Annotated in this window: 92 protein-coding genes, 5 tRNA genes and 4 pseudogenes (2 of these 101 only partly in view); 43 read left to right on the top strand and 58 right to left on the bottom strand. The window is 62.2% G+C overall.

Features of this window, described 5'->3' with window-relative positions:
* The 11 genes from lpxD to rpsB all read right to left on the bottom strand — a co-directional run.
* On the bottom strand, positions 1-785 hold the 5' portion of the coding sequence (gene lpxD / locus HWX91_RS18625) for a UDP-3-O-(3-hydroxymyristoyl)glucosamine N-acyltransferase (RefSeq protein ID WP_028199363.1). It extends 331 nt beyond the left edge of the window; only the first 785 of its 1,116 coding nucleotides appear in the window; its start codon is at positions 783-785; the stop codon falls past the left edge of the window.
* 280 nt (positions 786-1,065) lie between these two features.
* Positions 1,066-1,602 carry an OmpH/Skp family outer membrane protein gene (locus HWX91_RS18620; protein WP_030102971.1) on the bottom strand — a complete coding sequence of 179 codons (537 nt, stop codon included), beginning with the start codon at positions 1,600-1,602 and terminating at the stop codon, positions 1,066-1,068.
* Positions 1,603-1,657: 55 nt separating this feature from the next.
* Complete coding sequence (gene bamA / locus HWX91_RS18615; protein WP_028199365.1) at positions 1,658-3,961, bottom strand: outer membrane protein assembly factor BamA; 2,304 nt, start codon at positions 3,959-3,961, stop codon at positions 1,658-1,660.
* 67 nt (positions 3,962-4,028) lie between these two features.
* The gene (rseP, locus tag HWX91_RS18610; protein WP_028199366.1) at positions 4,029-5,414 is read right to left on the bottom strand and encodes an RIP metalloprotease RseP; all 1,386 of its coding nucleotides are present in this window, start codon (positions 5,412-5,414) and stop codon (positions 4,029-4,031) included.
* Between the two features lie 7 nt (positions 5,415-5,421).
* Positions 5,422-6,627 (bottom strand): 1-deoxy-D-xylulose-5-phosphate reductoisomerase, encoded by a 1,206-nt coding sequence (locus tag HWX91_RS18605; protein WP_028199367.1) that lies wholly within the window; start codon positions 6,625-6,627, stop codon positions 5,422-5,424.
* A gap of 10 nt (positions 6,628-6,637) precedes the next feature.
* Positions 6,638-7,459 carry a phosphatidate cytidylyltransferase gene (locus tag HWX91_RS18600; RefSeq protein ID WP_028199368.1) on the bottom strand — a complete coding sequence of 274 codons (822 nt, stop codon included), beginning with the start codon at positions 7,457-7,459 and terminating at the stop codon, positions 6,638-6,640.
* Positions 7,453-8,235 carry a polyprenyl diphosphate synthase gene (gene uppS / locus HWX91_RS18595; RefSeq protein ID WP_028199369.1) on the bottom strand — a complete coding sequence of 261 codons (783 nt, stop codon included), beginning with the start codon at positions 8,233-8,235 and terminating at the stop codon, positions 7,453-7,455. The genes HWX91_RS18600 and uppS overlap by 7 nt, the downstream gene beginning before the upstream one ends.
* A 65-nt stretch (positions 8,236-8,300) precedes the next feature.
* A complete protein-coding gene (frr, locus tag HWX91_RS18590) occupies positions 8,301-8,861 on the bottom strand; it encodes a ribosome recycling factor (RefSeq protein WP_028199370.1) in 561 nt (186 codons plus the stop codon).
* 100 nt (positions 8,862-8,961) lie between these two features.
* Positions 8,962-9,675, bottom strand: a complete 714-nt coding sequence (gene pyrH / locus HWX91_RS18585) for a UMP kinase (protein WP_028199371.1) — start codon at positions 9,673-9,675, stop codon at positions 8,962-8,964.
* A 217-nt stretch (positions 9,676-9,892) separates the two neighbouring features.
* Positions 9,893-10,774, bottom strand: a complete 882-nt coding sequence (tsf, locus tag HWX91_RS18580) for a translation elongation factor Ts (RefSeq protein ID WP_028199372.1) — start codon at positions 10,772-10,774, stop codon at positions 9,893-9,895.
* A 192-nt stretch (positions 10,775-10,966) separates the two neighbouring features.
* Positions 10,967-11,719: a 30S ribosomal protein S2 gene (gene rpsB / locus HWX91_RS18575; protein ID WP_028199373.1), complete on the bottom strand. Its 753-nt coding sequence runs from the start codon at positions 11,717-11,719 to the stop codon at positions 10,967-10,969.
* Between the two features lie 469 nt (positions 11,720-12,188).
* Here rpsB and map point away from each other — a divergent pair, with 469 nt between their 5' ends.
* The 3 genes from map to HWX91_RS18560 are packed head-to-tail and all read left to right on the top strand — an operon-like array spanning position 12,189 to position 17,802.
* Complete coding sequence (gene map, locus HWX91_RS18570) at positions 12,189-12,998, top strand: type I methionyl aminopeptidase (protein ID WP_028199374.1); 810 nt, start codon at positions 12,189-12,191, stop codon at positions 12,996-12,998.
* Positions 12,999-13,029: 31 nt separating this feature from the next.
* A complete protein-coding gene (locus tag HWX91_RS18565) occupies positions 13,030-15,609 on the top strand; it encodes a [protein-PII] uridylyltransferase (protein ID WP_028199375.1) in 2,580 nt (859 codons plus the stop codon).
* Positions 15,610-15,615: 6 nt separating this feature from the next.
* The gene (locus HWX91_RS18560; RefSeq protein ID WP_062859112.1) at positions 15,616-17,802 is read left to right on the top strand and encodes a pseudouridine synthase; all 2,187 of its coding nucleotides are present in this window, start codon (positions 15,616-15,618) and stop codon (positions 17,800-17,802) included.
* Positions 17,803-17,958: 156 nt separating this feature from the next.
* On the opposite strand, the gene def is transcribed toward HWX91_RS18560, so the two are convergent.
* The 5 genes from def to HWX91_RS18535 form a co-directional block, all read right to left on the bottom strand.
* Positions 17,959-18,492: a peptide deformylase gene (def, locus tag HWX91_RS18555; RefSeq protein WP_028199377.1), complete on the bottom strand. Its 534-nt coding sequence runs from the start codon at positions 18,490-18,492 to the stop codon at positions 17,959-17,961.
* Positions 18,489-20,555, bottom strand: coding sequence for an NAD-dependent DNA ligase LigA (gene ligA / locus HWX91_RS18550; RefSeq protein ID WP_028199378.1), 2,067 nt, complete (start codon positions 20,553-20,555; stop codon positions 18,489-18,491). The genes def and ligA overlap by 4 nt, the downstream gene beginning before the upstream one ends.
* 164 nt (positions 20,556-20,719) lie before the next feature.
* On the bottom strand, positions 20,720-21,973 hold the full coding sequence (locus HWX91_RS18545; protein WP_028199379.1) for a cell division protein ZipA C-terminal FtsZ-binding domain-containing protein: 1,254 nt from the start codon (positions 21,971-21,973) through the stop codon (positions 20,720-20,722).
* A gap of 117 nt (positions 21,974-22,090) precedes the next feature.
* Complete coding sequence (gene smc, locus HWX91_RS18540; protein WP_028199380.1) at positions 22,091-25,609, bottom strand: chromosome segregation protein SMC; 3,519 nt, start codon at positions 25,607-25,609, stop codon at positions 22,091-22,093.
* A 149-nt stretch (positions 25,610-25,758) separates the two neighbouring features.
* The gene (locus HWX91_RS18535; protein ID WP_028199381.1) at positions 25,759-26,745 is read right to left on the bottom strand and encodes a DMT family transporter; all 987 of its coding nucleotides are present in this window, start codon (positions 26,743-26,745) and stop codon (positions 25,759-25,761) included.
* A 442-nt stretch (positions 26,746-27,187) separates the two neighbouring features.
* Between HWX91_RS18535 and dapC the strand changes: the two genes are divergently transcribed.
* The 6 genes from dapC to cls all read left to right on the top strand — a co-directional run bounded on the left by dapC (position 27,188) and on the right by cls (position 33,504).
* Complete coding sequence (dapC, locus tag HWX91_RS18530) at positions 27,188-28,405, top strand: succinyldiaminopimelate transaminase (protein ID WP_028199382.1); 1,218 nt, start codon at positions 27,188-27,190, stop codon at positions 28,403-28,405.
* A gap of 84 nt (positions 28,406-28,489) precedes the next feature.
* Positions 28,490-29,317: a 2,3,4,5-tetrahydropyridine-2,6-dicarboxylate N-succinyltransferase gene (gene dapD / locus HWX91_RS18525; RefSeq protein ID WP_027213332.1), complete on the top strand. Its 828-nt coding sequence runs from the start codon at positions 28,490-28,492 to the stop codon at positions 29,315-29,317.
* Positions 29,317-29,682, top strand: coding sequence for an ArsC family reductase (locus tag HWX91_RS18520; RefSeq protein WP_028199383.1), 366 nt, complete (start codon positions 29,317-29,319; stop codon positions 29,680-29,682). Before dapD ends, HWX91_RS18520 begins: the two co-directional genes overlap by 1 nt.
* A gap of 149 nt (positions 29,683-29,831) precedes the next feature.
* Positions 29,832-30,971, top strand: coding sequence for a succinyl-diaminopimelate desuccinylase (gene dapE / locus HWX91_RS18515; RefSeq protein ID WP_028199384.1), 1,140 nt, complete (start codon positions 29,832-29,834; stop codon positions 30,969-30,971).
* A 16-nt stretch (positions 30,972-30,987) separates the two neighbouring features.
* Positions 30,988-31,872 carry a 50S ribosomal protein L3 N(5)-glutamine methyltransferase gene (prmB, locus tag HWX91_RS18510; RefSeq protein ID WP_028199385.1) on the top strand — a complete coding sequence of 295 codons (885 nt, stop codon included), beginning with the start codon at positions 30,988-30,990 and terminating at the stop codon, positions 31,870-31,872.
* Between the two features lie 192 nt (positions 31,873-32,064).
* Positions 32,065-33,504, top strand: coding sequence for a cardiolipin synthase (cls, locus tag HWX91_RS18505; RefSeq protein WP_028199386.1), 1,440 nt, complete (start codon positions 32,065-32,067; stop codon positions 33,502-33,504).
* Between the two features lie 112 nt (positions 33,505-33,616).
* Here cls and HWX91_RS18500 read toward each other — a convergent pair whose 3' ends face one another.
* The gene (locus HWX91_RS18500) at positions 33,617-34,096 is read right to left on the bottom strand and encodes a glutathione peroxidase (RefSeq protein WP_028199387.1); all 480 of its coding nucleotides are present in this window, start codon (positions 34,094-34,096) and stop codon (positions 33,617-33,619) included.
* Positions 34,097-34,231: 135 nt separating this feature from the next.
* Here HWX91_RS18500 and HWX91_RS18495 point away from each other — a divergent pair, with 135 nt between their 5' ends.
* Both HWX91_RS18495 and HWX91_RS18490 read left to right on the top strand, forming a co-directional pair.
* Complete coding sequence (locus HWX91_RS18495; protein WP_028199388.1) at positions 34,232-36,166, top strand: ATP-binding cassette domain-containing protein; 1,935 nt, start codon at positions 34,232-34,234, stop codon at positions 36,164-36,166.
* A gap of 223 nt (positions 36,167-36,389) precedes the next feature.
* A complete protein-coding gene (locus HWX91_RS18490) occupies positions 36,390-37,457 on the top strand; it encodes a CaiB/BaiF CoA transferase family protein (RefSeq protein WP_102857442.1) in 1,068 nt (355 codons plus the stop codon).
* A gap of 29 nt (positions 37,458-37,486) precedes the next feature.
* Here HWX91_RS18490 and HWX91_RS18485 read toward each other — a convergent pair whose 3' ends face one another.
* From HWX91_RS18485 to alr, 3 genes are all read right to left on the bottom strand, one after another.
* Positions 37,487-37,765 (bottom strand): DUF2866 domain-containing protein, encoded by a 279-nt coding sequence (locus HWX91_RS18485; protein ID WP_028199390.1) that lies wholly within the window; start codon positions 37,763-37,765, stop codon positions 37,487-37,489.
* 145 nt (positions 37,766-37,910) lie between these two features.
* Positions 37,911-39,287: a DNA repair protein RadA gene (gene radA, locus HWX91_RS18480; protein WP_028199391.1), complete on the bottom strand. Its 1,377-nt coding sequence runs from the start codon at positions 39,285-39,287 to the stop codon at positions 37,911-37,913.
* A 49-nt stretch (positions 39,288-39,336) separates the two neighbouring features.
* Positions 39,337-40,407: an alanine racemase gene (alr, locus tag HWX91_RS18475; RefSeq protein WP_028199392.1), complete on the bottom strand. Its 1,071-nt coding sequence runs from the start codon at positions 40,405-40,407 to the stop codon at positions 39,337-39,339.
* Between the two features lie 218 nt (positions 40,408-40,625).
* On the opposite strand from alr, the gene lplT reads away from it, so the two are divergent.
* Complete coding sequence (gene lplT, locus HWX91_RS18470) at positions 40,626-41,933, top strand: lysophospholipid transporter LplT (RefSeq protein WP_028199393.1); 1,308 nt, start codon at positions 40,626-40,628, stop codon at positions 41,931-41,933.
* A gap of 55 nt (positions 41,934-41,988) precedes the next feature.
* Complete coding sequence (gene thiD, locus HWX91_RS18465; protein ID WP_028199394.1) at positions 41,989-42,795, top strand: bifunctional hydroxymethylpyrimidine kinase/phosphomethylpyrimidine kinase; 807 nt, start codon at positions 41,989-41,991, stop codon at positions 42,793-42,795.
* Positions 42,796-42,959: 164 nt separating this feature from the next.
* Here the strand turns inward: thiD and HWX91_RS18460 are convergent, their stop codons facing one another.
* From HWX91_RS18460 to tsaB, 4 genes are read right to left on the bottom strand one after another with little or no spacing between them, the layout of a single operon-like run.
* A complete protein-coding gene (locus HWX91_RS18460; protein WP_042276561.1) occupies positions 42,960-43,994 on the bottom strand; it encodes a DUF1853 family protein in 1,035 nt (344 codons plus the stop codon).
* On the bottom strand, positions 43,991-45,085 hold the full coding sequence (locus HWX91_RS18455; RefSeq protein WP_028199396.1) for a uracil-DNA glycosylase family protein: 1,095 nt from the start codon (positions 45,083-45,085) through the stop codon (positions 43,991-43,993). Before HWX91_RS18455 ends, HWX91_RS18460 begins: the two co-directional genes overlap by 4 nt.
* Positions 45,072-45,566, bottom strand: a complete 495-nt coding sequence (rimI, locus tag HWX91_RS18450) for a ribosomal protein S18-alanine N-acetyltransferase (protein ID WP_028199397.1) — start codon at positions 45,564-45,566, stop codon at positions 45,072-45,074. The genes HWX91_RS18455 and rimI overlap by 14 nt, the downstream gene beginning before the upstream one ends.
* On the bottom strand, positions 45,563-46,375 hold the full coding sequence (tsaB, locus tag HWX91_RS18445; protein WP_028199398.1) for a tRNA (adenosine(37)-N6)-threonylcarbamoyltransferase complex dimerization subunit type 1 TsaB: 813 nt from the start codon (positions 46,373-46,375) through the stop codon (positions 45,563-45,565). Before tsaB ends, rimI begins: the two co-directional genes overlap by 4 nt.
* A gap of 162 nt (positions 46,376-46,537) precedes the next feature.
* Between tsaB and HWX91_RS18440 the strand changes: the two genes are divergently transcribed.
* The 3 genes from HWX91_RS18440 (at position 46,538) to aceA (ending at position 50,681) form a co-directional block, all read left to right on the top strand.
* Positions 46,538-46,807: an acyl-CoA-binding protein gene (locus HWX91_RS18440; protein ID WP_028199399.1), complete on the top strand. Its 270-nt coding sequence runs from the start codon at positions 46,538-46,540 to the stop codon at positions 46,805-46,807.
* A gap of 479 nt (positions 46,808-47,286) precedes the next feature.
* On the top strand, positions 47,287-48,924 hold the full coding sequence (locus HWX91_RS18435; RefSeq protein ID WP_028199400.1) for a DEAD/DEAH box helicase: 1,638 nt from the start codon (positions 47,287-47,289) through the stop codon (positions 48,922-48,924).
* A gap of 452 nt (positions 48,925-49,376) precedes the next feature.
* Positions 49,377-50,681, top strand: a complete 1,305-nt coding sequence (aceA, locus tag HWX91_RS18430) for an isocitrate lyase (RefSeq protein WP_028199401.1) — start codon at positions 49,377-49,379, stop codon at positions 50,679-50,681.
* A gap of 257 nt (positions 50,682-50,938) precedes the next feature.
* Here aceA and HWX91_RS18425 read toward each other — a convergent pair whose 3' ends face one another.
* The gene (locus HWX91_RS18425) at positions 50,939-51,373 is read right to left on the bottom strand and encodes a universal stress protein (protein ID WP_028199402.1); all 435 of its coding nucleotides are present in this window, start codon (positions 51,371-51,373) and stop codon (positions 50,939-50,941) included.
* 201 nt (positions 51,374-51,574) lie between these two features.
* Entirely contained in the window at positions 51,575-52,477 is a 903-nt protein-coding gene (locus HWX91_RS18420) for a LysR family transcriptional regulator (protein ID WP_028199403.1), read from the bottom strand.
* 173 nt (positions 52,478-52,650) lie between these two features.
* On the opposite strand from HWX91_RS18420, the gene HWX91_RS18415 reads away from it, so the two are divergent.
* Entirely contained in the window at positions 52,651-53,499 is an 849-nt protein-coding gene (locus tag HWX91_RS18415) for a (S)-2-haloacid dehalogenase (protein WP_028199404.1), read from the top strand.
* 83 nt (positions 53,500-53,582) lie between these two features.
* Positions 53,583-55,193, top strand: coding sequence for a malate synthase A (gene aceB, locus HWX91_RS18410; RefSeq protein ID WP_028199405.1), 1,611 nt, complete (start codon positions 53,583-53,585; stop codon positions 55,191-55,193).
* Between the two features lie 221 nt (positions 55,194-55,414).
* Here aceB and HWX91_RS18405 read toward each other — a convergent pair whose 3' ends face one another.
* Together HWX91_RS18405 and rraA are read right to left on the bottom strand one after the other, a co-directional pair.
* Positions 55,415-55,816, bottom strand: coding sequence for a gamma-glutamylcyclotransferase family protein (locus tag HWX91_RS18405; protein ID WP_028199406.1), 402 nt, complete (start codon positions 55,814-55,816; stop codon positions 55,415-55,417).
* Positions 55,817-55,871: 55 nt separating this feature from the next.
* A complete protein-coding gene (rraA, locus tag HWX91_RS18400; RefSeq protein ID WP_028199407.1) occupies positions 55,872-56,366 on the bottom strand; it encodes a ribonuclease E activity regulator RraA in 495 nt (164 codons plus the stop codon).
* 223 nt (positions 56,367-56,589) lie between these two features.
* Here rraA and HWX91_RS18395 point away from each other — a divergent pair, with 223 nt between their 5' ends.
* Positions 56,590-57,462, top strand: a complete 873-nt coding sequence (locus HWX91_RS18395) for an AraC family transcriptional regulator (RefSeq protein ID WP_028199408.1) — start codon at positions 56,590-56,592, stop codon at positions 57,460-57,462.
* A 32-nt stretch (positions 57,463-57,494) separates the two neighbouring features.
* Here the strand turns inward: HWX91_RS18395 and HWX91_RS18390 are convergent, their stop codons facing one another.
* The 7 genes from HWX91_RS18390 to gltX all read right to left on the bottom strand — a co-directional run bounded on the left by HWX91_RS18390 (position 57,495) and on the right by gltX (position 60,405).
* Entirely contained in the window at positions 57,495-57,959 is a 465-nt protein-coding gene (locus tag HWX91_RS18390; RefSeq protein ID WP_028199409.1) for a GNAT family N-acetyltransferase, read from the bottom strand.
* A 153-nt stretch (positions 57,960-58,112) separates the two neighbouring features.
* Positions 58,113-58,189: transfer RNA gene (locus tag HWX91_RS18385), tRNA-Asp, on the bottom strand.
* Positions 58,190-58,271: 82 nt separating this feature from the next.
* Positions 58,272-58,347: transfer RNA gene (locus HWX91_RS18380), tRNA-Glu, on the bottom strand.
* A gap of 61 nt (positions 58,348-58,408) precedes the next feature.
* Positions 58,409-58,485, bottom strand: a tRNA-Asp gene (locus tag HWX91_RS18375).
* An 82-nt stretch (positions 58,486-58,567) separates the two neighbouring features.
* Positions 58,568-58,643 (bottom strand) — tRNA-Glu (locus tag HWX91_RS18370).
* 154 nt (positions 58,644-58,797) lie between these two features.
* Positions 58,798-58,873, bottom strand: a tRNA-Ala gene (locus HWX91_RS18365).
* Positions 58,874-58,995: 122 nt separating this feature from the next.
* A complete protein-coding gene (gene gltX, locus HWX91_RS18360) occupies positions 58,996-60,405 on the bottom strand; it encodes a glutamate--tRNA ligase (protein ID WP_028199410.1) in 1,410 nt (469 codons plus the stop codon).
* Between the two features lie 425 nt (positions 60,406-60,830).
* On the opposite strand from gltX, the gene HWX91_RS18355 reads away from it, so the two are divergent.
* On the top strand, positions 60,831-61,781 hold the full coding sequence (locus HWX91_RS18355) for a patatin-like phospholipase family protein (RefSeq protein WP_028199411.1): 951 nt from the start codon (positions 60,831-60,833) through the stop codon (positions 61,779-61,781).
* Positions 61,782-61,970: 189 nt separating this feature from the next.
* On the opposite strand, the gene HWX91_RS18350 is transcribed toward HWX91_RS18355, so the two are convergent.
* The 6 genes from HWX91_RS18350 to HWX91_RS18325 all read right to left on the bottom strand — a co-directional run bounded on the left by HWX91_RS18350 (position 61,971) and on the right by HWX91_RS18325 (position 69,289).
* Positions 61,971-62,636 (bottom strand): C40 family peptidase, encoded by a 666-nt coding sequence (locus HWX91_RS18350; protein WP_028199412.1) that lies wholly within the window; start codon positions 62,634-62,636, stop codon positions 61,971-61,973.
* Between the two features lie 137 nt (positions 62,637-62,773).
* Positions 62,774-64,408 carry an ABC transporter ATP-binding protein gene (locus HWX91_RS18345; protein ID WP_028199413.1) on the bottom strand — a complete coding sequence of 545 codons (1,635 nt, stop codon included), beginning with the start codon at positions 64,406-64,408 and terminating at the stop codon, positions 62,774-62,776.
* Positions 64,405-65,511: an ABC transporter permease gene (locus tag HWX91_RS18340; RefSeq protein ID WP_028199414.1), complete on the bottom strand. Its 1,107-nt coding sequence runs from the start codon at positions 65,509-65,511 to the stop codon at positions 64,405-64,407. The genes HWX91_RS18345 and HWX91_RS18340 overlap by 4 nt, the downstream gene beginning before the upstream one ends.
* On the bottom strand, positions 65,508-66,548 hold the full coding sequence (locus HWX91_RS18335; protein ID WP_028199415.1) for a microcin C ABC transporter permease YejB: 1,041 nt from the start codon (positions 66,546-66,548) through the stop codon (positions 65,508-65,510). Before HWX91_RS18335 ends, HWX91_RS18340 begins: the two co-directional genes overlap by 4 nt.
* Positions 66,549-66,588: 40 nt before the next feature.
* Positions 66,589-68,583, bottom strand: coding sequence for an extracellular solute-binding protein (locus tag HWX91_RS18330; RefSeq protein ID WP_081833211.1), 1,995 nt, complete (start codon positions 68,581-68,583; stop codon positions 66,589-66,591).
* 358 nt (positions 68,584-68,941) lie between these two features.
* Complete coding sequence (locus HWX91_RS18325; RefSeq protein ID WP_028199417.1) at positions 68,942-69,289, bottom strand: hypothetical protein; 348 nt, start codon at positions 69,287-69,289, stop codon at positions 68,942-68,944.
* 842 nt (positions 69,290-70,131) lie between these two features.
* Between HWX91_RS18325 and HWX91_RS18320 the strand changes: the two genes are divergently transcribed.
* From HWX91_RS18320 to HWX91_RS18305, 4 genes are all read left to right on the top strand, one after another.
* Positions 70,132-71,418: an MFS transporter gene (locus HWX91_RS18320; protein WP_028199418.1), complete on the top strand. Its 1,287-nt coding sequence runs from the start codon at positions 70,132-70,134 to the stop codon at positions 71,416-71,418.
* A 19-nt stretch (positions 71,419-71,437) separates the two neighbouring features.
* A complete protein-coding gene (locus tag HWX91_RS18315; RefSeq protein WP_028199419.1) occupies positions 71,438-73,861 on the top strand; it encodes a glycoside hydrolase family 31 protein in 2,424 nt (807 codons plus the stop codon).
* A gap of 61 nt (positions 73,862-73,922) precedes the next feature.
* Entirely contained in the window at positions 73,923-75,107 is a 1,185-nt protein-coding gene (locus HWX91_RS18310) for a porin (protein WP_028199420.1), read from the top strand.
* A gap of 438 nt (positions 75,108-75,545) precedes the next feature.
* The gene (locus HWX91_RS18305; RefSeq protein WP_081833137.1) at positions 75,546-75,767 is read left to right on the top strand and encodes a c-type cytochrome; all 222 of its coding nucleotides are present in this window, start codon (positions 75,546-75,548) and stop codon (positions 75,765-75,767) included.
* Between the two features lie 103 nt (positions 75,768-75,870).
* Here the strand turns inward: HWX91_RS18305 and HWX91_RS18300 are convergent, their stop codons facing one another.
* Positions 75,871-76,581: a FadR/GntR family transcriptional regulator gene (locus HWX91_RS18300; protein ID WP_042275563.1), complete on the bottom strand. Its 711-nt coding sequence runs from the start codon at positions 76,579-76,581 to the stop codon at positions 75,871-75,873.
* Positions 76,582-76,690: 109 nt separating this feature from the next.
* On the opposite strand from HWX91_RS18300, the gene HWX91_RS18295 reads away from it, so the two are divergent.
* The 8 genes from HWX91_RS18295 to HWX91_RS18260 all read left to right on the top strand — a co-directional run bounded on the left by HWX91_RS18295 (position 76,691) and on the right by HWX91_RS18260 (position 87,799).
* Positions 76,691-77,896: a mandelate racemase/muconate lactonizing enzyme family protein gene (locus HWX91_RS18295; RefSeq protein WP_028197596.1), complete on the top strand. Its 1,206-nt coding sequence runs from the start codon at positions 76,691-76,693 to the stop codon at positions 77,894-77,896.
* Positions 77,897-78,007: 111 nt separating this feature from the next.
* Positions 78,008-79,411: a sodium:solute symporter family protein gene (locus HWX91_RS18290; RefSeq protein ID WP_028197595.1), complete on the top strand. Its 1,404-nt coding sequence runs from the start codon at positions 78,008-78,010 to the stop codon at positions 79,409-79,411.
* A gap of 23 nt (positions 79,412-79,434) precedes the next feature.
* Positions 79,435-80,403, top strand: a complete 969-nt coding sequence (locus HWX91_RS18285; protein ID WP_028197594.1) for a 2-hydroxyacid dehydrogenase — start codon at positions 79,435-79,437, stop codon at positions 80,401-80,403.
* A gap of 49 nt (positions 80,404-80,452) precedes the next feature.
* The gene (gene kdgD / locus HWX91_RS18280) at positions 80,453-81,370 is read left to right on the top strand and encodes a 5-dehydro-4-deoxyglucarate dehydratase (RefSeq protein WP_028197593.1); all 918 of its coding nucleotides are present in this window, start codon (positions 80,453-80,455) and stop codon (positions 81,368-81,370) included.
* Between the two features lie 409 nt (positions 81,371-81,779).
* Positions 81,780-83,363 carry an aldehyde dehydrogenase (NADP(+)) gene (locus HWX91_RS18275; RefSeq protein ID WP_028197592.1) on the top strand — a complete coding sequence of 528 codons (1,584 nt, stop codon included), beginning with the start codon at positions 81,780-81,782 and terminating at the stop codon, positions 83,361-83,363.
* A 372-nt stretch (positions 83,364-83,735) separates the two neighbouring features.
* Positions 83,736-84,887: an L-dopachrome tautomerase-related protein gene (locus HWX91_RS18270; RefSeq protein ID WP_127837931.1), complete on the top strand. Its 1,152-nt coding sequence runs from the start codon at positions 83,736-83,738 to the stop codon at positions 84,885-84,887.
* 186 nt (positions 84,888-85,073) lie between these two features.
* Complete coding sequence (locus HWX91_RS18265; RefSeq protein ID WP_042275559.1) at positions 85,074-86,399, top strand: MFS transporter; 1,326 nt, start codon at positions 85,074-85,076, stop codon at positions 86,397-86,399.
* A gap of 218 nt (positions 86,400-86,617) precedes the next feature.
* A complete protein-coding gene (locus HWX91_RS18260; protein ID WP_042275556.1) occupies positions 86,618-87,799 on the top strand; it encodes a porin in 1,182 nt (393 codons plus the stop codon).
* 394 nt (positions 87,800-88,193) lie between these two features.
* On the opposite strand, the pseudogene HWX91_RS18255 reads toward HWX91_RS18260, so the two are convergent.
* Positions 88,194-89,129: pseudogene (locus HWX91_RS18255) on the bottom strand (LysR family transcriptional regulator).
* 168 nt (positions 89,130-89,297) lie between these two features.
* Here HWX91_RS18255 and HWX91_RS18250 point away from each other — a divergent pair.
* The 7 genes and pseudogenes from HWX91_RS18250 (at position 89,298) to HWX91_RS18220 (ending at position 94,696) form a co-directional block, all read left to right on the top strand.
* A pseudogene (locus tag HWX91_RS18250) lies at positions 89,298-90,086 on the top strand (SDR family NAD(P)-dependent oxidoreductase).
* A gap of 11 nt (positions 90,087-90,097) precedes the next feature.
* Positions 90,098-91,153: an SDR family oxidoreductase gene (locus tag HWX91_RS18245; RefSeq protein WP_028197588.1), complete on the top strand. Its 1,056-nt coding sequence runs from the start codon at positions 90,098-90,100 to the stop codon at positions 91,151-91,153.
* Positions 91,150-92,574 (top strand): MFS transporter, encoded by a 1,425-nt coding sequence (locus tag HWX91_RS18240; protein WP_028197587.1) that lies wholly within the window; start codon positions 91,150-91,152, stop codon positions 92,572-92,574. The genes HWX91_RS18245 and HWX91_RS18240 overlap by 4 nt, the downstream gene beginning before the upstream one ends.
* Positions 92,571-93,305, top strand: coding sequence for an SDR family oxidoreductase (locus HWX91_RS18235; protein ID WP_042275550.1), 735 nt, complete (start codon positions 92,571-92,573; stop codon positions 93,303-93,305). The genes HWX91_RS18240 and HWX91_RS18235 overlap by 4 nt, the downstream gene beginning before the upstream one ends.
* 12 nt (positions 93,306-93,317) lie before the next feature.
* Entirely contained in the window at positions 93,318-93,818 is a 501-nt protein-coding gene (locus tag HWX91_RS18230; RefSeq protein WP_052420790.1) for a hypothetical protein, read from the top strand.
* A 249-nt stretch (positions 93,819-94,067) separates the two neighbouring features.
* Complete coding sequence (locus HWX91_RS18225; protein ID WP_052660765.1) at positions 94,068-94,478, top strand: hypothetical protein; 411 nt, start codon at positions 94,068-94,070, stop codon at positions 94,476-94,478.
* 32 nt (positions 94,479-94,510) lie between these two features.
* Entirely contained in the window at positions 94,511-94,696 is a 186-nt protein-coding gene (locus HWX91_RS18220; RefSeq protein WP_028197585.1) for a tautomerase family protein, read from the top strand.
* A gap of 84 nt (positions 94,697-94,780) precedes the next feature.
* Here HWX91_RS18220 and HWX91_RS18215 read toward each other — a convergent pair whose 3' ends face one another.
* The 4 genes from HWX91_RS18215 to HWX91_RS18200 all read right to left on the bottom strand — a co-directional run bounded on the left by HWX91_RS18215 (position 94,781) and on the right by HWX91_RS18200 (position 99,383).
* Positions 94,781-95,758: an amidohydrolase family protein gene (locus tag HWX91_RS18215; protein ID WP_028197584.1), complete on the bottom strand. Its 978-nt coding sequence runs from the start codon at positions 95,756-95,758 to the stop codon at positions 94,781-94,783.
* A gap of 58 nt (positions 95,759-95,816) precedes the next feature.
* Positions 95,817-97,115 (bottom strand): MFS transporter, encoded by a 1,299-nt coding sequence (locus tag HWX91_RS18210; protein ID WP_028197583.1) that lies wholly within the window; start codon positions 97,113-97,115, stop codon positions 95,817-95,819.
* 111 nt (positions 97,116-97,226) lie between these two features.
* Positions 97,227-98,381 (bottom strand): mandelate racemase/muconate lactonizing enzyme family protein, encoded by a 1,155-nt coding sequence (locus HWX91_RS18205; protein ID WP_028197582.1) that lies wholly within the window; start codon positions 98,379-98,381, stop codon positions 97,227-97,229.
* A 54-nt stretch (positions 98,382-98,435) separates the two neighbouring features.
* Positions 98,436-99,383, bottom strand: coding sequence for a dihydrodipicolinate synthase family protein (locus HWX91_RS18200; protein WP_028197581.1), 948 nt, complete (start codon positions 99,381-99,383; stop codon positions 98,436-98,438).
* 160 nt (positions 99,384-99,543) lie between these two features.
* On the opposite strand from HWX91_RS18200, the gene HWX91_RS18195 reads away from it, so the two are divergent.
* Positions 99,544-100,446, top strand: a complete 903-nt coding sequence (locus HWX91_RS18195; protein WP_028197580.1) for a LysR substrate-binding domain-containing protein — start codon at positions 99,544-99,546, stop codon at positions 100,444-100,446.
* 203 nt (positions 100,447-100,649) lie between these two features.
* Here the strand turns inward: HWX91_RS18195 and HWX91_RS18190 are convergent.
* The 3 genes and pseudogenes from HWX91_RS18190 to HWX91_RS41355 all read right to left on the bottom strand — a co-directional run.
* A pseudogene (locus HWX91_RS18190) lies at positions 100,650-102,233 on the bottom strand (aldehyde dehydrogenase (NADP(+))).
* Between the two features lie 419 nt (positions 102,234-102,652).
* On the bottom strand, positions 102,653-102,958 hold the full coding sequence (locus HWX91_RS18185; RefSeq protein ID WP_028197579.1) for a porin family protein: 306 nt from the start codon (positions 102,956-102,958) through the stop codon (positions 102,653-102,655).
* A 59-nt stretch (positions 102,959-103,017) separates the two neighbouring features.
* Positions 103,018-103,482, bottom strand: a pseudogene (locus tag HWX91_RS41355) (MFS transporter); the annotation flags it as partial.
* Between HWX91_RS41355 and HWX91_RS18180 the strand changes: the two are divergent.
* On the top strand, positions 103,427-103,876 hold the full coding sequence (locus HWX91_RS18180; protein ID WP_244144087.1) for a GNAT family N-acetyltransferase: 450 nt from the start codon (positions 103,427-103,429) through the stop codon (positions 103,874-103,876). The pseudogene HWX91_RS41355 and the gene HWX91_RS18180 overlap by 56 nt on opposite strands.
* A gap of 333 nt (positions 103,877-104,209) precedes the next feature.
* Here the strand turns inward: HWX91_RS18180 and HWX91_RS18175 are convergent, their stop codons facing one another.
* The 8 genes from HWX91_RS18175 to HWX91_RS18140 form a co-directional block, all read right to left on the bottom strand.
* Positions 104,210-104,644, bottom strand: coding sequence for a MaoC family dehydratase (locus tag HWX91_RS18175; RefSeq protein WP_028197578.1), 435 nt, complete (start codon positions 104,642-104,644; stop codon positions 104,210-104,212).
* A complete protein-coding gene (locus tag HWX91_RS18170; protein ID WP_028197577.1) occupies positions 104,641-105,456 on the bottom strand; it encodes an enoyl-CoA hydratase/isomerase family protein in 816 nt (271 codons plus the stop codon). Before HWX91_RS18170 ends, HWX91_RS18175 begins: the two co-directional genes overlap by 4 nt.
* Positions 105,453-107,021, bottom strand: a complete 1,569-nt coding sequence (locus HWX91_RS18165) for a 3-hydroxyacyl-CoA dehydrogenase (RefSeq protein WP_028197576.1) — start codon at positions 107,019-107,021, stop codon at positions 105,453-105,455. Before HWX91_RS18165 ends, HWX91_RS18170 begins: the two co-directional genes overlap by 4 nt.
* Positions 107,018-107,845, bottom strand: a complete 828-nt coding sequence (locus tag HWX91_RS18160) for an enoyl-CoA hydratase-related protein (RefSeq protein ID WP_028197575.1) — start codon at positions 107,843-107,845, stop codon at positions 107,018-107,020. The genes HWX91_RS18165 and HWX91_RS18160 overlap by 4 nt, the downstream gene beginning before the upstream one ends.
* 96 nt (positions 107,846-107,941) lie before the next feature.
* Entirely contained in the window at positions 107,942-109,186 is a 1,245-nt protein-coding gene (boxA, locus tag HWX91_RS18155) for a benzoyl-CoA 2,3-epoxidase subunit BoxA (RefSeq protein ID WP_028197574.1), read from the bottom strand.
* 87 nt (positions 109,187-109,273) lie between these two features.
* A complete protein-coding gene (gene boxB, locus HWX91_RS18150) occupies positions 109,274-110,701 on the bottom strand; it encodes a benzoyl-CoA 2,3-epoxidase subunit BoxB (RefSeq protein WP_011494013.1) in 1,428 nt (475 codons plus the stop codon).
* A 76-nt stretch (positions 110,702-110,777) separates the two neighbouring features.
* Positions 110,778-112,457 (bottom strand): 2,3-epoxybenzoyl-CoA dihydrolase, encoded by a 1,680-nt coding sequence (gene boxC / locus HWX91_RS18145; protein ID WP_028197573.1) that lies wholly within the window; start codon positions 112,455-112,457, stop codon positions 110,778-110,780.
* A 118-nt stretch (positions 112,458-112,575) separates the two neighbouring features.
* Complete coding sequence (locus tag HWX91_RS18140) at positions 112,576-113,523, bottom strand: helix-turn-helix transcriptional regulator (protein WP_028197572.1); 948 nt, start codon at positions 113,521-113,523, stop codon at positions 112,576-112,578.
* A 185-nt stretch (positions 113,524-113,708) separates the two neighbouring features.
* Here HWX91_RS18140 and HWX91_RS18135 point away from each other — a divergent pair, with 185 nt between their 5' ends.
* Together HWX91_RS18135 and HWX91_RS18130 are read left to right on the top strand one after the other, a co-directional pair.
* Positions 113,709-114,176, top strand: a complete 468-nt coding sequence (locus HWX91_RS18135; RefSeq protein ID WP_102857444.1) for a DUF4863 family protein — start codon at positions 113,709-113,711, stop codon at positions 114,174-114,176.
* Between the two features lie 10 nt (positions 114,177-114,186).
* On the top strand, positions 114,187-115,343 hold the 5' portion of the coding sequence (locus tag HWX91_RS18130; protein WP_028197570.1) for a 3,4-dehydroadipyl-CoA semialdehyde dehydrogenase. It continues 439 nt past the right edge of the window; the window shows 1,157 of its 1,596 coding nt (coding positions 1-1,157); it begins with the start codon at positions 114,187-114,189; its stop codon lies off the right edge, out of view.

Below are 115,343 nucleotides of genomic sequence, written 5' to 3'. Positions count from 1 at the left end.
CCCACTTTGCAGTTGTGGCCGATCTGCACGAGATTATCGATCTTCACGCTCTCTTCGATGATCGTGTCGGCCATCGCGCCCCGGTCGATCGTCGTGTTCGCACCGATTTCGACGTCTGCCCCAACCGATACACCGCCGACCTGCGGAATTTTCACCCAGTTACCGGTGCGCGCATCGCCTTCACCCACGAAATCCGGCGCGAAGCCAAAGCCGTCCGAACCGATCACCGCACCCGCGTGCACGATCACGCGCTCACCGAGCTTGCAGCCGTAATACACCGCGACATTCGGATACAGATGCGAGCCCGCGCCGATCCGCGTACCGCGGCCGATCACCACGTTGGCATCCAGACGCACGTTTTCGCCGATCACAGCGCCCGCCTCTACCGTGACATTCGGGCCGATCACCGCGCTCGCGGCAATTTGCGCGGACGGGTCGATGGTCGCGCTCGGATGGACGCCCGGCACCGGCTTGGGTGCGGCCATGTCGATGAAGGTCTGTGCGACGCGCGCAAAGTAAGCGTACGGATTCGGCGTGACGATGAAGTTACGCGCGGCATTCCCATGATTTTCGAGAGCGCCGAGCTTTGCGAGGTCCTCGGCATTGATCAACACCGCGCCCGCGCGAGTCGTCTCGACCTGCGACAGGTACTTCGGATTGGCGAGGAATGCCAGCTGGTCAGGGCCTGCCTGGTCAAGCGGCGCCAGGCTACCGACGCGCTGCGAACCATCTCCGACTACTTCACCGCCAAACCGCTGGACGATGTCCTCAAGCGTAAATGCCATGCCTATCCTGTCTCCTGTGTCGACCCAGAGTTGGCGCTTCAGCGTCAACCTGAGTCCTCGCTTTAGCTGTCGATCGAAGTTCGCGCTTTGGCACGCTACTCCGATCCCCTGCAAAGCTCGTTACTCCGGTCTCGTGCAAAGCACTGACTCTGGTCTCATGCAAGCTTGTTGCCGCAAATCAGTCCAGCTTGTTAGTTCCACCGCCCCGTGCTGCGTAGCGGCGGCCGGCGAGCGGGTGTCTGGCCGGCAAGCCCACCGCCGGCAAGCCCAGCGCGCGCGTTCAGTTACCCGAAGCCGCGAGCGCCTTGAGCACCTGATCGGTAATGTCAATGCGCGGGCTAACATACACCGCTTCCTGAACGATCAGGTCGTAGTGCTGCTGCTCGGCGATCTGCTTGATCACCTTGTTGGCCCGGTCGAGCACCGCCGCCAGCTCTTCGTTGCGGCGCTGGTTCAGGTCTTCGCGAAACTCGCGCTGTTTGCGCTGGAAGTCCGTATCCAGTTGGGACAGGTCGCGCTGCTTCTGCGCCCGATCCGTAGCCGACATCGACGCACCGTTCTTGTCGAGCGAGTCGGACATCGACTTCAGTTTCTGCGCCATGTCGGCCAGATCCTTGTCGCGCTTGGCGAATTCCGCCTCGAGCTTGACCTGCGCAGCCTTCGCGGCAGCCGATTCACGCAGGATGCGGTCCGAATTCACCGCAGCAATCCTCGCTTCCTGCGCGTGCGCCGCACCCGCTACACCGACACCCAGCGTCATTGCCAGCGCGAACGCACACGCCCCACGTTTCGAAAAAATACCAGTTAGCAAAGTCATCCTCTCGATACTGTAGTTTGGCCAGCCGTTCGTAGCCGGACCGCCAGCCGCCGCATCAGAACGCCGTCCCGATCTGGAACTGGAACTTCTGATACTGGTCGCCAGTGTGCTTCGTGAGCGGGAAGCCCAAGCTGAGCTTGAGCGGGCCGATCGGCGAGATCCATGCGAGACCGACACCGTAGCCGTAACGCAGGCCGTTCGCGCCGATGCTGTTGCCCTCCGTACCCCAGACGTTACCGCCGTCGAGGAACGTGAACACACGCAAGGTGCGGTCGTAGCCCGTGCCCGGCAACGGGAACGTCAATTCGATGTTACCCACCAGCAGCTTCGAGCCACCGATCGGGTCGTTCGTTTTCGCGTCGCGCGGACCCAGCGAGCTCGGCTCGTAGCCCCGCACCGAGCCGATACCGCCCGCGTAATAGTTCTTGAAAATCGGATATGGCTTGCCGCCGAGGCCGTTACCGTAACCGCCCTGGAAGTTGAAGCCCAGCACGAAGCCGCGCGAGAACGAATAATAGTACTGCGCGTTGATGTCGGCCTTGTAATACTGCGTGCCGCCGATCGGCGTGCCGTACTCGGCGTTCGCCTGCGTGAAGTAACCACGGCTCGGCACCAGTGCGCTGTCTCGCGCATCGCGCGACCAGCCCACCGTGATCGGCACGTTGTTCGACACACGGCCGAACTCGTGCACGTAGTCGATGTAGCTCTGCGGCGTATTCGCGTCGATATCCAACTGGTTCTGCTCGAGGCCGGCGCCGAAGTACACCGTGTCGACTTCGGAGAACGGGATACCGAATTTCAGGTCGCCACCGATCGTGACGATCTTGAAGCTCGAATCCGTCGAGTAGTAGAGCGGCTGGTATGTCCGGTAGTAGACGTCGGTAATCCGCTTGATGCCGTCGACCGTGAAGTACGGGTCGACCTGCGTCACCGTCAAGGTACGGTAGGTCTTGGCGGTATTCACGTTCACCGCGAGACTCGTACCCGAACCGAACACGTTGTCCTGCGACACGCCCGCGGAGAGCACCACCTTGTCGGTCGACGAGAAGCCCGCGCCCAGCGTGATCGCGCCGGTCGGCTTTTCGCTCACCTTGACGTCCACGTCGACCTGGTCGGGCGTGCCTTCGACCGGCACGGTGGTCACGTCGACGTCGGTAAAGTAGCCGAGGCGGTTGATCCGGTCTTTCGACAGCGCGAGGCGGTTCGAATCGAACCACGAGCTTTCGAGCTGGCGCATTTCACGGCGCACCACTTCGTCACGCGTGCGTGTGTTGCCGACCACGTTGATGCGGCGCACGTACACGCGGCGGCTCGGGTCCACCTGCAGCGTCAGGTCGACCTTGTGGTGTTCCTGATCGATCTGCGGCTGCGCGTTGACCGTGGCGAATGCATAACCATACTGGCCCAGCTTGTCGACAATCGCCTTGGTGGTGGCTTGCAGCTTTTCAGCCGAGAAGCGGTCACCCGGTTTGATCTTGATCAGCTTGGCCAGCTCCGCCTCGCGGTCGAGCAGATTACCGGCCAGCTTGATGCTGTTGATTGTGTACGGCTCGCCTTCATGCAGCGTGACCGTCAGATACATGTCCTTCTTGTCCGGCGAGATCGACACCTGGGTCGAGTCGATGTTGAATTCGAGGTAGCCGCGATTCAGGTAATACGAGCGGACGTTCTCGAGGTCGCCGGTGAGCTTGTCTTTCGCATACAGGTCGTTCTTCGTGTACCACGAGAACCAGTTTGGCGTGGACAGCTGCATTTCGTCGCGCAGCGTACCCGTGCTGAACGCCTTGTTGCCGATGAAGTTGATCTGGCGAATCTTCGCGCTCGGACCTTCAGCCACCGAGAACAGCACCGAGACGCGGTTGCGGTCGATCGGCGTGATCGTGGTGGTGACTTCTGCGGCATAGTAGCCGCGCGTCAGGTACTGGCGTTTCAGTTCCTGCTCGGCCTTGTCGACGAGTGCCTTGTCGTAGTAACGGCCTTGCGACAAACCGACCGCGCGCAGCGCCTTGGTCAGATTGTCCTTGTCGAACTCGTGAATGCCGGCGAAGTCGATGGTGCCGATGGCCGGACGCTCCAGCACCTGCACGATGACGACATTGCCTTCGGTCGCGATCTTGACGTCGTTGAAGAAGCCCGTGGCGTATAGCGCGCGAATGGCTTCGGAAGCCTTGTCGTCGGTAAAGGTGTCGCCTTGCTTGATGGGCAGGTACGCGAACACGGTACCGGGTTCGACGCGTTGCAACCCCTCGATCCGGATGTCTTGCACCACGAAGGGCGTCGTTGCGTGAGCAACCAGCCCATGCGCGGCGAATGCCGCGGCTATAACCGTCTTTGGAACAAAGCGATGAGGTTTAAACAACGTGCTTCCCCAGTGTGTATAGCTGCATCGGGTCGGGCGGTCGCCATCGTGAACGCCGCCAGACACTTTAAAAATGGATTAAACGAGCCAGATCGTTGAACAGCGCAATCGCCGACAATGCGACGATGCAGGCGAGACCCGCCCTCTGAAAAACGAGTTGCCAGCGATCGGAGACAACTTTGCCGGTTACAGCTTCAACCAAATAATATAACAGATGACCCCCGTCCAATACCGGAATTGGTAACAGGTTCAGTACGCCGAGGCTAATACTGACAAGGGCCAGGAACGACAGGAATGCAGAAGGACCTAGACGTGCGCTCTTTCCTGCGTAATCGGCGATCGTCACAGGACCGGAAAGATTCTTCAGCGATGCCTCGCCGACGATCATTCGCCCGAACATGCGCACCGAATAAACAGCCAGATCCCAGGTACGGCGTGCACCCAGTTGCAGACTTTCGAGCGGCCCATAACGCACGTCGATCGACGGCACCTGAGTCGCGAGTTCGGCGCCGATACGACCGATCTGCTGGCCCGTCGCCTCATCGCGCTGCGACTGCGGGACGATCCGCACGTCTTCCAGCTTGCCCGCCGCCGGGCCGCCGCGCTCCACCTGCAGCGTCACGGGTACACCGGCGTGCGATTTTACATAAGCGATGAAGGCCGTGGCATTGTCGGTAGGCACACCGTTGATCGCGCGCAGACGATCACCCACGGCGAGGCCGGCTTTCTGCGCCGCGCTACCCGGCTGCACGCCCGCGACCGTCAGCTTGCCGCCGCCCGGCTCGAAGCCGAGACGCGACATAAAGTCGTCGTCGACGTCTTTCTCGGTGATGCCGCGCAGATCCAGCTGAAAATCCGAGATGCCGTGGGCATCTTTCGCACTCAATACGACCCGCTTGTGATCGAATGCCGCGCCGAGCAGCTTCCAGCGCAGGTCGGACCATGAACGCACCGGTTCGGATTCGCCGGCGTTCCCGGTGCGCACCGCGACGACAGTTTCGCCGCCGTCGAAGCCGGCCAGCGCCGCCGGCGTATTCGGAGCAGGTGTCGCAACCACCGCTGCCGGTTCGGTCACGCCAGTGGCGAACACGAGGGCAAACAGCACGATGGCTAGCAGGAAGTTCGCGACCGGGCCGGCCGCGACAATCGCGAAACGGCGCCACACCGACTGGCGGTTGAACGCATGGGGCAAGGCTTCAGGCGGAATCGGCGCACCGCCGGTCTCGCGCTCGTCGAGCATCTTGACGTATCCGCCCAGCGGCAGTGCGGCAATCGTCCATTCGGTGCCCGTCTTCCGGCTCACCCATTGGACCAGCGGCTTGCCGAAGCCGATCGAAAAGCGCAGCACCTGGACGCCGCACAGGCGCGCCACGCTGTAATGCCCGTACTCGTGGACGACCACGAGTACGCCAATCGCCACCGCGAAGGCCAGCAGTTCGATTAGCAGATTCATAGGCGCCTCACTGGACGGCGCGTTCCGTGCGACGGGCGCCGTCCGGCAGGCGCGCGATGAAGTCGGCGGCGGCGCGGCGCGCGGCGCCGTCGGCCTCGATCACGTCCTCGAGCGCGTGAGCGCTACGGTTCGGCAAAGCGTTGAGTACGGCGTCGACCACCTGAGCAATCGCCATAAACCCGATCTGGCGCGACAGGAACGCTTCAACAGCAATTTCGTTCGCGGCATTAAGGGCCGCGCTCGCCAGCCCGCCCTCGGCCAGCGCCTTCACGGCGAGTGCGAGACACGGGAAGCGCGTGTAGTCCGGTTTTTCGAACGAGAGCGACGCGACCTGCAGCAGATCGAGTTGCGCGACACCGGAATCGACCCGCTCCGGAAACGCCAGCGCATGCGCGATAGGCGTGCGCATATCGGGGTTCCCCAATTGGGCGAGCACCGAACCGTCGGCGTATGACACCATCGAATGAATCACGCTTTGCGGGTGAATCAGCACCTCGATGCGCTCGCCCGGCACGTTGAAGAGCCAGTGCGCTTCGATCACCTCGAGGCCCTTGTTCATCATCGTGGCCGAGTCGACCGAAATCTTGCGGCCCATCACCCAGTTCGGATGCTTGCAGGCTTCGTCAGGCGTGACATCGACCAGCGTGGCCGGCTCGCGCGTGCGGAACGGACCGCCCGAGGCAGTCAGGATGATCTTCGAGACGCCGCCGTGCAAAGCGGCTTCGCGCGGCAGGCATTGGAAAATCGCGTTGTGTTCGCTGTCGACCGGCAGCAGCACGGCGCCGTTGTCGCGCACCGCGTCCATGAAGATCGCGCCGGACATCACAAGCGCTTCCTTGTTGGCGAGCAGGATGCGCTTGCCGGCACGCGCCGCGGCGAGGCTCGGCGCGAGGCCTGCCGCGCCGACGATCGCCGCTACGACCGTATCGCAGCCATTGCTCTCCGATACGTCGACGAGCGCTTGCGGCCCGTACGTAACCTCGGTCTTGCAGCCGGCTTCTCGCAACTTCGCCGCGACCTGCGCGGCGGTATCGGCATCGCCGACTACCGCGACCTCAGGCTGAAAGCGCAGGCATTGCTCGACGAGCTTGTCGCCGTTGCGATGCGCAGTGAGCGCGTAAACCGAAAAGCGCTCCGGATGACGCGCGACGACGTCGAGCGTGCTGTCTCCAATCGAGCCCGTGGAACCGAGCAATGTCAGACGTTTTTGCATATCTCTTTCTCTAGCCGAGCAGCAGCATGGCAAGCGGCAGCACCGGCAATAATGCGTCGATGCGGTCGAGTACGCCACCGTGCCCAGGCAACAGGCCGCTTGAATCTTTCACTCCGGCCTGGCGTTTCATCATCGATTCGAACAGATCGCCCACCACGCTGAATGCCACCAGCAAGGTCAGTGCGAGCAGTGTACGTACGGCGCCTAATTGCGCCAGCAGCGCAGAATACAGGGTCGGCTCGAACGCATGCAAAAAGACCGCCGCAGCGGCGACGATCATCACGGCCAGCCAGCCGCCGATCGCGCCCTCCCAGGTCTTACCCGGGCTGATGGCAGGCGCGAGCTTGTGCTTGCCGAAAGCCTTACCTGAGAAGTATGCGCCGATATCGGCCAGCCAGACCAACAGCAGCAGCGACAACACGAAAGGCACGCCCTTCATGCGCGCGGCGACGAGAGCATGCCAGCACGCGACGAATACCACAATGCCGGCAAGAAACAGAAACCCGCGCCACGCGCCTTGCGCGAGGGTCGGCTTGCGCAAAAGCACATATGGCCCCGCGATCACCCAGAAAATAGCGGCCGCCTGAAACAGCGGCCGGGGCTCCTCGATACCGGTACCGAGACGGGTGCTCGCGACCAGCGCCACGGCGGCCACCAGCGCGTAAATGACCGGGCCGGCACCGCCGAGCTTCAGCAGGCGCGCCCATTCCCACGCCGCGAATACGACGACGAAGGCGATCAGCGCGCCAAACGCGCCAACCGGCGCGAACAACGTGACCGGCAAGAAAATCGCCAGCAGGATGATCGCCGTGATGACACGGGTTTTTAGCATGGAAGCGAATCGACGTTTTGCGATTGCGGCTCGAGTTGAGCACTGGTGCGGCCAAAGCGGCGCTCACGCTCCGCATAGGAAGCGATGGCGTGGCCGAGCGCGTCGGCGTCGAAATCCGGCCAGAAGGTGTCGGTGAAGTAGAACTCGGTGTAGGCAAGCTGCCACAGCAGGAAGTTGCTGACGCGGCGCTCGCCGCCGGTGCGGATGAAAAGATCCGGCTCCGGTGCATAGGCCATCGACAGGTGTTCGGCGAACGAATCCTCGTTCACTTCGACCGCTTTGCCCGCCAGCGCCGATTGCTCGGCAAGCTTGCGGGTGGCCTGCATGATGTCCCAACGGCCGCCGTAATTGGCGGCGATGGTGAGCGTCAGACGGGTATTGCGCGCGGTTTTGGTTTCCGCGCGCTTGATCAGGTCGCGAATGCGCGTATCGAATCGGGACAGATCGCCAACCACGCGCAGACGAATGCCATTCGCGTGCAGCTTGCCGATCTCGCGCTCCAGCGCGGTGACGAACAGGCGCATCAGGAACGACACCTCGTCGTTCGGGCGGCGCCAGTTTTCCGAACTGAAAGCAAACAGCGTCAGGTATTCGACGCCCTGCCGGGCGCAGGCCTCGACGGCCGCACGCACCGCGTCGACGCCGCGCGTATGGCCGGCCACGCGCGGCAGACGGCGCTGGGTCGCCCAACGGCCATTGCCGTCCATGATGATCGCGATATGTCGCGGCACCGCGGCGACATCAGGCACGCGCACGGTTGAGCTGGTATAGGTCATGGCCGTCGGGACAGTGACTGCAAAAAAAAGAAGTGGAAACCCTGAAGATGCTGAGCCAACCGGCCTCAGACCGTCATGATCTCGGCTTCTTTGGTCACGACGAGTTTGTCGATTTCCGTGACGAACTTGTCCGTCAGCTTCTGAACGTCGTCACCTGCACGGCGCTCGTCGTCTTCCGAAATTTCCTTGTCCTTCACGAGCTTTTTCAGTTGCTCGTTTGCATCACGGCGCAGGTTACGAATCGCGACCTTGGCCGTTTCCGCTTCGCTCTTGACCACTTTGGTCAATTCGCGACGGCGTTCTTCGGTCAGCGCGGGCATCGGTACGCGAATCACGTCGCCCTGGGTCGCCGGGTTCAGACCGAGGTCCGACTCGCGGATCGCCTTCTCGACGACCTGGACCATCTTCTTTTCCCACGGCTGCACGCCGATCGTGCGAGCGTCGATCAACGTCAGGTTCGCAACCTGCGAAATCGGCACCGGCGAACCGTAGTAATCACACTGGATGTGATCGAGCAGGCCCGTATGCGCACGGCCCGTGCGGATCTTCGACAGGTCGTTCTTGAACGCGTCGATGGAACGCTGCATTTTTTGCTCAGCGCCCTTTCTGATATCAGCCACAGACATTTTTAAACCTCCGAACCTTCAAAACGGTGCGAGCCGGCCAGCGCGCGCATGATGCGGCGGCCTGGGCTCGCGTTAAAGCCCACGTTATGTGAACGAGAGTTTACACGTGGACGAGGGTGCCCTCGTCCTCGCCGAGTACGATGCGCTTGAGCGCGCCGGGTTTGACGATCGAAAATACACGGATCGGCAGCTTCTGGTCGCGGCACAGAGCGAACGCCGTGGCGTCCATCACCTGCAGGTTGCGGCCGATTGCCTCGTCGAAGCTGATCGTGGCGTAACGGGTCGCACTCGGGTCTTTCTTCGGATCGGCCGAATAGACGCCGTCCACCTTGGTGGCCTTCAGCACGACTTCCGCGCCGACTTCCGAACCGCGCAGCGCAGCGGCCGTATCCGTCGTGAAGAACGGATTGCCGGTGCCGGCCGCGAAAATCACGACTTTGCCTTCTTCGAGCTGGCGAATCGCACGGGGCCGAATGTACGGCTCGACCACCTGGTCCATGCGCAGCGCGGACTGCACGCGCGCTTCGATACCGGCGTGGCGCATCGCGTCCTGCAGGGCCAGCGCATTCATCATGGTGGCCAGCATGCCCATGTAGTCAGCCGTGGCGCGATCCATACCGGCCGCGCCGCCCGCGACGCCGCGGAAAATATTGCCGCCGCCGATCACCACGGCCAGCTGCGTTCCGAGACGGACCACTTCGGCCACGTCCGCTACCATTCGTTCGATGGTCGCGCGATTGATGCCGAAGGCATCGTCGCCCATCAGAGCTTCACCGGAGAGTTTGAGCAGGACGCGTTTATAGGCTGTGGGCATAGGGGTATCCAGATCGCGCAGAACAGGGCAACAACAAGGGACTAATGTAGGGGTGAAATACTGATTCGGGCAAGCGCCGCCAAATTGACGAACCCTGGGGTTCGCCAGCGGCGTGCGTCGCGAGGGTCACCCGCGCGCAGCCTTGCGGCGCCGCCGACCGCGGCAAAGTCTTGCTCCGCCGCGGGTCCAACGGTACTAACTGAAGCTTAAGCGATACTTATTGTTGCTTTGCAGCAGCGACTTGAGCCGCCACTTCGGCTGCGAAGTCGTCCTGCTTCTTCTCAATGCCTTCGCCGACCACGAACAGCGCGAACTTCTGCACGCTCGCGTTGCCAGCCTTCAGCATCTGCTCGATCGTCTGCTTGTCGTTCTTAACGAACGTCTGGTTCAGCAGCGAGACTTCCTTCAGGTACTTCTGCACGCTGCCGTCGACCATCTTGGCGACGATTTCAGCCGGCTTGCCCGATTCGGCAGCCTTCTGCTCAGCAATGCTGCGCTCCTTGGCGATCAGATCCGCCGGCACGTCGTCCGACGACAGCGAGACCGGCTTCATGGCCGCGATATGCATGGCCACGTCCTTGCCGACCTGCTCGTCCGCGCCGGTGTACTCGACCAGCACGCCGATGCGGGTGCCGTGCAGGTACGCTGCCAGCTTGTTCGACGTTTCGAAACGCACGAAACGGCGGATCGACAGGTTTTCGCCGATCTTGCCGACCAGCGCGAGACGCACGGCGTCGACCGTCGAGCCGTCCAGCGGCAATGCCGACAGCGCAGCGACGTCAGCCGGGTTTTGCGTAGCAACCAGCTCGGCGATCGTCTTCGAGAAAGCCAGGAAGTCGTCGTTCTTCGAAACGAAGTCGGTTTCGCAGTTCAGTTCGACCAGCGAACCCGCGTTGCCGCCGATGAACGATGCGACCACGCCTTCAGCCGTCACGCGCGACGCTGCCTTGCTGGCCTTGTTGCCCAGCTTCACGCGCAGCAGCTCTTCAGCGCGCGCCATGTCGCCTTCGGCTTCCGTCAGCGCTTTCTTGCATTCCATCATCGGCGCGTCGGTCTTTGCGCGCAGTTCTGCAACCATGCTTGCGGTAATTGCCGCCATCATTTGCTCCTTGAGTTCCGTCTGTCACACGCCGCCCGGACTTCGATACCGGCGGCAAGAATTCGTTTCAACGTTGCACGTATTTTTTACGGACTACGTTTGGGCACTACTCACAGCACACCACTACTTTGTCGCGGCTTAAAAAAAGGGGGCCTGTAGAAAGCCCCCTTTTTTGCCGGACACGGGGTAGCTTTACGCTTCCCCGTTGACCTCGACGAACTCGTCGCCGTCACCGCCACGGGCAGCCTGCACCACTTCGTTGACCGCGTTAGCACGGCCTTCCAGGATCGCGTCAGCCACGCCAGCCGTGTACAGAGCGACAGCCTTCGAAGCGTCGTCGTTACCCGGGATCACGTAGTCGATGCCTTCCGGCGAGTGGTTCGTGTCGACCACGGCGATGACCGGAATGCCGAGCTTGTTAGCTTCGGTCACGGCAATCTTGTGGTAGCCGACGTCGACCACGAAGATCGCGTCCGGAATGCCGCCCATGTCCTTCACGCCGCCGATCGACTTTTGCAGCTTGGCCATTTCGCGTTCGAACAGGAGCGCTTCTTTCTTGCTCATGCGTTCGGTTTCGCCTGCTTCCAGCGCTGCTTCCATGTCCTTCAGGCGCTTGATCGAGACCTTCAGCGTCTTGAAGTTGGTCAGCATGCCGCCGAGCCAGCGTGCGTTGACGAACGGCATGCCAGCGCGTTGTGCTTCTTCAGCGATCGTGTCGCGCGATTGACGCTTCGTGCCGACGAACAGGATCGTGCCGCGATTCGCTGCCAGTTGACGCGCGTACTTCAGCGCGTCGTTGTACATCGGCAGCGTCTTTTCGAGGTTGATGATGTGAATCTTGTTGCGATGACCGAAAATGAAGGGGGCCATCTTCGGGTTCCAGAAGCGCGTTTGGTGACCGAAGTGGACACCGGCTTCCAGCATTTGACGCATGGTAACTGCCATGAAAATCTCCGCGAGGGTTGGGTCTTAAGCCGGCTGCCGTATCGGCCGCGCCGCCATTGTGCTCATGCACTTTCTGGCTGAACGCAGCGGACACCCTGGGTGCGCCGGCTTGCGAGTCTGCTGCCTTGGTACTGCCCTATCCCGTAGCGCAGGCAACTATCGCCACGGGAAGCCATTTCCGCCTACTTGCGCTTCGCCCACTGCCTATTAGAACAGCGATACATCAACGAAATTAGACAGAGATCGACTTAGCCAAAGATTATAGCACGCGACTATCGGCTGACTCAACCCGCGCGGTAGCTCCTGTTTGCCGCGGGCGGTTGCACCCGGGCGCTCACGGCCGCCCCGGAAAGCCATTCGCAATCAGCCGCGAACACGGCAGCAAAGGCACCGCCCTGCTCGCAAAACCCTGCGGCAGGTGGAATATGGTGCGATAATCTTGCAATAAATTGCATTTCAGGCCCGACTCATGGCTATTACGCTGAAAAACGAACACGATATCGCGCAGATGCGCGTCGCCTGCAAACTCGCTAGCGAAGTGCTCGACTACATTACGCCGTTCGTTACAGCCGGCATCACGACCGGCGAACTCGACCGGTTGTGTCACGAATACATGCTCCAGGTTCAGGGCACGGTCCCGGCGCCGCTGAATTATCAGCCGCCCGGCTATCCGCCCTACCCGAAAGCCACCTGTATTTCGGTCAACGACGTGATCTGCCACGGCATTCCGGGCGACAAGACGCTCAAGAACGGCGACGCCCTGAATATCGACGTCACGGTGATCAAGGAAGGCTATTTCGGCGACACCAGCCGGATGTTCATCGTCGGCGAAGGCTCGATCATGGCCAAACGCCTTGTGCAGACCACCTTCGAATGCATGTGGCTCGGCATCGACCAGGTGCGCCCAGGCGCCCATCTCGGCGATATCGGCTACGCCATCCAGAAGCACGCCGAAGCGCAAGGCTACAGCGTGGTGCGCGAATATTGCGGCCACGGCATCGGCACGGTGTTTCACGAAGACCCGCAGATCCTGCACTACGGCCGTCCCGGCACCGGGCTGGAACTGCAAGCGGGCATGATCTTCACGATCGAACCGATGATCAACGCCGGCCGGCGCGACATCCGCACCATGCCGGACCAGTGGACCGTCAAAACCAAGGACCGCAGCCTGTCGGCACAGTGGGAACACACCGTGCTCGTCACCGAAACCGGCTACGACGTGCTGACTGTCTCGGCCGGCACGCCCGCGCGTCCGCCGGTTGTCGCAGCCACGGCCTGACCGACTTCCGACCTCACCCGCCCATCTGCCAATGAGTAGTGTTCCAGCCGTCACCCAGTCCCACGCCACGTCGCTCAAGGCAGACTATAAAGTGGCCAAAGCCCAGTTGCTGGAACGCTTCAAGACCGCCTCCAACGTCGACTCGCTGATGGCCGCGCTCTCGCGCGCCACCGACGAATCGCTACGCGCCGCCTGGAACACCTGCGAACTGCCGCCCGAACTGGCCTTGCTGGCCGTGGGCGGTTACGGGCGCGGTGAACTCGCGCCCCACTCCGACATCGACATCCTGGTCCTGCTGCCCGACGCGCCGATCGAGCATCTCGCGGCGCGCATCGAGCGCTTTATCAGTCTCGCGTGGGATTTGGGGCTCGAACTCGGCAGCAGCGTGCGCAGCGTGGCGCAATGTATCGAAGAAGCGGCCAACGACGTCACCGTGCGCACCTCGCTGCTAGAAGCGCGGCGCATTACGGGCAGCGCCACGCTCTTCGACGACTTTGCGAAGCGCTACCGCGAAGCGCTCGACCCGCGCGCGTTTTTCCAGGCCAAAGTGCTGGAAATGCGGCAGCGGCACGCCAAGTTTCAGGACACGCCGTATTCACTCGAACCGAACATCAAGGAAAGTCCGGGCGGCCTGCGCGACCTGCAACTGATCCTGTGGATCACGCAGGCGGCCGGTTTCGGCAGCAGCTGGCGCGAGCTCGAAGCGCGCGGCCTGATCACCGAGCGTGAAGCGCGCGAACTGCGCCGCAACGAAGGCTTCCTGAAGACACTGCGGGCTCGCTTGCATGTGATCGCCGGGCGCCGCCAGGACATTCTGGTGTTCGATCTGCAAACGCCGGTCGCGGAAAGCTTCGGCTACAAGCCGACGGCCACCAAGCGCGCCAGCGAACAGCTGATGCGCCGCTATTACTGGGCCGCCAAGGCAGTCACGCAGCTCGCCACCATCCTGATCCAGAACATCGAAGCGCAGTTGTTCCCCAGCACGAGCGGCATCACGCGCGTGCTGTCGGATCGTTTCGTCGAGAAGCAAGGCATGCTGGAAATCGCCAGCGACGACGTATTCCAGCGCGAGCCGAACGCGATCCTCGAAGCTTTCCTGCTCTACGAACAGACGCCGGGCGTGAAGGGTTTGTCGGCGCGCACGCTGCGCGCGATCTACAACGCGCGCGACGTGATGGACCAGCATTGGCGGCGCGATCCGGAAAACCGCCGCCTGTTCATGGACATCCTGAAGCAGCCTGCCGGCATCACGCATGCGCTGCGCCTGATGAACCAGACCAGCGTGCTCGGACGCTATCTGCTGAACTTCCGGCGCATTGTCGGGCAGATGCAGCACGACCTGTATCACGTGTACACGGTCGATCAGCACATCCTGATGGTGTTGCGCAATCTGCGCCGCTTCGCGGTAGCCGAGCATGCGCACGAATATCCGTTCTGCAGCCAGTTGATCGCCAATTTCGACCGGCCGTGGGTGTTGTACGTGGCGGCGCTGTTTCACGACATCGCCAAGGGCCGGGGCGGCGACCATTCCACACTCGGCATGGCCGACGCGCGGCGCTTCTGCCGTAGCCACGGCATCGAGGGCGAGGACGGCGAACTGGTCGTCTGGCTGGTGCAGCAGCATCTGACCATGAGCCAGGTTGCCCAAAAACAGGACACGAGCGACCCAGAAGTCATCAAGCGCTTTGCCGAACTGGTCGGCAACGAGCGCCGGCTGACCGCGCTCTACCTGCTGACCGTAGCCGACATTCGCGGCACCAGCCCGAAAGTCTGGAACACGTGGAAGGGCAAGCTGCTCGAGGACCTTTACCGCGCGACCCTCGCGGTGCTCGGCGGCGCGCGGCCTGACGCGCACTCCGAGCTGAAGTCGCGCCAGGAAGAAGCGTTGGCCCTGCTGCGCCTCGAAACCGTGCCGGAAGGCGCCCAGAAAGCGCTGTGGGACAAGCTGGACATCGGCTACTTCCTGCGCCACGACGCCGCGGACATTGCCTGGCAGACCCGCGTGCTGTACCGGCACGTGGAAACCGCGACACCGATCGTGCGGGCACGTCCGTCGCCGATCGGCGAAGCGCTTCAGGTGCTGGTCTATGTGAAAGACCAGCCCGATCTGTTCGCCGGCATTTGTGCGTATTTCGACCGCAATGGCTTGTCGGTGCTCGATGCGCGGGTCAGCACGACCCGTCACGGGTACGCGCTCGATAATTTCCTCGTCGCGCATACCGAAGAAGACGTGCATTATCGCGATATTGCCAATCTGGTCGAACAGGAACTGACCGCACGCCTCACCGGCGACGGCACCCTGCTACCGGGACCGTCGAAAGGCCGTTTGTCGCGGCTGTCGCGGACCTTCCCTGTTACGCCGCGCGTCGATCTTCGGGCCGACGAGCGCGGCCAATATTACATCCTGTCCGTGTCAGCGAACGACCGGCCAGGCCTTCTTTATTCAATCGCGCGCGTGCTGGCCGAGCACCGGGTCGGCGTTGCGTCGGCGCGGATCAATACGCTCGGCGAACGTGTCGAAGACGTGTTCCTGCTGGATGGACACGGTCTGTCGGACAACCGCCTGCAAATTCAGGTCGAGACCGAACTGCTGCGCGCGATTGCAGTGTGAGATTTCATGCGAGTCAAATTAACAGCCAAGCACCCGCGGCCGGCTTCGTCCGAACGCGCCCCTGTCCGTACCGGAAGCACGTCGGCGCGTAAGCCGACGCGTCCGAGCGGACCACGGCCGTCTACACCGACGGCCGGGTTCAACGGAGCACGGGGTGAAGGCGCCGGCGCAGCAGGCGGCAAGCGGCCCGCCAGCGCTGGCAAGCCGGCAGGCGCTGGCGCGCGTGCGCCACGGCCTGAAGGATCGTTTTCCCGCGAGCGGGATGCGGGTGGCGCCGGCGCTGCGCGCCGGGCACCGTCGGATCGGCCGCCGCGACGCGAAGGGACCGGCGGTGCGCCGCGCCGCTTCGAGGGCGGCGGTGATCGCGCGCCGCGTCGGGACGATGGCGAACGTGCGCCGCGTCGCTTTGAAGGTGGTGGCGATCGTAGCGAACGTGCTCCGCGTCGCGCTGATGGTGAACGCAGCCAAGGCGCGCCGCGCCGATTCGAAGGCGGCAGTGAGCGTGCTCCGCGCCGGGACGACGGTGCTCGTGCACCCCGTAAGTTCGAAGGTGGCGGCGAGCGTAGCGAACGCGCTCCCCGTCGCGCTGACGGTGAACGCAGCCAGGGCGCACCGCGCCGGTTTGAAGGCGGCGGCGACCGTGGTCCCCGTCGGGACGACAGTGAACGTGCGCCACGTCGGTTCGAAGGTGGCGCCGATCGCAGCGAACGTGCCCCGCGTCGCGCTGACGGCGAACGCAGCCAGGGCGCCTCGCGTCGATTTGAAGGCGGTGCAGACCGCAGTGAACGCAGCACGGGCGCACCCCGGCGGTTCGAAGGAAGCTCGGATCGGAGCGAACGCGCACCCCGCAGTTTCGAAGGTAGCCGCGCCCCGCGCCGTGACGACGGCGAGCGCCGCTCGTTCAGTGGCCCGCGTCCGGGCGCAGGCCGGTCCTCAGAAGGCGGCCCACGTGGCGAGCGTCCGGCGCGCGACGCCTCGGATCGCCCCCGTTTCGGCAGCGACCGTGGCGCCCCGCAGGAACGCCGTGGCGGCGAACGCGGGCCGCGCAGCGATAGCGCACCGCGCCGTTTTGAGGGCGAGCGGGGTTCGTCAGGGCGTGGCGAGCGCACTTTCGCGAAGCCCGTCAAAAGCGGCTACGGTGACCGCACGGACCGCCCGGCGCGCGCACCGCGCGACGACCGCGGCGAACGCGCACCGGCCAGGCGGGAATTCGGCGATCGTCCGGCACGTGCCAGCGACCGCAGCGAACGTAGCGACCGGGGCGAACGTCCGGCTCGCAACTTCGACAAGGCACTGCCGGCCGCCGGCCGCCGCTTTGGCGACGACAGCCGCCCCGCGCGCGCCGACAAGCCGCGCGGCCCGGCGCCTGCCGCCAGAGCCGAACGCGACAGCGACGACGCCCCGCGCATCCCGCGTCGCGATTACGAAGACGCACCGGGCACCCTGCGCCTGTCCAAGCTGATGTCGGAACTCGGTATGTGCTCGCGCCGCGAAGCCGACGAGTGGATCGAAAAAGGCTGGGTGCTGGTCGACGGCGAGCGGGTCGATACGCTCGGCACCAAGGTTCGTCCGGACCAGCGCATCGAGATCGACCCTGCCGCCGAAGCGGCGCAAGCAAGCCAGGTAACGGTCCTGATCCATAAGACCGTGGGCTTCGTCTCGGGCCAGGCGGAAGACGGCTATCAGCCGGCGATCACCTTGGTGACGCCGGAAAACCGCTGGGAAGGCGACCGCTCCGACATCCGCTTCTCGGTCGCGCATCTGCGCCAACTCGCGCCGGCCGGACGTCTGGACATCGATTCGACGGGCCTGCTGGTGCTGACGCAGGACGGCCGCATCGCCAAGCAACTGATCGGCGGCCATTCGGAAATCGACAAGGAATATCTGGTGCGCGTGTCGTTCGGCGAGCACACCACCGACGTCGAAAGCCATTTCCCACCGGAAAGCCTCGCGCTATTGCGTCACGGCCTCTCGCTCGACGACGTGCCGCTGAAGCCCGCACAGGTCAGTTGGCAAAACGGCGAGCAACTGCGTTTCGTGTTGCGCGAAGGCAAGAAGCGCCAGATCCGCCGGATGTGCGAACTGGTCGGCCTCGAAGTGATCGGCCTGAAGCGCGTGCGGATGGGCCGGGTGATGCTGGGCGCACTCCCGCCGGGCCAATGGCGCTATCTGTCGGCGGACGAGTCGTTCTGATGCCGGAAGCTTGACGCTCAAAACAGCAAAAGGACCACGGTGCCCGCGCCGTGCCGTTTGCCCAACAAAAAACCCACGCCGCGGCGTGGGTTTTTTGTTTCCAGCAAGACCCGCAGCCAGGCGGTCATTGCGGGCGGTTGCGAGTCATGACACAGGTCAGTCGTCGCTATTCGGGTCCATATCCGGAAACAGGACCTCAGTGAAGCCGAACTTCGCGAAATCGTTGATCCGCATCGGGTACAGCTTGCCGATCAGGTGGTCGCATTCATGTTGCACGACGCGCGCATGAAAACCTTCGGCGACGCGATCGATCGGTTTGCCGTACTGGTCGAAGCCGTGGTACTTGATCATCGAAAACCGGCTCACCGCGCCCCGCAAACCCGGTACGGACAGACAGCCCTCCCAGCCCTCTTCCATGTCGAGCGAAACCGGCGTAATGGTCGGGTTGATCAGCACCGTCTCAGGCACCGGCGGCGCATCCGGATAGCGTTCGTTATGCCCGAAGCCGAAGATCACCACCTGCAGATTCACGCCGATCTGCGGCGCGGCGAGCCCCGCGCCGTTCGCGTCGTGCATGGTCTCGAACATGTCCTTGATGAGCTCATGCAACTCGGGGGTGTCGAAGTGATCGACCGGATCGGCAATTTGCAAAAGGCGCGGATCGCCCATCTTGAGAATTTCGCGGATCATAACTGCCCCTCCAGGAGCTTGCGCATACCATCTTCGTCGAGTACCGGGATACCGAGTTCCTCGGCTTTCGCCAATTTGCTGCCCGCTTCGGCCCCCGCCACCACGTAGTCCGTTTTCTTCGACACCGAGCCGGCCACTTTCGCGCCGGCCGCTTCGAGCATTTCTTTCGCCTCTTCGCGAGCGAGCGTGGGCAAGGTACCGGTCAATACAACCGTCTTGCCGGCCAGCACGCCTTGCGGCGCCTTGGGTGCGGGCGGTCCTTCCGGCCATGTGACCTTGCCCGGCGCGCGGAGTTGCTCGATCACCGTGCGGTTGTGTTCTTCGGCAAAGAACCGATGAATCGACTCGGCCACCACAGGGCCCACGTCGTTCACCTCGAGCAATTCTTCGACCGAGGCATCCATGATCGGCGTCAGCGAACCGAAATGTTTGGCCAGATCTTTCGCCGTCGATTCGCCCACATGGCGGATACCGAGTGCGTAAATAAAGCGCGCCAGCGTGGTGTGCTTGGCTTTCTCAAGCGAGTCGAGCAGATTCTGCGCGGACTTTTCGGCGAAGCGGTCAAGCTCGGCAAGCGTCGCAAAGCCAAGGTTGAACAGATCGGCCGGCGTCCGCACCAGATTCTGCTCGACGAGTTGATCGATGATCTTTTCACCGAGCCCGTCGATATCCAGCGCGCGCCGCTGCGCAAAATGCCACAAGGCCTGTTTGCGCTGCGCCGGACAGAACAAGCCGCCCGTGCAGCGCGCAATCGTCTCGTCCGGCAGCCGTTCGATGCTCGAACCGCACACCGGGCAATGGGTGGGCATGACAAACTCGCGGGCGTCGTCCGGGCGGCGGTCGAGCAGCGCACCCACCACCTCGGGAATCACGTCGCCGGCCCGCCGCACGATGACCGTGTCGCCGATGCGAATATCCTTGCGGCGCACTTCATCTTCATTGTGCAAGGTGGCGTTCGTTACCGTCGCGCCGCCGACAAACACCGGTTCCAGCCGCGCAACCGGCGTAATCGCGCCGGTACGGCCGACCTGCACGTCGATCGCGAGGAGTGTGGTCAGCGCTTCCTGGGCAGGAAATTTGTGAGCCAAGGCGAAACGGGGCGCCCGCGACACGAAGCCGAGCACGTCCTGTTCATCGCGCCGGTTGACCTTGTACACGACGCCGTCGATATCGTAAGGCAGCGCGTCGCGCTTCTCGCCCACCGAGTGGAAGAACTTCAGCAAACCTGCGGCGCCTTGCACCACCGCCCGCTCGCCATTCACCGGCAAGCCGAGCTCCTTGTACCAATCGAGCAGTTCGCTATGGGTGGCCGGCATCTCGAACCCTTCGAGCACACCGATTCCATACGCGAAAAACGACAGCGGCCGCTGCGCCGTGATCTTCGAATCGAGCTGCCGCAAGCTGCCGGCGGCAGCGTTACGCGGATTGGCGAACTCCTTTTGCTGCGCAGCCCGCTGGCGCTCGTTCAGACGTTCGAAATCGCGCTTGAACATGAGTACTTCGCCACGCACGTCGAGCACGTGCGGGATGCGCTTGCCTTTGAGCTTGAGCGGAATAGAGCGGATCGTGCGGATGTTCTGGGTAACGTTCTCGCCGGTCGTGCCATCGCCGCGCGTGGACGCCTGAACGAACACGCCGTCGACGTACCGCAGCGACACGGCCAGGCCGTCGAACTTCAGCTCGGCCGCGTAATCCACCGGCACCGGCGGTTCGCTCGCATTCTTGCCGAGCGCGTCGCCGACGCGCTTGTCGAACGCGATGATGTCTTCGTCTGCGAAACCGTTGTTGAGCGAAAGCATGGGTTGATCGTGCACAACCGGCTCGAAGCCGCTTGACGCCTCGCCACCTACGCGCTGGGTGGGCGAATCCGGCACGATCAGGTCCGGATGCTCGGCCTCGATCTGCTCCAGTTCCTTGAAAAGCCTGTCGTATTCCGCGTCCGGCAGGTCCGGCTGGTCGAGCACGTAGTACGCGTAATTGGCGCGTTCAAGTTCCGCGCGCAGCCACGCGGCCCGCTCCGCGGGAGCGCTGGTTGCAGGGTTTGAGGCGGGGGTTCGGACCATGCTGTCGGAAGCTTCTTCAAAGGAATTCAGACATTGGATTATCGCAGGAAGCGTGCCCCTTTACATCGGCCGAATGGCCAGTTTTGGACTAGCCCTAAATGCCAACGGCCGCACATCGTGCGGCCGTTGAAACTGCATGTAAAACTGGCTTGCTGCGAGACGCGTTACTGGCTGAACAAACGCCGGGTGGCCGGCGAACCTGCCGGGATACCCGCCTGTTCAAGCTTCGCGTAAAGCGTCATCAACTGCTTTTCGATCGCCAGCAACGCGGTTTCCGGCAGCGGACGGCGCCCGTCGTCGACCACCCGGCCACCGATTCGCTCAGCCAACGATTTCGCGTAGTCGCACATCAGGCGGAACGGCAGAATGTCTTCGTCCGCGACCGGCACGTCGAGCACCAGCGTGATCATCTGGCCGCCCTTATAGGTCAGGTCGTCGCGCAGGAAATTGGTGTCGCCGAATTGCAGCATGAACACCGGGCTCTGCTTCGCGTCGAGCTTGACGAAGCGCGTGCCGTCACGCGAGAGCAGCAAACCATCTTGCGACGCGACCGCCTGCACATAGTTGGCCGACCACGGCGCGCCGTCGGAGAGTACGTTGATCGACAATTGTGCATCGCACTGCGCGGCGAAACCGTCGAGCTCACGCGCCATGGCGACCGTTTCGAGCATGTCGGGAAATTCCGGCGCCGCATCGAGCGCGTCGGCAAACTGCTGCACGCCAGTCACGAATTCCGAGAATTCCAGTTCGTTGAGTGCGCCACTCCGATTGGCCAATTGCGCGGCCGCGCGCAGCTCCTCGTAGCGTGCACCGTTTTGCAGCAATTCCCATGTGCCGCCTTCGAGCTTGCCTTCGATATGCACAGGCTTGCTGCCGGCGCGGCGTAGACGTTGCGCGAGCGGAATCACCTTGTCGCCGGCCACCGGGCCGTTCAGACGAATCGGCACGATGCAGTCGATGCGGCGATCGACGATAGCCGGCGGCGCGGACGAAATCGTCGTGGCACCGGGCAGGATCGGCTCGACCGGTTCGTCGGCATTCGCCGCGTGGCCACTTTCGGCTTGCGCGATGCCTTCCGCTTCCGGAAAGCCGTTCGGCGTGGTTGTCTCCGCCTGAATATCGGCCGGCGTATCGAGCGGCGCGGCCGTAGCGCCAAACGTCGGCTCGACGCGCGCTGCCGCGGTGTCCGCTACCGGGTCCGCGCCCACTACCGGCTCGCGCCGCGTGGTCGGCCGGGCCGGTTCGATAAACGGGCTCTGCTCTTCCTGATCGTCCCGCGCGAAACTTTCGGCGGTATCGGCCGGCATCGGACGCGGCATCTTGCGACGCACCTTCGCGCCTTGCCATGCGTTGTACACGACCACGCCCCCGACCACCACGGCACCCGCGCCGATCAAACCGAGTGTCAACTCGTCCATGCATGCTCCATCAGCAATTCTTCTGTCTGCGCGGCTATGCGCCCGCTCCACGTGTCGCGCGGCCACCGGCCGCTGCGCTGAACGCGGGCACCCGCGATGATCAACCTAACCGAAAACTCAAACGATATTCTGGGCGAAACCAGCCGCCGTTTCCATGTCGACCGCAACGATGCGCGATACACCCTGCTCCTGCATGGTCACGCCGATCAGTTGCTGCGCCATTTCCATCGCGATCTTGTTGTGCGAAATGAACAGGAACTGCGTCTTGTCCGACATCGCGCGCACGAGGTTCGCGAAACGTTCCGTGTTGGCGTCGTCGAGCGGCGCGTCCACTTCGTCGAGCAGACAGAAAGGCGCGGGATTCAACTGGAACATCGCGAACACCAGCGCGGTGGCGGTCAAGGCCTTCTCGCCGCCCGACAGCAGATGAATCGTCGAATTCTTCTTGCCCGGCGGTTGCGCCATCACCTGCACGCCGGCGTCGAGAATCTCGTCGCCGGTCATGATCAACCTGGCCTGGCCACCGCCAAAGAGACGCGGGAACAGTTCGCCGAAATGACGGTTCACTTCGTCGAAGGTGCCTTGCAGCAGCGTGCGCGTTTCGCCGTCGATCTTGCGGATCGCGTCTTCCAGCGTTTCGATTGCGTTGTTCAGGTCGGCCGATTGCGAATCGAGGAACGTCTTGCGCTCGGTCGCCGCCTTCAGCTCATCAAGCGCGGCCATGTTGACCGGCCCAAGCGCGGTAATCGCGTTGTTGATGCGCGTGACTTCGCCTTGCAGGTAGGACGGCTTCATGTCCGGCGTGAGCTTGGCCTGCAACTCGGCTTCGTCGACGCCGGCCGCGGCCAGTTGCTCGATGAACTGCTCGCCGTTCAGGCGCGCGGCCTGTTCCTTCAATTGCAATTCGTTGATGCGGTCGCGCAGCGGTTGCAGCGCGCGCTCGGCGGTGAGCCGCGTTTCGTCGGCGGCACGCAGCTTGGCCGTCAGATCGTCCAGTTCGAGACGCGCGGCATGCAGCGCCTCTTCCTTGACCGCGCGGATGTCGAGCGCGTCCTGCAAGCCGGTATGCGCGGTTTGCTCGTTGATCGTTTCCAGCTCGGCGCGCGCATCTTCCAGCGACGCGGCGACGCGTTCACTCTGCTCGTGCGAGACCTGGATGCTGCGTTTCAATTCGTCGATGCGGTTCGCCATGTTGCGCGCGGCGAAACGCGCGTCGGTAGCGGCCCGATCGAGGTCGCGGGCCTGGGCACGCGCGGCGGTCAGCGTTTCGTCGAGTGCTTCGAAAGCCAGTTGATGGTCTTCGAAACGCGCCTGCAATTCGGCGAGTTCGGCGTCGTGACGCTCGAAGTTCGCTTCCGATTCGCCACGCAGCGCACGCTGCTCTTCGATCTGCGCGGTGATTTCTTCGAGTTCTTCGCGAATTTGCGTGCTGCGTTGCGTGTAGCGCTCATGCGCTTGCGCGAGCTTGAGCACGTCCATCTGCAACGCATGCACGCGCTGCGTCGCACGCTCCGACTGCTGACGCACGTCGGTCAACGCTTGCGCGGCTTGCGTGTGCGCAGCTTCAGCGCGGATCGCGGCAGCCTTCGCCTCATCGGCGAGCAAGGCTTGCGCGCGGACCTGACGCGCCAGGTTTTCGATTTCCTGCTGACGGGCCAGCATGCCGGCCTGCTCGGAATCGGCGGCATATAACTGGACGCCGACCCGCGTCACCACGTGGCCGGCCTTCACGACGAACGAACCGCCTTCCGGCAATTGCGCGCGCATGGCGAGCGCCTGTTGCAGATCGTCGGCGACGAAAGCGAGGCCGAGCCAGTCGTTCAGCACGGCGCGAATGCCTGCATCGTCGATACGAACCAGCGACAGCAGCGGCCGCAAACCCGGCGGCGTAGCAACCGGCTGACCGGCTGCGGGCGGCGCGTAGAACGCGAGCTTGGCCGGCGGCGCGTCGGTGGCGAACGCCTTGACCCAGTCGAGGTTCGACACTTCCAGCGCGGCGAGCCGCTCGCGCAGCACGGCTTCGAGCGCGGCTTCCCAGCCCGCCTCGACGTGCAGCTTCTTCCACAGACGCGGCAGGCCGCTCAGCTCGTGCTTTTCAAGCCACGGCTGGATCTTGCCTTCGGTCTGGACGTTTTCCTGCAGTTGCTTGAGCGCGGCAAGGCGTGCGTCGAGCTGATGAATCTGGGCGCTTTCCGACTGCACGCGCTCCTGGGCGGCGCGCCGTTCGCCGTCGAGGCGCGGCAGCGTTTCCTGCGCGTCGGCGAGGCGGGTCTGCGCGTCATGCAGGATTTCTTCGTGCTCGGCGAGTTGCATACGCAGATCTTCGAGCTGCGCTTCGTCGGGCGCGTCGAGGCCGCCCGCTTCCGACTTCAGCCGCTCGTGACGCTGCTGCAACTGCTGCAATTGCTGATCCGCATTGCGCTGATGCGCGGCTTCGAGCTTCAGCGCCTGTTCCGTCTGCGCGATACCGCCGCGCTCGGCGTTCAGTTCGGTCTGCGCGTCGCGCCAGCGCGCTTCGAGCGCCGGCATCGCATCGTGCTTGGCGGCGGCCTCGTCTTCGGCCAGCGCGGCCTTTTCTTCGGCGACGGCCAGTTGTTCTTCAGCGTCTTCGAGATCGTCCTGGGCCTTCTGGGCTTGCGACTGCCACTGCTCACGCTGGGCGGTCAACGCCGCGATTTGCGCCTGCACGCGGTTACGCGATTCGACGATGAACTTGATCTCGGCTTCAAGGCGGCTGACTTCGGCATTCGCTTCGTACAACGCCCCTTGCGCGCCCTGCATCGCGTCGCTGGCGGAGTAATGCGCGACACGCAGCGTTTCGAGTTGCGCTTCGACTTCGCGCAGCTTCGCGGTTTGCGCCTCGAGGTCGATCTGCGCCTGTTCGATCGCGCGTTGCTGGCGTTCCTGCTCACTGCCCGCTTCGTTCTTGCGCAACAGCCACAACAGACGCTGCTTCTCTTCGCCGTCGGCCTGCAAATCCTTGTATTTGGTCGCGACAATCGCCTGTGCTTCCAGCTTCTCGAGGTTCGCCCCCAGTTCGCGGACGATGTCTTCGACTCGCGTCAGATTCTCGCGCGTGTCGTGCAGGCGGTTCTCGGTTTCGCGGCGGCGTTCCTTGTACTTCGAGACGCCCGCGGCTTCTTCGAGGAACACCCGCAACTCTTCCGGCTTCGCCTCGATCAGGCGAGCGATCATGCCCTGCCCGATGATCGCGTACGCACGCGGCCCGAGACCGGTACCGAGGAAGATGTCCTGAATGTCGCGGCGGCGCGCCGGCAGGTTGTTGATGTAGTAGCTCGAAGTGCCGTCGCGCGTGAGCACGCGCTTCACGGCGATTTCGGCATACTGGCCCCACTGCCCGGCGGCACGGCCGTCGGCGTTGTCGAACACGAGTTCGACGCTGGCGCGGCTGCCGGGCTTGCGCGCGGTCGAGCCATTGAAGATCACGTCCTGCATCGACTCGCCGCGCAGCTCGGAAGCGCGCGATTCGCCGAGCACCCAGCGCACGGCGTCGATGATATTGGACTTGCCGCACCCATTCGGCCCGACCACGCCGACTAGCTGGCCCGGAACCTGGAAATGCGTGGGATCGACGAATGACTTGAAGCCAGCGAGTTTGATCGAGGTCAGACGCACGGCGATTTCGCTGTTTGAAAAGGGAAAATAAAAGGTGGCTCGTGAAGGCTGCGTCAGCCGTTCGCCGATGCTGCGAAACGGCTCGCGAAACTCCGCGATACGGGCACCAGACGCACGCGGTGAAGCGTGCGCCGGCTAATGAGGGACAATCATACCATCGCGCGGGAGCGGTTCTTACCGTCCTTACGGTCTGCGCTGCCGTTGCTGTCGAGACCCGCGTCCTGATTGGCCGGATCGGGCGGCAATGCCTTGCTCCGGTGCACCCAACTCGAGAGCGCCGAGGCCAGCACGATGCACGCGCCACCGGCCCATTCGCGCGGACCTGGCGTCTCGCCGGCGAATATCCAAGCGGACAGGGCCGTCACCACGATCTCGAACAGCATGATGATCGAGGCCCGGTTGGCCGGCACCCGGGAAAGTCCGTATTGGACGAGCATATTGTTCGACGCGAGCAGGAAACCGAGGCCGAGCACCAACAGCGCGGCCGTGCCGAGATGCGCTCCGGTGGGCGGCGCGGGCATCGCCTCGAACAGCGACGCGCAGGCGCTGAAAAGCGCCGCGCCGCCGAAGATCGTCGCGGTGCGCATTTCCGGCTTCATCTCAGGCAGCACGCGGCTCGTCTTGAGGATCAGCACGTTGCTCATCGCGAAGCCCATACCGCCGGCCAAACCTGCCCATTCGGCGAGATTGCCGGGCACCGGAATGCCCAGTTGCGGCGACCACAGCATGGTCATCGCGCCGGCCAGCGACAGCGCGGCGAGGCCGGCGCCCGCCCAGGTCAGGCGTTCGTGCAGGATGAAGTGGGCAAAGAGCGCGGTCCACGCAGGGGTGAGATAGAACAGCAGCAAAACGCGCATGACCTCGCCGTGGATCGAGCCCCACACGAAGCCGAGATTGGTCACGCCCGCGGCCAGCGCGAGAGCCGGCAGCAGCCAGTGCCAGCGCACGGTCCTGAGCGCGCGATAGCGGACCAGCAGAACGAACAGGCAACCGGCGCCGCTTGTGAGCGCGCTCGCCGCCGTGCCGGTTACGCCGAGCGCATTGAGCATGCGCAGCGGGTACCAGATCATCCCCCACACCGAGGCGCCGAGCATGATCGCGAGCGTGGGCCAGCCATTACGGAGCCAGTTGTTCATGATGCGTGCCCCTCATGGCTGTCGGGGCTGTAGGGCTTGCTGCGTAAGCCGTACCGGGCCATTTTGCCGGTTTTGCGGAGTCTGCCGAAGGCGGCGGCGTTGCGCCCGCTTCGTCTGAGTGTCCCCATTGCTGCTACGACCATTGCTGCTCCTGCTTTCTTTTTTCGCGAACCGTCCGCGGTTCGCGTCGTTCCCGCTGCGTCGCATGCCTGCGCTGCCTGGCGGGTTTTACCGCTTTTCAACACCCTGTACACCGGTTGCGCGACCTGCCTGCGCCGCGGCACCCTGCAGCCCGCGAAGGGCGGCGCGCCACGCTATAATCCTCCACTCGCCACCGCTGCCGCCCTTTTTCGCGTCACTCACGCAATTTGCGGTCAGCGCGCGTGGCCAGCCTCTCCCAGCATCCGTCTGCGACCATCCTCGATCAGGCTCGATCCGCCCAGTGAACCCGCTACTCGACTCCCTTCAGCCCTACCCGTTCGAAAAGCTGCGCGCGCTTTTCAGTGAAGTCACGCCGCCGGCCGGCCTCGCGCACATCAGCTTCGGCATCGGCGAACCGAAACATCCCACGCCCGCGCTGATTCGCGACGCGGTGATTGCCTCGCTCGGCGGTTTGTCGGCGTATCCGGCTACCATCGGTTCGCCGGCCCTGCGCGAGTCGATCGCCAAATGGGCGACGCAGCGCTACAACCTGCCGCCGGTCGATCCGGCCACTCAGGTGCTGCCGGTGTCCGGTTCGCGCGAGGCGCTGTTTGCGCTCGCACAAACGGTCATCGACCCGAGTCGCGGTGCCGACGGTGAGCCTGCGATCGTACTCTGTCCGAACCCGTTCTACCAAATCTATGAAGGCGCGGCGATTCTCGCCGGCGCGCAGCCGTACTTCGTGAATAGCGACCCGGCGCGCAACTTTGCCTGCGACTATGCGGCGGTGCCGGCCGACATCTGGGCGCGCACGCAGCTGCTGTACGTGTGCTCGCCGGGCAATCCCACGGGTGCCGTGCTCACGCTCGACGACTGGCGCGAACTGTTCGCGCTGTCGGACCGCTACGGCTTCGTGATCGCGTCCGACGAGTGCTACTCGGAAATCTACTTCGACGAAGCCAATCCGCCGCTCGGCGGCCTACAGGCGGCCCACCAGCTCGGCCGCGGCTTCGAGCGCCTCGTGATGCTCTCGAGCCTGTCCAAGCGCTCGAACGTACCGGGCATGCGCTCGGGCTTCGTGGCGGGCGACGCGGCGCTCCTGAAAGACTTCCTGCTATACCGGACATACCACGGCGCGGCCTTGTCGACCGTGTTCCAGAATGCCAGCATCGCGGCCTGGAATGACGAAACGCACGTGCGCGAGAACCGCGCGAAGTACCTGCAGAAGTTTTCCACCGTGACGCCGATGCTCGCCGAGGTGCTCGACGTACGTCTGCCGGACGCCGCGTTCTACCTGTGGGCGGACGTCTCGCGCACGGGCCTGTCGGACACCGGGTTCGCCCAGCGCCTCTACGCCGACTATAATGTGACGGTTCTGCCGGGCTCATTCCTCGCGCGCACCGCGCACGGCGTGAACCCCGGCCGCAATTTCGTGCGCCTCGCGCTCGTCGCCGATGTCGACGAATGCACGCAAGGCGCACAACGGATCGTCGATTTTTGCCGCGCGCTCGCGGGCTGAATTTTTCACTGAGTTTTTCATATTCGGCAACCCCGCGCACCGCACTCCCTTCTTCAGACTTCAACTCTTCAGAAAAGCACGCATATGTCGCAACAACTTCAGCAGATCATTGATACCGCCTGGGAAAACCGCGCCGAACTGTCGCCGAAGGCCGCCCCGGCCGACGTGCGCGAAGCCGTCGCCCACGCCATCGAGCAACTGGACAAGGGCGCGCTGCGCGTGGCCGAAAAGAAGGACGGCGACTGGGTCGTCAATCAGTGGCTGAAGAAAGCCGTACTGCTGTCGTTCCGTCTGGAAGACAACGCGCCGATGCCCGCTGGCGGCTACTCCCAGTTCTACGACAAGGTGCCGTCGAAGTTCGCCAACTACACCGCTGAAGACTTCGCCGCCGGCGGCTTCCGCGTGGTGCCGCCCGCCATCGCGCGCCGCGGTTCGTTCATCGCGAAGAACGTCGTGCTGATGCCGTCGTACACCAACATCGGCGCCTACGTGGACGAAGGCACGATGGTCGACACGTGGGCCACCGTCGGCTCGTGCGCGCAGATCGGCAAGAACGTCCACCTGTCGGGTGGCGTGGGCATCGGCGGCGTGCTGGAACCGCTGCAGGCCAACCCGGTCATCATCGAGGACAACTGCTTCATCGGCGCGCGTTCGGAAGTGGTGGAAGGCGTGATCGTCGAAGAAAACTCGGTGATCTCGATGGGCGTGTACCTCGGCCAAAGCACCAAGATCTACGACCGCGAAACCGGCGAAGTGACGTACGGCCGCATTCCGGCGGGCTCGGTGGTGGTGGCGGGCAACCTGCCGTCGAAGGACGGCTCGCACAGCCTCTACTGCGCGGTGATCGTCAAGAAGGTCGACGCCAAGACCCGTGCGAAGGTCGGCCTGAACGAGCTGCTGCGAGGCGATTGATGGCACGCGGCACCAAAACCGTCGTCTACGGCATCCCGAACTGCGACACCGTGAAGAAGGCCCGTGTGTGGCTCGAAGAGCATAACGTCGAGTTTGAATTCCACGACTTCAAGAAACACGGCGTGACCGAGCCGCTGGTGCAGGACTGGCTCAAGGACGTGAAGCTCGACGCGCTGCTGAACCGTCGCGGAACGACGTGGCGCGGCCTGTCCGACGACATGAAGGCGGCGGCGGACACGCAACCGGGCGCGATCGCGTTGATGATCCACAAGCCGTCGGTGATCAAGCGGCCGGTGCTGGTGGTCAACGGCCGGGTCAAGTCGCTCGGTTTTTCCGCGGACGAATACGCGGCGCTGTTTGCCTGATTTGCGAAGATCGAAAACGCAACGAGCAGCAACGAGTAGCAACCAGCAGTAAAGCGCGGCCTCGCCGCGTCGCTTAAAAGCTGTTGCCGGCTGCGGTGTCCAACCGCCAGCCGGCATTTTTTCATTTCAACGTGGCTAGCACTGAATCCATGTCCGGCACCCTCGCCCTTACCGAACAACTGATCGCACGCGCCTCTGTGACGCCTGATGACCAGCACTGCCAGCGTCTGCTGATCGAACGCCTGTCCGCGCTCGGCTTCGAGCACGAGACGATCGAATCGAATGGCGTGACCAACCTGTGGGCCGTCAAACGCGGCGTCGACGGCACGCGCGGCAAGCTGCTCGCCTTCGCCGGCCACACGGACGTCGTGCCGACCGGCCCGCTCGAACAATGGCACTCGGCGCCGTTCGAGCCGACCCATCGCGACGGCAAGCTCTACGGCCGCGGCGCGGCGGACATGAAGACGTCGATTGCCGGCTTCGTGGTGGCGAGCGAGGAGTTCGTCGCGGCGCACCCCGCGCATCGCGGCTCGATCGCATTCCTGATTACCAGCGACGAAGAAGGTCCCGCGACCGACGGCACCGTCAAGGTTGTCGAAGCGCTGCAGGCGCGCGGCGAGCGCATGGACTACTGCATCGTCGGCGAACCGACCTCGAGCGCGCAGTTCGGCGACATGGTGAAGAACGGCCGGCGCGGTTCGATGTCGGGCACGCTGATCGTCAAGGGCGTGCAAGGGCATATCGCCTACCCGCATCTGGCGAAAAACCCGGTGCACCTGCTCGCGCCCGCATTGGCCGAACTGGTGGCCGAACGCTGGGACGACGGCAACGAGTATTTCCCGCCCACCACCTGGCAGGTTTCGAACATTCATAGCGGCACCGGCGCGACCAATGTGATTCCCGGCCACGCGGACGTGATGTTCAATTTCCGCTTCTCCACGGCCAGCACGGTGGAAAGCCTGCAGGCTCGCGTCCATGCGATCCTCGACAGGCACGGCCTCGCATACGACCTGAAATGGAGCGTGAGCGGCCTGCCGTTCCTCACGCCGCGCGGCGATCTGTCGAACGCGCTGGCCAAAGCGATCAAGGACGAAACCGGTGTCACGACGGAACTGTCGACCACCGGCGGCACCTCGGATGGTCGCTTCATTGCCCGCATCTGCGAGCAGGTAATCGAATTCGGCCCGCTGAACGCCAGCATCCACAAGATCGACGAACATATCGAAGTCGCACACATCGAGCCGCTGAAGAACGTGTATCGCCGCGTGCTCGAACAACTGATCGCCTGACCAAGGAATTTCCGCGATGACGCTCCCGTTTTCCACTGTTCGCGACCTGCTGCGTTTCGCGGTGTCGCGCTTCAACCAGGCCGAGTTGTCGTTCGGCCACGGCTCGGCCAACGCCTACGACGAAGCCGCTTATCTGATCCTGCATACGCTGCATCTGCCGCTCGACCTGCTTGAACCGTTTCTCGACGCACGTCTTTCCGCGGCCGAAATCGACGCCGTGCTGAATGTGATCGAGCGCCGCGCCGGCCAGCGCGTGCCGGCGGCCTACATCACGCAGGAAGCGTGGATGCACGGCTTTCGCTTCTACGTGGACGAACGCGTGATCGTGCCGCGCTCGTTCATCGGCGAATTGCTGCAGGACGGGCTACAACCGTATGTGGAAGATCCCGAGCAGGTGGGCGCAGTGCTGGAACTGTGCACCGGCTCCGGCTGCCTGGCGATTCTCGCGGCGCACGCGTTCCCGAATGCGGATATCGACGCGGTCGACCTCTCCGCCCCGGCTCTCGAAGTCGCCACACGCAACGTCGCGGACTACCATCTCGACGATCGCATCGCCCTGTTCGAAGGCGACCTGTACGCGCCGCTCGCCGAGCGCCGCTACGACGTGATCATCAGCAATCCGCCGTATGTGAACGCCGCTTCCATGCAGGAACTGCCCGCCGAGTACAAGCACGAGCCGGACATGGCTTTGGCAGGCGGGCCGGACGGCATGGATATCGTGCGCCGGATCATCGCCGAAGCACGTAACTGGCTGACCGAAGACGGCGTGCTGGTGGTCGAGATCGGTAACGAGCGCGCAAACGTCGAAGCAGCCTTCGGCGGCCTCGATCTGGTGTGGCTATCGACAAGCGCCGGCGACGATAACGTATTCCTGATTCAGGCCGCGGATCTGCCCGTCTGACGTTTTATTGCAGCATCCTCGACACGCGCGGCAGGCAATCGGTGCCTGCCGCGCGTTTTGCTTATGGGTGACCTGTGGGTTGCACGTCAGTCACTCCCCCAACACACCCGCGTTCGGTAAGATGGGCCCGGTCTGCTGTGCGCGGCGCCATCGAGTAGCCGCGGCGGCGCTTCGCCAACCCGTCAACCGCCTATGCAATTCGACCTGCTTCATATCGGCCCGCTAGTCGCCCTCGCCCATATCCTCGGACTGGTCGCGGCGTGCCACGCGATTCTGTACACCCGTACGTCGCAAGGCGCGATCGCGTGGGCGGTGTCGCTGGTTGCCATGCCGTATCTGACGCTGGTGCCGTATCTGTTTCTCGGCCGCAGCAAGTTTCAGGGTTACGCGGACGCCCGCCGCGTCGAAAACGAATTGCTGCGCACGCGCGCGCATCCTCAGGTATGGGATACGCAGGCTTCCTCCGCAGGGTTGCCCACGCAGGAACTTGGCGCGCGGCTCGTGCATTCGCTGACACGCCTGGGGGGCATGCCGTTCCTGCCGGGCAATTCCGTACGCACGCTCGTGAACGGCGCGGCAACCTTCGAGGCCATCTTCGAAGCGATCGAAGGGGCTCGCCATTACGTGATCGTGCAGTTCTTCATCGTGCGCGACGACGCGCTCGGCGAAATGCTCAAAGACGCACTGATCGCAAAGGCCCAGCAAGGCGTGCGTGTCTACTTCCTGTACGACAGCATCGGCAGCTTCGACCTGCCCCACCGCTACGTGGCGGCGCTGCGCGCGGCCGGCGTGGAGACACACCCGTTCGCCACCAATCGCCGCTTCGTCAACCGCCTGCAGCTAAACTTCCGCAATCACCGCAAGATCGTCTCGGTGGACGGCGAGCGCGCGTTTGTCGGCGGACATAACGTGGGCGTCGAATATCTCGGCAACAAGCCGCCATTGTCGCCATGGCGCGATACGCATATCGAAGTGCGCGGCCCGGCCGTCGCCAGCATCCAGTTCGTGTTCACCGAGGACTGGCACTGGGCGACCCAACAGCTACCCGATTTCGCCATGCCGGCCTCCCAGCCCGCCGACGAGGGCATGCACTGCCTCGTCATGCCGAGCGGCCCAGCCGACAAGCAGGAGACCTGTTCGCTGTTTTTCGTCGAGGCGATCAATGCGGCGCGCGAGCGGATCTGGATCACCACCCCTTATCTTGTGCCCGACGAAGCCGTATTCGCCGCGCTGCGACTCGCCGTACTACGCGGCGTGGACGTGCGCATTCTGATTCCGTGCCGGCGCGATCACCGCGTGGTGTTCGCCGCTTCGAAACTGTATGCCTACGATTCGCTGCGCGCGGGCATCCGCATCTTCCGCTACCAGCCGGGCTTCCTGCATCAGAAGGTCGTGCTGATCGACAGCGTGGCGGCGGCTATCGGCAGCGCCAATCTCGACAACCGCTCGTTCCGGCTGAACTTCGAAATCATGGTGCTGACCGTGGACCGCGGCTTCGCCAAAGAAGTCGAAGCGATGCTGCTCAAGGACTTCGCGGAGTCGCTCGAAATCGACCGCAACGAGTACCGCAATGCGAGCGCGCTGCGGCGCGTGCTGATGCACGTGGCGCGGCTGTTCTCGCCGATTCTGTAGCCTCCCTGCTGCCGCGCCAGCGGGATCGGCGCAGGCGCCGGCTCGCACCCGGTTCTTCAGCGCCAGCTTGATCCGCGTTCAACCGCGCCGAAGTGCCCTGCTTCGGCACACGTCACAGCAGCTTTTCGATGTCCTCGACAATCGCCTCAGGCTTGGTCAGCGGCGCATAGCGCTTCACCACATTGCCGTCGCGGCCGATCAGGAACTTGGTGAAATTCCATTTGATCGCTTCGAGCCCCAGCAGACCCGGCGCCTCGCCCGTCAGATAGCGAAACAGCGGATGCGCATTGGCGCCGTTCACGTCGATCTTCTCGAACATCGGGAAGGTCACGCCGTAATTCTTTTCGCAGAAACTGCCGATCTGCGCAGCGTCACCCGGTTCCTGCTTGCCGAACTGGTTGCACGGAAAACCCAGCACCGCGAGGCCGCGCGCCGCGTAGGTGTCATAGAGCTTTTGCAGACCCGCGTACTGAGGCGTGAAGCCACATTCACTTGCCGTATTGACGATCAGCAAGACCTTGCCTTGATAGCGCTCGAGACTCACTTCCTCGCCGCCCAGCGTGCGTGCCGAAAACGAATAAATCGATGTCATGTGCTCTCCCCGTGAAAGCCGTCAGTCTATGCCAAAAGCCGCGCCGGTACAGTCGGCCGAATGGCCGATCCCGGCCGGGCGCCCGGTGTCAGCCCCGGCAGTCTAAAATAGCGGTTTTCTTCAGTCGGCCTCTTCGTGATCCGCTTTAACCAGTTCAGCCTCGCGCGCGGCACCAAGCCGCTGTTTGAAAACACCACGTTCACCCTCAACCCTGGCGAGAAGGCCGGTCTGGTGGGAGCGAATGGCGCGGGCAAGTCGACGCTGTTTGCCGTGCTGCTCGGCGAACTGCATGCGGACGGCGGCGACTTTTCGATCCCGCCGACCTGGCAGATCGCCCACGTCGCGCAGGAAACGCCCGCCGCGGACAAGACCGCCCTCGCCTACACGCTCGACGGCGACGCCGCTTTGCGCACCATTGAAGCGCGCATCGCCGAAGCCTCGGCCGCGCATGACGGTGCAGCCGAAGGCGAAGCACACGCCGCGTTCGCCGACGCCGACGGCTACACCGCGCCCGCCCGCGCTGAAGCCTTGTTGCTCGGGCTCGGCTTTACGCTCGAACAAACGCGCGAGCCGGTCAGCAGTTTCTCGGGCGGCTGGCGCATGCGGCTGAATCTGGCGCAGGCGCTGATGTGCCGCTCCGACCTGCTGCTGCTCGACGAACCGACCAACCACCTGGATCTCGACGCGATCGTCTGGCTCGAGGACTGGCTGCACCGCTATCCGGGCACGCTGATCGTCATCTCGCACGACCGCGAATTTCTCGATTCGGTCTGCAATGTGACGCTGCATCTGGAGCATCAACAGATCAAGCGCTACGGCGGCAACTATTCGCAATTCGAGATTCTGCGCGCGCAACAAATCGCGTTGCAGCAAAGCGCGTATGAGAAGCAGCAGCGCACGGTCGAGCATTTGCAGAGCTACATCAACCGTTTCAAGGCGCAGGCCACCAAGGCGCGTCAGGCGCAGAGCCGTGTGAAAGCGCTCGAGAAAATGGAGCTGATCGCGCCGGCGCACGCGTCTTCGCCTTTCACGTTCGAATTCCGCACGCCCGATTCCGCGCCGAATCCGATGATGGTGATGGAGGACGTGCGCTGCGGTTATCGGAGTGAAGACGGTGAAATTCCGATCGTCGACCATGTGACGCTGTCAATCCAGAACGGCCAGCGCATCGGCCTGCTGGGCGCGAACGGTCAGGGCAAATCCACGCTGATCAAAACGCTCGCCGGCACGCTCGAAGCGCTCGGCGGCCGTGTGCGCGAAGGCAAGGGATTGCGTATCGGCTACTTCGCGCAGCACCAGCTCGAAACCCTGCGTCCCGACGACACGCCGTTGCAGCATCTCGCACGCCTCGCGCCGGATACGCGCGAACAGGAATTGCGCGATTTCCTCGGCAGTTTCAACTTTTCCGGCGAGATGGCGACCTCAAAAATCGCGCCCTTCTCGGGCGGCGAAAAGGCCCGCCTGGCGCTTGCACTGATCATCTGGCAGAAGCCGAATCTGCTGTTGCTCGACGAGCCGACCAACCACCTGGATCTCGAAACGCGTCACGCGCTGACCATGGCGCTCGCGCAATTCGAGGGCACGCTGATTCTGGTGTCGCACGACCGGCATCTACTGCGCGCCACCACCGACGTGTTCATGCTGGTCGCCAAACACCGCCTGCAGGAATTCGACGGCGACCTCGACGACTACCGCGACTGGCTGCTCCAGCACGCCGCGGAACAACGCGCGGCGCTGAAAGCAGGCACGGCGTCGAACAACGCGGAAGGTGCGGACAGCGGCGTCAATCGCAAGGAGCAACGCCGCCTCGAAGCGGAAACGCGCCAGAAGCTCGCGCACCTGAAAAAGCCGCTGCAAAGCCGCATTACGAAGATCGAAAAGGAAATGGACGCGCTCAACGCGGAAAAGGCGACGCTTGATGCGTTCGTCGTCGATCCGGCCAGTTACGAGCCCGAGCAGAAGAACAAACTGACGGAAGCGATCCGCCGTCAGGCAGATGTGAACGCGCGCCTCGAAGCGCTCGAAGCCGAATGGCTCGAGACTCACGAGGAACTCGAACAAATCGGCTAGCGGCAGGCTGTTGCTGGACCGCGCCGGCATCGATCGGAGGTAGCCCTTGTCACCCGTGAGCCCGTCTGCGTCTTCATCTGGGTCTTCATCTGAGTCTCCGTCGGGATCTTCAGCCGGGTCCTCACCCGAGTCCTCATCTGAATCCTCGCCGGGGCCTTCAGCCGGGCCGTCGGCTGCGACCTCGGTAAAAACGGCGGCACCTGCGCCGCTGCAAGGCCTGCGCGTGCTGGATCTGACGCGCCTGCTGCCCGGCCCGGTCGCCGCCTTGCGGCTTGCCGAACTCGGCGCCGACGTGCTGAAAATCGAAGCGCCCGGCGCAGGCGACCCCACCCGCACGATGATGCAGTCGTCGAGCGACCGGGTGGCAGGCCGCCCTGGCGCGTTTTACCGGCTGGTGAATCGCGGCAAGCGCGAAACGCGCCTCGACCTCAAATCGCAAGCCGGACGCAACGTGCTGCGCGCGCTCGCAGCCGAAGCCGATGTGCTGATCGAGAGTTTCCGGCCCGGCGTAATGGAGCGTCTCGGTATCGGCTACGAAACGCTGCGCGCGCTCAATCCGCGGCTGGTCTACTGCGCGATCACCGGTTATGGCGCGAGCGGTCCGTTTGTCGACCATCCCGGACACGATCTGAACTATATCGGCTACGCGGGCGTGCTCGATCAACTGGCAAGCCGCGACGGCGTGCCGATTCTGCCGAACTTCCAGATTGCCGACCTGCTCGGCGGCGCATTAAGCGCGGTAACGCAGATTCTCGCCGCGTTATGGCATGTATCGCGCGGCGGCTCTGGCCGCTTCGTCGATATATCGATGACGCACGTCACATATGCGCACAACGTCGTCGCGCAGGTGGCGCTCGCCAACGAGGGCTTGGCTCCAGTCGCAGGGGCCGGTCTGCTGAACGGCGGCGTGCCCTGCTACAACCTGTATCGGACGCTCGACAATCGCTGGCTCGCGGTCGGCGCGCTCGAATTGAAGTTCTGGGAAACGCTGTGCATGGCGCTGGACCGGCCTGAATGGGCGACGCGTCACTGGAGCCTCGGCCAGGCAATTGGCGGCCCGGACGCCAGCGCGTTGACGCAGGAGTTGGCCGATCTCATCGGCAAGCGCCCGCTGGAGGAATGGGTACTGCTGCTGGAGTCGCTGGACTGCTGCGTCTCGCCGGTGCTGACGCCGGCGGAAGCTGCGCAGCACCCTCTATTCAATCCTCAGGCGTATGCGGCTATGAGCGACGGCAAAGACAGCGACGATAAAGACGGCAACGACACTGGGGCGACCCTCGCCCGAGTGTAGGCCAAATCGCCCCCCAAAATCTCAGCGCTTCAGCGCCGCACCGCCGTTTGCCGCGGCAAGACCTGGCGCGGCGATTTTTCGTCGTCGTACAGGAAATGCTTGCGGCCTTCCACGTGACGGTTGATCGTGGCGCGCACTTCGGCGGCGGTGACGTCTTCGGCCACGACCCGGCGCGAAATCTGCCCGGTCGTGTCGATCCACTCGACAATCCGGCAAGCGTCGCCCCAAGGCTGGCGAATCGGCTCGGAGACGCGGCAGCCGCGCACCTGCATCGGCCGCTCGGCCACCGTTTCATATGACTGTTTCAAGGCGCAATCCCTTTTTTCGGCATCAGAACGGATGCAATACCTTCACAGCTTAGAAAAAAGGAATGGCGGACAGGTTACAGACAATCTGGCGATGTTTACGGCCCATTACGTTTGCACCAGCGCCCGCAGGCGCTGAAACCCCCGTCTAGTCAAGCGTGCGGACCCTGTCGATAGCCTGCTCGATCCGTTCGACAGCAACAACCTGTAAGCCTTCGATGGGCTGCTTCGGCGCGTTGGCCTTCGGAATGACCGCGACTGAAAAACCCAGCTTGGCCGCTTCTTTAAGACGCTCCTGCCCACGGGGCGAGGGCCGGATTTCGCCGGCGAGACCCACTTCCCCGAATACCACAAGCCCCTTGGGCAGCGGCTTGTTACGCATGGAAGAATGGATTGCGAGTAAAACGGCCAGGTCCGCTGCAGGCTCGGTGATTTTCACGCCGCCCACGGCGTTCAGGAATACGTCCTGGTCGAAACAGGCGATGCCGGCATGCCGATGCAGCACCGCCAGCAGCATCGCAAGGCGATTCTGTTCCAGCCCTACCGCGAGGCGCCGTGGGTTTGGCGCATTGGCCGCGTCAACCAGCGCCTGCACTTCGACCAGCAGCGGCCGCGTGCCTTCCTGCGTCACCAGCACGCAGGACCCCGGCACGGATTGCTCGTGCTGCGAGAGAAACAACGCCGACGGATTGGCCACGCCGCGCAAGCCACGCTCGGTCATCGCGAACACGCCGAGTTCGTTGACCGCGCCGAAGCGGTTCTTGATCGCCCGCACCAGCCGGTATGACGAATGCGTGTCGCCCTCGAAATACAACACCGTATCAACGATGTGCTCGAGCACGCGCGGCCCGGCGAGCGCCCCTTCCTTGGTGACATGGCCGACCATGATGATCGTGGTGCCCGACTGTTTGGCGATGCGCGTCAATTGCGCCGCGCATTCACGCACCTGCGCAACCGAACCGGGGGCAGAGGTCAGCGCGTCGGAATAAACGGTTTGAATCGAGTCGATCACCGCGACGTCAGGCCGCTGCTCGGCGATGGTCGCCTGGATTTTCTCGAGCTGGATTTCCGCCAGCAGTTGCAGCTCGCTGGCCTTCGAGCCAGGTTCGAGCAATGAAAGCCGTTGTGCGCGCAACGCAATCTGCGCGGCAGATTCTTCGCCACTGATATAAAGCGCGCGTTTGTCCGCGGCAATTTCCGCGAGCGACTGCAGCAGCAACGTCGATTTGCCGATACCCGGATCGCCGCCGATCAGCACCACGCCGCCCGGCACGAGACCGCCGCCGAGCACACGATCGAACTCGCTGACACCGGTCGAAAAGCGCGGCACGTCGGACGCTTCGATATCGGCGAGACGCCGCACCGGCGCGCTCTTCGCGAGCGACTGGAAGCGATGGGTGGACGGCGCTTCCGCGACCGATTCCACCAGCGTGTTCCACGCATTGCATGACGGGCACTGCCCGGCCCACTTCGGCGATTGACCGCCGCATTCACTGCATATGTACAACGTCTTCTGTTTAGCCACGCGCCCTTGCCTGTGTTGCTGTTCTTTGGATTGATACGCTTGCCGTGCCTTACTCCGCACGCACCGGGACGCGCGGCGCGACCGCGCACATCAGCTCGTAGCCGATCGTACCGCACGCCTGCGCGACGTCGTCGATCGGCAGTGCGTTGCCCCACAACTCGACACGCGAGCCGATGTTGGCCGTCGGGATCGGTGTGAGGTCGACCGTCAGCATGTCCATCGATACCCGCCCGACGATCCGCGTACGCACACCGTCGACGATCACCGGCGTGCCTTCCGGCGCGACCCGTGGATAACCGTCCGCGTAGCCGCAGGCCACCACGCCAATGCGCATCGGCGCGCGCGCCTTGAACGCCGACCCGTAGCCGACCGTATTGCCTTCGACAAGCGTCTGCACGGCGATCAGTTCGGAGGTGAGCGTCATGGCCGGTTGCAGGCCGGTGCCGGCAATCGCCGACGTCACACCCGAGGGTGACGCGCCGTACAGCATGATGCCCGGTCGCACCCAGTCGAAGTGCGCGGCCGGATGCCACAGCGTTGCCGCGGAATTCGACAGACTGCGCGCCCCCGCAATGCCTTGCGCACCGCGCTCGAACGCTTCCATCTGATGGGCGATGCCGCGCTCGCCGTCGGCATCCGAGAAATGTGTCATCAATGTGATCTGGCCGACGCCCTGGCAGGCCCGTGCGCGCTCCCACGCCGAGCGGAATTTTTCCACCGTGTAGCCGAGCCGATTCATGCCGGTGTTCATCTTCAACTGGATATTGACGGGCTTGGACAGGCGCGCCATTTCGAGCATGCGCAGTTGTTCGTCCGAATGCAGCGCCGTGGTGAGGCTGTAGCGGTCGATTACGTCGATATCGGTCGGACGAAAGAACCCTTCGAGCAAGAGAATTGGCCCGGCCCAGCCCAATTCACGCAACTTCACGGCTTCTTCGAGGTCCAGCAAACCAAAGCCGTCGGTGGCGCGCAGCCCCGGAAAAGCGCGCGCAAGGCCATGTCCATAGGCATTCGCCTTGACCACAGCCCAGATTTTGGATTTCGGCGCATAGCGCCGGGCGACGGCGAGATTATTGGCGAGTGCGGAGGTATGAATCGTGGCTGAGAGCGGGCGCGGCATAGGTAATTTTCGTAAAGACGCTTGCGAATCAGGAGCTTACAGGGCGTTTTCAACGCTCGATAGCCCGCTGGGCGGTGCGATCAAGGATTTTGCTAGTCCGAATTCAGCTATTTTCGTGATATAAAGCCGTGCGCACAACCCATTTCGAACGGTATAAGCCCGGACGCCCAGCACGCGGCCGGGGCGGACAGACCGCAGCGAGGACAGCATCGCATCAGATGAAAAAAGGTTTTTACACCATCATGGCCGCGCAATTTTTTTCGTCGCTGGCCGACAATGCGCTTCTGATCGCCGCTATCGCACTGCTGAAAGATCTTCACGCCCCAAACTGGATGACGCCGCTGCTCAAGTTGTTCTTTGTGCTGTCGTACGTCGTTCTGGCTGCCTTCGTAGGCGCCTTCGCGGATTCCCGCCCGAAAGGGAACGTGATGTTCATCACCAATACCATCAAGGTAGTCGGTTGCATCACGATGCTGGTCGGCGCCCACCCCTTGCTCGCCTATGGCATCGTGGGCTTCGGCGCGGCGGCTTACTCGCCCGCCAAATACGGCATTCTTACCGAACTGCTGCCGCCTGACCGGCTGGTCGCGGCGAACGGCTGGATCGAGGGCACCACGGTCGGCTCGATTATTCTCGGCACCGTGCTCGGCGGCGCGCTCATCAGTCCGCACATCGCCGCGCCTATCCTGCGGCATCACATTCCCACCGTGAACACGCCCGCCGAAGCGGCGATGCTGGTGATCATGGCCATCTACGTGATCGCGGCGTTGTTCAATCTGCGCATTCCCGACACCGGCGCGCGCTATCCGAAACAGGAACGCGGGCCGATCAAGCTGGTCACCGATTTCGCCGACTGCTTTCTGGTGCTGTGGCGCGACAAGCTCGGCCAGATCTCGCTCGCCGTCACCACGCTTTTCTGGGGCGCCGGCGCGACGCTGCAATTCATCGTGCTGAAGTGGGCCGAGGTGCAGTTGAACATGTCGCTTTCGGAAGCCGCGATTCTGCAGGCGGTCGTGGCCGTGGGCGTGGCGGCCGGCGCAATTTTCGCGGCCTCGCGCGTCCCGCTGAAGAAGTCGCTGACGGTGCTGCCGGTCGGCATCATGATGGGCATCGCCGTGATGCTGATGGCCTTCTACACGCGCAATCTGTTCCCCGCCCATTGGGGTCTGTATTTTGGCCGCGTGCACGTGCCGGGCTATCTGATCGTCGCGTATATTTTCCTGATGATCGTCGGCGGCCTGTCGGGCTTTTTCGTCGTGCCGATGAATGCGCTGCTGCAACATCGCGGCCACGTGCTGCTGTCGGCGGGTCACTCGATCGCCGTGCAAAATTTCAATGAAAATCTCTCGGTGCTCGTGATGCTGTGCCTGTATGCCGTGCTGGTCTGGCTCGACGTGCCGGTCACGGCGGTCATCGTGCTATTCGGCACCTTCGTCTGCCTGATGATGTGGCTGGTCATGCGGCGCCACCAGGCGAATCAGCGCGCGTTCGATTCGGTCGCGCTGATCGGCGAAGTCAAGCATTGAACCGCGCCGGGCAGCGCACTGCCTGTCCGCGCCTCTCTCCTTTCCTCGTTTTGCCATGACTCAATCCATTCCCAATGTGCTGACGATCGCCGGTTCCGATTCCGGCGGCGGCGCCGGCATTCAGGCCGATCTGAAGGCTTTCTCGGCGCTCGGCGCCTACGGCGCGAGCGTGATCACCGCGCTCACGGCACAGAACACGCGTGGCGTCACGGCGATTCATGCGCCGGACGCCGCCTTCGTGACCGCGCAACTCGATGCGGTGTTCGACGACATCCGTATCGACGCCGTGAAAATCGGCATGCTGGCGAATGCGCAGATTGCGCGTGCGGTCGCCGACGCGCTGCGGCGGCACAAGCCGAAGCACGTCGTGCTCGACACGGTGATGATTTCGAAGAGCAATCACGCGCTGCTGCTGCCGGATGCGGTCGCGGCCGTGCGCGACGAGTTGTTGCCGCTGGCCGACCTGCTGACGCCCAATCTGCCGGAAGCCGCAGCCTTGCTAGGTGTGCAGGCGGCCACCGATGAAGCCGCCATGGTCGAACAGGGTGAAGCGCTGCGCGCGCTTGGCGCGCGGGCGGTGCTGATGAAGGGTGGCCATCTGAGCGCGGCGGACAGTCCCGACTGGCTCGTTCAGGATAGCGGGACGCTGCGCCTGGGCGGCCCGCGCGTGCCGGTGAAGAATACGCATGGGACGGGCTGCACGCTGTCGTCGGCGATTGCGGCGCTGATTCCCCAGCGCGCCGATCTGGCAAGCGCGGTCGCTGACGCCAAGCTGTACCTGACCGGCGCGTTGCAGGCGAGCGACCGGCTCGACGTGGGCAGCGGCGTTGGGCCGGTGCATCATTTTTATCGGTGGTGGTGAGAGGCGAAAGCGCTTTGGCCTCGCGGCGGCGATGGGCGTAGAGGTGTAACAGCCGGCTTCAGGCCGCTAATGCTGGCGGCCGCCCTATTTTCCCGCGGTTCCTGCGGCTCTCGCACCTCTCGCACCTCTCGCACCTCTCGCGCCTTCCGTGACGCGCGCGATTTCTACGACGCCCGTAACTCCTGCGGCTGCCGCGCATAGGCCTGCGCCAACTCGGGCCACGTGTCCGGCACGATAAAACCACGCGAAAATTCGATCAGCTTGCCGCTGCTATCGGCAGCAAACGCGGCGACCATGGTCGGCCCGTGCTGGGATGACGTTTGCTCTGCCAGCTTCTGCGGATCGACAAAGGCGAATGCGAGAGCCTGCACTTCACCCTGCTCATGACGCCGCGGCGCAAGCCATTCCAACCGGGGCAACACGCGCCATATCCGCGCATGCGCCGCGGCAAAGTCCGGCCAGTCGCTGCGTGTGACCCACCAGCCTCGTTCGTGCGACGGATCGAGTTCGGCAGGATCGGCAGGCGTTTCGCCCGCCCGATAGAACAGCCAGCCCTTGATAAACATCTGCGGCGTCCACGGCCCTGCATAGCCGACCGAGGCAAACTCTTCACGCGCGCTCAACGGCAGTTGATGATTCAGCACATGCGCGAGCTTCAGATCGAAGCGGTCCTTCAGATTTGGACCGACGTAATCGGCTAATCGCGCTGGCGACTGCGAGCCACCCTCGCCCGCATGCAGATAGCACTTCACCGCCAACTCCCAATGCAGGCGCGCACCGTGCCGCGTCTGCACCAGAAAATCGCATTCGCCCAGCGTCACGCCCGAGCGCCGCAACGGTACGCCGGCAGCGACCAGACGCGCCGCCGGCCCATGTTGCAGGAACCATCCAAGGAGCCGCTCGGCGTAGCGGCCAAGACGGGCGATACGCGTGGCGGCGAGCTCACGCTGCAAATCGGACGGCTCGGCATCCAGCGCGCGTAACCAGTCAACGGTCGCCGCCGCTTCCTGCGACGAGCCGAAAGGGCTGGCGAGTGCGCCGACCGGTGGTTGCGCGCGCAACAAATCGGCGCTGAGCAGCAGCCAGGCGAGATCGCGCACGGCCGGCACGCGCAAGGTGTCGAGCAAAGTCCCTAGAATCGCAGCGGATGGGCTCGGCGCGGCAGCAACACGCGCAGCCGGCCCGCTCGCCTCCGTCACTTTGCCACGCCGGACGGCACGCCGCCCGCCGCGAGCCACGTGTCGCGCGCGAGGCACAGGTCCGCCCAGGCCTTCGCCTTGTCGGGCAGGCTGCGCAGCAGATACGCCGGGTGATAGGTGACAATCACCGGTACTCCTTCATATTCGTGCACGCGGCCGCGCAGCGACGAAATGCTCGCCTCGGTCCTGAGCAGACTTTGCGCGGCGAAGCGGCCAAGCGCGACGATCAGCTTAGGCTTGACCAGCGCGACCTGGCGTTGCAGATAAGGCTCGCAACGCGCGACTTCATCCTGTTCGGGATTGCGGTTGCCCGGCGGGCGGCACTTGATCACGTTGGCGATGTAGACGTTGCTGTCACGCGCGAGCGTGAGCGAACGCAACATGTTGTCGAGCAGCTTGCCGGCCTGGCCGACGAACGGCTCGCCCAGACGATCTTCGTTCTCGCCGGGCGCTTCGCCGATCAGCATCCAGTCGGCATTGCGATCGCCGACGCCGAATACCGTGTTCGTGCGTTTCTCGCACAGCCGGCAGCGCTCGCAGTGGGCGACCCGCTCGCTCAGCGCGTCCCAGTCGAGCGTCTGGATCGCGGCGGGCTCCGGGGTCTCGTGACGCGCTTCAACGGACGCGTGAGCAGGCTGATCGTCGAACCATGCGAAATCGTCGTCGGGCGGAGCGTCGAACGCCGGCGGCTCCGGTGTTCGCGACGGCTGTCTCGTCGGCTGACGCGCTTCGGCTGGCGCCTGCATCCGCCGTTGCGCCTGTTCGTGAATCTGGTCCTGCGCGGGTGGCGCTGCGCGACGTTCGTCCTGCGCCGGTATGGCATCGCCTCGGGGCGCTTCGCTCACAAGCGTCGCAGGCCGCGATGCGTCAGCCACGGGCACTGCCTGCCGGCGCTCCGGCTCAGATGCAGCCGGCGACGCTTGACGCGCCGCCACACGCGGCTCATCGAGCGGTGCCGCCTGATTCGCTAACGCGCCGGCGCCCTGCTCGAGGCCGGCTTCAACCACGTGCTCCTGCGCCGCCGACATACCTCGACGGACCCACAGCGGCGCGAGTCCGAACTCTTCCAGTACCGATTCATGCAGCGCCATCTGCGCCCTCCGTGGCAAACGAGAAACGCATCACGATGGCGTCCTCCCGGCTGCGATGCCGCGCCGGATAATAGTTTTTGCGCCGGCCAATCGACGCAAAGCCAAAGCGCTCATAAAGCCGGATCGCCCGATGATTCGACGGCCGCACTTCGAGCAGCATGCCTTCGAGTTTTTCCGCGCGGGCGATGCGCACCGCTTCGCGCAGCAGCGCAAGCCCGGCACCGGCGCCTTGCGCGGCAGGCGCCACACACAAATTGAGCAGGTGCATTTCATCGACCACCGGCATCAGCACGCAATAACCGATCAGCGTGCCCGTTACGTGACGCAGACAGATGCCGAAATAACCATTGCGCAACGAATCGCCGAAATTACCGCGGCTCCAGGGAAATTCGTAGGCAATTTTTTCGATGGCCGCGACCTCGTCCAGATCGGCTTCGGTCATCGGCGACATATAGCGGTCCGCCAGCAACACGCCACTCATTGCCGGCCCTCGCCTTGATGCGTGTCATGCGCCAGGCTGGCGGCCTGCCCGGCCTTGGCGGCTTTCTCGGCCACGCGCTCCGCCGTGGTCTGGGCTACCTTGTCGCGAATGTATTCCGGTGCGGCCTGATCGGCGGGCACGGTGCGGCCGGCGCGAAGTGCGCGCAATGCCGCGTGCGCAAGCGGCACCGCGTGCGGCAGCGCTTCGCTATCGACGGTTCGCGCCGCGGCAACCGCGGGCAGCCGCGCACCGAAAGCCGCCGCCGCATTGCCTGCGAGCGTAAAGGGGACGTCGGGCAAAACAAGCCGTTCCGGCGCGTCCAGCGATGCCGGCTGCAACGTGCGCCATTCGCCGAGCGCGGTATCCCATGCGTAGTCGGCCCAGTAAATCTCGTCCATCCGGGCATCGAGCGCAGAGAGCACGCGGGTCGCCGACGGATCGCGCCGCCGGGCGCTCTCCGCGCAGGCCAGCAGCGTGCTGATCGGCACGACCGGCAGATTCAGGCCGAATGCGAGGCCCTGAGCGACGCCCGTCGCGGTACGAAGACCGGTGAACGATCCTGGGCCGGAGCCGAAGGCAATGGCGTTGCAATCTGCCAGTTTCAGACCGGCTTGGTCGAAAAGTTCGCGAATGGCGGGCAGCAGGCGCGTACTGGACACCGCGCCGGTTTGCTCGTGGCGCACCCAGATTCGCGGTTCGGCCCGATCAGGAATCGCGGCCCCGCTTGCGGCATCGCCGACGGCGGACAGGAGCGCTACCGAGCAGAATTCGGTCGAGGTATCGAGGGCAAGAAGCACAGTTTGAGTCATGGACCGTATTGTAATCGGCACGGCGCATGCAGATGCGGTTTTGGATTTGCCGCGCGAGGCGGCGCCGAATATTTGGAATAAGCCCTCGGCCCCGCGGCAGCACGCAGTTGTTATGATCATCGGCCCAGCCAAAACCAACCCCGCCAGCCGGGCAAAATCACCATGACAGACATCAACGCGCAATTCGTCCAGGCCCAGGAAGATGCAAAGCAGCTGCCCGAGCGTCCCGGCAACCTCACTCTTTTGCGCCTCTACGCCCTCTTCAAGCAGGCTACCGACGGCGACGTCCGCGGCGACAAACCGGGTTTCACCGATATCGTCGGCAAATACAAGTACGATGCGTGGGCCGCGCTCAAAGGCACCGCTCAGGACGCCGCGAAGCAGCAATACGTCGACCTCGTCGAATCGCTGAAAAGCGGCGCGTCGGCCTGAGCCGGCCCGACGGCGGAAAACAGCGGCCGGCCGGATCGACGGCTGGGAAAGCCCAAAGCCTGTCCCAGCGCAGCCGGCCAAGCCGTGAAGGCAAAGTTTTCCGCCAGGAAATATCTTAACGGTGGCGCAGTGCAACAAAACTCTATACAATACTGCCTGCGCTTCACTGCTTTGCCCGGCTTTCCTCTAGCGGCCCTTGCGGCGCAGCGCCTCGTAGCGTTTAGCTCCAATCCAGTTTAGAACCTGTCCCCTCCTGCCTAGCCCCCTACGGGCGATCATGTCCCAGGCTGGCGGCACGCCGTGTTGGCATGTCGCATCCGATACAGCTTCTAACGAAAAGCTCGCCTTTATTGTCGCGAGCTGCCCCCGTTTTTCGATTTGCTCGCTGCTTCTTTGCTCGCTGAATCCGACGACTTGGGTATGCCGATTGGCGCCGACGTTTTAATTCCGTGTGTACCAAGGATTTACCAAGGATTCTCATGACTTCGAGCAATACCCCCAGCAGCCCGTTGAACGCCATCGCCGATCAAGCCCTCGGTCTAGCCGACGCACCCGCACAAGCCGCAGCCGTCGCTGCCGCTCCGGAAGCTGTCGCCGCAGAAGCCGCCGCGCCCGCCGGCCCGTCGTTCGCGTCGCTCGGTCTGTCCCCGGACGTCGTCTCCGCGCTGACCGCCGCTGGCTATCAAACCCCGACTCCGGTTCAGCAACGCGCGATCCCCGCCGGCATCGCCGGCCGCGATCTGCTGGTCTCGAGCCCGACCGGTTCGGGCAAGACCGCCGCGTTCATGCTGCCCGCGATCGAACGTTTCTCACAACTGCAAAAGGCGCAAGCCAGCCAACCGCGCGAACCGCGTCCGGCTGACGGCGCCCGCACGCGCCGCCCGCAACCGGTTGCCCGTCCGACCATGCTGGTTCTGACGCCGACCCGCGAACTCGCGATGCAGGTCACCACCGCCGCTGCCACGTACGGCAAGCACCTCAAGCGTCTGCGCACCGTCAGCATTCTGGGCGGCGTCGCTTACGGTCAACAGCTGATGCTGCTGGCAAAGAACCCGGAAATTCTGGTTGCCACGCCGGGCCGTCTGATCGACCACCTGGAACGCGGCCGGATCGATCTGTCGCAACTGCAGATCCTCGTGCTCGACGAAGCTGACCGCATGCTCGACATGGGCTTCATCGAAGACATCGAAACGATCGTGGCGGCTACGCCGGCTTCGCGTCAAACCATGTTGTTCTCGGCCACGCTCGACGGCAAGATCGGTTCGCTGACCGGCCGCCTGCTGAAGGATCCGGAACGTATCGAGATCGTTCAACGCCTCGAACAACGCACCAACATCGCGCAAACCGTCCACTATGTTGACGACCGCGATCATAAGGATCGTCTGCTTGACCATCTGCTGCGTGACGAAGGCCTCGACCAGGCCATCGTCTTCACGGCAACCAAGATGGACGCTGACCAACTGGCTGGCCGTCTGGCCGACGCCGGTTTCGAATCGGCTGCTTTGCACGGCGATCTGCCGCAAGGCGCGCGTAACCGCACCATCAAGGCATTGCGCGAGCGTCGTGTGCGCGTGCTGGTGGCAACGGACGTCGCGGCTCGTGGTATCGACATCCCGGGCATCACGCACGTGTTCAACTACGACCTGCCGAAGTTCGCTGAAGACTACGTGCACCGTATCGGCCGTACCGGCCGTGCTGGCCGCTCGGGTATCGCAGTGAGCCTCGTGCACCACGCGGAACAAGGCGCGCTCAAGCGCATCGAGCGTTTCGTGCGCACCCCGCTGCCGGTCAACGTCGTCGCTGGCTTCGAGCCGCGCAAGTCGGCTCCGTCGGGCGGTGGCCGTCCTGGCTTTGGCGGCCGTGGCCGTCCGGGCGGTGGCAATGGCGGTGGCCGTCGCTTCGGCAGCGGCGCAGGCAAGCCGGCTGGTAACGGCGGCGGTTCACGCAGCGGTAGCGGCAATGGCGGCGGCTGGGCCGGCAAGTCGGCTGGCGGCGGTTCACGTGACGGCGGCTTCGGTGGCGGTTCGCGTGAAGGCGGCTTCGGCGGTGGTTCGCGTGACGGCGGCTACGGCGCACGCCGCAGCGACGGTCCGCGTACGGCGCGTCGCGGCAGCTAAGCAAGCGACCCAGCAGTCATCAGGCAAGCGCATTCACGCAGCTCATTCAGTGCGTAACGCGGCCTGAAATGACCCGGATGGCCTCCATGCGGTCCGTCGGTCAGAAGAAACCGGTGCTCAGGCGCCGGTTTTTTTTCGTCCGTACTTCGGCGACCATTAATATTTCACGATGTGAAAAAATTTTTTGCGTCGTAAAAAATCGTGCTGCACGGCACAAGACGCCCTATTGCAAGATGGAAAAAGACGTTTCTTAATGTGGAACAGTACCGCCAAGCAATTGATTTTAAATAAAAATAAATATTCAAAAAACGCTCCCCGCCCGCTATTGCGCGACAACCGATTTGCCTAGACTCTTATATAAGACTTCACGAAACGAAACGCCTTAAACGGTCAAACGCTTCGACGAAGACAAAGAGTCACCCTATCCATTACAGGCAACCAAGGAGCACACCATGTCGCGCGAACAACAAGCCAAACAACTTCAACAGCAATGGGAAACCGATCCGCGCTGGAAAGGCGTGAAGCGTACGTACACGGCCGAAGACGTGATCCGTCTGCGCGGCTCGCTGCAAGTGGAACACACGCTTGCCAAGCGCGGCGCGGAAAAGCTGTGGGAAAGCGTCAATAACGAGCCGTTCGTGAACTCGCTCGGCGCGCTGACCGGCAACCAGGCGATGCAACAGGTCAAGGCCGGCCTCAAGGCGATCTACCTGTCGGGCTGGCAAGTGGCGGGCGACGCGAACGTGGCCGGTGAAATGTACCCGGACCAGTCGCTGTATCCGGCGAACTCGGTGCCGCTCGTCGTGAAGCGCATCAACAATACGCTGACGCGCGCTGACCAGATTCAGTGGTCGGAAGGCAAGAATCCGGGCGACGAAGGCTATATCGACTACTTCGCCCCGATCGTGGCCGACGCGGAAGCCGGCTTCGGCGGCGTGCTGAACGCGTTCGAACTGATGAAGGCGATGATCGAAGCGGGCGCGGCCGGCGTGCACTTCGAAGACCAGTTGGCTTCGGTGAAGAAGTGCGGCCACATGGGCGGCAAGGTGCTCGTGCCGACCCGCGAAAACATCGCCAAGCTGACGGCCGCGCGTCTGGCCGCCGACGTCTCCGGCACGCCGACCGTGCTGCTGGCTCGCACCGACGCGGAAGCCGCCGACCTGATCACGTCGGACGTGGACGACAACGACAAGCCGTTCCTGACGGGTGAGCGCACGGTGGAAGGTTTCTACCGCACGAAGCCGGGTCTGGAGCAGGCAATCTCGCGTGGTCTCGCCTACGCGCCGTACGCCGACATGATCTGGTGCGAAACCGGCAAGCCGGACCTCGAGTTCGCGAAGAAATTCGCCGACGCGATCCACAAGGAATTCCCGGATCAACTGCTGTCGTACAACTGCTCGCCGTCGTTCAACTGGAAGAAGAACCTGGACGACGCAACCATCGCCAAGTTCCAGCGCGAACTCGGCGCGATGGGCTACAAGTTCCAGTTCATCACGCTGGCCGGCTTCCACGCGCTGAACTACTCGATGTTCAACCTGGCGCACGGCTATGCCCGCAACCAGATGACGGCGTTCGTCGAAATGCAGCAGGCTGAATTCGCTGCGGCTGAAAAGGGTTTCACCGCGGTCAAGCATCAGCGCGAAGTCGGCACCGGCTACTTCGACGCCGTGACGCAAACGGTCGAGCGCGATGCATCGACGACCGCGCTACACGGTTCGACGGAGGACGAACAGTTCTTCGACAAGAAGGTTGCTTAAGGCATCCGGCGCTCTGATCGCGGAAACGGCAAGGCAGACGACAAAGCGGCCCCGCCAGAGGGCCGCCTTCAGGGAGGACTGAAGCCATCAGGGCTGGAACGCCGTCTGTCCTGATGGTTGGAATCTGGGAGTGATGGCGGCAGTGGAGACAAAGCCAGCGCAATGGATTGTGCGGCGAACACAGGACGCGCCGGCCTCATCGCCGGCGCGTTTTTTTACGCCGTGCCTGTCAGCGATGCGAATCGTGCGCGGGCCGCCTAGCGGTACACGATCACGGGAATCTTCGTATGCGTCAGGACCCGTTGCGTCTCGCTGCCGATCAGCAGGCTGCCGAGACCGCGCCGCCCATGCGAAGCCATGAAAATCACATCGCAGCCACCCTGCTCCGCGGCTTCGATGATGCCGAGATACGGTGCCGGATGCACGCTGGTGCGGCTATCGAATGCGACACCGACACGGCGCGCGGCCAGCTCCACTTCCCGCAGATGCACCCGTGCTTCACGCTCGCTGCGTTGCAAAAACTCGACCGGCGGCTCGATCACCACGTCGGAGAATGGGGAGTACGGATACTGCGGCAAACAGGCGTAGGCGGTAACGCGAGCGCCCACCGCCTGCGCGAGGTCGATGGCGCCGTCTATCGCTTTGCGCGACAGGTCTGAACCATCGGTCGGAACCAGGATGTGCCTGAACATGATGCCCTCCGTCGCCGGCTTCGTGCAGCGCGGCGTCAGCGTCCGACGAGGTTCGGTATGGAAGCCGCTCCAATCGATTGTAGGTCGCAGAAATGAGCGCAAGGCCATCGTGCGGGTCTGTCCGCATATCGGAAACCCGCTGCACGGATGGTGCGGGGCGCAGTCGCGCCACCTTGCACCTATGCGGCACCGCGGCCGGCGTCAGTTCCAGTAATCAGGATGGCCGTACGTATGCTTGAGAAAGTCCAGAAACAGACGCACCCGCAGCGGCAAATGCCGGCGTTGCGGAAACACCGCATGGATGCCGATCGGCGGCGCGGCGAACTCGTCGAGCACGCTGACGAGGCGCCCGGCCGCGATATCCGCGCCGACCTCCCACCACGAACGCCACGCGAGCCCGTAACCCTCAAGGCACCACTCGTGCAGCACGGCGCCATCCGAGCATTCCATCGTGCCGGACACCTTGATCGACACGACCTTGTCGCCCTGCTGGAACATCCAGCCACGCTGCTGGTTGGCACTCGCACCGAGCGCCAGGCAGTTGTGGTGCGCGAGATCGGCCAGTGTGTGCGGCGAGCCGCGCCGGCTCAGATACGACGGCGAAGCCACACACACGCGGCGGTTCTCGCCAAGCTTGAGCGACACCAGGGACGAATCCGGCAACTCCCCCAAACGCACGGCGCAGTCGAAGCCCTCGTTGACGAGATCAACCAGCCGGTCGGACAGGTCGAGCGTAATCGACACATCCGGATGGGCGACGGTGAAGGCAGGCACCAACGGCGCAACATGCCTGCGTCCAAACCCGGCCGGCGCCGACAGGCGCAAATGGCCGCTCGCCTTCACGCCCCCGGCCGACACGCTGGCTTCGGCGTTCTGCATGTCGTGAATGACGCGCTGGCAATCCTCGAGAAACGCCGAGCCTTCGAAGGTCAGCGTGATCTTTCGAGTGGTCCGCACAAGCAATTTGACGCCGAGGCGTTCTTCCAGCGCATCGATACGGCGGCCAATGATGGCGGGCGCGACGCCCTCGGCGAGCGCCGCAGCCGACAGGCTGCCCTTGGCCGCGACGGTAACGAAAGTTTCGATCTGCTTGAAACGGTCCATGGGCAGTGGAGCCGCAATGCCCCGAAGGAAGTCCTCTGGGACTGCGCGGGAAAGTGGTCGGTGCGCGTCAGATTAGGTGGATGAAAGTAAAAGATCAAGTGATCTTTAGCCTCTTTTTTAGCGCATACCATCACTAATACAATCCGTCCTGACCTCTAATGGAGTGCACGGCAATGTCGGCCACAACGACACCTTTCCCCAAAGCAGTGATTTTCGACGCCTACGGCACGCTTTTCGACGTGCATTCGGTGATCGCTGCCGCGGAGCAAATGTTCCCGGGCCAGGGCGACGCGCTTTCGCAGTTGTGGCGCCAGAAACAGATCGAATACACGCAGTTGCGCACCCTCGCCGATCCGGCCGGCGCACCGGGCGCGCACTACCGGCCGTTCTGGGACATCACGCTCGACGCCTTGCGCTTCTCCGCCAGGAAACTGCATCTCACGCTGGGCCGCGCGGCGGAAAAGCGTCTGATGGACGAATACGCGTGCCTGTCCGCTTTTCCCGATGCCGTCCCCGCACTGCGCCAGTTGCGCGACGCACCGTCGCCGTTGTCCGCCTCCACGCCTGCGCCTGCGGGCGGCAAAACCGCGCCGATGGTAACTGCGACGCCCGGTCTCGCGATCCTCTCGAACGGCAATCCGCAAATGCTCGACATTGCCGTGAAGAGCGCCGGCATGACGCGCCTGTTCGACCATGTTCTGTCCGTCGATACCGTACGCGCGTACAAACCCTCGCCCGCAGCCTACTCGCTCGGCACACAAGCCTTCGGCGCCGAGCCGCGCGAGATCGTCTTCGTGTCGTCGAACGGCTGGGACGTGGCTGGCGCGAGCTGGTTCGGCTTCACCACTTTCTGGCTTAACCGGCAAAACGCACCCGCCGAAGAACTAGGCGTTACGCCGCACGGCGCAGGCGGAGGCATGAACGATCTGCTCGCTTTTTTGAAGTCTCTCGCGTCGCCCAACCGCAATAGCGGCACCGGCAATCCCGGCGGCAGCCGCCCGCGCCACAGCCCTGGCGCGTGACGGCTATTGCCTGGATTCCACGACGCAATTCAAGCGCATCTCAACATTTGCACCTTTGCAATCTGACCGACCAAGGAGAAACCATGGCGAATCCGCTGTCATCGCAGTCCTCACTGCAGTTGCCGCAGGGCATGGAAATCACGGCTGAGATCAAGCCGGGCTATGAAGCAATCCTCACCCGCGAAGCGCTTGAGCTTGTCGCCGCGCTGCATCGCACGTTCGAACCACGCCGCCAGCAACTGCTGCAGGCGCGCGTCGAGCGCACTAAACGGCTCGACGCCGGTGAGCGTCCGGACTTCCTCGCCGAAACGAAGAGCGTGCGCGAAGGCGACTGGAAGATCGCACCGCTGCCGCAAGATCTGCAGTGCCGCCGCGTGGAGATTACCGGTCCGGTCGAGCGCAAGATGATCATCAACGCGCTGAATTCGGGCGCGGATTCATACATGACCGACTTCGAGGATTCGAACGCGCCGAGCTGGGATAACCAGATTACCGGCCATATCAATCTGAAGGACGCGGTGCGCCGCACGATTTCGCTCGAACAGAATGGCAAGTCGTACACGCTGAACGACAAGATCGCCACGCTGATCGTGCGTCCGCGCGGCTGGCACCTGGACGAAAAGCACGTGACGGTGGACGGCAAGCGCGTCAGCGGCGGTATCTTTGACTTCGCGCTCTTCATGGTTCACAACGCGAAGGAACAGGTCGCGCGCGGCACGGCGCCCTACTTCTATCTGCCGAAGATGGAAAGCCACCTCGAAGCACGCCTGTGGAACGACATCTTCCTCGCCGCACAGGAAGCCGTGGGCGTGCCGCGCGGCACGATTCGCGCGACCGTGCTGATCGAAACGATCGTCGCCGCGTTCGAAATGGACGAAATCCTGTACGAGTTGCGCGAGCACAGCTCGGGTCTGAACGCCGGCCGTTGGGACTACATCTTCTCGGCAATCAAGAAGTTCAAGAGCGACCGCGATTTCTGCCTCGCCGACCGCTCGCAGATCACCATGACCTCGCCTTTCATGCGTGCCTACGCGCTGCTGCTGCTGAAGACCTGCCATCGCCGCAACGCCCCGGCAATCGGCGGCATGAGCGCGCTGATTCCGATCAAGAACGATCCGGCAGCGAACGAAAAGGCCATGGGCGGCGTGCGCTCGGACAAGGCACGCGATGCGGGCGACGGTTACGACGGCGGCTGGGTGGCGCACCCGGGTCTCGTGCCGATCGCGATGGAAGAATTCGTCAAGGTGCTCGGCGACAAGCCGAACCAGATCGGCAAGCAACGCGACGACGTGCTCGTCACGGCGTCCGACCTGACGGACTTCCGCCCGGAAACGCCGATCACCGAAGGCGGTCTGCGCAACAACATCAACGTCGGCATTCACTACCTGGGTTCGTGGCTCGCAGGCAATGGCTGCGTGCCGATTCACAACCTGATGGAAGACGCCGCCACCGCGGAAATCTCGCGCTCGCAAGTGTGGCAGTGGATTCGCTCGCCGAAGGGCAAGCTCGAAGATGGCCGCAAGGTCACGGCGGAACTGGTGCGTGCCTTGTCGGCAGAAGAGCTCGACAAGGTGAAGCAGGCCGTCGGCGGCGATACGAAGCCGTACGATCGCGCCGCGCAAATCTTCGACGAAATGTCGACATCGGAGCAATTCACCGACTTTCTGACGCTGCCGCTGTACGAAGAAATCTGAGGCATCCAGGCTGCCTCAGGCACCAGCAATAACGACGTCGTACCAGGCCCGCTTTCACCAGCCACGCAAGATGAAAGAGCGGCCCGGGTCGCAAGGCTGACCGACCGGACGGCCCGACAGGCGCATGCCTGCCGGGCCGTTTTTTTATGCGCACGCGATGTAGCCGCTATGCGTTGTTACGTAAACTTGGTGCGCTCGCCGCGAACCGGCGCGAGCATCGCTCAGCGCGTGCTGCGATGCTCGACCCAATCGCCCGATCTGATTTCCGGCAGGCCCTTCACCGCATTGGGCGAGACCGGATAGAAGCGGCAGTTCACGACGTTGCCGTCTACTTTCAGCATCACTTCCCGCGCGAGGAAACGATCTTCGACGCCAGGATACACCGCTTCGATCTCATCGAGCACCGCGACCAGTTCATCTTCGATTTCGTAGACGTCACCCGTGACGTCTACGCCCGCTTCGTCGACCACCAGACCTGGATACAGGCCGAAGTCGAACAGATGGCCGCGCACCGTGGCCGTGCCGAGCAGATTCGGCTCGGCGATTTCGTTGCGCGCGGCAGCCTCTCTGAGGTCATTCACTTCGCCGGCACGCAACGTGCCATATACAAAAACGGTCTGCATCGTCGTTTGCTCTCCTTGATGATGAATTCGGTTCGCCCCGGCTGACGCCGGCGCTTCAGTTCAGCGGCGCGCTCGCCACCAGCACGCCGTCGATATCCGCATAGATCCACTCGCCCGGACGCACCAGCGCGCCCGGCAACTGCACCGGCACGTCGCGCTCACCCGTGCCGAGTTTCTGGCCACGCCGTGGGCAGGTCGCCAGGGCCGCCACCCCGACATTGATTTCGTTGAGCTCCAGCGTATCGCGCACGCAGCCGTTCAGCACGATGCCCGCCCAGCCGTTCTGCTCGGCAATTTGCGCGAGGTTGCCGCCTACCAGCGCGCAACGCAGACTGCCGCCGCCGTCGACCACCAGCACCCGGCCGGCGCCCTTCTCCTCGAGCGTGGCGCGCACGAGCGCGTTGTCTTCGAACACCTTGAGCGTCACCGCCTCGCCGCTGAAACTCTCGGCACGGCTGAAGAGATGAAAGACCGGCTCGAGCACACGCAACGTGCCCAGCGCCAGCAGGTCCTCGTGCGCATCGCACAAGTCGGCGGTGGCGAAGCTCATGGGGGTTCTCCTCGGAATCCGTGCAATCGGGACATTATGCAACGTCAATTCCGACGCAACACCTACAATGAGAAGCCCGCGGTAATTTTGAGCCCGTACCGCCGGGGCCGCACGCCCGGGTCCACGCACGAACGCGCGGTGCCTGGGCGCCGCATGCTCATGGGTTCCACGTCTTCGCAGGCGCTGCTTTATTTGAGTTCCATCCCCTGGATCGATCTTCAATATGAATTCGTCCACTGACCCGGACCCGTCGAGCCAGACCCGCTTCGCCGACATTCCGCCCGAATTCCAGCCGACGCAATCGCATCCGATTCGCGTACGCTCACGGCTGATGCCGTCGGGCTGGCGTATCGCGCGACACACGCATGCGTGGGCGCAGGTGGCCTATGCGTCGCGGGGGGTGCTGCGCGTTGCGACAACCGGCACAACATGGATGGTGCCGCCATCCCGGGCGATCTGGGTGCCGCCGCATGTGATGCACGAAGTGGTCGCGATCGAAGACGCCTTTCTGCGCACGCTCTACATTACCGAAAGCACGGTCCCGGCGGGACTGGATAGTCCGCGTGTGGTCGAGGTATCGAACCTGCTGCGCGAAGTCATCGCCGCGCTCGACACACCTGGCATTTCAGCGACACGCGAACAACTGCTAGGCGCGCTCGCGCTCGACGAACTGACGCGCTCGGAGCCCCTGCCGCTATCGGTGCCGATGCCCAACGAGAAGCGCTTGCGCGCGCTGTGCGAGGCCGTGATCGCGGATCCGACGCACGGCGACTCGCTCGAACAATGGGCATCGAGTGTCGGTGCGAGTACGCGCACGATCGCCCGGTTGTTTCGTCAGGAGTTAGGCGTGAGTTTTTCGCAATGGCGGCAGCAGGCCATTCTCGCGCGTGCGATTCCGCTATTGAGTCAAGGGCGGCCGCTTTCACACGTCGCACAAGAACTGGGCTACCAGAGTCAGAGCGCGTTCTCGGCGATGTTCCGGCGGGCATTCGGCGCCAGTCCACGCGCGTTCATCGAGCGTGGCGCCGAGCACCGCGTGGAAAGCGCAGCTAGCAGTGCTGCTTCGGAAGCGGACGAAGAGACCGCGCAGAAGTGACGGTGCAAGGGATAACCGCTCGCGGCAATGCGTCAGACGCGCCGCGCCAGATGACGGATCGCGCCGAGTTGCGCCAGACGCGGCCCGGTCAGCTTATACCCCTTGCGCTGATACAAGCGCGCGGCGGGATTGTCGACGAACACGCGCAACTGCAACTCGCGTAGCCCGCGCTCGCGTGCCCACTGATGCGAGATGTCGAGCAGATACGTGCCGGCGCCGAGCCGCCGATGCCCTTCGGCAATCTGCACGTCGCGGATGTGCAGCGAATCCCCTTCTTGCGTGATGCGCAGCACGCCGATCGGCTCGCCATCCACTTCGAGAATGAAATTTTCCGACTCGCGCCAACTGCCGAGAAAGAGATCGCCACGCCAGACCAGATGGTGCCGGCGATAGTAGCCACCCATGTTGTTGCGGGTCAGCGCCTCAGCGAACTCGAAATCGTCCATGCTGGCCTGGCGCAGATAAAACGGTGACGGAGCTTCGGTTGGGTCGAACATGGCGGGACGACGAAGATAAGTCAGGTCAACGGTAAAACAGCCCGCGCGCGCTGGCAATGGCTGTTTGTCCCGAGCATACCCGGACGATACCCAGGCGGACCGGCGGCGGAAATAAAAAAAGCCCACTTCTTTCGAAGTGGGCTTTTTAAAATCTGGCGGAGCGGACGGGACTCGAACCCGCGACCCCCGGCGTGACAGGCCGGTATTCTAACCAACTGAACTACCGCTCCAGATTTTTACAGCGCGGTTTATGAGCCAGGCTCTTTCAACCGCTGCACCGTTCATACTGCCAACCGAACGACGCCGATGTGCTGGCGTCCCCTAGGGGATTCGAACCCCTGTACTCACCGTGAAAGGGTGATGTCCTAGGCCTCTAGACGAAGGGGACAACGTACTGCTTACACCTTTAATGAAAAAGCCCGTTCAGATTTGTATGAACGGGCTTTGTCTGGCGGAGTGGACGGGACTCGAACCCGCGACCCCCGGCGTGACAGGCCGGTATTCTAACCAACTGAACTACCACTCCAGTTTGCCTATCATGACTTGCGAGCGTTGGTTTTTTCTCTGCAAGCTGCGCTGCTTTACTGCTACCAAGCGACGCTGATGTTTGGCGTCCCCTAGGGGATTCGAACCCCTGTACTCACCGTGAAAGGGTGATGTCCTAGGCCTCTAGACGAAGGGGACATAATCTTTTCAGATCTGTCTTTATCTTGCTGCTAACTGACGTTAATTTCGTTTCGTCTGCAGCAAAGACCGATATTCTAACTACGTTACAGCCGTTTGTGAAGTCTTTTTTGCTACAAGCTCCAGACTTCGGAACGACTTCACTCTGCTCTGATGGTGGAGGTAAGCGGGATCGAACCGCTGACCTCTTGCATGCCATGCAAGCGCTCTCCCAGCTGAGCTATACCCCCCTTGCAGAACAGAAACGAGATTCTAGAGGCCAATTTGCGCTTTGTAAATACCCTTTGAGCAATTGCATGCGACTTTTTTCGCAAGTCGCATGCAAACCCTCTCAAGGCAGGCGCGAATGCGCTCAAGCCAACGCTTTTTCGATACGGCTCACGACGACATCGCGGCCAAACAGCATCAGCACGCTGTCGATCGACGGCGTATGCGTGGTGCCCGCCACCAGCAGACGAACCGGCATGGCGAGTTGCGGCATCTTCAGCTTGTGTGCGCCAAGCGTTGCCTTCAACGCTGCGGCGATCGCCTCCTTGGTCCACTCCACCGTCTTGAGCGATGCAGCCAGCTCGGCCAGTGCCGGACGCACGGCATCCGTGACGTGCTGCGCGAGCGCCTCGGCGTCCGGCGCCGGCACGCGATAGAACATCGCCGCGTTCTCGGCGATTTCCTTCACCGTGGAAGCGCGGTCCTTCAGCAGCCCCACTACCGAAGTCAGATCGGCGCCTTGCGCAATCGCGGCTTCGTCGATACCCAACTCGGCGAAGAAAGGCTTGGCGAGTTCCGCGAGGCGCGCGTTGTCCGCTTCCTTGATGTAGTGCGCGTTGAGCCAGTTCAGCTTGTCGTGGTCGTACTGCGCCGGCGACTTGCCCAGATGCTCCAGATCGAACCATTCCACGAACTGCTCGCGCGTGAAGATTTCCGCGTCACCATGCGACCAGCCCAGACGCGCCAGATAGTTGACCACCGCTTCCGGCAGATAACCGGCGTCGCGATAACCCATCACGCTCATCGCGCCATGACGCTTGCTCATCTTCTCGCCCCGCTCGTTCAGCACGGTCGGCAAGTGCGCATACACCGGCGGCTCGGCACCAAGCGCACGCAGAATGTTGATCTGGCGCGGCGTATTGTTGACGTGATCGTCGCCGCGAATCACGTGCGTGATGCGCATGTCCAGGTCGTCCACCACCACGCAGAAGTTGTACATCGGCGTGCCGTCCGGGCGTGCGACCACAAGGTCGTCGAGTTCTTCGTTCGAGATCTCGATGCGGCCTTTCACTGCGTCGTCCCATGCCACGACACCCGTCAACGGATTACGGAAGCGCAGCACCGGTTGCACGCCTGCCGGCGGCGCCGGCAACACCTTGCCGGGCTCCGGACGCCACGTACCGTCGTAACGCGGCTTTTCGCCCGCTTCACGCTGACGTTCACGCAATGCGTCGAGTTCTTCGGTCGACATGTAGCACGGGTACACGAGGCCGGCATCCAGCATCTGCTTGAGCACTTCGCGATAACGGTCCATGTTCTGCATCTGGTAGAACGGGCCTTCGTCGAAATCGAGGCCCAGCCACTCCATACCTTCGAGAATGGCGTCGACGGCTTCGGTACTCGAGCGCTCGACGTCGGTGTCCTCGATCCGCAGCACGAAGCTCCCTTTCATCTTGCGCGCGAACGCCCACGGATAAAGCGCGGAGCGAATGTTGCCGAGGTGGATGAAGCCGGTGGGACTCGGTGCGAAACGGGTGCGAACAGAGGTGGTCATTTGCAGTTACTCGGAAGACAGGCGCCGGCGCCGTGACAGACATTGCCCGTGAAGCGCGGCAGCGGACCGCGCCCATGCAACAGAAAACGCCAAGCATGGGCACGCAGGAAATAAATGTGAGAGCGGAATTATACCTTCCGAACCCGGCTTGCCTGCCCTCGTCCGAACGGCCAGCGGCAGCACACGGGGCGCGCGGAACGCATGCCCCAGTGCGCCTGGGCGCTTCGTCTGCAACGTTTCATTACCAGGCCGACGCGCGCCCGGAGCTTTGATTTATGATGTGCGCGCGCTGCGAGTGGGGATAGAACCGCAGCGCATGAGATCGCCGCCGGCGCTCCCGTCCGTTTGACTATCCGTCTGATCGCGGCTCAGCTTGCGCCCATTGTTCCGATCGCGCGCCGCCCATGCCGTTGCTGGAGAACCCGTTGAAACCGTCATCCCCTCGCCTCGCCCGTCGTAACTTCTCATTGGCGGCTGCCTCCGCGGTGCTGGCTGCCTGCACCACGACCGGCGGCAGCAAGACCGATAGCACGCCGGTCGCCGTCACGCCCACGGGCAACACGCCGCCGCTCGACAAACCGCAGCGGCCAATCCGTGTCGGGCTCGCGCTAGGCGGCGGCGCCGCGCGCGGCTTCGCGCACATCGGCGTGATCAAGGCGCTAGAGGCGCGCAATATCCAGGTCGACCTGGTAGCGGGCACCAGCGCGGGCTCGGTAGTCGGTGCGCTTTACGCCTCGGGGATGAACGGCTTTGCGCTGAACAAGCTCGCGCTTTCCATGGACGAAGCGTCGATCAGCGACTGGGCCATGCCGTTTCGCACACGCGGTTTTCTGCAAGGCATCGCGCTGCAAAACTACCTGAATACGACCCTCAACAATCGTCCGATCGAGAAGATGGCCAAGCCCCTCGGTGTGGTCGCCACGGATCTGAAAACCGGCCAGCCGATCCTGTTCCAGCGCGGCAACACCGGCATTGCCGTGCGCGCATCGTGCAGCGTGCCGTCGATTTTCGAGCCGGTGAAAATAGGCGGCCATGAATACGTGGACGGTGGCCTGGTGAGCCCGGTGCCGGCCTCGTTCGCACGCAGGATGGGCGCGGATTTCGTGATCGCCGTCGACATCTCGCAGCGCCCGGAAAGCGGGCTCACCGCCAGTTCGTTCGATGTGCTGATGCAGACCTTCACGATCATGGGCCAGACGATCAAGACCTATGAACTCGACAAGTACGCGGATGTCGTGATCCGGCCGAATCTCGCCGCCATGAGCGGCAGCGATTTCTCGCAGCGCAACGCCGCGATTCTGGCCGGAGAGGAAGCGGTGGCGAAGATGATGCCAGAGTTGCAGCGCAAGCTCGCCGCGAGCCGCGCCGCGGCCTGACCCGCCCGCGAAGTAACGCCGGGTACACCGCCGGCATACTCCAACTCCCGTCACGCGCGTTGCGTCGAACGGGCCGGAGTTCAGCCCGAAAGACTCGCCGGCAGCTCGGCAAGCACCCAAACGCAAAAAGCCTGCTTCAGAAGAAGCAGGCTTTTTGCGCACCGGCACTATCCGTGCGGGCCGAATCAGTTACTGATTACCGCCGATCGACGCATTCACGCGCTTGCGCAGATCTTCACCGTCCTGATAGGACGTTTCGATCCGGCGTGCGCCCGTGAAGCGCTTTTCCCAGTAACCGCTATCCATATCGTCGACGCGGATCGTGCTGCCCGTGGAGGGCGAATGCACGAACTTGTTGTCGCCGATGTAGATGCCCACGTGCGAGAACGTACGGCGCATCGTATTGAAGAACACCAGATCGCCCGGCTTCAGGTCGCTCACGCGAACCTTTTCGCCCACGCGGCTCATTTCCTCGGCGCGACGCGGCAGCGCCATACCGAGCGTGTCCTGGAACACGTAGCGAACGAACCCGCTGCAATCGAGCCCCGAATCGGGCGTATTACCCCCCCAACGGTAGCGAACGCCGATCATGTTCAGCGCACCGACCACCACATCGCCCGCTTTGCCGGCCATGCCGGACAGGAACGATTTGGCGCCGCCGTCGTTGTCGGTAGCGGGCTGTTGCGAACTGAGAGGGGACAAAGAATTCGACCCGGTGGGGGTCGAATATGAGGCATTCTGATTCAAACTGCTTACTTCGTCGGCGAACGCGCCGGGAGCTGCTGCCATCAAGACGCCAATGAACATCCCGGCGACGACGCGCGTGCAAGCCTGGGTTAGGTTTCTGTGCTGCATTGGTCGGTATTTTTTGCCTAAAAATCAGTGGGCTACGGAAAAAAGTTTGGTCGATACTAGCCAGTAAGTATTCGTGTGTCAAAACAAATAGAAAAATACAATCGAGACACGCACCCAATTGGTGAAAGAGTGCAAAATCAGTGATCCAGCGCCGCTTTCAGCAGCTTTCGAGTGTAAGGGTGCGCCGGTGTCGCAAAAATCTGCTCAACGTCGCCGCTTTCGACGATCGAACCGTTTTGCATGACCGCAACACGATGTGCCATCGCCCCGATCACGGCCAGATCGTGGCTGATGAAAACGAAGCCGAGGTTGTACTTCTGCTGCAATCCGGCGAGCAGTTTCAGCACCTGCTGCTGGATCGACACGTCGAGCGCACTGGTCGGTTCGTCGAGGATCAGAATGCGCGGCTCCAGCACCAGCGCGCGCGCAATCGCGATCCGCTGTCGCTGGCCGCCGGAAAACTCATGCGGATAGCGGTACAACACAGTCCGATCCAGACCGACTTCGCGCAGAACCGACACTACCTTGTCGCGCCGTGCCTCCTGGCTCATTTGCGGCCGATGCAAAGCGAGCCCTTCTCCGACGATCCGCTCGATGGTCTGGCGTGGTGAAAGCGAACTGAACGGGTCCTGAAAGACAACTTGCATATTCGAGCGTAAGGCAGTCTGTTCAGGGCCGCGATAGCTGCCAAGCGCCCTGCCCTGAAACTCGATCTCGCCGTGCGCCGTGCGTTGCAAACCGAGCAGGGCCATCGCCAGCGTCGATTTGCCCGAACCCGATTCGCCGACGATGCCGAGCGTCTCGCCCTGGCGCACCGCCACGCTCGCATCGGCGACCGCGCGGAAGTGCCCCGAGCGAAACCAGCCGCCCACGCCCGGAAGTTTCGTTTTGAAGTCGACCGAGACGTTGCGTGCCTCGAGCAGCACGGGTGAGATCGGCAGCACGGGTACCACCGTGCGTTGCGGACGGCTTGCCAGCAGGCGTTGTGTGTACGGATGCTGCGGCGCTTCGAACACCTGCTCGACGGAACCGCACTCCACCAGTACGCCCTTCTCCATCACCGCGATACGTTGCGCGAAATGCCGCACCAGATTCAGGTCGTGCGTGATCAACAGCACCGCCATGCCACGCTTCTCAGCTTCGTCGCGTTGCAACTCCAGCAGCAACTCGACGATCTGTGCGCGGATCGTCACGTCGAGCGCCGTGGTCGGTTCATCGGCGAGCAACAGACGCGGACGGCACGCGAGCGCCATGGCGATCATCGCGCGTTGCCGCTGACCGCCCGAGAGCTCGTGCGGGTAGCTATTCACGCGCTTGCCGGGTTCCGCGATACCCGTGCGCCCCAACAGCGCCACGGCGCGCTTGCGCGCCTCGTTCGCCGCGACGCCGTCGTGCACGACGATCGTCTCCGCGATCTGGTCGCCCACCGTATAAAGCGGATTGAGGGCGGTCATCGGCTCCTGGAAGATCATCGCGATATCCGAGCCGCGCATGCCGCGCATCTGGCGCTCGCTTTTGGCAAGCAGATCCTCGCCGTCGAAGCGGATCGCCCCGCTCACCTGCGCATCGCTCAACAGACGCAGGATCGACAGCGCCGTCACGCTCTTGCCCGAGCCCGACTCACCGACCAGTGCGACCCGCTCGCCGCGTTGAATCGCGAGCGTTACGTCGTTCACCGCGACGGCGTCGCCGAAGGTCACATGCAGACGATCGAGCTCCAGCAGCGGCGGCGTGATGCCGTGTTGTGCGTCGTTCTGAACCTTGGTGCTCACTGGCTGCCTCCGGCGCGCATGGCGTCAGCAATACGGGTATCCAGCGCATTGCGCAGCGCATCGCCCATGAAGGTCAGAAGCAGGAGCAGCACAACCAGCACGCCGAACGTGGATAGCGAGATCCACCACGCGTCGAGATTCGCTTTGCCTTGCGCAAGCAGTTCACCGAGGCTAGGTGTCGGCGACGGCACGCCGAGGCCGAGAAAATCGAGGCTGGTGAGCGCGAGAATCGAGCCGCTCATGGTGAACGGCAAGAATGTGATGACCGGTGTCAGACTGTTCGGCAGTATGTGCCGCCACATGATCTGCCAGTTCGACAGGCCGATCGCCCGCGCCGCGCGCACATAGTCCTGCTGGCGATTGCGCAGAAACTCCGCGCGCACGTAGGCCGCAAGGCCGACCCAGCCAAACAGCGACAGCAGCACGATCAACAGAACGAAGCCCGGCTCGAAAATCGAAGCGAAAATGATCAGCAGATACAACTGCGGCATCGCGGTCCAGATTTCGATCAGGCGCTGCCCGACAATGTCGATACGTCCTCCGAAATATCCCTGCACCGCGCCCGCGGCAACCCCGAGTACCGTGCCGATCAAGGTCAGCACCAGACCGAATTCGACCGACACGCGAAAGCCATACAGAAGACGCGCGAGCAGATCACGGCCACGGTCGTCGGTACCGAGCCAGTTGTCGCGCGACGGCGGCGCCGGGTTTGGCGCTTTCGAGAAATAATTCAGCGTGTCGTAGTAGTACGGGTTCGGTGGATACACCGCGAAATTACCCGACGCGTCGAAACGATGCCTGATATACGGATCGAGATAATCGGCCGGCGTCGGAAAGTCGCCGCCGAAGGTGGTCTCGGCGTATGTCTTGAACATCGGGAAATACAGTTGCCCTTCGTAGCGAACCACGAGCGGCTTGTCGTTCGACCACAGCGGCCCGGCGAGGCTCGCCGCGAACGCGACGACGAATATGATCAGGCTCCAGTAGCCGAGGCGCTGCTGGCGAAAACGCCGCCAGATGCGTCGCCAGGGCGTTGGCGAGACGAAAGCGCGAGCCGGTTCGGTGCGCGCCGCCGCATCGGTTGAAAGGCGGGCTCGATTCATCTGCGCTCCAGTTCTTCGAATTGGATGCGGGGATCGACCCACACATAGCAAAGATCGGAAATCAGATTGGTCGCAAGACCGATCAGCGTGAACAGATACAAGGTGCCGAGCACCACCGGATAGTCGCGCCGCACCACGGATTCGTACGACAGCAGGCCGAGTCCGTCGAGCGAAAACAGCGTCTCGATCAGCAGGCTGCCGGTGAAAAACGCCGCAATGAACGCCGACGGAAAACCGACGATCAAGGGCAGCATTGCATTGCGGAACACGTGCTTCCACAGCACGCGCTTTTCCGACAATCCTTTGGCACGCGCGGTCAGCACGTACTGCTTGCGGATTTCATCGAGGAAGGCGTTTTTCGTCAGCATCGTGACGACAGCGAAGCTGCCCACCACCGAGGCCGTGATCGGCAGCGTGATGTGCCACAGGTAGTCCAGAATCTTGCCGCCCCAACTCAACTGCGCCCAGTTGTCCGAGGTGAGATTGCGCAGCGGGAAAAGCTGCAGGAAGCTGCCGCCGCCGAACAGCACCAGCAGCAACACGCCCAGCACGAAGCCCGGAATCGCGTAACCGACCAGCACCACGAGGCTCGTCGCGAAATCGAAGCGCGAACCGTTGCGCACAGCCTTGGCTATCCCCAGCGGCACCGATATCAGGTAGGTCAGGAAGAAGGTCCATAAGCCAATGCTGATCGATACCGGCAACTTCGAAATGATTAGCGACCACACGCTTTGGTGGCGGAAATAGCTCTGACCAAGGTCGAATGTCGCGAAGCGTTTCAGCATCAGGACATAGCGCTCGAGCGGCGGCTTGTCGAAGCCATACAGTGCTTTCAGTTGCGCGATCTGCTGCGCGTCTACGCCGCTATGCGAGCGCAGACCGAACGGTGCGCCGTTTTCGGCGCCTTTACGCAGTTCGTGCTGCATCTGCTCGACCGGGCCGCCCGGGACGAACTGGATCACGACGAAGGTCAGCGTCAGCACACCGAGCAAGGTCGGAATCATCAACAGCAGGCGTTTTAGGATGTAGCTCCACATGGCGTCGGTTCCGGTGCGAAGGCAGTGAATGAATGACGCGTCAATGCGCCTCAGGTTGCGGTTGCGGCGATTGCGGCGGTTGCGGCTGTGCATACCACCACATCGTCGTGATCCAGCCTTCCGCGCCATAGTACAGAGGCAAGGTTTTGGGCCATGCGAGACCGCGTTTGAAGGCGATCCGGTGCGTGGCGCTGTACCACTGTGGAATCACATAGTAGCCATGCATCAGCACGCGGTCGAGCGCATGCGTTGCGTCGACCAGTTGCTCCAGCGTCTGCGCATGCACCAGCGCTTTCAGGATCGCGTCGACTGCCGGCGACTTGAGTCCGATTATGTTGTCCGAGCCTGGCGTGTCGGCAGCCTTGCTGCCGAATCGTTCGATCTGCTCCGAACCGGGCACCTGCACGTCCGGCATGCGAATCGTAGTCGTGTCGAAGTCGAATGCGTCGAGTCGCTTCTGATAGACCGCGAAATCGGATACGCGAAACGTTGCCTTGATGCCGAGCTTTTGCAGGTTGCGAATGTACGTCGCGACGATCGGCGACATCGCCGCTTCGGAGCTGGAGTCATCGAGAATTTCGAATTCGAATGGCTGACCCTGGGCGTTGCGCAACGCGTTGTCGCGATAGGTCCACCCGGCCTGCTGCAACAGCGCGCGTGCCTGCAAGAGGTTGGCGCGCAGCGAACCCGGCGGATCGGTGTCCGGCTGCTTCGGCGGAGGACCGAACACCGCCGGATCGAGTTTCGCGCGCCACGGATCGAGAAGCGCGAGTTCACCCGGCGAAGGCAGGCCCTTCGCCTGCAGATCCGTATTAGCGAAGAAACTGTCGATACGCGTGTACTGATTGAAGAACAACTGGCGGTTCAACCACTGAAAATCGAATGCGAGATCGAGCGCCTTACGCACTCTCACGTCCTGGAACAACGGCCGGCGCAGATTAAGGATGAACCCCTGCATGCCGGTGCCGTTATGCTGCGGAAATTCGCGCTTGATCAACTCGCCACTATCGAATTTCTTGCCGACGTCGCGCCGCACCCAATTACGTGCGATGTATTCGACCATTGCATCGTATTCGCCCGCCTTGAACGCTTCCAACCGCGCGACGTTATCCGAATACAGTTTATAGACGATCCGATCGAAATTATTGGTGCCGACCCGCACCGGCAACGTCGCCCCCCAATAATTCGGATTGCGCCGATACGTAATCGTGCGGCCGTTGTCGTACTGATCGATCAGATAAGGTCCGCTGCCAATCGGTTTTTCAAAGGCCAATTGATCGAACCCAATCCGGCTGCCGTCCGGTTTCATGCCCCACTTGCGCGAGAACACCGGCATGCTGCCCACCAGCAGCGGCAACTCGCGATTGCGTTGATGAAACTCGAAGCGGATCGTGTGCGGGTCCACGACTACCGCGCGCGTGATCTCGCCGAAGATCGATGCGAACTGCGGCGCGGCCTGTGGGCTCTTCAATGTGTCGAGCGAAAACTTGACGTCGTCGGCGGTAACCGGATCGCCGTTCGAAAAACGTGCGCGCGGATTAATATGGAAAGTGGTCGAGAGGCCGTCGCGCGCGATATTGATGTCGTCGGCGAGCAAGCCGTAGGCGCTGGCCACTTCGTCGCTGCTGCCGATGGTCAGGCTTTCGAACAGCATGTCGAGGCCCGGGGCCGGATTGCCGCGCAGCGTGAATGGGTTGAATTTGTCGAAGCTGGTGAGCCGGTTCGGATTGGCCATCACCAGCGTGCCGCCTTTGGGGGCATCCGGGTTGACGTAGTCGAAGTGTTTGAAACCCGCGGGATATTTCGGTTCGCCATATTGGGCGATCGCATAAACCGCGTGGGCCGCGGGTGCCGCGAGCAGACCGGCCAGGACGAACCCACCGCACAGCGCGGCGGCGCATGCGTCGCGCCAGGTGTGAGGCACAACCCGCGGCACAAGCCGCGCCACAACCGGTACACCGACACGCGATAGCCTGTGAATCACACGGCACCAAAGTGCACGAGGCGTTTGAACCCATCGCGAGCCAGTTGTCATAAGGGCCTTGTTAGTCAGTGGGCAATAGCAATGTGAAAGGATTCTACCCAATAAAGCTGCGCAATCCGCACATCTCATCGCCGCGGCGTTCAGGTGCGTGGTAAGCAAACCTCACTGGGAGAATTCATGGGCTTCGTCGCTGGTAAACCGATCCTGCCGACCGGCCTGCCGTCGAACTGTTCGGTTGGTTGTGGCATCGCGACCATAGCCGACTGAGCAGGCACGAGGCACCGCGTCTGCAATGTTCAACGCGCACTTTCGGCTCGGTATACAGGTTTCGCGAGTGCAATAAAAAAACCGCCCGGGACGGGCGGTTTTTTTGACACGGCAATCGCGTCGACTCCAGCTTACTAATGGCTCAATGCCAGCCGCGACGATTGTCGTAGTGATCACGGCGGTAGTCGTAGCGGCCCGGGGGATGATGGCGGTACCAGTCGTCACGCGCCCAGTAGCGGCGGCCATCCCAGTAGCGGTCGCCGTGCCAGCCGATCACGATCGCCGGGCCACCGTAGTACACAGGAGCCGGTTGGTAGACAACAGGCGGCGGAGGCGGCGGCGGCGGTGCATAAACCGGAGCGGGAGCGACGTAGACCGGCGCGGGGATACCGATGTTGACGCCGACGCTCAGACCGCCGGCCATTGCAGCACCCGACGCAGCCAACCCGAGAACCCCGATCAGAAGCGGAACAATACGTGCGGACTTCATTGATCACCCTTTTGAAGAATGTGTGTTGTTGGCCGAAATATAGCGCAAGGCAGCCGTCCGCGTATTTCAACTTTGTAATAACTGATGCATAACATCGCGCCGCTAGCAGCCTCGTTACGTCTCGTTACATTGGACAAAGGTTTGGTGAAAAAGTCGTGGCGGCGTAATCGAACCGCCTCACTGCCGTCTCGCTGTTAAGCGCCCATCTGTTGGTAAATGCGCCTGGCTCATACCCTCTCTGCCTTCACCGCTGCGAGGCAATCCTGGCTACTGTTCCCACCTGCGCCAGTCCATCCGGCCGCCGGCATCTGGATCACTTTGCAGGTGCGGACTGCCGAAGCACCCCAATCGGTAGGATATCGAATTATTTTTTGCGGTACGTAACAAGCCCAGATGAACGCCGGAACCCGTCCCCTACCGGTCGCCGTACCCTTCCTGCACGTTCGCACAAGTCCGACTCATGAACGTGCGCCTTCGCCTTCCAAGACCAGATGGGTTGCAAAGCGCCTGGGCGCCCCAGCTACTCCCCTCCGCGATTGCTACAACGCCCTGCCGCGCTGTCCCGCACAGTCACCAAAACGAACATTTGATGTTCGAAAGAACATTTTTACAATTTCCACAAGCCATCTGTCGTCCGACTTCAGCGCTGCCATGACCTGCCACAAAAAGCCCAATTCAATAGATATTTCAAGAAACTCAACCACTTAATCCATGGTTTTCCCTGGTGCACCGACGCTCAAGCAGTGATACGATGACTGACACTAAACGAAGCTAAATGTTCGAATTCGCGCATGCCTGCCGTCAGCGGCCAGTCAGCGGACACATTGGGTACGGAGACGATTTTGAAAACAATCATTGGTTTGCGCTGGTGGATCATCGCGCTCGTGTGTGCCGGGACGATCGTCAACTATCTGTCGCGCAACGCCCTCGGTGTAATGGCGCCTCAATTGACGCAGCTGTTGCACATGAGCACCAAGCAGTACTCGTACGTGGTTGGCGCATTCCAGGTCGGCTATACGATCATGCAGCCGGTATGCGGCCTCGTCATCGATCTGATCGGCCTGCGCCTGGGCTTTGCGCTGTTTGCCTGCCTTTGGTCGTTGACGGGCGTCCTGCACGGCTTCGCGAGCGGCTGGCTTTCGCTCGCGGCCTTGCGCGGACTCATGGGGCTGAGCGAGGCCGTCGCCATTCCGGCAGGCATGAAAGTGGTCGCGGAGTGGTTTCCCAATCGCGAGAAGTCCGTGGCGGTGGGTTACTTCAATGCGGGCACGTCGCTCGGTTCGCTGCTCGCTCCGCCTCTCGTCGTCTTCCTGTCGCTGAGATACGGCTGGCAAAGCGCATTCGCGGTGACCGGCGCGCTCGGCTTCGTCTGGGCCGCCGTCTGGTATGTGCTGTACCGCTCGCCGAGCGATCACCCGCGCATTGGCGAGGCCGAGCGCGAGACGATTGTCAGCGGACAAACACCGGGCGCGCCGCAGCGACGCAGCATCCGCGAAGTCCTGCGTACGCGCCGCTTCTGGGCGATCGCACAGGCGCGTTTCTTCGCGGAACCCGCGTGGCAAACCTTCAGTTTCTGGATCCCCCTTTACCTCGCGACGCAACGCCACATGGATCTGAAGCAGATCGCGCTGTTCGCATGGCTGCCGTTTCTGGCCGCCGACCTCGGCGGACTTTTCGGCGGCTACCTGTCGCCGTTCCTGATGAAGCATTTCCGCATGCCGCTGATCGCCTCACGAATCGCAGGCGTGGTGCTCGGCGCTTTCATGATGCTCGGACCCGCCTGCATCGGACTCGTCGCCTCGCCATACCAGGCAATCGCGCTGTTCTGCGTGGGCGGCTTCGCGCATCAGATGATCTCGGCGCTCGTCAACACCCTGGCAGCCGACGTGTTCGACCCCAGCGAAGTCGGCACGGTCGCCGGATTTGCCGGGATGTCGGCGTGGATCGGCGGCCTGGGCTTTTCGCTGCTGGTCGGCGCACTGGCCGATTCGATCGGCTACACGCCACTATTCGGCGCCCTCGGCGCGTTCGACCTGATCGGCGCCACCTTGCTGATCATTCTGATGCGCGGCGTCACTCGCGAAGCGCGTCCGCATCAAGTCGACAACCATGCCAGCCCCGCTGCGTGACCTCACTCGAAGACCCATCATGCGTTCATTGACGAATCTGAAACATCCACCGCGCTTTTCGGTGGCCTCCCATGCCGGCAATCACATCGTTCTCGCCGCGCAGGAAAACTGCCGGATTGAGTTGTTCGTTCTCGCCGACGACATCGTCCGTGTACTCGTGTTGCCGGATGGCGAAATGCACGGCCCGCGGACATGGTCCATCGCGCCGGGCGCCGACGACGTTCCGCTCGAAGGACGCGAACGCCGGGACGTAAGCGGTTTCACGCCGCCTCGCTTCGAGCTGGCGGCCGACGCCGAGCAGGTTGTCATTGAAACGGCACGCGTGCGTTTGACCGTCACACTGAACGGCGGATTCTGCGCATGGGACATCCTGCACGACGCGGCGTGGCATCGCGTGATGAGCGATCGCAAGACCCAGGCGTACAACTTCGGCTGGTGGGACGCGCGCGCGTATCACTACATTGAGCGTCGCAAGGACGAAATGTATGTGGGCCTCGGAGAGCGCGCCGGTTCACTCAACCGTGCGGACCAGGCCTACGAAATGCGCAACATCGACGCGATGGGCTATAGCGCGCGCACCACGGATCCGCTCTACAAGCACATCCCGTTCTACGTCACGTGGCAGTCGCAAACGTCGACAGGATTCGGCCTGTTCTACGACACGCTCGCCGATTGCCGCTTCGACATGGGCCGCGAGCTCGACAACTATCACGGTCACTACCGGCACTTCGTCGCCGAACACGGCGACCTCGACTATTACTTCATCGCGTCTGCGGGTACGCCCCTTCACGCGGTGCGCCGCTTTACGTGGCTGACCGGGCGCCCGGCCTGGATGCCGAAATGGGGCCTTGGCTACTCCGGCTCGACGATGAGCTACACCGACGCGCCCGACGCCCAGCAGCGAATGGGCGAATTCATCGAGCGCTGCCGCGAGCACGACGTGCTGTGCGATTCATTCCATTTGTCGTCGGGCTATACGTCGATCGGCGCGAAGCGTTATGTGTTCAACTGGAACCACACGAAGTTTCCCGATATCGACGGCTTCGTGCAGAGCTATCTCGGGCATGGCGTTCGTCTGTGCGCGAACATCAAACCCTGTCTGTTACAGGATCATCCGGCCTTCGACGAAGTGGCACGCGCCGGCCTGCTGATCGCATCGCGCAACGGCGATCCGGCATGGGTGCAGTTCTGGGACGAAGTGGGCGCATATCTGGATTTTACGAACCCCGCCACCATCGACTGGTGGAAAGCTCGCGTGAAAGACAGTCTGTTGAAGTACGGCATCGCGGCAACCTGGAACGACAACAACGAATTCGAAATCTGGTCGCCCGACGGGATCGCTCAGGGCTTCGGCCAACCGTATCCGGCACGCGAGGCAAAGGTGCTGCAAACGCAGTTGATGATGCGCGCCTCGCACGACGCGCAGCGCGAACATGCGCCCGAGCGTCGCCCGTTCCTCGTGTCCCGCTCAGGCGGGGTCGGCATGCAACGCTATGTGCAGACATGGTCCGGCGACAACTACACGTCGTGGGAAACGCTGCGCTTCAATCTGAAGATGGGCCTTGGGCTAGCCATGTCCGGCGTGTCGAACAGCGGCCACGATATCGGCGGATTCTCGGGTCCGGCGCCAGGCCCGGAGTTGCTCGCCCGCTGGGTCGCCTTCGGCATCTTCCTGCCGCGTTTCAGCATTCATTCATGGAACGACGACGGCACGGTCAACGAACCCTGGATGCACCCCGAAGTCACGCGACAGGTGGCGGATCTGATCAAACTGCGCTACCGGCTGATTCCCTACCTGTATGAGTTGCTGTGGCAATCGCACAGTGCCTATGAACCGGTATTGCGTCCGATGTTCGCCGAGTTCCCGCACGATCCGCGCTGTCTCGTCGACGGCGACGACATGATGCTGGGTTCGTCGATGCTGGTTGCACCGGTGGTCGAGGCGGGTCAATCGACGCGCGACGTTTATCTGCCGGCCGGCACGCATTGGGTGTCGTACTGGAGCGGTGAGGTGTTCGACGGCGGTCAGACGGTGAACCTGCCGGCTCCATTCGAACAGCCGGTGACATTGCTGCGCGAAGGCAGCGTGATTCCGTTGAACATCGCTGAACAGCACTTTGGCCGCCCCGCCGATGAACGTGCATTCATCGCTGTGCCGCACATCGGCACGGGCACCGCTCGCGGCGGTTGCGTCGAAGACGACGGTGAAAGCGAAGCCTGGCGCACGGGCGAGCAAGGCCGCTGGAATGTAGCGATTACAAGCGACGCGAGCACCTTGCGCGTTTCAGTCGCGCGAGAAGGCTGGATTCAGCAGCCGCAGCAAGAAGTCCGGTTGTTCGTGCCGGCAAGCGACGTGCGTGAGGCCGTTTGCACCGACGGCAAGCTGGTATCCGAGCACACGGCTGACGGCTGGCGATGTCTGACAATTTCCATCGCCCACTAGTCACGCATGCATCACCGACCTGTAGTGCAACACCCATATCCAATCCGGAGACCTGTTAGCCATGAACGCATTGAAGCGCGCGCGTACACGCGCACTCGTCCTCTCGTGCCTGCCGTTGGCGGGCACCGTGCTGTCGAACGGCGCGTCAGCGCAAAGTAGCGTGACGTTGTACGGCATCGTCGATAACGCCTTCGCCTACGCGAGCAACCAGAAGGGACACTCCAACTTCTATATGAGTCAGGGCAACTTGCAGGCAAGCAAGTTCGGCCTGCTCGGCGCGGAAGATCTTGGCGCCGGCACCAAGGCGATTTTCCGGCTCGAAAGCGGCTTCAACTCGCTGACTGGCGCACAAAGCAGCTCAGGCTACATTTTCAATCGTCAGGCGTATGTCGGACTGAGCAATGACAAGTACGGGACGGTGACGCTCGGCCGCCAGTACACACCTTACTTCCAGATGGTTGGCGCACTTGGACCAACAGGTGTACTAACGGGTGCTACAGGCGCTCACCCCGGCGATCTCGACGCACTCGACACCACGTTGCGCCTCAACAATTCGGTAACCTACCTGTCGCCGAACCTTGCCGGTTTGCAATTCAGCGCGCAGTACGGTCTGGGCGGCGTGCCGGGCAGCGTGGCCAGCGGCAGCCAGTTCAGCGCAGCGGCGCGCTACGACTACCAGCCGTTTGCGATCGCGGTGGGCTATGTGAAATTGAAAGACATCGCGACGAGCCAGGCGCTCGGCACTTATGCCGTCAATTCGCCGATCAACAGCGGCTATGCGACGGCGCGCAGCGCGCAGCTTTTTGCCGCGGCGGCTCGCTACACCCACCAGGACCTGATGGTCGGTGTCAACTATTCGAACGTGCAATACACGCCGGGCTCCGCTTCGCTGTTCACCGGCGAGGGTGTGTTCAATACGTACGGCGTGATTTCCACGTACAGGATCACGCCTGCTGTGACTGTCGGTGCGGGCTATAGCTACACACAGGCGAGCAAGGCGAATGGCATCGACGATGCCGCGCGCTATCACCAGATCTCGCTCGAGCAGACGTACAACCTCTCCACCCGTACCACGATATATGCGCTTGAGGCGTATCAGCACGCGAGTGGCAAGACGCTGGTGTCGGCGGGTACCAGGACGGGCATTACTGACGCCGTGGCTGTTGTCGGCGACTCGCAGAATACGACGCCGTCGTCGGGCCCGTCGCAATTCGTCGGCATGGTGGGGCTGCGGCACGCGTTTTGACGTCGACGGCGGCTTGAGTGCCGCTTCAGAGTGAGGGAAATTCTGGAGCGGAAAAAACAAAACCCCGCAGAGCCGAGACTCTGCGGGGTTTGCCGCCATTGCTGGCGGAGACGGAGGGATCCAGGATCCCCCCGCAGGGTCTTGTGCCACGGGCTTCCGCGCAAATAGCGCTTCGCCTACCCATACTCGTACCCATACTCAAAAACGCCCGCGACAGCCTCTATATGCCGACCCCGAACATAATTAGGGCCAAATTAAGCGTCGCACGGCACCTTGACCGCCCGCTACTGGCAGTCACCGATTAATTTTACCCGATCCTGATATGAAGTCGATCGCGGTATCGAACACCTCGTGCGCCTTTCTGTAGAGTGACTCCGTCGCCGCCCCGGCCATAGCAGCTGAACTCATCCCCGAAAGACCTGGCCAGGTGGAGGCCGCATGCGGCCCCCACGATCGCGCTCGCCGCGCGGCGGCTCATCCCGATCAAACCCGCCCTCGTTCGCATGGAAGCTCTCCGATACGCAGGTGGCGGCCGTCGTGACCTATGTGCTCAATTCGTGGGGCAACGCTGCGCCAGCTGCCACCACTAACGAGGTGACGAAGGCGCGCAAGGCGCTCAGCGCGCGTCCGCAGCTCATCATTGTGCGCCCGCACTCCTGATGTCCCTGCCATGGCCGATGGCATTCCGTCCGCCCACGAACGCAGATCTCGACGGCGCGCCGGGCAGGCATGCGAAAGACCAGGCGGCAGAAAACGCTTTGCGCTACTGGCCGAAAAGCCTTGCAATGCCCCCGTCGATATGAGCCCGCATGGCCGTGCGGGCACCATCAATGTCCCCGGCATCAATGGCGGCGAGGATATGCGCGTGCTCTCGCACCACCTCCTGTCGACGAACGTCAAGCGGGCGGCCTGCCAGATCCCTGACCAGACGGATGCCGAAGTTCATCTGCTCGGACAATGCCGCGAGTGTATGGGCGAAGAAGCGGTTGCCCGTCGCCTGGGCCACCGCCATATGGAACGCGATGTCCTGTTCCGTCCCCGCTTCTCCAGCGGCAATTGCCTGCTCGAGCCTTTGATGCGCCTTGCGCAGCCTTGCAAAAGCCACCCGGTCAGAGGCCTGTGCCGCACTGGCCGCACATTCACCTTCGAGGCTGCGCCGGAATTCGAGAAAGCTCTTCACGTCGGGAATGCTGGCCAACGTCGAGAAAGCCAGGGCCTGGGAGGCGGCGATGCCGTCATTCACATAATTACCGGAGCCCTTTCTCGAATAGATCCGGCCTTCCGATCGCAAACGGGATAGCGCCTGCCGCAGCATCGGTCGTGAGACGCCGAAGCGCTCGGCCAGCGTCTGTTCCGCCGGCAGCTTCGTGTGAGGAACGAATTCCGGATCGCTTAACAGCGCAAGCAACTGATCGTAGGCATATTCGTCCCGCGTATGACTGGGAACATTCGGCGACGTGCGGATCGAATACATGGCATTTCCTCCAGGACAAGCTGTCAGACAGCATAGCAAATAAGTTTGACTGGATACAGAGGCGACGACAGAATCCGCGCATCCGTCCTGAAATGTTGCTCATACTGTCATGCCTCGAATTACCGCCCTGCGTACCATCCGACTGCCCGAACGCCCGAAGCTCATCTGGGTTGAAGTTGAAACGGAGGACGGTCTCACGGGTCTCGGCGAAACCTTTCGCGGCGCCCAGGCTGTAGAGGCGGTTCTTCACGAGCAGACTGCTCCGGCAATCATCGGGCGGGCAGCGGAAAACATCACCTCGATTTCCAGTGAGTTACTGAATCCGTATGTGGGCTTCGGCAGCAGCAGTGCAGAGGTGCGTGCTGCCAGCGCAGTCGACATCGCTCTCTGGGATCTGGCGGGCCAGCGCGCGGGCGTTCCGTTGCATGTCGCCCTCGGGGGCGCGGCACGCGATCGCGTCCCCGTCTACAACACCTGCGCTGGTTACGACTTCAATACGTCACTGGGCGGCCGCCGGTCCATCGGATCTGCTGAGTTGAGCACAGGACCGTACGACGATCAGGTCGCCTTCATGCGCGATGCCGGTGTACTGGCGGAAAGCCTCGTGGCCGAAGGGTATGCCGCGATGAAGATCTGGCCATTCGATGATTTCGCGTCGATCACGCCGCACCACATCAGCCTCACTGACCTGAAAGATGGCCTGGAGCCCTTCCGGAAGATTCGCGCAGCGGTCGGTCAGCGCATTGAGATCATGTGCGAACTGCACAGCCTGTGGGGCACCCATGCCGCCGCGCGTATCTGCAATGCACTGGCGGACTACGGGGTCCTGTGGGTCGAAGACCCGATCGCGAAGATGGACAACATTCCTGCGGTTGCCGATCTGCGGCGGCAGACTCGCGCACCGATCTGCGGCGGCGAAAATCTCGCCGGCACCAGGAGGTTTCACGAAATGCTCTGCGCCGACGCAATCGATTTCGTCATGCTCGACCTGACCTGGTGCGGCGGACTGAGTGAAGGACGCAAGATCGCCGCGCTCGCAGAAACACATGCCCGTCCGCTGGCGCCGCACGACTGCACCGGCCCCGTCGCCCTCATGGCAGGTCTGCATCTGGCGCTGCATGCCCCCACCGCAATTTTCCAGGAAGTGGTCCGTGCGTCACTCGCAACCTGGTATGCGGACCTCGTCGACCACCTGCCCGTGATTCAGGAAGGTATAGCCTTGGCACCGACCCGGCCTGGATTGGGTACTGCGCTCCTGCCACATGTCAGGAAGATTGCGGGCGCAGTCGTACGGGAAAGCGGGAAGCCCCGATAACCTTGTCTGCGGGAATGGGGTGGCAGCCCCACGCGGCACACAGGCGATCGCCAGAATCGCTGATCAACAAGCGGCAGCAACGCCAACAGGAATTCATTCAGGAGACAGGACATGCTATCGAGGGTAACAATTGTGGTCGGAGTCACCGCACTCTATTTCGCTGTCGTCGCATTTATCGGCTATAGCGTGCGCCGACAGGCATCTACCAGCACCGGATTCACGACGGGCGGCAAGCCCTTCTCCCCCATTCTGATCTCCGCCCTGATGCTGTCCGAGTTCATTGGAAGTTCCGTGAGTATCGGGACCGCGCAAAAGGGCTTTGAGGAGGGGATATCGGCAGCGTGGAATCTCGTGGCGCTGGCGATCGGCTTTCTGTTGCTGGGTTTGCTCCTTGTTGGCCGCTACCGGCGCACCGGACTGAACACCATCTCTGCAATTCTTGAACAGACCTACGGCCGAGGTGTCCGTTACGCGGCGTCGGCTCTGACGATCTTTTCACTGAACGTCGTTGCGGTGGCACTGTACGCTGCCGGTGGCGCGGTGCTCGGCACGGTTCTCGGAATCGGGCATGGAATTGCGACGGTGATCGTGGGTCTGGTCGCGATCTTCTTTGTGACCGTCGGCGGCTTTCGATCAGTTGTCTATACGAACACCCTGAATGCTGTCATCAAATACCTGGGGATTGTGCTTGCTCTCGCCTTCGCACTGACGCAGGCAGGTGGCTATGCGCATCTGCAGGCCATGTTGCCAGCCCGGATGTTCGATGTCTCTGGAGTCGGGGTATCGCAGATCGTCGCGTGGATGATCGCCGGCATCGGATCCATCTTCGCGACACAGTATGTGATCCAAGGGGTTGTCACGACCCCGGATGAGCGCGGCGCACGACGCGCCTGCTACTACGTCGCCACGTTGATGATCCCGTTTGGCATCATCGTGGCGCTCATCGGTGTGTGCAGCGCGCTTCTTTATCCCTCGATCAGGTCGGTTGATGCCTTCCCGTCGATAATCGCGCACATGCCGCCATTCGCTGCGAGCATCGTTGTCATCGGCCTGGCTGGCGCACTCTTTGGCGGCATTTCTGCCAGCACGATCGCGTCCAGTACCCTCCTGCTGCGTGACTTTTACGAGCCATTCTTTAAACGCTCTTCCGCCGATCGGGGATCACTACGGTTCATCCGTATTGCCACCATCGTCATCGGCCTCATACCGCTCGTGCTCGCACTGTTCGCAAGCAAGATTCTCCTGATCGCGTTCCTTGGAAAGTCGCTGCGTGCCACGCTTGCGGTTCTGATTCTGCTGTGCTTCTACGCGCCGCGGTTTGGTACGACTCGCGGCGCACTGACCGGCATCATCCTGTCGATCGTCATCACGGTCACGTGGTTCCTCGCCGGCAATCCGTTCGGAATCGACAGTTCGTATTTTTCCCTTGCCGCGCCCGTTGCCGCCATGGCCATCAGCCATGTTTTCAAGTCCCGTAGCCGTGAAACGCCGGCAGTAACCGCCCGTCACCCGTAACATCAGGACCCGTCGCTATAGCCATGCATTCATCCCCACCTCAGGCACATTCCCAGGCCCTCCACGTACTTGTCGCGGGGCCGCTTTCGCCCGATCTCGTATCGGGGCTGGATGCGCTTTACGAAACGCGCAAACTCTGGCTGGAGCCTGACCAGACTGCTTTCCTGCAGACACACGGCCCGAGCGTCGACGTGCTCGCAACGAGCGGAATTTTCGGTGCAGATGAGGCGCTCATGAACCAGCTTCCCAACCTGCGGCTCATTGCAAGCTTTGGCGTCGGCACGGATCCAATTGATCTTGATGCGGCGCGTGCCCGCGGCATCGTGGTCACCAACACGCCCGACGTGCTTAACGAGTGCGTTGCCGATACAGCGTTGGGCCTGCTCCTCGCATTGGCGAGACGCATCGTGCAATCGGACCGGCTGGTTCGGGCGGGCGAATGGACAGCGGGGCGAAAGATTCTTGGCACCAAGCTCGGAGGAAAGGTGTGCGGAATCGTTGGGTTTGGCGGCATCGGCCGGGAGATCGCAAAGCGTGTAACGGCATGCGGAATGCGGGTCGCCTATTACGGTCCGACGCGCAAGAACGATGTCCCATACCTCTGGTACCCGTCACTCGTCGGTCTGGCGCGTGACGCCGACGTGCTCATTCTCTCATTGCCTGGCGGAACCGCAACACACCATGTCGTTGATACCACTGTGCTTCAGGCACTCGGCCCCGACGGAATGCTCGTCAATGTCGCCAGAGGATCCGTTGTCGACGAAGCGGCACTCGTGAGCGCACTGGAACAGGGAGCCATCCGCGGCGCAGCGCTTGATGTGTTTGAACACGAGCCAGAAGTTCCATCGGCACTCTTTTCGCTCGACAACGTTGTACTCACCCCGCATATCGGAAGTGGCACGAGCGAAACCCGTGAGGCGATGACGCAGCTGGTCCTCGCCAATATTGCGGCGTTCGCGGCGGGTCGCCCCTTGCTATCACCCGTGCGCTGACCGAAGCCGCACTTTTCCCCTTGATTTGACTCGCTACAGGAGATAAACCATGACCACACCCCAGGAACTCAAACAGATCGTCTCGGACGGGCTGCTTTCATTTCCCGTCACTGACTTCGACGCCGCTGGAGAATTCCGCCCCGGGACCTACGCCGGACGTCTGGAATGGCTCGCCCCCTATGGCGCGACGGCGCTTTTTGCCGCAGGTGGCACGGGCGAATTTTTTTCCTTGACCAAAAATGATTACTCGAATGTCATTCGCGTGGCAACCGAGACCTGCAGGGGCAAGGTTCCCATCATCGCCGGCGCGGGTGGTCCGACGCGGGTGGCGATTGAATACGCTCAGGAAGCGCAGCGGCTCGGCGCGAATGGCATCCTGCTGATGCCGCACTATCTGACCGAAGCAAGCCCCGACGGGATCGCTGCGCATGTGGAAGAGGTCTGCCGATCGGTGAAGAATATCGGCGTGATCGTCTACAACCGGGCAAACTCGCGGTTCAATGCCGACGTTCTTGAACGTCTTGCGGATGCATGCCCGAACCTGATCGGTTTCAAGGATGGTGTCGGCGAAATCGAGAACATGGTCACCATCAGGCGCCGCCTTGGCGATCGCTTCTCGTATCTCGGAGGACTGCCGACCGCTGAAGTTTACGCAGCCGCATACAAGGCGCTCGGCGTACCCGTCTACAGCTCGGCAGTATTCAACTTTATCCCGCGCACGGCGATGGAGTTCTATGGCGCAATCGCGTCGGATGACCACGAGACGGTGGGCAAACTGATCGACTCGTTCTTTCTCCCCTACCTGAAAATCCGCAACCGCGTCGCCGGCTATGCCGTCAGTATCGTCAAGGCAGGCGCAAAGCTGGTCGGCCATGATGCAGGTCCGGTACGTGCCCCGCTGTCCGATCTCACGAACGAAGAGCTTGAGCAGCTCGACGCCCTCATCAAGGCGCTCGGACCGCAGTAGTCCGGTCGTGTTACCTCCGCGAGGTATCAGACCTGGCACCGCGCGAAACATCAGACAACCGGACGTCCTGTTCCGCGGGCTGACATGGCCGGGATAGCGGGAGGGTGAGCCTCTTTTGAGCCACGGGCTGTACGGGCATGTACGAAGACCCGCCCTCCTGCGCCGGACAGTTTATCCGGAAGAGGGTTGGGGATTCGGCCATGAGCACCGGACCAGAGCCAGATAGTGCATGTGGCCAAAGAAACGATGCACTTTCATGTCGATAGTCATGCGCGTCATCGTGGTCCGCCCGCTGCCCACGCAGGCATAGTTGCCGCTGCTTTCAGGAATTCCCGGCCGTAATGACCATGCCCTGCATCTTGCACACTGAACCGGTTCGATTCAACTTATCCTCAGACGGAGTTTTTTCATGAAAATCACAGGAGAACTATTGATTGGCCGCCGGACGGTCATGGGAGCGGACGGAGGAATAACAGCCTTCGATCCCGCTCAAGGCGAGTCCATCCCTGCACCTGTCTTTGGTAATGCCTCAGCTGCGCAGGTCAATGAAGCGTGTGAACTGGCTGCTTCGGCGTTTGATGCATACCGTAATCTGCCCTTCGAAGTGCGCGCAACATTCCTTGAGGGCATTGCGGACGGCATTGGCGAACTCGGCGACGCCCTTGTTGAACGGGCACATGCGGAGTCAGGATTGCCCAGGCAGCGCCTGGAAGGAGAACGCGGCCGCACGATCAGTCAGCTGAAGCTCTTTGCGAAGGTTGTGCGTTCGGGGGCGTGGCTCTCCGCAACACTGGATTCGCCTCTGCCGGAACGCAAGCCGCTCCCGCGGCCGGATCTTCGCATGCAGAAGATTCCTGTGGGTCCGGTAGTCGTTTTCGGCGCAAGCAATTTTCCCCTCGCGTTTTCCGTCGCGGGTGGCGACACTGCGGCCGCGCTCGCCGCAGGCTGCCCAGTGATCGTCAAGGCACACCGCGCGCACCTGGGTACCGCGGAAATGGTTGGTCGCGTCATTCAGCAGGTCGCAGATGCCATGAATCTTCCGGATGGCGTGTTCTCGCTTGTTATCGGCGCTGGCGCCTCTGTGGGAGAGACGCTGGTTTCGCACGCTGCGGTAAAAGCCGTTGGTTTCACAGGCTCGCGCAGCGGTGGAACTTCGCTGATGCGCGTCGCCGCCGCGCGTCGTGAACCGATCCCCGTCTATGCCGAGATGAGCAGCATCAACCCCGTGTTCCTGTTGCCGGCTGCGCTCGCTGCACGCAGCGACGAAATCGCCCGTGGCTTTATCGATTCGCTGGTGCTGGGCGCGGGCCAGTTCTGCACCAATCCCGGACTCGTCATCGGCATCGATGGTCCTGCTCTGCGTCGGTTCATCGATTCGGCCACTGCACAACTCACCAGCCGTGTGGCGCAAACCATGCTGACGCCGGGGATCCACGAGGCATGGCTCGACGGGAACGCCAGGCTTGCTGCAACCCCCGGCATTCGCGCCGCCGGCCACGGCCTTGATACTTCCGGTCCGAATCAGGCTCGTGCGGCACTCTACGCGACCGATGCCCAAACCTTCCTCTCGACCCCGGCGGTCGAGGACGAAGTATTCGGTCCGGCGTCGACGATCGTGTGTTGTGCAAACGAAGCCGAACTTCTGGGATTGACAGAACATCTGGCCGGACAGCTGACGGCCACCATTCACCTTGACAATGCCGATACCGCCCTCGCGCGACAACTGCTTCCGGTCCTTGAACGCAAGGCGGGACGCATCCTGGTCAATGGATTTCCAACCGGCGTCGAAGTGTCGTACGCGATGGTCCATGGCGGGCCGTATCCGGCAACTTCCGACAGCCGGGTCACGTCTGTAGGCGCATCGTCCATAGAACGCTTCCTTCGTCCGGTCTGCTATCAGGACCTCCCCGCTGACCTGCTGCCAGAAGCCCTTATCGACACCAATCCGCTCGGACTCTGGCGCACACGTGATGGAGAAGTTGTCCGGGCCTGACAGGACCGCGCAGCGGAGCGAACCGCGCTCCGCGTGCGGCTTGCGCAGGAGATACGCCGCCAGCGCAGCGGGCACGCGCCACCTGCCCAGCTCCTTTCCGGATAGGGAGGCTGTCCGGCACTGTGAACCCGGCGGCAGTGACGATGATGGGAGCAGGTAACGCCGGCCGGTTGGCAATGCCACCGTCGCCCGTCAGCGCCCGGCGACAACGGCAGTTCACGCCCATTTACTGTGCTGTCAGACAGCAATGAGGATTGGTTTGACTGGGTAGTTGAGCGGGCGAGACAATCGCGACAGCTTCAGGGCAAGAACATCCGGTTGCAGCATCGCCCTGAACAAGCACCAGCAGTCCATAAAACAAAGGAGAGTGAGGTGACAACGAAGAATCCCATGTATCGCCGTACGCTGTTGAAGGGCGTCGCCGCGATCGCGGCACTTGGCACGTTACCCGCGCTGGGTTACGAAAAAAACCAACCCACGCTCGAACTGGTTGCCACATCACCGACGCATCTGTGGAACGCGGTCACCCTGACCAGCAGCGGCCGCATGTTCGCCGCGATGCCACGCTGGCCCGGGTTTACATCGACGCCGTCAGTTATCGAAATACGTCCGGATGGTGAACTGCGTCCCTACCCGGGGCGTGGCTGGAATGACTGGAGAGAAGGAAAGGATGCGACCCGGGCGTTTGTCTGCGTCAATACCGCCCACTGCTTTGACGGCACGTATCTCTGGGTCGTGGATACCGGTTCGCTTCCGCTTTCCCCCACTTCGGTGCAACGCGGCGCACAGAAGCTTGTCCAGATCGATACCCGGAATGACCAGGTCGTGAGTACCATCGTGTTCGACGACCTGTTGCCAGCTGGGGCATCGCTGAACGATCTGCGAATCGGCGGAGGCTATATCTACCTGACCGAGTCAGGCCTGGGCTCGATCGTCGTCGTTGACCTGAACACTGGCCAGAAGCTGCACCGGCTCGCGAATGACCCGACCACGAAAGCCGATCCGAAACGGCCGAAGATCGGTCGAGGCGGGAAATGGCTCACACTCCCGGATGGAACGCCGCAGGTAACCAACGCCGATCCTATCGAACTGAGTCCCGATAACCAGTGGCTTTACTATCAGCCTGCCTCCGGGCCGCTTTATCGTGTACCGACACGATATCTGATCGACTCCTCAGTGTCGGAGCAGACCTTGTCCTCAAAGGTCGAGTACGTTTATGACACGCCAACGCTGGGTGGTACGGCGATGGACAGTTCCGGCAACATCTTCCTCGCGGAATCCGCACGTCCCCGGATTTCGGTGCTCGCACCTGACGGCTCGGTGCGAACACTCGTGGAAGACGATCGACTCTGGGGTGGCGACGCGCTTTTCATAACGAAGGATCGCTACCTGTACATCCCGTTGTCACAGGTACCTGACCTCCAGTTTCTCCAAGGTCCGAATGGACGCGACATGGTGCAGCGGCCATTCAAAATCTTCCGGGTCAAGCTCCCCGAGCGATATGGTGGCCCAATCACTGGCTGACTCCGTCAGTCCAGTTTCGTTACACATCGCTGGCGACGCTGATTGACCGGACATTGCAGACGCACCGGACAGCGTCAGTGCCCCCTGCCAGACCCACGCACTCGAGTTTTCATGCCCGTCGATCACGCTCATAGCCGCCACCGTACTGGGGACAACCGCCGGTCCTTCGCAAGATTGCGCCATTACATGTCGCAACATATCCGCTACGAAGTCATCGGTTTGATCTTCCTTGTGATGAGCATTAACCAGGCCGATCGCGCCACGATGTCGATCGCGAGCACGCCGATGTCGGCTGAACTCCATCTTAACCATCTGCAACTCGGCTGGATGTTCTCCGCCTTCGCCTGGGCGTACATGCTTTTCCAGATTGCAGGCGGCTGGGCATTGGACAGGTTTGGTGCCAGGCGCACCTACACTGCCGCCATCATGTTGTGGTCAGTGTTCACGGCAGCAGTTGCATTTGCACCCATGTTTAGTGCGCAAACCGCGAGCGCGTTGATCTTCGCGCTGGTATTTCTGATCGGCGTTGCCGCTGCGCCCTGCTTTCCGGCAAACAGCAAGATCGTGTCAGCCTGGTTTCCGACCGCCGAGCGCGGCACAGCATCCGCAATCTTCAACGCCACACAGTATTTTGCCGCCGCCGTCTTTACCCCTCTTCTCGCACTGCTCGCAGTCACGCTTGGATGGCGCTCGATTTATTATGTCATGGGTGGAATCGGAATTGCCGCTGGCCTGCTGTTTGGCTACCGGATGAAATCACCGTCGAACCACCCTAGGCTGACACGCGAAGAACGCGAGGTCATGGTGGATGGCGGTGCAACCCTTCATATGGAGGGGCGCCATGATCAGGCTGAGCCACAAACGGCACCCACGGACTCTGCAGAGGCCGACTCCACGTCGAGAAAATTCCGCAGACTGCTGGGTAGCCGGAAACTGCTGGGTATCTATTTCGCCCAGTACTGCATCAGCACCCTCACCTTTTTCTTTCTGACCTGGTTTCCCGTCTACCTGGTCCAGGCAAGACATCTTCCGCTTCTACGCGCCGGCATCCTCGCGTCGGTGCCGGCAGTGTGCGGCTTCCTCGGTGGGATCCTGGGTGGACTGATCTCCGACTGGCTGCTTCGCAGGGGACACTCACTGACCATTTCCCGAAAGATTCCGATCTATGCCGGGATGTTGATGTCATCCGCGATCATTGGCTGCAACTATGTCAACGTAGACTGGCTCGTCGTCGCGCTCATGGCTGTTGCCTTTTTCGGAAAAGGCTTCGGCGCCCTTGGGTGGGCAGTGATTGCGGACACATCACCGGTGAACGCAACCGGGCTCAATGCGGCAGTATTCAACACGTTTAGCAGTCTGGCGGGTATTACCACTCCCATTGCAATCGGCTTTCTGGTGCAGACGATGGACTCTTTTGACGGCGCACTCGTGTACGTGGGCGTCCATGCGTTGCTCGCGATTGTCAGTTACGCCTTCGTTGTAGGGCCCATCAGACGCATGGAGCCAGTCTGACGACCTGAGGACTCGCTGGGAAAACGCGCTGTCGCCCGGGACACAGGCTTGCCGACCAGGTCCCGGGGAAATCTGGAAACACCACCTGCTTCGAACGTTGGTCACCCCGTAAAATACGACCCATTCAGAGTAACGGAAAGCTTTTTCTTTCCTAAGATATTACGTATTTAATTAGTATACCTATGTAATTAACAATAAATTTACTGGAGACGTAGAAGATGAAAATGATGTGTTGCATCGCCACTGGCACGCTGATTCTCGCCACCGCCGCTCATGCCCAGAGCTCCGTGACTCTGTACGGGATCATTGATGAGGGTATTAACTACAACAGCAACATGAACGGCACCAGATCATTAGCCATGCAGAGCGGGGTGATGCAGGGGAGCCGATGGGGTTTCCGGGGCCTCGAAGACCTCGGCGGCGGGTATAGCGCAGTGTTTGTTCTCGAGAACGGATTCGACGTCAATACCGGGAAGCTCGGTCAAGGTGGGCTTCTGTTCGGGCGTCAGGCGTATGTCGGCATATCGACGCCCTTTGGGACCATGACGGCCGGTCGACAGTACGCATCGGCCATCGATTTCCTGAGCGCGATGGCCGTCAGTAACCAGTGGGCAGGCAACATTGGAACGCATCCTGCCGACCTCGACAATTTCAATGACACTTTTCGCATCAACAACGACGTCAAGTTCAAGAGTGTTTCCTACGGCGGTTTTTCGTTTGGTGGAGACTACAGCTTTGGGGGCGTCGCCGGTGACGTAACACGCAACCAGGTGTGGTCCGTTGGTGCCGGTTACGCGATGGGACCGCTGCAGCTCGGCGTGGGGTACATCAATTCCCGTAACCCGAACCTGGGCCTGTTTGGTACTTCGACCTCTGGAGGCGCCACGTCAAGTGTGGCCAACACAAGCTATCCGATTTTCAGCGGATTCACCTCTGCGCGCACCTATCAACTGGTCAGCACCGGTATCGCCTATACGATGGGTTCTGTGACGCTCGGTGCGACCTATTCCAACATCGCCTTCAAGGGCCTCGGGGATCTGGCGGGTGGACCTAATTCCTCGGGTTACACCGGCAGCGTTCACTTCAACAGCGCCGAAGCGAGCCTGAGATACCAGATCAATCCTGCACTCGTGGTCGGGCTGGCGTACAACTACACCAACAGTAGCAACGTCTCTTCTTCTACAGGCACCAACAACGGTGCCACATACCAGCAGGGGATGGTCGGGGTGGATTACTTCCTGTCCAAGAGTACGGACATTTACCTGGTCGGGATCTATCAGAAGGCGTCAGGCACCGACTCGCGGAACCGCCCCGCCATCGCGTCCATCAATAACCAGTCGTCACCTTCGGGCAACGATCATCAAGCCGTCGTTCGCATAGCCATGCGCCACAAGTTCTAAAAGACGCCGGAGACCCCGCACGCTCGGCAGGTTCCGGTGCAGTGCATACCGGTGAGCAAGTTCCGCCCACCGGTGCGCGATCGGCACCGGAAATACCCTCCGTGCTTCAGATCCGAGTCTCGCCAAGATCGGTAGTCCGGAAAACGTGGTATGGACGTGCGTGCAATCTGGACAGGCACGAGCGTCACGGCCCAATAATAGCCGGCGAGTCTGAGCTGCATTGTCGTTGACAGCAGGCGAAGGCGGCATGGACGTGATTTCCCAACGCGTATCGTGGCAAGGCGCGCCGTGAAAGGTGGAGCCTTCCGGCCGATTTCGATTATCGACAGGTAGGTTCGCAGCCAGATTGCGCGTCTGTAACGGACTCAAGGACGCCCTCTGCACGGACAGGGAGTCACCGCTGCCGGCCGAAGATCCGCTGCAAGCGGTCGTCCTGTTGAATCGATGCGAAGCCTTCAATCAGGAAATCGATGAACAGTCTCACGCGAGGCGCCAAGTGGCGTCCGTGCGGGTAGACCACATTCAGGGGCGCGGCGGAAACAGCATGACGCGGCAATACCTGGACGAGTGTCCCCTGATCAATGTCCTCGGCCACGTCAAGTATCGACTTGAGCACAATGCCCATCCCCTGTAATGCCATGGCATGTGCCGCCTCGCCGTCGTTGCACAGGATATGTGCTTCGACACGAACTGAGTGGCTCCCCGAGCGCCTGGTGAAACTCTATTCCGTAACGGGAGCCGACCCAATCACAATGCATTGATGCCTTTGCAGGTCGGCAAGCCGTTGAGGTTGGCCACATCGCTTCAGGTAGCCAGGGGACGCGCAGAGAATCCGGCGATTACGTGCCAGCACCCTCGCAACAAGACGGGAATCGGCCAGTTCACCGTAGCGTATTGCAACATCAATGCCACCAGCAACGAGATCGAGCACGTCATCGCTCAACTGCAGTTGAATTTTCAGGTCGGGATATCTTGCAGTGAAGCCTGCAAGCAGCGGGGACAGCCGTCGACGGCCAAAGCTGTTCGGCGCGGTCACGCGCAACGTGCCAGTTACCCCGTCGCGCTGGCGCGTCAATGCGTCACGCGCCTGTTCCAGATCAGCGATCACGCGTGCTGCATATGGATATAGCAATCTGCCCTCGTCAGTCAACGACAGGCTGCGCGTGCTGCGATGGATCAACTGCACTCCGAGACGCCGCTCGAACCCGGCCAGCCGTTTGCTGATCGCGGCGAGCGTCAGTCCGAGCTCCGAGGCCGCGGCGGTCAGGCTACCTGCGGCCGCAACCCGCTCGAACGCGTACAGCCCCGGCAAATCGTCAAATCCGTCCATTATCAACCGTCTGGCAAGTGTAAATCGTCTGGATATCCATTTAATCAATGTTCCCGTTGCGGGACAATACCCGAAGCTGAACGCCCCCCGGAAGCCTCTCAGACGCCGGTTGTTATTCGGGTGGCAACGTGGGGAGAATCTTCGCGACCATTTGAGGGAAACGCAAACATGCAAATCGACCTCACCGGAAAGACCGTCATCGTGACCGGATCGACAGCCGGCATCGGGCTCGCCGCCGTCAAGGGTCTCGCCACGAGCGGTTCCGCGGTGGTACTCACCCGCTCGCAGACCAGTGTGGATCGCGCGCTGGCCGCCGTACGCGCGGAGCTGCCGGATGCTACAGTCACCGGTTTCGCGGGCGACCTGGGCACAACCAGGGACTGCGCTGCGCTGGTCGCGACCCACCCGGACTGCGACATCCTCGTCAACAATCGCGACATCTACTGACCGCAGGACTTCTTCAAGACGCCTGACGATACCTGGCTTCACTTCCTCCAAGTCAACGTACTGTCCGGCGTGCGACTCGCGCGCGCCTATCTGCCCGACATGACGGCAAAAGGCTGGGGACGCGTCGTTTTCGTCTCGTCAGAGTCGGCGCTGAATATCCCTGCCGACATGATCTACTACGGCGTGACGAAGACCACCCAGCTCTCGCTCGCGCGCGGTCTCGCCAAGCGGGTGGCCGGCAGCGGCGTCACCGTCAACGCCGTCTTGCCGGGTCCCACGCTCTCCGATGGCCTCGCCAGCATGCTTCGCGACGAAGCAGACAGGAGCGGCAAACCGCTGAAACAGGTTGCCGCTGAATTCGTCATGGCGAACCGGCCCAGCTCGATTATCCAGCGCGCAGCATCGGTTGAAGAAATCGCGAACATCATCGTCTACGCATGCTCGCCACAGGCATCGGCCACGACGGGCGCGGCGCTGCGCGTCGACGGCGGCGTGGTCGACAGCCTCTGATGGAGAGTGCAATGCCCCAGACAACGAAACATGCGCTGGTCGCCGGCGGCCTGGGCGTCATCGGGCGCAACCTGGTCGAGCATCTGGCTGCACGGTCCGACTGGAAAGTGACCGCGATCTCGCGCCGGTCTCCCGACTTCCAGACCTCGGCACGCTTCCTCCCGGTCGACCTGACCGACGCCAACGCCACACGTGCGGTGCTCGCGGGCCTCGGTGATGTGACACACGTGTTCTACGCGGCATACCAGGAGCATGCCGATCCGCGCCAGCAGGTCGACATCAATGTGGCCATGCTCGTAAATACGGTCGAGGCAATAGAGGCCGCCTCGCCAGCTCTGCAGCGCGTCGTGCTGTATGAGGGTGCGAAGTACTACGGCGCGCATCTGGGCGCGTTTCCGACGCCGGCGCACGAAGACGACCCACGCCAGATGCCACCGATGTTCTACTACGACCAGGAAGACTGGTTGAGGACAAAAGCCGACGGCAAGACGTGGGACGCCGTGGTGCTGCGCCCGGACGTTGTCTGCGGTTTCGCGCTCGGCAACCCCATGAACCTCGCGATGGTGATCGCCGTCTACGCGACGATCTCGAAAGAGCTGGGCCTGCCGCTGCGTTTCCCCGGCTCGCTGGACTGCTACGGGCGGCTCGCGCAGGTGACAGACGCCGCGCAACTCGCGCAGGGTTCGCAGTGGGCCGCGGAGCACGCGACCGGCGGCGCGGCTTACAACCTGACCAACGGCGACGTGTTCCGCTGGAATCGGGTGTGGGCCACCTTCGCGCGTTACTTCGACATGCCGCTCGCGGCGCCAATGACGATCCCGCTCACGTCGATGATGGCGGACAAGGCCAGCGTGTGGGAGCGCATCGTCGCCCGACACGGGCTGGTGCCGGTACCCTACGGGCACGTCGCGTCCTGGGCGTTCGGCGACTTCATCTTCCGATGCGACTGGGATGTGATTTCGTCGACCACCCGGATACGCCAGGTCGGCTTCTATCCGGTAGTCGACTCCGAAACCATGTTCCTGCGCCTGTTCGACGAATTCCGCGCGCGCAGGGTCATCCCATGACGGCCGGCGAAACTGCCCCGGCATCGAGCGCCAGCCTCACGTCGGTGGCGCTGCTTGTCGCAGGCACGTTCTTCATGGAGAACCTCGACGCGACGGTCATCACGCCTGCGATCCCCCAGATGGCGTCAGGCTTCGCGGTGCCACCGGTTGCCCTCAACACCGGGGTGAGTGCGTACATGCTCACGCTCGGCATCTTCATCCCGGTCAGCGGCTGGGTCGCTGACCGCTTCGGCGCACGCAGGGTGTTCGCGTCCGCAATCGCGCTGTTCACCCTCGCGTCGCTGCTGTGCGGACTGGCGCAGACGTTGCCCGTCTTCGTTCTCGTACGCATCCTGCAAGGCATTGGCGGTGCGATGATGGTGCCGGTTGGCCGGCTGGTCGTGCTGCGCGTCACCCCGAAAGAGCGGCTCATCCAGGCTATTGCGACGCTCACCTGGCCCGCGCTGGTCGCCCCAGTGCTTGGGCCGCCCCTCGGCGGATGGATCGCGGAGCATGCCGACTGGCGCTGGATATTCTGGCTCAACCTGCCGCTCGGTCTGATCGCGTTTGTGACGGCACTCATACTCGTGCCGCGCGCGGGCGGCGAGCAGAGGGTGCCTTTTGACTGGACCGGGTTCGTCCTGTCCGGGGCCTCCCTCCTCTGCCTGCTCGATGCGGCCGACCTGCTCGGCCGGCCGGAAATCGCATGGAGCACGGTCGCAGGACTGGGCATCGCCGGGATCGCGCTGCTGGGCGCGACGCTGCGTCACCTCCGACGAGCGCGTCATCCCATGATCGATCTCAGCACGCTCAAGGTGCCCACGTTCGGGGTGACGATCTGGGGCGGGTCGCTCTTCCGTATGGGCGTGAGCGCGATACCGTTCCTGCTGCCGCTCATGTTCCAGATCGGCTTTGGTTACGATGCATTCAAGGCAGGCGCGCTGCTGATGGCGGTGTTCGCCGGCAATCTCGTCATGAAACCGATGACGACGCCCGTGCTGCAACACTTCGGCTTCCGGGCGGTGCTGGTTGTGAACGGCCTGCTCAATGCCGCGACGATCGCGGCATGCGCGACGATCTCGACGGGCATACCACTGCCGCTCGTCTGCCTGATCCTGTTCGTGAGCGGCATGACCCGTTCGATGCAGTTCACTGCGCTCAATACAGTCGCTTTCGCCGACATCCACCAGTCCGCAATGGCCGCAGCGAACACGCTGTTCTCGGCCGCATTCCAGCTCGCGATGGGCCTGGGCGTTGCGCTCGGGGCCATCGCATGGCGGATCGGCACAGTCATCGCTACCACGGACGCCCCACCGGCCGATCCGTTCCGCGTCGCATTTCTCGTCATCGCAGCAATCGCAGTGGTCGGCGTGTGGGATAGCGCGAGGCTTCATCCGCGTGCCGGCGAACAGGTCATTCAACGCAAGGAGGTCAAGGCATGACGCAGGATATAACGCAGGGCAAACCATTGTCCGGGAAGCGGATACTGGTCGTTGGCGGAACATCCGGAATCGGTTTCGGCACCGCGCAGGCCGCAGTGGAAGCCGGCGCTTCGGTCGTCATCGCATCCCGCTCGGCGCAGAAGATCTCGGCGGCGGTTGCGCGACTCGGCGACGCTACCTGCGGCGCGCCACTTGATACGAGCGATGAGGCCGGCATCGACGCGTTTTTCACCGCACAGGCGCCCTTCGATCACGTGGTGGTGTCGGCCGCGCAGACGAAAGTTGCAGCCATCCGCGACCTTGCGCTCGCGCACGCGTACCGGTCGATGAACTCGAAATTCTGGGGAGCCTACCGGGTCGCCCGGGCGGCACGGATCACGGCGGGGGGATCGCTGACCTTCGTATCGGGCTATCTGTCGGTCCGTCCGAAAAAAGGTGCTGCCATTCAGGGCGCTATCAATGCTGCACTCGAAGGTCTGACGCGGGGACTCGCGCTCGAATTCGCGCCCGTGCGCGTGAACTGCGTATCGCCCGGCCTCGTGATGACCGAACTGTACGATGCCCTCGAAGGCGATGCGCGCCAGGCTATGTTTGACGGCGCTGCAGCGCGCCTGCCAGCCGGTCTCGTCGGCACCCCTGCGCACATCGCAATCCAGATCATCGCTTTCATCACCAATCCGTATATCACCGGTAGCACCGTCTATGTGGATGGCGGCGGCGCCATTGCCTGAAGGCACGCTTCCATGACGGCATCGCGACGAACCGTCCAGCGTTCGGCAGCCCTCGGACTGGGCATCACCCTTCTCGGTGACGGCTGGCTATGTGCCCAGCCGGTCGTCTCCGATGGCGATCCGTGGGCCGCCTGGCACGCCCTGCCGGCCGCCTCGGACTATCCAGATCCGCGCGTACGGGCCGTCAGCTGCGCGATCCTCGCGCCCAACGCGATGAATCTGCAGCCCTGGCTCGTGCGACTCGTCGGCGACGACCGCCTGCAACTCTTTGTGAACCTGTCGCGGCGGCTGCCGGTCAGCGACCTTCCGGACCGGCACCTAACCGTGAGCTTTGGCACATTTACGGAACTGATGGTCATTGCGGCAAGCGATAGCGGTCATGAGCTTGATGTCGAACCGTTCCTAACAGGCGAGCCCATGCCACGGCTCGACGCACGCCCTCTGGTCACCGTCCAGTTCGCGCCGCGGCAGGGGCTCGCGCGCGCCCCGCTGCTCGACCAGGTGCTGACGTGATCGACCAACCGTCTGCCCTTCGATATCACACGCAGTGTCGAAGAGACAGACCTGTCGGAACTCGCCTCGGCCGCGAGGCGCCCGACTCTCGTACACGCAACAGCCGATCCCGGGCTCGCTTCGCGTATCCGCGACATTGCGCCTCGCGCCTACTGGCTCGAACTTCATCAGGCGAATATCCGCGAGGAGATCATCTCGGTTACGCGGCTCGGACGCAGGGAGATCGGTGCGCGCCCCTAGGGACAGGCAATGAGCGGCGCGGCAGTCGAAACGATGATCGCCAACGGCACCCTGACGCGTCATATGCTCAACGCCCCTCACAACCAGGCCTTCCAGCAGGGACTTGAGCACTACCTTCAGGCGATCGACAGCGGGCGCGCCTACGTATGGGTATTAACACCGGACAATTCTCCCCGGTCGGTGTTCGACGCGGGCCGCGAATGGACAAGACTGCATCTGAAGGCTACCGCCATGGGGTTCAGGATGCAGCCTCACAGCCACGCGCTGCACGATTTTCCCGAGATTGCGCCCCTGCGTACGGCCATGCATGACGCGGTGGGTGCTCCGGTAGGCAGCCGCCTGCAGATGCCAGGACGTACAGGTTTTGCGCCCGCGGCACCCCACTCCCCGCGCCAGGCTGTCCAGAAACAGTTCGTATGAGCGAGATTCACTGACCTTGAAAGGAGCAGGACATGCCGGAAGTCATCGTATTTGCCGCCACCGGGCGGACCACAGAACAGAAGCGTGGCCTCGTGAAAGACATCACGGACGCGGTCGCCCGGAATTTCGGGGTGCCCGCCGACACTGTGGTGATCCAGATCGTTGAGTCGCCGTCGGACTCCAAGGCGAAAGGCGGCATACTGTTCAGTGACCGGTAGCGACGGTCCAGGCAGTATCGCGTCCCGGAAACACAGATGTGCCGCCTGGACACGAACGAGACCAAGCTGCGGACTCTGACACACTTACCCGAAGTGGTAGAGGGTCGTGGGATTCCCGACAAGAATGCGGTTACGCGCACCCTCATCCGGCACGGCCTTGGCCAGCAGATCGAGCAGCAACGCGTCGTCGGGAATGCGGTGAAGCGGCTGCTCGGTCGGATGCGGCCAGTCACTTCCCCATACCACCTGCTGTGGCGCCGCCCTGGCATAGGCCGCTGCGACCGCAACGCTGTCCGAGTAAGTGGGCGCCCCCACCGTACTTTCGTTGTAGAAGCCGGTCAGTTTCACGTACGCCTTGCCCTGCGCCAGCAGATCAGTCACGAGATGAAAGGCGGGATGCGTGAGCGCGTCCGGTTCCGGAATATGCGCGAGGTGATCGAACACGACGGGACATGGCAGACGGTACCAGATTTGCCGCGCTGACAGAATCGTTGCGGCTGACGCATTGACCTGCACATGCCATCCCATCGGGGCGATGCGTTGCGCGAGTGGTTCAATCATCTCAACCGTTGCCGGCCCTGGCACCACTACGTTGAAGCGGATGCCCCGTACGCCGCCGCGATGCAGCGCTTCGAGTTCCGCCTGGCTCACCGTGTCGTCGACAACGGCGATGCCACGCGCACGGCCGTTGAACGCCGCAATCGATGCGAGAAGCAGACGGTTATCGGTGCCGTAACTGGACGGCTGGATTACGACGTTGCGCGATGTGCCAAGCCGGCGCTGCAGGCGCCGATAGTCGTCGACCGTCGCGTCGCCGGGTTTCAATGTCGCACCAGATGCGAGCGGGTAGCGATGATCATAGATGTGATGATGACAGTCCGTTGCATCCGCGGGCATTTTCAGTGACGCATGCTCGGTTCCCTTCGTCCACGGAACAGGTTCTTGCATCCCTGTCCGCGCCCAGGCGCTCATGCAGGTTCCACTACCGGTTACGCCCGCCAGCGCGCTAATCGCGGCCAGGGTTTTCAGGGTGCGTCGTCGGGACTGACTGTGACTGGACATGCGTGTCTCCTTTGTTGTTGGTGGCGATAGGCCGACGGATGCGCGCATCCGTCTTGCTTCAGGCAGGTTGTCGAAGGCGCGAACGGTTCGCCAGAAGGGCGACGATCAGTGCGCCGAGAAAAGTGAGCGCGACGATCGGCAGGAGACCCAGTGCATAGCTACCGGTCGCGCTCTTGACAAGACCAAAGAGCCACGAACCCAGAAAGCTCCCCAGTCCGCCAATCGCGTTGACGTGCGCAAGGACGACGGCCGCCTCGCCCGGCGCGAAGGTTTCGGACACGAAGGCCCAGAACGGCCCCTTGAACGCATAGGTCGCCATCACTGCGATACTGAGGGCAAGCAGTGTCAGCGGGAGTGCATCAATTCCTCCGACGCCCGCGAGCGCGACACTGATGACCACCAGCGGCACGAGCGTGTAGAGCACGCGATTGCCACTGACATCTGACAGGCGCCCCCAGACCAGCATCGCGATCACGGCCGCGCCATAGGGAACGGAATTCAGCAATCCGGCTTCGAGATTGGTCAGGCCATGCGATTTGATGATCTGCGGCTGCCAGACGGCAAGCCCTACGCTCGATGCGGCGACGCCTGCATAGACAAAGGCACAGGCGAGTACCTTCGGGTCGACCAGCAGTGTGAATAGTGGTCGCGAAGGCTTATCGGGCTGCAGGGCCCGATCGTCGGCGAGGCGGCGTTCGAGCCATTGACGCTCCTCTGGTTCCAGCCACGATGCGGCTGCAGGGCGATCGCTCAACACCCACAGGCACGCGACGCCCAGCAGCACGGAGGGCACTGCTTCCAGAAGGAACAGCCACTTCCATCCGGCAAGACCGAGAAGCCCATGCATTTCGAGCAGCATCGTCGAGACGGGCGATCCAAGAAAGAGCGACAGTGGCACGCCCGTCGTGAACACGGCGACGATACGACCGCGATACGCAGCAGGAAAGAAGTACGTGATGTAGAGAATCACGCCCGGATAGAAACCCGCTTCCGCCGCGCCGAGCAGGAATCGCAGCACAACGAACGACGTCGTGCCCCGCACGAAAATCATCGCCGCCGCAAGCAGTCCCCATGTGATCATGATCCGCGCGATCCAGCGCCGCGCACCGAATCGCTGGAGAAGCAGGTTGCTCGGTACTTCAAAGAGGAAGTACCCGAGAAAGAACACGCCGCTGCCAAAGCCGAATGCCGCCGCGCTTAACCCAATAGCATCGTTCATCTGCAAGGCCGCAATACCGACGTTCACCCGGTCCAGATAAGCGAAGAAGTAGCAGGCAATCACGAACGGCACAATGCGGACTGTCGCCTTGCGTATTACGCGCTTTTCGATCGGATCGATCTCATCTGTCCACTGCATCTCGTCTCCTGCGCCAGCTTTGTGCCGGCTCTCATGTCCTGTTCAGGGCCGGTTCCCGCTGGCCTCTATAGCCTTTGTGCACCGAAGAACTACGTTGCGACTGTCGTCAGCCTATCGGCGCGAGATCGTCTGCCACGGCTGCGACTGGCCAGGCTGGGTGAGGCCATACCGGTCGATGGCCCGGGGATCGAATTCAAACGCAAGTCCCGGCTGCTTTGGCAACAGGATGTCGCCGTTGTGCGCTTCGAGCTGACGGTCGATCAGATGCCGGAAGTTGACGATGTGATCGTCGGGCATCCATTCGACCATGGTCGCATTTGGCGTTGATGCAACCAGATGTACATGTACGTCGTGCCACGCATGGGGCGACACTGGAATGCCGAAGCTCGACGCGGTCGCCGCAATGCGGCGCCACTCGGTGATGCCACCGCAGACGGTCGCATCGGTTTGCAGCAGTGTTGCGGCGCCGCGCTGCATCAGGTCCTTGAAACGCCACCGCCCGGCTTCGATTTCGCCGGTAGCGACGGTGACGCGGGTTGCCTCGGCTAGCCGCACGTGATTGTCGAGATCGTCAGGAGAGAAGGGCTCCTCGATCCAGAACGGATCGTATTTTTCGAAACGGGAGACGTACTGTAATGCATGAGGCAGGTCGCGCCAGCCATTGTTGATATCGAGCGTTAGCAGCACATCCGGACCAATCGCTTCGCGCACGGCCGCAAGACGCGCTTCTTCTTCTCGCGGACTCAGCAGCCCGGACTTCATCTTCACCGCCTTGAAGCCCTCACGCACATGCTCAGCCATTTCCTGAGCAAGCAGGTCGTTCGTTTTGCCCTCCAGGTAATAGCCGCCGCTCGCGTAAGCCGGCACACGATCGTCGGCATGCGCGCCGAGATACTGATAGAGCGGTAATCCGGCGGTACGCGCGTTCAGATCCCACAACGCCGTGTCGACGGCGGACAGCGCGCGCATTACTCCGCCTGCACGCCCTTGCAGCAGCGCTTCCTGATACATCGACTTCCATAGCCACTCCACGCGCAGTGATTCCTGCCCGACGATCACAGGCGCCAGCAGTTCAGCGACCGCGCCGGCCAGCAGATGGCCCGACGTATTGACGGCATAACAATAGCCGAGTCCTTCGACGCCATCGACGGAACGCACGCGCACGAGGCAATATTCGCGAGCCGTGACGGTTCGGGTGGAAAACGTGACCGGCTTCGACAGCGGGACACGGGCGACACATACGGATACGGAATCGATCTTCGACATGCTTTGCGCTCGTTGTTTAGGGAAAGACGGTAAACGATTTGGCTACCGGATCGATCAGGCGTGAAGCGGCGCGACCGCGAAGCCAATGCGTTCAAGCTGTGCGTCGAGGTCGCGCGCAGCGTTGCGATCGAATGCCTGCAACGGAGGGCGCACGACATTCCAGTCTTCGGCGTGACGCGCGCGGGCGAGCGTCGCTTTCATCGCTGGAATCATTGCCAGACGCTGGAAGATGCCGCGTACATCGTCTACTTCGCGTTGTAGAGCCGTAGCAGCCTCTGCGCGAGGATTCGCATGGAGCTGTTCGATCAGTGCACTCACACGGCGCGGATTCACGTTGACCGTGGCGCTGATACAGCCTGCGGCGCCGATCGGAACTGCCTTGCCCAGCGTTGATTCGCTGGCCGGAAATACAGAAAAGCCGTGAGGGTGAGACGCGAAGCGCTCGATCATCGTGCGCGTATTGTCCCAGTCACCCGACGAGTCCTTCAGGCCCGCGATGGTTTCCGGATAGCGCTTGAGCAGCCGCTCGACAAGGCTCGCCGTGATGGGCACCTGGGACATCTGCGGGAAGTGATAGAGGTAAAGCGCGAGACGCGCATCGCCGACGCGTTCGATGATCTCCGAGTAATACGCGAAGAGTCCGTCTTCGGACGGCGACTTGAAATAGTACGGTGGAAGCACAAGCACGCCCGGTGCACCGAGCGACACCGCGTGACTGGTCAGTCGAACAGCTTCGGGCAGCGCACAGAGACCCGTGCCTGGCATCAGTTTCGCCGGATCGATGCCGGCCTCGATAACGGCCTCAGTCAGTTCGATGCGTTCGTCCAGCGACACAGACGCCGCTTCCGAGTTGGTGCCAAATACCGCGAGTCCGGCGCCTTGGTCTGTAAGCCACCGGCAATGCTCGACGAAACGGTCAACGTCAACCGAAAGATCATGTCTGAAGGGTGTCAGGACCGGCGCATATGCGCCGCGCAGGCGAACGGGGTGGGAAGCAGTCATGGCGTCTCCGGTTGTTGTGCGTTTCCGTGGGGAATGTTGTACGCCGTCAGTGCGGCGGGCAGGTGGGTATCGATCTACATTTCCCGCTTAAAATGCAGTGTAAGATCGAAACGGTACCGTTCAAAACGGCTTTTCTACCCTCTATGCATGAGTTTTACGCATGAATCCACGACGTCTCACCCCGTCGATGTCGATGCTGCTTGCGTTCGAAGCAGCCGCCCGCCATCAGAGTTTCACGCGCGCCGCGGAGGAACTGGCACTGACACAAAGCGCGGTCAGCCGCCATGTCCAGATGCTCGAGGAACAGCTTGGTGTCGAACTGTTCCTGCGCCGTGGCCGCAAGATTGCGCTGACCGACGTCGGCTCGATATATCTGCATGAAGTGGCGATCGGACTCGCGAAGATACGCAACGGGACCCTGCAGGCAATCAGCTACCGGCAGGGCGGTGGGTCATTCCATCTGTCGATCCTGCCCTCAGTCGGCTCGAAATGGCTGCTACCGCGAATCCACCGCTTTTATGCGCGCAACCCGAACGTCCAGGTGCATATCCACTCCCGCATCGGCCAGTTTGATCTCGAACTGGGCGGCATGGACATGGCGATCAGCAACAGTGTCGATGGACGGTGGCCCGGTGCGGTGTCCGAAAGGTTGCTGAATGAGGAACTGGTGCCAGTCGTCAGTCCGAACATTGCCGACATGCTGGACGGAGGCACGACACGCGGCATCACGAAGCTGCAACTGCTGCAGGTCGCCGCGCGACCCGACGTGTGGCGCCACTGGTTCATACAGCACGGCTTTCCGACCGTAGACATGCGCCCGGGTCCGGTTTTCGAACTGACGTCACACCTGCTACAAGCGGTGATGGCCGACATCGGCGTCGGTCTGGTCGCGCGTTTTCTGGTGGAAGACGAGTTACGTACAGGTCAACTACGGATCGCGTGCGATTCCGCACACGTCGAGGGGATGGGCTACTACATCTTCACCCGGCCGCATCGGATCGATTTTCCGCCGGTCAAGGCGTTTCGTGACTGGTTACTGGAGGAGTCGACCGCAACACAATAAGCGATGCACGTTCCCATGCAAAACTGCGAAACCGGTCCGGCGTAATGGGTACACTCCAAATTACTGCGCAGGGTGGGCCAGGATTCATTCAAATCAACACGTTTGGGAGGCAGTCCCAAGCTACCAACTCGAAAGCGCGCTCGACTCCTGACCAGCAACTTAATGACCGGCCTTAAAACGAAAATCCCCAGGCTAGCTGATTGTCATGACGCCAGTTGCAACTTTCCGTCCATGCGACGATTCAGACCCAACGGGTTGTCGTTCTTCAGGGCATCTGGCAACAGCCCTTCCGGCAGGTCCTGATAGCTCACCGGGCGCAAGAAACGATAGATTGCCAGGCTGCCAACTGAAGTCGAGCGGCCATCTGCCGTCGAGGGGAACGGGCCTCCGTGGACCATCGCATGGCCGACTTCCACTCCAGTGCCGAAACCATTCACCAGAATACGCCCAGTGCACCGTTCCAGCGCGGGGATGACACGCTTCGCGTCGGCGTAGTCGGCTTCATCGATGTGCAGCGCCGCAGTCAACTGGCCTTCGAGCGATTCGACCAGCTCAAGCATGTCTTCCAAGCTCCGGCAACGTACAACCAGAGACGATGCGCCAAAGATCTCATCCTGGAGTTCGTGGCTCTTTCGGAACGCTTCAGCGTTAGTCACGAACAGTGCGGACCGCCCCTGGTTGTCGCCGGTTGCTTCACGGCCTCGCACCGTGCACGTCACATCAGCGTGCTTTCCGGCGTTCGCGACTGAGCTTTCGTACGCCTTGAAAATGCCCGGCGTCAACATGGTCTGCGCGGCGGTATCCTTCAGCGCAATCGATGCTGCCGCGATGAATGTGTCGAGATACGGACCATCTACCGCGAGTACAAGACCTAGGTTCGTGCAGAACTGACCTGCGCCCAGCACGAGCGATTGCACGAACGTCTCCGCGATGGCTTCGCCACGGTTCTTCAAAGCGTTCGGAAACAGCAAGACGGGGTTGATGCTGCTCATTTCTGCGTAGATGGGTATCGGTTCAGCGCGTGCTGCCGCGAGTTTCATCAGCGCCGTGCCGCCGCCACGCGACCCGGTAAAACCAGCCGCTTTGATACGTTTGTCGTTGACGAGGCCCTAACCAACGTCCCGACCGCTGTCGAAAAGCAGCGAGAACGTGCCTTCGTGCATCCCGCATTGTTTCACTGCAAGTTGCACCGTGCGACCAACAAGTTCTGCCGTGCCCGGATGTGCCGAGTGTGCCTTGACGATCACCGGGCAACCGGCGGCGAGCGCAGAAGCGGTATCACCGCCCGCGACCGAGAAAGCAAGCGGGAAATTGCTAGCGCCGAACACTGCGACGTGACCCAGGCCAATCTGCCGCAGACGAACACCCGCACGCGGGAAAGGTTGACGTTCCGGCAGTGCTGGATTGATGCGTACGCCGATGAAGTCGCCATTGCGCACGACATCTGCGAACATGCGTAATTGGCCGATCGTACGTCCGCGTTCGCCTTCGAGGCGATGACGCGGCAGGCCGGTTTCGATCATGCAGCGCTCAATCAAGGCGTCGCCGATATTAAGAATGTTCTGCGCGATAGTTTCCAGAAAATCGGCGCGCGCTTCAGGCGAAGTTTCGCGATAGACGTCGAACGCCGCCCATGCGAGGGAACAAGCTCGATCCAAATCGCCAAGTGTCGCGCCACCAAAAGCCGGTCCGATAGCGGCGCCCGTCGACACATTCACAGCCTTGATTGAGCCGTTGGTGCCGAGAAGTGATTGCTGACCGATTAGCAGCTTGCCAGTAAGTTGCATGTATTTCGTCCTTACGAGGTGAAAATAAAACGAGGAGGTTCTCAGGAAACCCGACTATCCCGGCTATCGGTCGCAAATATCGCTACCTTTGACAGCTAAAGTGCGAACGCTTGCGAAGCGTTGTCGAGCTGACTAACAAGGCTTGCATCATTCCCTCCGGAACGACGGCAATATCCGGTAGTTCGCTAACTTGCCAATCGCTCTGGCCATCTTTTTCCGCCCGATTCTTTCAGCGCGCTGTTAAAACGCGTGCCGCAGCCCAATCGCCGTGGTGGCCTGATTCGAGGATGTAGATGCGGTCAGCCCGTAGATATCGGCGACCGCTCGATGTCCCGTTGAGTCATGTCCGGATGCGTGCTGCCAGATCACGCCAATGTAGACATCCGTGCGTTTTGACAGAAAGTAGTCGATCCCCATATTTATCTGATTGTAGGCAACGCTTCCTGCTCCATTTGTTGGCCCGGTCCCTCCCGTATAGACATACGCGAACCAACGCGGACCGACGGAGCGACAAAGCCGCTGAGGCTCAGTTCGAATGAATTGAACAAAGCCTTTCCGGCATAGCTCAATGCATTGACGCCTGGTTCAGATCCAAAGTTGGTGAATTGCGTGTTGGTGTAGACCAGCGCAGCATCCAGCTTTCCAAAGTGATAACCAGCCAACGCGCCCAAAACCTGTAGCTTGCCGGCAGATGCGTATCCCGAAAAGATCGGCGCGAAGGACATGTTATTCGTAGTGGGACTATTGTTAGCGTTGTTCCCGTAATACGAACAGTTATGATCAGTCTAAGTGCTGCCACACGCGCTCGCTTTCCCGTACGATCACTGACTGACGCCATGGGCACTGCCAACAGTACGGCGAAGAGAAAAGCAACTGCACTGGCTACGGCCTGCGCTGTTCCTGAGAACCCGATGGAACGAATCGCAAGAGGCAGCCAAAGGGTGATCCCCCAGAACAACATTCCCCGTGTAACCTGTACAAACAGCATCAGAGAGAGAAACTTGCCTCGCCCCATCGCGGCAAGCGAAAGCTTCGTCTTGCCGCCCGTCGCAGGCAGCGTGCGGTACGGCGCGTCCTGTTCCCGGCGCAGGGTGAGCGCATACAGAGGCACGATGATTAGAAGGCCTAGTGCACCAGTGATCAGGAACAATACGATGCCTGTCTCTCCATGGACCGTGATCCCGAGGTGACCTGTGACCGGTCCGTGGAGTGATCCCGCCGCGCACGAGCGCTTTCTAGAACATCGCATCGAAACGGGATTTGGCGAGGGTCTCGGGTACTGGTCCATCTTTCCGAAACAAGATCCCCGTCATTTTCTTGGTTGGGTGCTCCTGATCCCCTATGATGCAATCGGACCGGAGATCGAGATCGGATGGCGTCTCGCCCGTAAGGCATGGGGACACGGATATGCGACAAAGGCGGCACTTCCGATAGCAACGCATGCGTTGTACGATAAACAATTGCCAGAGATCGTTGCGGATATTCACGCGGCTAACGTCGCGTCGATGAGAGTCGCCGAGAAGGTGGGAATGAGGGACCACGGGCAAAGCACGCATGATGGAATGCCGAGTCGACGTTACAGAATGACCCGGCAGGACTATTTGCGGCAAACAATTGACCCTGTCCGAGAAATCCGTAGGTAAGCATCTGATTTGTACCGTTCCCTGCCTCGCGTAGAAGATGCAATCATCGGCTGCGACGGAAACGAGTATCCGACTCTTTCCACGAACAGAGGAAATGATGAATTATCTGCACAAAGTTCAGAGTCGGTACATTTCCCGGTTAGAGGGCCGAAGAAGGAGCGGACGAGAGAGCCGCCACACGAAAAGCCGACTTCGTCGCTGATTGCTGCCCGATAGATGTCTTGCGTCAAACACGAAAATCCTGACAGACCCAAGATCGTCAGCTACGTCCCAAGAATGCCAGAGCCATGTGTGGATTCCGACTGTCTGGGTGAACGCACGCTTTTTCCTACGCTAATTCGCCTCGAAGAAACTATTCGCAACAGTATCGAGGACCTCGGTCTGGTTCTGATTGAACAGTTGCCAGCGCCATTTCACGATTCCCAGGGATGGCGTAGATCTCGATCTGCGGACGTCAATGACCGTCGCGTGAAACGTCAAGGAATCGCCGGGCCGTACCGGCTTCACCCATTTCAGATAGTCAAGTCCCGGAGAACCCCAAGACCCCGAATCGGAGAGCGCCGCATCACATGCCAGTCGCATGGCGATAGCACACGTATGCCAGCCACTGGCGATCACTCCGCCCCAGCGTCCTTGCCCTGCAGTTCGTAGATCCGTATGAAACCATTGCGGATCATAGCGACTGGCGAACTCAAGCACCTCAGCTTCGGTCACGACATATGGGCCGGCCTTAATGACCTGGTGAGGGCTGAACTCGTGAAATTTCATACTGCCTTCGCCTCGACATTAACAAATGACGGCGCCCGCTTCTCTTCCAGCGCATGAAGACCTTCACTAGCGTCGGCACCAGCGAATCCCAGGATTTCTGCCGCCAATGATGCTTCGAAAGCTGGCCACGCGGCGCGCAGCCAGTGGTTAAGCGAGCGTTTGGTCCAGGCCAGCGCCGTGGGGCTCCCATTAGCGAGCCTCCTGCTCACGCTGCGAGCCGTTGTAAGCAGTTCGGCTTCGTCCACAGCCGCGCTGACCACTCCAATCCGCTCCGCCTCCTCGCCGCTCAAGGTCTCACATAGCAGCAGGTAGTACTTTGCCTTTGCCATCCCGCACAGCAGCGGCCATATCAATGCCGCATGGTCGCCTGCGGCAACACCGAGCTTCGTGTGGCCGTCGATGAGCTTCGCCGTCTTCGCCGCAATCGAAATGTCGGCCAGCAACGCGACCGCAAGCCCGCCACCGACCGCAGCACCATTAATCGCGGAAACGACAGGACGGTCGCAATCCAGCATTCCCTGGACGATGGCTCTGGCTTCCTTCATGACCGTCAGGCGCATGGTCTCGCTGCCAACCATCTGCCTCACGACGTCGAGGGTCCCGCCCGCACAGAAGCCCTTGCCCTCGCTGCGAACAAGAATCGCCCTTACACCAGGATGCCCGTCCAGCCGCGACCAGATCCGGGAGAGTTCGCGGTGTCCACGCTCGTCGGCAAACGGCATGCTCCCCGGCGTGCCAAATACAAGCTCGGCCACGCCATCATTCAGTTCGACACGAAAATTATCGGTATCAACTTCGAACCGGTCGCTCATGATTCAGTCCCCATCGCTTGCCCCCAGATGCGTCGGCGCAGCAGCAAACTCGCACGGTATCGCTCACCGCGATAAACGGCATCAAGATGATCAAGCAGGTTACACACTGTCGGCGCTCCAAGCTTGTCGAGCCATTCGAACGGCCCCAAAGGATAGTTGGTACCCAGCTTCATGGCGGTATCAACTGAGGCTTCATCGCACACGCCCTGTTGCACGGCGTCGGCCGCTTCATTAACCAGCATCGCGATTGTGCGTGCGACGACCATCCCCGGCGCATCGTCGATTTCGATGGGCCTGCGGCCCACTGTTTCCAGAAGATTGCGCACTACCGCGCGTTGCTGTTCTCCGCAACTGGGCGCAAATGCAACGCAAAGCGGGCCGGCGTCCTCACTGACGATGATGTCAATGACGGCGACATGGCGGCGACCAGATTGTGCAGCGACCTGTGCGGCAGGACGGCCGTCCGTTACGCAAATCAGCGTATCGCCAACAAGCAGCGTGTCCTTCATCAATATGTTGTCAGCACGTCCCAGCGAGGCACCGGCGGAATTGGCATATTCGACCTCCCATCCCTCGCCGGATAGTTCAGCGCCTACCGTCGTAATTGTGAAGCTGTCACCGGATACGCTCACGCACGGTGGATCGGTATCGACCTGTGCGGGCGTCGCAGCAGCTTCTGCCAGGGGTTCCGCCGGGTAGTCATAGAAACCTCGCCCGTTCTTTCGGCCTAGCAAGCCACCATCTACCAGTTCGCGCTGGACGATGGATGGGGTATAGCGCCGGTCAAAAAAGCTGGCCGCAAACATCGACTCGGTCACCGAGAAATTGACGTCGTGACCGATCAGGTCCATCAACTCACAAGGGCCCATCCGGAAGCCCGCGGCACGCAGCGCAGCGTCGATTTGCGACGGCGTCGCATATCGATCCTGCAGCAGAAGCAGCGCTTCCGCGTAAAACGGCCTGGCAATGCGGTTGACCACAAAACCCGGAGTGGAGCGTGCGTGGATCGGCACCTTGCCCCAACGCACCGCCAGATCGGCCACCGCGTGCGCAACAGCGCTGTCGGTCGCCGCGCCGGAGACGACTTCGACGAGCTTCATGACAGGCACCGGGTTGAAAAAATGCATCCCGACGAGCCGTTGCGGCAAGCGCAGATCACGACCTAACGCGGTAACGGAAATCGATGATGTATTGGACGCAAGAATCGTCCGGTCAGCCACGAGACTCTCGAGTTGCGCAAGCAGTTCACGCTTGGCGTCGAGACGTTCAACAATTGCTTCAATCACAATACCGGCTTCGCTGACAGCGGCAATAGCATCGACAGGCTCGATTCGCGCAACCAGGGCCCTGGCATCAGTGGAATCGAGTTTTCCCGCGTCGACCCGCTTTTTCAGATCAGCGTTGAGCTTATCCAGGACCTGTGCCGCAGCGCCGCTCCTCGCGTCGAAAAGCAGGACCCGATGTCCGGCTGCTGCTGCGATCTGCGCAATGCCTGCGCCCATTGTCCCGGCGCCGATAATGCCAACCGCCGCGTCATTCCTCAGCCCGGAAGCGTCCCAATTCATTTGACACTCCAGGCTGCGGGCCGTTTGTCGAAAAATGCGGAGAACCCCTCTTTCGCCTCTTCCGTGGAACGCACCCGGGCGATGGTCGCCGCGGTGAGATCTGTGACGCTCCCGTCAATCGGACGGCCAGCGATATCGCCGAACAAGGTCTTTATTTCCTGCAATGCAGTCGGACCATTTCCCGTCAGCCCGGACACAACCTTCTGCACCTGCCCGTCCAATCCTTCGCTCATGGTTACATAGTGAACGAGACCCAGGTCGCGGGCCTCGGCCGCGTCAATCAGCGATGCGGTAAGTGCAAGACGTCTCGCCTGCCGCACACCGACCGCCTCAATCAGGTATGGCCCAATCACAGCGGGCAGAATCCCAAAACGCGCCTCGGTGACAGCAAACCGGGCCTGCTCGCTCGCAACCACAATGTCGCAGACGCAGATCAGGCCCACGCCACCGCCAAACGCCCCGCCCTGCACCCGCGCGACAATAGGCCTGGAACATGCATGAAGCGCCTGCATCATGCTGGCGAATCGCCGTGCATCCTGGATGTTCGCATCGGCACGGTTAGCGCTCGCCCGTTTCATCCAGTTGAGGTCTGCGCCGGCACAAAACACGTTGCCGGACGACGCAAGTACGATCACCCGGACGCCGTCGTGCGATCCCAGTTGCAGAAAGCAGCGCGTCAACTCCTCGATCATCGCGTCGTTGAACGCGTTATGCACGTCGGGGCGGTTTAGCGTAACGCGGGCGACACCCGTCTCGTCGACAACGCAATCAAGGGTCGCGAAGTTGTCATCAAATGTGTTCTTTTCAGTCACCTGGATTTCCATTCGCTTAAGGCGGCGACGTGCCGTGCCGTCCCTTACACCAACCGGGCAATGCGGCCGTCAGAATCAACTGCGGCACCCGGTTGGCACTCGCGTCAATCAATATGTTTCAAGATGCAGACGCCCTTCGCGCTTCAGGCGCGGCCAAAGCGTCGCCCAGTCGAGACCATTCCGTTCCGCAATCTCCTGCAGCGCCTGCAGCACGCCGTCCTCCATGCCCTTCAGGCCGCAAACGTAGATGTACGTGCCGTCGTTCTTCAGCAACTGTGCGATATCAACCGCTCGCTCGCGCATCGCGTCCTGCACATAGCGCTTCGGCTGTCCGGGCGTGCGGGAAAACGCAAGGTTCGTATCGATGAAGTCCTTCGGCAAATTGGTCAGAGGTCCGAAGTACGGTAACTCTTCTTTCGTGCGCGCTCCGAAGAACAGCATCAGCTTGCCAGTCGCACCCTTCAGGCGGCGGCGCCGGCGGTATTCCGTCATGGCGCGCATGGGCGCCGAGCCCGTACCGGTGCAGATCATCAGCAGATGAGAGTCCGGGTGGTTCGGCATCAGGAAGGTGCTACCGAATGGCCCAATCACGGTAACCTTGTCGCCCTTTTTCAGGTCGCACAGGTAATTCGAGCACACGCCGTCGGCCGCATTGTCCTGATAGTCACGCGTGACGCGTTTGACTGTCAGCGATACATTGTTATAGCGGGGACGCTCACCATCGCGTGGACTGGCGAGCGAATACTGGCGCGCGTGATGTGGCTTGCCGTCCTTCGTGGTCCCCGGCGGCAGAATCCCGATCGACTGTCCTTCAAGCACGGGAAACGGCAACGTGCCGAAATCCAGCACGATATGATGGATGTCACTGTCGGCCGATTCGTCGGTAAGACGGTAATTGCCCACGACCGTCGCCGTAGTCGGCGCCTTGTGCGTATACAGGTTCACGTAGGGCTTCGCCGCCGACCACGGCGGCACGGTCGAGCCGCGCGCAGCATCGACTTCGATGCCACTCGCTGTTTCGCCCGTTTCGTTGTCCCCGTTTGCTTGCGCTGTCGCATCAAGCGCGGCGTTCGCGGTCGTGTTCTGCGCCGGCAGCTCGTCCCAGCTGAACTGCTCGTCGATGCTATACGCGTCGGCCTTGAGCACGGTACGCCAGTTGTCGATGGCGCCGGTGGGGCACGGCGAGACGCATGCCATGCAGCCATTGCACACGTCCGCCTTCACGACGTAGTTGTTATCGTCATGCGTAATCGCGTCGATCGGACAGGTCTCTTCGCAGGTGTTGCAGCGAATACAGATTTCCGGGTCGATCAGATGCTGCCTGAGCACTTCTATTGGAACTGGAGCATTCATGGTTGTCTCTCCCTGCGTCCGGTCCCGCTGCCTGAACGCTCAGCGTGGCCGGACGCCTGATATGGCGCAGATACGGCTTTGGCCAGATCAGTTGAATCGCACATATTCGAAGTCAATCGGCTGGCGGTTGATGCCCATCGCCGGCGGTGCAATCCAGTTGGCGAACTTGCCCGGCTCAACCACGCGGCCCATTAGCGACGCGACATACGCGCGGTCTTCCGGTGTCGCGAGCCATTTCGCCTCATTTGCGGCCCATTCGGTTTCGCTGACGACGCGCCCGTCCGGCGCCACGCGCGTGCCGGCAAACGTACCGATCTGGCGATTGAATGCCTTGTGCGGCACCGTCAGGCGGAACTCGATGCCGGCCTTCTCCAGCACCTTGTTCCAGCGGTTCACGCCCGCCACCGAGTCCTTGATGTAGTCGTCGCGCAGCACTTCGTTCATCGCGTTGAGCATCGGCACTTCGCGTTCGACCAGCTTGCCGTCCTGGACGTCGAGCAGTTTGTAGCTCTGCCCGCCAAGCTGATGGTCGTCGTCGCGTTTGGTTTCCTCATAGCGGCCCTTCAGGCCCGAGCTATAGAAGGTCGCCGCATTCGACGAATGATCGGCACCGAACAGGTCGATCGTCACTGAATAGTGGAAGTTCAGGTAGCGCTGGATCGTCGGCAGATCGATCACGCCCGCGGCGCGGATCTGGTTGACGTCATCGGTCTTCAGTTCGTTCATCACCTGGGCAGTACGCTGCACAACGCGCGAGACGCCAGACTCCCCGACGAACATGTGATGCGCTTCTTCGGTCAGCATGAACTTCGTGGTGCGGGCGAGCGGATCGAAACCCGACTCCGCGAGCGCCGACAACTGGAACTTGCCGTCGCGGTCCGTGAAGTACGTGAACATATAGAACGCCAGCCAGTCCGGCGTTTTCTCGTTGAATGCGCCGAGAATGCGCGGATTGTCGTCGTCGCCCGAGCGGCGGCCGAGCAATGCTTCGGCTTCTTCACGACCGTCACGACCGAAGTAGCGATGCAGCAGGTACACCATCGCCCACAGGTGACGACCTTCCTCGACGTTGACCTGAAACAGGTTGCGCAGGTCGTACATCGACGGCGCGGTCAATCCGAGGTGACGCTGCTGCTCGACCGACGCCGGTTCCGTGTCACCCTGCGTGACGATGATGCGGCGCAGGTTCGCGCGATGCTCGCCGGGCACGTCCTGCCACGCCGCCTCACCCTTATGCTCGCCGAACTGGATCTTGCGGTCCTGCTCACCCGGCGTGAGAAAAATGCCCCAGCGATAATCGGGCATCTTCACGTGATCGAAGTGGGCCCAGCCTCCTGCATCGACGCTCACCGCCGTGCGCAGATAGACGTCATAGCCATGCGAGCCGTCCGGGCCCATATCGCCCCACCACGACAGGAAGTTCGGTTGCCACTGTTCGAGCGCGCGTTGCAGCGTGCGGTCGTCGGCAAGATTGACGTTGTTCGGAATCTTTTCGCTGTAGTTAATCGTTGACATGGTCGGTTCCTTGATCGGGAAACAGCAGTGCTTGAGATGAGAGGCACGTATTGACGGCGGACTGCGGGCAGCGGAGTCAGACCCGCGAGACGTCGAATTGCGCCTTGCTGCCCTTGCCGTACACCTTGAGCGCGCCCTTCTCGCCCACTGCATTCGGCCGGTTGAAAATCCAGTTCTGCCATGCGGTCAGGCGGCCGAAAATGCGCGTCTCCATCGTCTCGGGACCGTTGAAACGCAGGTTCGCTTCGAGACCGGTCAGCGCGTCCGGCGACATCGCCGCGCGTTCCTCGAGCGCGATGCGGATTTCGTCGGCCCAGTCGATGTCGTCCGGCGCTGCGGTCACGAGGCCAAGGCGTTCAGCCTCGACCGGCTTGACTGCCTGGCCGATCTTCGCGCGCACGGCGTCGAGCGGTGCGGTCTCCTCGTAGAAGCGGCGCGCAAGGCGTGACTGGTGCGTGACCAGCGGATAGAGGCCGAAGTTGACTTCCGACAAGGTGATCGCCGGTTCTTCGTCTTCGTTACTGGGAATTGCCGCCATATAGGTGCGATCAGCGGCAAACGCGAGTTCGGCCAACGTGCCGGCAAAGCATGAGCCCGGTTCGATCAATGCAAAGAGCGAGCGGGATGAGACATCGATGCGCGCCAGCGTGCGGCGCAGCAGACCGATCGTTTCGCGCACAAACCAGTGATTCTGGTGCTGGATGAGCGTCGCATCGGCGGCGAGCACAGCGCGGGCGTCGCCTTCGGTCCTGAAGATCCACGTGCCAATCTCCAGTTCGTTGGTGCGCATCGACAGGATCGCGTCGTCCAGTTCGCGGGCGAACCGCAGCGGCCACCAGTTCGAGCCGGCGGCGACGATGGCGTCGATGTCGGTCGGTTGCGGGCTCGCCGGCGCCTTGGCGGTGAAGGTAGCGGTACGCTTTGCACGGTCAATCGTGACGTCGACGGTCTGGTAGCCCAGACCATCCGCGCGCTCGGTGCGTTCGATAAAGGTCAGCGCCACGCCCTTCGCATCGGCAGGACGGTCGCTTTGCGCGGCGAGTTCCAGCGCGCGCGCGGCAATCGCCTGATCGAACTGGTTGGGCTTCACGACTTCATCCACCAGACGCCATTCCTTTGCGCGTTCACCGCGAATACCTTCGACCACCGTGCAGAAAATATCGGCGCGGTCGTGGCGGACACGGCGTTTGTCGGTCACACGAGTCAAACCGCCCGTGCCGGGCAGCACGCCGAGCAGCGGCACTTCCGGCAATGACACCGACGACGAGCGGTCATCCACCAGATAAATTTCATCGCATGCCAGCGCCAGCTCGTAGCCGCCGCCCGCGCAGGCGCCGTTCACCGCCGCGAGGAACTTGAGGCCCGAATGACGCGACGAGTCTTCGAGACCATTGCGCGTTTCGTTGGTGAATTTGCAGAAGTTGACTTTCCATGCGTGCGTGGACAGACCCAGCATGAAGATGTTGGCGCCCGAGCAAAAGACGCGGTCCTTCAGGCTCGTGACCACCACCGTTCTGACTTCGGGATGCTCGAAGCGGATGCGCTGGATCGCGTCATGCAGTTCGATGTCGACGCCCAGATCATAGGAATTCAGTTTGAGCTTGTAGCCGTCGCGAATGCCGCCGTCTTCGGCGATATCGATGCGGAGCGTCGCAACGGGACCGTTGAACGTCAGCTTCCAATGCTTGTATTGCGAGGGACTGGTACGGTAATCGACGCGTTGCGCCGCGCCGATGGCGGTTTCTGCTGAGGACATGGGGCGTCTCCTGGACTGGACGATGCAAGATTGTTTTGTGAACAATAATGCACCTTCACACCCATGTAAAGCACTTTACTTCATTTTATATCGTAAACCCTTAGACAAATCCCGCAATTCAGTTCACGTGAGCGTCATCCGGCGCTTCGGCCGCCAGTCGTGCGGCAAGACGGTCGCGCAATTGCAGATAGGCATCTGCGAGGGTCTTCTCACTGGTGTCGTAAGTCATGTCCGCTCGTCCATACAGTTCGCTGCGGCCCGCCAGGATTCGCTTCAGATCGTCCATCGCTTCCTTGTTGCCCGACATCGGCCGCAGGTCGCCTTGCGCAACCACCCGCCGCATATGCTCTTCCGGGGTGGCCTGCAACCATACGGTGAAGCAGTGCGCGAGCAGCATGTTGAAGGTGCCCGACTCCGAAACCAGCCCACCCGGCGACGCGATGACCGCCTTCTCATGCTCCTGGATCACCGCCTCGAGCGCGCGGTGCTCGTAGCGCCGGTAAGCGCTCGCGCCGTACAGCGAATGAATTTCGGAAGGCGGGCAGCCCGCCAGTTGCTCGATCACCCGCGTCAGCTCAACGAACGGCACCTTGCGCTCCTGCGCGAGCATGCGCCCAAGCGTCGACTTGCCCGCGCCGCGCAAACCGATCAATGCGATACGGTCCTTGCGGTGAGGGTCGCGCGGCGCCTGCGCGAACATCTCGGCCAGCGCGACGCGCGCCCGCTGCAGCGCGGCCTGATCACGCCCGTGCAGCAACTCGCGGATCAGCAGCCATTCTGCCGACGCAGTGGTCTCGTCGCCGATCACCTCGGCAAGCGGACAGTTCAGTGTGCTCGCGATCTGTCGCAACACCAGCACTGACGCGTTGCCCAGCCCCGACTCCAGATTGGCCAGATGCCGTTCGGACAGCCCCGTCTCGGTTGCCAAGGCCTTGCGGGTCATGCCGCGGCGCGCGCGAAGGAGCCGCACGCGCTCGCCCATCGCCGTCAGGAAAGGATCGCGCTCCGTCCGCGTCGCGTCCTCCGGACGCTCGTCCAGGGGCAGGATCGAGTCGGTTTGATTCATGTTTTCGGACCTCACGACTTCTGTATATGTACTATAGTGCTTGACAGGCACCCGGTGAACGGTTAATTTTCGCCAAATATTGATCCAATCACAAACGCCGCGCAGATTTTTCGGGCGGCGTGTCGGAGACGGCCAGCGGACGCACATGAAGTAAGGTGCGCGCCAGCCCTTTTTTAGAGGCTCGCATGACCCCACAAGACTTCCAGCGCCTCGTCGCGGGCGTTACGGAACAACTCGTCGATCGCCCGTTGGACGACGAACTGGCGAGATGGCTGAACGACACCCTTCCCGCCGGCGGCAAGACCTTTCGCGCACTGGCCGACGCCTGTCGCGACGGTGTCGCCGCCGGCTGGCTGTGCAACCGCGAAGGCGGCGGCATCCGCTACGGGCGTATCTTCAACGCATTACCCGACACGCACGGCTTTTCGGTCGACGTGGTCGACATGAAAGATATTGCAGGGCCGCACCATGTCCATCCACACGGCGAGATCGACCTGATCATGCCACTCACCGACGGCGCGACCTTCGACGGCCATCCAGCCGGCTGGTGCGTGTACGGACCCGGCAGCGAGCATCGCCCGACTGTCGCCAACGGCCAGGCGCTCGTGCTGTATCTGCTGCCGCAGGGCGCCATTCAGTTCACTCCCGCCTGAGAGCGCCATCATGACTGAATTGCTGAAGAATTACGTGGCGGGCCAATGGGTCGCCGGAAATGGCGAAGGCAGCACGTTAACTGACCCGGTGACGGGCGAAGCGCTGGTGCGCGTGTCGAGCCAGGGGCTCGATCTTCCACGCGTCTTCGATTTCGCCCGCGAGCAAGGCGGCGCCGCGCTACGCGCGCTCACTTATGCAGAGCGCGCCGCGCGTCTTGCCGACATCGTCAAGCTGTTGCAGGCGAAGCGCGACGATTACTACGCAATCGCCACCGCCAACTCCGGCACCACCCACAACGACTCGGCAGTCGATATCGATGGCGGGATTTTCACGCTTTCTTATTACGCGAAACTTGGCGCGACGCTAGGCGACGTGCACGCGCTGCGCGACGGCCACGTCGTTTCGCTCAGTAAGGACCAGTCGTTCAGCGTCCAGCATGTGCTCACGCCCACGCGCGGTGTCGCCCTCTTTATCAACGCGTTCAATTTCCCGTCGTGGGGGCTGTGGGAGAAGGCCGCGCCCGCGTTGCTGTCCGGTGTCCCGGTGATCGTCAAACCGGCTACCGCGACCGCGTGGCTCACGCAGCGCATGGTCGCAGACGTGGTCGATGCAGGCATTCTGCCGCAGGGGGCGCTATCCGTCATCTGCGGCAGCTCCGCGGGCCTGCTCGATCAGGTACAGGCCTTCGACGTGGTGTCGTTCACCGGCTCCGCTGAAACCGCCGCGATACTCCGCGCTCACGCGGCCTTTGTTCAGCGCGGCGCGCGCCTGAATGTCGAAGCCGACAGCCTGAACAGCGCGATCCTCTGCGCCGACGCCGCACCCGATACGCCAGCCTTCGAACTGTTCATCAAGGAAGTGGTGCGGGAGATGACCGTGAAGTCGGGGCAGAAATGCACGGCGATCCGGCGAGCGTTCGTCCCTGAGGCCTTACTCGAAGCCGTGCTCGATACGCTGAAGGCAAAGCTCGCGAAGATCACCGTCGGTAATCCGCGTAACGACAGCGTGCGGATGGGGTCGCTCGTGAGCCGCGAACAGTATGAGAGCGTGCTTGCTGGAATCGCCGCATTGCGCGAGGAAGCAGTGCTCGCGTTTGACGGCTCGGCCGTGCCGCCTGTCGACGTGGATCCCGCGATTGCCGCGTGCATCGCGCCGCATCTGTTCGT

The organism is Paraburkholderia fungorum (assembly GCF_902833645.1).
Lineage (GTDB): Bacteria > Pseudomonadota > Gammaproteobacteria > Burkholderiales > Burkholderiaceae > Paraburkholderia > Paraburkholderia fungorum.
The sequence above is the reverse complement of the archived record's forward strand: the minus strand, read 5'-3'. Positions and strand labels throughout refer to the sequence as shown.

Bases quoted from the DNA above. Each gene is read 5' to 3' on its own strand.
- HWX91_RS18620 (WP_030102971.1), bottom strand. From the start codon at position 1,602: ATGACTTTGCTAACTGGTATTTTTTCGAAACGTGGGGCGTGTGCGTTC.
- rseP (WP_028199366.1), bottom strand. From the start codon at position 5,414: ATGAATCTGCTAATCGAACTGCTGGCCTTCGCGGTGGCGATTGGCGTA.
- HWX91_RS18605 (WP_028199367.1), bottom strand. From the start codon at position 6,627: ATGCAAAAACGTCTGACATTGCTCGGTTCCACGGGCTCGATTGGAGAC.
- HWX91_RS18600 (WP_028199368.1), bottom strand. From the start codon at position 7,459: ATGCTAAAAACCCGTGTCATCACGGCGATCATCCTGCTGGCGATTTTC.
- uppS (WP_028199369.1), bottom strand. From the start codon at position 8,235: ATGACCTATACCAGCTCAACCGTGCGCGTGCCTGATGTCGCCGCGGTG.
- frr (WP_028199370.1), bottom strand. From the start codon at position 8,861: ATGTCTGTGGCTGATATCAGAAAGGGCGCTGAGCAAAAAATGCAGCGT.
- pyrH (WP_028199371.1), bottom strand. From the start codon at position 9,675: ATGCCCACAGCCTATAAACGCGTCCTGCTCAAACTCTCCGGTGAAGCT.
- tsf (WP_028199372.1), bottom strand. From the start codon at position 10,774: ATGGCGGCAATTACCGCAAGCATGGTTGCAGAACTGCGCGCAAAGACC.
- rpsB (WP_028199373.1), bottom strand. From the start codon at position 11,719: ATGGCAGTTACCATGCGTCAAATGCTGGAAGCCGGTGTCCACTTCGGT.
- map (WP_028199374.1), top strand. From the start codon at position 12,189: ATGGCTATTACGCTGAAAAACGAACACGATATCGCGCAGATGCGCGTC.
- HWX91_RS18565 (WP_028199375.1), top strand. From the start codon at position 13,030: ATGAGTAGTGTTCCAGCCGTCACCCAGTCCCACGCCACGTCGCTCAAG.
- HWX91_RS18560 (WP_062859112.1), top strand. From the start codon at position 15,616: ATGCGAGTCAAATTAACAGCCAAGCACCCGCGGCCGGCTTCGTCCGAA.
- def (WP_028199377.1), bottom strand. From the start codon at position 18,492: ATGATCCGCGAAATTCTCAAGATGGGCGATCCGCGCCTTTTGCAAATT.
- ligA (WP_028199378.1), bottom strand. From the start codon at position 20,555: ATGGTCCGAACCCCCGCCTCAAACCCTGCAACCAGCGCTCCCGCGGAG.
- HWX91_RS18545 (WP_028199379.1), bottom strand. From the start codon at position 21,973: ATGGACGAGTTGACACTCGGTTTGATCGGCGCGGGTGCCGTGGTGGTC.
- HWX91_RS18535 (WP_028199381.1), bottom strand. From the start codon at position 26,745: ATGAACAACTGGCTCCGTAATGGCTGGCCCACGCTCGCGATCATGCTC.
- dapD (WP_027213332.1), top strand. From the start codon at position 28,490: ATGTCGCAACAACTTCAGCAGATCATTGATACCGCCTGGGAAAACCGC.
- HWX91_RS18520 (WP_028199383.1), top strand. From the start codon at position 29,317: ATGGCACGCGGCACCAAAACCGTCGTCTACGGCATCCCGAACTGCGAC.
- dapE (WP_028199384.1), top strand. From the start codon at position 29,832: ATGTCCGGCACCCTCGCCCTTACCGAACAACTGATCGCACGCGCCTCT.
- prmB (WP_028199385.1), top strand. From the start codon at position 30,988: ATGACGCTCCCGTTTTCCACTGTTCGCGACCTGCTGCGTTTCGCGGTG.
- cls (WP_028199386.1), top strand. From the start codon at position 32,065: ATGCAATTCGACCTGCTTCATATCGGCCCGCTAGTCGCCCTCGCCCAT.
- HWX91_RS18500 (WP_028199387.1), bottom strand. From the start codon at position 34,096: ATGACATCGATTTATTCGTTTTCGGCACGCACGCTGGGCGGCGAGGAA.
- alr (WP_028199392.1), bottom strand. From the start codon at position 40,407: ATGCCGCGCCCGCTCTCAGCCACGATTCATACCTCCGCACTCGCCAAT.
- lplT (WP_028199393.1), top strand. From the start codon at position 40,626: ATGAAAAAAGGTTTTTACACCATCATGGCCGCGCAATTTTTTTCGTCG.
- thiD (WP_028199394.1), top strand. From the start codon at position 41,989: ATGACTCAATCCATTCCCAATGTGCTGACGATCGCCGGTTCCGATTCC.
- HWX91_RS18455 (WP_028199396.1), bottom strand. From the start codon at position 45,085: ATGGCGCTGCATGAATCGGTACTGGAAGAGTTCGGACTCGCGCCGCTG.
- rimI (WP_028199397.1), bottom strand. From the start codon at position 45,566: ATGAGTGGCGTGTTGCTGGCGGACCGCTATATGTCGCCGATGACCGAA.
- tsaB (WP_028199398.1), bottom strand. From the start codon at position 46,375: ATGACTCAAACTGTGCTTCTTGCCCTCGATACCTCGACCGAATTCTGC.
- HWX91_RS18440 (WP_028199399.1), top strand. From the start codon at position 46,538: ATGACAGACATCAACGCGCAATTCGTCCAGGCCCAGGAAGATGCAAAG.
- HWX91_RS18435 (WP_028199400.1), top strand. From the start codon at position 47,287: ATGACTTCGAGCAATACCCCCAGCAGCCCGTTGAACGCCATCGCCGAT.
- aceA (WP_028199401.1), top strand. From the start codon at position 49,377: ATGTCGCGCGAACAACAAGCCAAACAACTTCAACAGCAATGGGAAACC.
- HWX91_RS18425 (WP_028199402.1), bottom strand. From the start codon at position 51,373: ATGTTCAGGCACATCCTGGTTCCGACCGATGGTTCAGACCTGTCGCGC.
- HWX91_RS18420 (WP_028199403.1), bottom strand. From the start codon at position 52,477: ATGGACCGTTTCAAGCAGATCGAAACTTTCGTTACCGTCGCGGCCAAG.
- HWX91_RS18415 (WP_028199404.1), top strand. From the start codon at position 52,651: ATGTCGGCCACAACGACACCTTTCCCCAAAGCAGTGATTTTCGACGCC.
- aceB (WP_028199405.1), top strand. From the start codon at position 53,583: ATGGCGAATCCGCTGTCATCGCAGTCCTCACTGCAGTTGCCGCAGGGC.
- HWX91_RS18405 (WP_028199406.1), bottom strand. From the start codon at position 55,816: ATGCAGACCGTTTTTGTATATGGCACGTTGCGTGCCGGCGAAGTGAAT.
- rraA (WP_028199407.1), bottom strand. From the start codon at position 56,366: ATGAGCTTCGCCACCGCCGACTTGTGCGATGCGCACGAGGACCTGCTG.
- HWX91_RS18395 (WP_028199408.1), top strand. From the start codon at position 56,590: ATGAATTCGTCCACTGACCCGGACCCGTCGAGCCAGACCCGCTTCGCC.
- HWX91_RS18390 (WP_028199409.1), bottom strand. From the start codon at position 57,959: ATGTTCGACCCAACCGAAGCTCCGTCACCGTTTTATCTGCGCCAGGCC.
- gltX (WP_028199410.1), bottom strand. From the start codon at position 60,405: ATGACCACCTCTGTTCGCACCCGTTTCGCACCGAGTCCCACCGGCTTC.
- HWX91_RS18350 (WP_028199412.1), bottom strand. From the start codon at position 62,636: ATGCAGCACAGAAACCTAACCCAGGCTTGCACGCGCGTCGTCGCCGGG.
- HWX91_RS18340 (WP_028199414.1), bottom strand. From the start codon at position 65,511: ATGAATCGAGCCCGCCTTTCAACCGATGCGGCGGCGCGCACCGAACCG.
- HWX91_RS18335 (WP_028199415.1), bottom strand. From the start codon at position 66,548: ATGTGGAGCTACATCCTAAAACGCCTGCTGTTGATGATTCCGACCTTG.
- HWX91_RS18330 (WP_081833211.1), bottom strand. From the start codon at position 68,583: ATGACAACTGGCTCGCGATGGGTTCAAACGCCTCGTGCACTTTGGTGC.
- HWX91_RS18325 (WP_028199417.1), bottom strand. From the start codon at position 69,289: ATGAAGTCCGCACGTATTGTTCCGCTTCTGATCGGGGTTCTCGGGTTG.
- HWX91_RS18315 (WP_028199419.1), top strand. From the start codon at position 71,438: ATGCGTTCATTGACGAATCTGAAACATCCACCGCGCTTTTCGGTGGCC.
- HWX91_RS18310 (WP_028199420.1), top strand. From the start codon at position 73,923: ATGAACGCATTGAAGCGCGCGCGTACACGCGCACTCGTCCTCTCGTGC.
- HWX91_RS18305 (WP_081833137.1), top strand. From the start codon at position 75,546: ATGCGGCCCCCACGATCGCGCTCGCCGCGCGGCGGCTCATCCCGATCA.
- HWX91_RS18300 (WP_042275563.1), bottom strand. From the start codon at position 76,581: ATGTATTCGATCCGCACGTCGCCGAATGTTCCCAGTCATACGCGGGAC.
- HWX91_RS18295 (WP_028197596.1), top strand. From the start codon at position 76,691: ATGCCTCGAATTACCGCCCTGCGTACCATCCGACTGCCCGAACGCCCG.
- HWX91_RS18290 (WP_028197595.1), top strand. From the start codon at position 78,008: ATGCTATCGAGGGTAACAATTGTGGTCGGAGTCACCGCACTCTATTTC.
- HWX91_RS18285 (WP_028197594.1), top strand. From the start codon at position 79,435: ATGCATTCATCCCCACCTCAGGCACATTCCCAGGCCCTCCACGTACTT.
- kdgD (WP_028197593.1), top strand. From the start codon at position 80,453: ATGACCACACCCCAGGAACTCAAACAGATCGTCTCGGACGGGCTGCTT.
- HWX91_RS18275 (WP_028197592.1), top strand. From the start codon at position 81,780: ATGAAAATCACAGGAGAACTATTGATTGGCCGCCGGACGGTCATGGGA.
- HWX91_RS18265 (WP_042275559.1), top strand. From the start codon at position 85,074: ATGTCGCAACATATCCGCTACGAAGTCATCGGTTTGATCTTCCTTGTG.
- HWX91_RS18260 (WP_042275556.1), top strand. From the start codon at position 86,618: ATGAAAATGATGTGTTGCATCGCCACTGGCACGCTGATTCTCGCCACC.
- HWX91_RS18245 (WP_028197588.1), top strand. From the start codon at position 90,098: ATGCCCCAGACAACGAAACATGCGCTGGTCGCCGGCGGCCTGGGCGTC.
- HWX91_RS18240 (WP_028197587.1), top strand. From the start codon at position 91,150: ATGACGGCCGGCGAAACTGCCCCGGCATCGAGCGCCAGCCTCACGTCG.
- HWX91_RS18235 (WP_042275550.1), top strand. From the start codon at position 92,571: ATGACGCAGGATATAACGCAGGGCAAACCATTGTCCGGGAAGCGGATA.
- HWX91_RS18230 (WP_052420790.1), top strand. From the start codon at position 93,318: ATGACGGCATCGCGACGAACCGTCCAGCGTTCGGCAGCCCTCGGACTG.
- HWX91_RS18225 (WP_052660765.1), top strand. From the start codon at position 94,068: ATGAGCGGCGCGGCAGTCGAAACGATGATCGCCAACGGCACCCTGACG.
- HWX91_RS18220 (WP_028197585.1), top strand. From the start codon at position 94,511: ATGCCGGAAGTCATCGTATTTGCCGCCACCGGGCGGACCACAGAACAG.
- HWX91_RS18215 (WP_028197584.1), bottom strand. From the start codon at position 95,758: ATGTCCAGTCACAGTCAGTCCCGACGACGCACCCTGAAAACCCTGGCC.
- HWX91_RS18210 (WP_028197583.1), bottom strand. From the start codon at position 97,115: ATGCAGTGGACAGATGAGATCGATCCGATCGAAAAGCGCGTAATACGC.
- HWX91_RS18205 (WP_028197582.1), bottom strand. From the start codon at position 98,381: ATGTCGAAGATCGATTCCGTATCCGTATGTGTCGCCCGTGTCCCGCTG.
- HWX91_RS18200 (WP_028197581.1), bottom strand. From the start codon at position 99,383: ATGACTGCTTCCCACCCCGTTCGCCTGCGCGGCGCATATGCGCCGGTC.
- HWX91_RS18195 (WP_028197580.1), top strand. From the start codon at position 99,544: ATGAATCCACGACGTCTCACCCCGTCGATGTCGATGCTGCTTGCGTTC.
- HWX91_RS18185 (WP_028197579.1), bottom strand. From the start codon at position 102,958: ATGTCCTTCGCGCCGATCTTTTCGGGATACGCATCTGCCGGCAAGCTA.
- HWX91_RS18175 (WP_028197578.1), bottom strand. From the start codon at position 104,644: ATGAAATTTCACGAGTTCAGCCCTCACCAGGTCATTAAGGCCGGCCCA.
- HWX91_RS18170 (WP_028197577.1), bottom strand. From the start codon at position 105,456: ATGAGCGACCGGTTCGAAGTTGATACCGATAATTTTCGTGTCGAACTG.
- HWX91_RS18165 (WP_028197576.1), bottom strand. From the start codon at position 107,021: ATGAATTGGGACGCTTCCGGGCTGAGGAATGACGCGGCGGTTGGCATT.
- HWX91_RS18160 (WP_028197575.1), bottom strand. From the start codon at position 107,845: ATGGAAATCCAGGTGACTGAAAAGAACACATTTGATGACAACTTCGCG.
- boxA (WP_028197574.1), bottom strand. From the start codon at position 109,186: ATGAATGCTCCAGTTCCAATAGAAGTGCTCAGGCAGCATCTGATCGAC.
- boxB (WP_011494013.1), bottom strand. From the start codon at position 110,701: ATGTCAACGATTAACTACAGCGAAAAGATTCCGAACAACGTCAATCTT.
- boxC (WP_028197573.1), bottom strand. From the start codon at position 112,457: ATGTCCTCAGCAGAAACCGCCATCGGCGCGGCGCAACGCGTCGATTAC.
- HWX91_RS18140 (WP_028197572.1), bottom strand. From the start codon at position 113,523: ATGAATCAAACCGACTCGATCCTGCCCCTGGACGAGCGTCCGGAGGAC.
- HWX91_RS18135 (WP_102857444.1), top strand. From the start codon at position 113,709: ATGACCCCACAAGACTTCCAGCGCCTCGTCGCGGGCGTTACGGAACAA.